We start from the raw sequence: 109,483 nt of genomic DNA on the forward strand, positions 1-109,483 counted from the left end.
AAGGAGATGTGCGCTTGGGAAGGTCTGGTGCGCGGCATCCGTCCTTCTGGGGTGTACATCTCCGTTCGGGGCGCTCGAACGGCATCGGCCGGGCGGGCGCCGGCTCAGATCTGCTCCATGCTCAGCACGATGGTGCGCATGCCGTCGGACTCGTACTGCACCGGCATGCCGGGGTGGTCGATCGAGAACCAGAAGACGCCGTCGTGCGTGTCATACCGTCGGCAGGTGAGATCGCCCAGCGGCGACGAGAGCGACACCGTCGACACGCTCGTCGTGCCGGCATCGAAGGCCGCGTGCCCCTGCAGCTCGGCCCACGTCACCCGATGCGACACGACCGCGCGGGGGTCGGCGGCCGCCCAGCGGTCGAGAGTCGCGCCCTCGGCATCCGTGTCGCGGAACCGGTTGACGTGCTCGCCGAGGGGACCGTCCGGGCCCTCCAGGAGCAGCCGGATCAGCTTTCCCGATCCGGTCGCCGCGCGGATCTCCTCGGCTGTGAACGGGGTCGGCAGCAGTCCGGGTCCGAGTACGTGGGGGTCGGTGGAGTCCATGGAGACATTCTGCGCCCCGAGCGGGCGACGTGTGCGGCGGGCCGTCGCGTAGAATCAGCCCAATGACCGACGCTCTTGGACCCTTCGACGAGCTCAGGGACCCAGGAGAACGGCTCACGGACCCAGGAGAACGGCCAGCCGACCCAGGGGAACAGCTCAGGGACCTAGGGGAACAGCTCAGGGACCTAGGAGAACGGCCAGCCGACCCTGCGGAACGGCTCACAGCCCCAGCGCAGCAGCCGGGCATCGACCCCGCCGACCTCGCCACGACACTGCGGGTGCTCCGCGAGCTGCACACGATCGACAACGAGCATCCCGACTTCATCGCCGTGCGTCAGGCGACCGCCGCGATGTTCAAAGACGTCAAGCGGGTGCGTCGCAAGCAGATCCGCGATGCGATCGCCGAGGCCGACAAGGCCGTCGTCGCCCGCACCGCCACCGGCGCGCCGGATCGCATCGACGACGAGACACGCGGCAACGACCTCGCCTCGAGCGTCGTCGACGCGCCGATCGCGGGCGAGCTGCTCAAACCGCGCAACTGCTACATCTGCAAGCAGCCGTACACGCTGGTCGACGCGTTCTACCACCAGCTCTGCCCCGACTGCGCCCGCTTCAGCCACGGCAAGCGCAACGCCCGCGCCGATCTCACCGGCAAGCGCGCCCTGCTCACCGGCGGCCGCGCGAAGATCGGCATGCACATCGCGCTGCGGCTGCTGCGCGACGGCGCGCACACCACCATCACGACGCGTTTCCCGCGGGATGCCGTGCGGCGCTTCTCCGCCCTTCCGGATGCCGCCGACTGGCTGCACCGCCTGCGCGTCGTCGGCATCGACCTGCGCGACCCCGCCCAGGTGATCGGGCTCGCCGACTCGGTCGCCGCGCAAGGACCCCTCGACATCCTCATCAACAACGCCGCGCAGACCGTGCGGCGCTCGCCGGGTGCGTATTCGCTGCTGGCGGATGCCGAGCTGCAGCCGCTCCCCGACGGTCCGCTGCCCGAGATGGAGACCTTCGGGCATACCGTAGATCCTCATCCGCAGGCGCTGCAGGCGTCGGTCGACGCGCATCCGCTCCTCTCGGTCGCCGCTCTCGGCGGCACCGTCGCCGAGCAGGGCGGCCAGGCGCTCACGGCCGAAGACCTCGCGCGCCTCGCGATGGCCCCCGGATCGTCGTCGCTCGAGAAGCACGCCGACGGCACGGCGATCGACGCCGGAGGTCTCGTGCCCGACGTGAACCGCGTGAACAGCTGGGTGCAGTCGGTCGACCAGGTCGATCCGCTCGAGATGCTCGAGGTGCAGCTCGCGAACACGACGGCGCCCTTCCTGCTCATCAGCCGCCTGCGCGCGTCGATGGCGGCGTCGCCTGCGCGCCGCACCTACGTCGTGAACGTCTCGGCGATGGAGGGGCAGTTCTCCCGCCGCTACAAGGGCCCCGGTCACCCGCACACGAACATGGCGAAGGCCGCGCTCAACATGCTCACGCGCACGAGCGCGGGGGAGATGCTCGAGACCGACGGCATCCTGATGACCGCCGTCGACACCGGCTGGATCACCGACGAGCGCCCGCACTACACGAAGGTGCGGCTGGCGGAGGAGGGCTTCCACGCCCCGCTCGACCTCGTCGACGGCGCCGCCCGTGTGTACGACCCGATCGTGCGCGGCGAGGCCGGCGAAGACATCCACGGCGTCTTCCTGAAGGACTACGAGCCCAGCCCCTGGTGAGGCGTGAGGCGCCCCGCGGCGCCCACGCGACCGACGGCGACGAGTCAGCTCAGCGGACCGTGCCGCACGACGCCGCCCGGCACGACGCCGCCGAAGAGCGCGCTCACGGTGACGAGCGTGAGGCCGCGGTCGCGGAGGCCGGCGACGACGTCGCCGAACACGCGCGCCGACCCGGCCTGGATGTCGTGCATGAGCAGGATGGTCGACACGTCGGGTGTCTCGATCGCGTAGCGGGTGAGGTCGCCGTCGGCGGGGTGCGCCCAGTCGCGCGTGTCGACGCTCCACAGGATCGCCGGCTGCGCCGCGATGGCGACGACGTTCGCGTCGACGAATCCGCCGGGGGGTCGGAACATGTTCACCGGCTGCCCCGACAGCTCGCGGAGGAGTGCGGCGGTGCGGCCGAGCTGCGACTCGATGTCGGCGCGCGTCAGCTGGGTCAGGTAGGGGTGGTTCCAGGTGTGGTTGGCGATCTCGTGCCCCTCGGCGGCGACGCGGCGCACGGTGTCGGGGAACGACTGCGCGTTCTGCCCGAGCATGAAGAACGTCGCGGCGGAGTGCTGATCGCGCAGCACGTCGAGGAACTGCGGCGTCAGGTCGGACGGCCCGTCGTCGAGGGTCATGGCCATGCAGGGCACCAGATCGCACGGGACGTGCTCGGCGCCCGCGCCGGCGGACGCCTGCCCCGTGAACACCCCGTCGGCGGCGGCGATCGTCTGGGCGAGCGGGCTGAGGGACTCCGACGCACGAGACGCATCCAGCGCGACGGAGAGCGGATGCTGCGGCGATCGCTCCCGCCACCCCGCCAGGCCGTCGAGTTCGCGGGCGCTGAGGTCGGCCGGAACGGGGATGAGGATCTCGCCGTCGACGAGGTCGGCGTGATCAAGCGCATCGAGGAACACCTCCAGCTGCGCGTCGGTCGGCTCGGCGACCGGGAGCAGGCTGAGGCTGCCGACGTCACGGCGGAGCGCCTCGATGTAGGCGGGCCAGAGCGCGGAGGGGTCGGAGAACAGGTCGGCGCCGGTCGCCACGGCGCCGGTGGCGATGTCGGTGTAGACCGTCGTGGCGGTGTCGGTGACCGATCCGTCGGGCTGGGCGGTGATCATGCGCAGCCGCTCGCCGAGCACCGAACCGCGGGCGAGCACGATCTCGCAGACGACGACGGTGCCCTTGCGGTCGCCGAGGACCTCGTCGACCGAGGCGGTCGTCGAGCCGGGTGTGCATCCCCGCTCAGCCAGGCCCGCGCCGACGGGATGCGCCTGGGGGCGGTACGCCTGTCCGCTCGCCGTGGCCTGCGCCTGCACCGCCTGGCGTACGACGTTCTCGACGGCGGCGTTGAAGTCGGATGCTCCCGGCAGCGTCGCCCAGCGTGCGTCGATCCCCACGTCGTCGTTGCGCAGGCGCAGGTCGAACACGGGCGCCTGACCGGGCTCGGCCGCCACGGGCGTGTCGACGACGCTGCCGGAGTCGGCCCACTCGCGCGGCTGCCATCCCGCCACGGGCTCCGGCGCGCACGCGGTGACGGCGAGGGCTGCTCCCAGGACGGCGGCGAGGATCGGGATGAGGCGGGAGGCCCGCGTGCGACTCACCGAGTCACCTCGATGTCGGCAAGCAGACGAGCGAGCTCCGCGTCGTACGCGGGCGACGGCGTCGAGACGAAGGTCAGCACGACGGGGCCCTCGGTGATGGCGCCGACCACGACGTCTCGGTCGTCCACCCGGGCGTAGGCGACCTCCTCGGTCGCCGCGCCGTCCGCCAGGATCTCCCGGTTGATGTCTCCGACCGGTCCGGGAGCGACCTCCTCGATCGCCGTGCGCGGGTCGGTCGTCGACGAGAGCGAGAAGTCGACCGTCATGGCGCGGTCGGGACTGCCCACGACGCCGCCGGACTCGTCGCCGAAGGCAGGGGTCCACGACCAGCCGGCCGGCACCACGATCCAGGCCTCGCTCTTCCCGTCGGACACCCGCATCCGCCGATCCTCGTCGGACACCGTCGGCGTGAGCTCGGTCACGATCCCGGGGACGACCACGACGGCGGCTGCTCCGACCAGCAGCACGATGGCGACGGTGATCGTCGGCCCGACCCGCCGACGTCGCCGAGGCAGCGGGGGCGGGGTCGGCGGGGCCATCACGGTGGGGCCGGTCATCAGCGGTGGAGCCTTTCTGTCGGGGAATCGATCGCGCGCGCGAGCGCATCCCCAGACCCCGCGCCGAGCATAGCCGGACGCGTCCGACACTCCACGCAGACACGAGGGAAGGGCGCAGCTTCGCGGCATCGGTTCGCCGCGGATGCCGGACCGCAGATGCCGGACCGTCGATGCCGGACCTCGGATGCCGGACCGCGGATGCCGGACCGTCGCGGCTCAGCGGCGCTCGAGGTTGGCCGAGGCCCAGGTGCCCAGCTGATCGAGGATCGGCAGCAGACCCTGTCCGCTCGCGGTGAGGGCGTACGAGACGGTGACGGGGGGACCCGCGTCGACGGTGCGCTCCACGAGTCCGGTCTCGGCGAGTTCGGCCAGACGGTCCGACAGCACGGTGTCGCTGATGCCCGACACCGCCCGGCGCAGACTGACGAAGGTCGTCGGCCCGCCGCCGAGCGATGCGACGATCATGCCGTTCCACCGTTTCCCGAGCACGCTGAAGGCCAGTGTGACGGCGGCGTCGCACACATGCAGCTCTTCGTCGACCTCGGGCATGACCCCATCCTACTCGTGCTACGTTAATCAGTGTTGCTAAGAAAAACCTAGCGACTACGAAAACGAGAGGTCAGTCATGTCCCTGTTCCGTCTGGATGCCAGCATCCTTCCCGCGTCTTCTGCCAGCCGCTCGCTCGCCGACCTCGTCGAAGCCGAGTGGACGGCATCGCACCCCGACTCGCCCGTCACGCGCCGCGATCTCGCGGCCGATCCGGTGCCTACCACGGCATGGGCGGATGCCGTCACCGGCGGGTTCGTCGACGAGACCCAGCGCACGCCGGCGCAGGTCGAGGCACGGGCGCTCGCGACGACCTTCGCCGACGAGCTCATCGGCGCCGACGCTCTGCTGTTCGCCGTGCCGCTGTACAACTACGGCGTCTCGCAGCACTTCAAGACCTGGTTCGACCTGGCCTACACCGACCCGCGCATCGACCCGCAGGGCACGGCTCTTCGGGGCAAGCCGGCGACCCTTGTCACCGTGCTCGGCGGCAACTACGCCCCCGGCACGCCCAAGGAGGGTTGGGACCACTCGACCGGATGGCTGCGCCGCGTGCTCGAAGACGTCTGGGGGCTCGACCTGCGGGTCGTGCAGCGTCCGTTCACGCTCGTGGGAGTGAACCCGGCCCTCGACGCCTTCACCGACACCGCGCAGGAGCTCAAGGAAGCCGCCGAGACCGACGCGCGCGCCTATGGCCGCGAGGTCGCGGCGCTGCGAGCACCCCGCGTCGCCTGAGCCGGCTCCGCCCCCGGCATCCGTCCCCCGGCATCCGGCCCCCGGCATCCGCCCGGGGGCATCCGTCCGGCCCGGCATCCGCCCGGCCCGGCATCCGTCCGGCAGGCGCTCGCTGCTCGGTTTGCAGGTCGAAATCACAGATGCAGGTCTGGAATCCCGTTCCTGACCTGCATCTGTGATCTCAACCTGCATACTCGCCTCTGGCCCGAACTTCTGCGACTGAACGCGGAGGGTAGCGACGGCCGCAGAATCGCTCGGGCTTCCCGGCGCCTACCCGATCAGGGTGAGGAACAGTCGCACCGACAGGGCGAGAACCGCCACCAGGCCGACGATCCCCGCGGCGTTCTGCCACCAGGTGTTGCGCATGTCGCCCATCAGCCTCACGCGATTCGCCATGATGATGATCAGCGCGGCGAGCACCGGCGCGACGAACACGGTCAGCGCCTGAGCGATGACGATGAGCTGAACCGGCGACTCCTGGAAGGTGATCGTCACCAGGATGCCGAAGGCGAGGATGCCGGCACTCACGAGCTTCGCGGTCAGCGAGCTCGACGAGGCCCCGCGACCGAGTCCGTCGGACAGCATCGTTCCCCCGGCCGTCGCGTTCGCGATCATCGACGAGAACGCGGCGCCGAAGAATCCGAGCGCGAAGATCGTCGAGCCGACGGGGCCGGCGAGCGGCTCGAAGATGCCGGCGAGCGCCACGATCGTGGGCGCCGCCTCTCCGGTCCGGCCCAGGACGGATGCCGCCACCACGATCACGAGCGCGGTCATGATGCCGGGGGCGACGATGCCGGGAATCGTGTCGACGACGGTGACGTCGCGGTAGTCGGCCTCGGTGCGTCCGCGCTCCTTCGTGCCGTATGCGGTGTAGAACGCGGCGTTGATCGAGAAGTTCGTGCCGACCAGCGCGACGATCAGCAGCCACGCACCCCCGGGGAAGGTCGGCAGGAGTCCGGAGCCGGCGGCGGCCCAGTCGGGGTTCGAGATGAACGCCGAGGCGATGAAGGCGATCGCCATCAGCGCGACGATGACGACGAGCACCTTCTCGACCACCCGGTAGACATTGCGCAGGAGCAGCAGCGTGGCGACGGCGGCGGTGCAGATGACGGTCCACATGATCGGGCTGCCGCCGAACAGCATCGACAGTCCGAGTCCCGAGCCGACCGCGTTGCCGACCGAGAAGCACAGGGTGATCAGGAAGACGCCGATGCCGGCGAGCACGCCGACCCAGCCGCCGAGGTGCTCCTTGATCGACGAGATGAGCGAGGTCGGCGACTTGATGCCCAGACGCACGGCCATGTCGGTGAGGAAGATCATCAGGATCGTCGACACCACGATCACCCAGATCAGGGCGTACTGGTAGCCGCTGCCCGCCTGCACCGCGGTGGTGAGGTTGCCGGGGCCGAACTGCCAGGCGCCCGCGACGAACGCCGGGCCGATGAGGGCCAGGTGCTGCCAGAGAGGGCGCCGCTGCTTGCGTGAGGTGACGATGTTCTTCATCGTCTCAGTGGAGACCCGCCCGTAGCCAGTGCCGGGCGTGGTCGAGGCGTGACGCGTGGTCGTGCGGTCGTTCATGGTCGTGTCCTTCGAGTCGTCGTTGACTGCAGGGAGGGGCGGGGCGGTCTCCGTCGACCGCCCCGCGGAGCCGTCACGCGGGGACGGCGACCTTTCCGAGGCCCGCGAGGGCGAAGGCCGCAGCGATCTCACCCTCCGCGCCGTCGGCCAGGGGAAGGAGCGGCGTGCGGACGGTGGCGTGATCGAGGATGCCGCGCTGCACGAGGCCCCACTTCAGAGCCACCGTGCCCTCCATGTGGGACCCGCGATGGTACACGTTCTGCGTCACCGGCAGCAGGCGCTCGTGGATGGCGTGGGCCGCCGCGTAGTCGCGCGCCTTGCCGGCCTCGATGAGCTCGACCAGAGCCTCGGGGGCGACGTTGCCGTAGCCGACGAGCAGGCCGTCGACGTCGAACATGGTCGGCAGCAGGTACTCGTCGTGGCAGGAGAGGATCTGCAGCTCGGGGTAGGCGGCGCGGAGGGCGGGGATCTCGGTGTACCAGCGGCGCATGTTGCGGACGCCGTTCTTGGTGGCGAAAACGCCCTCCTGCCCGGCGATCTCGAGCTGCGTGTCGAGGTCGTAGGTGGCCTTCGTGTTGTCGGGGTACTGGAAGAGGATGAGCGGCAGGCCCGACTCCTCGTAGATCTCGCGGTAGCGCGACTGCGGTGCGCCCTGCTGGTAGCCGAAGCGCAGCCAGCCGTGCGACGGGTACACGAGTCCGGCGGCGGCGCCCGCGTCGACCGCGGCCTTGGCTTCGAGGGCGGCGGTCTTGTTGCCCTCCTTGGTGATCCCGGCGATGACCGGGACGCGTCCGTCGGTCGAAGCGACGAAGGCGCGGATGACGTCGAGCTGCTCCTCTTCGGTGAGGAACGTGCCCTCTCCGGCGTGACCGAGCACGACGAGGCTCTTGACCCCGTCGATCGAACCGAGCCAGGAGCCGAGGCGCTGGATGGCGTCGTAGTCGACGGCGCCGTCCTCGGTGAACGGGGTGACGGGGGCGGGGTTGAGGCCGCGGAGGTCGAGGGTCATGATCGGTCCTTTCTTGGAGCTTCTTCGCTGGTGCTTCTCGGCTTCGAGATGTTGGGAACGTTCGCGGGAACGTTTGCAAGTATGCTCGGAGGTGCCGAGGATTGTCAACACCCGGGATTCGGAGTCATCGAGGAGGATGCCGTGGACGAGCAGCACGAGCGACACGTCGTGACGCTGAAGGATGTCGCCGCGGCATCCGGCGTGAGCATCTCGACGGTCAGCCGCGTGCTCGACGACCGGACCCCGCCGTCGCGGTCGTCGACCGCCGAGAAGGTGCGCCGCGTCGCCGACGAGCTCGGCTACCGCCGCAACATGTTCGCGTCCGGACTGCGCCGCGGGGCGACGGGCACGATCGGCGTGCTCGTGCCACGGCTCACCGACCACGTCATGGCGCTGATGTTCGAGGCGATCGAGCGCACGGCACGGGCCCGGGGATCCTTCGCGGTCGTCGCGACCTGCGGTGATGACCCCGCGGAGGAGAAGCGGGCGACCGAGACGCTGCTCGACCGCAACGTCGACGGACTCGTGCTCGCGACCGCCCGCCTCGACGACACGCTCCCGGCCTCGCTGCGCCAGCGGGGGGTTCCGCACGCGCTCGTACTGCGCACCGACGGCGTGAGCCCTTCGGCGCTCGGCGACGACGAGGCCGGCGGGTACTTCGCGGCGCGGCACCTCGTCGACCTCGGGCACCGGGAGATCGCCGTGATCACGGGACCCTGGTTCACCTCCAGCGCCCGGGATCGCCTCGCGGGCGCGCGTCGCGCTCTCGCCGAGGCGGGTCTCGAGCTGCCGGAGGAACGGGTGATCTCCACCGGTTACGGCATCGAGTCGGGGAACATCGCCGGGCGCTCGCTGCTCGCAGACCCGGCATCCCGTCCGACCGCGATCTTCGCGGCGAACGACAACCTGGCGATCGGTGTCGTGGCGGCGGCATCCGCTGCCGGACTGACCGTGGGGCGCGACGTCTCGGTGGTCGGGTACAACGACATCCCGCTCGCCGCCATGCTCCCCGTGCCCCTGACGTCGGTGCGCACGGCGTTCGATCAGATCGCCACGAGCGCTCTCGACCTGCTGGGCGGACCGGCGGGAACCCTCACCCGTGCGCTGCCGACGCTCATCCCCCGTGCGTCGACGGCCGCGCTCGGGCGGTGAGCGGGGCCGGTGCACCGGTCAGCATCCCGGACCGCTCGGGCGTTCCTCGCACGTGTAGCCGACGAGGCCGGTGTGCGCCTCCAAGATGCGGATGGACCGGGGCGGCCCGGCGACGGCGAGCTCGCCGTCCAGAGGAATCCATCCGGTGCCGGGGTCGATCTCGGCGGTGTATCGCACGGTCACGCGGACGTCGTACGTGCCGCGCTCACGGTAGACGTGGCTGGTGGTCGTCGGAGTGAACTGCGCTCGGCCGAGAGCCTCCCAGGTGGCGCCGCCGGTGCGGAGCGCGGCGGCCGAGCCGTCTCCGTAGTCGAAGTCGAAGCCGACCGGCGTGAAGCGCGCCCGCAGCGGAGCGCCGAACAGCGTACCGTCGCGGACATGGACGGATGCCGCGGCCACGAGGTTCGTCGGAAGACCCACGACGCCGAGGTTCGAGGGCTCTCCGACGGGGGCCGCAGATGCCGGCGCGAAGCTCGCCAGGTCGGTGATGGTCACGGACGGAGGGCCCGGCGCGGGCGGCGGGTCATCGCGCTCGGATGCCGGGGGAAGGAGGCATACGCGGGCTCGTCCGACGTCCGCAAGGCAGCGTTCGTACTCGCTGGGGCCGGGGTCGGATGCCGGGGCGCCGGGGTGTCGCGGCCCTCCGGCACCGTTCGAGGGCGCCCCATACGAACCGGGTGGTGAGGAGCGCTGGCCGGAGACCGTGAGCGTGCTGCCGTCGGTCGAGCCGCAGAGACCTGCCTGTACGAACTGCTTCGAGCAGCCCATTGAGGTGAGGCCCGGCAGAGAACCGGTTGAAGCAAGGACGAGGGTTGCCAGAGCGATGATGAGACGACCGCGGCGGCTTAGCATTGGTCCGGGCTCGCTTCCGCCTCAGCCGAGATTCGCAGATCCGTCTCGACCTCGATGAGCTCCACGGTTTGGGCCACGATGTCGGGGCGTTCCGCCGGAGTCACATCGTTGTCGCTCGCGTCGAGCAAGCGGATGCCTGACACGTTGAGACACACGATGGCAGAGAGGCGCACTGTGCCCTCGACCTGAGAGAAGTCCAAGCCGCGGAAGGTCGCGACGCCGCTACTCCCCGTCAATCGCAGCCCCTGCTCTTCCAGATAGCGCTCGCCGTCGATGTCGGCTTCGAGGGCCTCGCCGATGAGGTAGTCCTGGGGGTCAGGTGAGTCCTTGCCGGCGATGCGTGCATTTCCCGCATCGTTGTACTCCCGGTACACCTCTTCCGCAGCGGCGAATGCCTCTTCCTCCGAGGCGAACACCGGGGACGCCGTCGGTGATGGCGCGGGTGCCGGCGCGCATCCGACGAGGGCGGTCACCACGACGACCAGGAGGGCGACGGAGCACGAGCTGTTCGACATCACCGGCATACGGTAGCCCGGCGGCGGCAGCATCCGTTCGAGTTATCCACAACCCCGCGCGGGTGCCGCCCGACCACGGCCACACCCGTCGGGCCGTTGGACACCTGCAGGAGATATCCGGTCGTTTCGACCTGCAGGTGTGATTCCGTCCGACAGTTGTGCCGTACTCCGCGGTCAGCCGCGCGGCACCGGATACGGCAGCCACACCGTGGCGTTCAGCCCACCCTCCGGGCGCGGCGTCAGGACGAGGGTTCCGCCGTGGGCTCGCGTGATGCGCTCGGCGATCGCGAGGCCGAGCCCGACACCGGCGTGATCGTCGCCGCGGGTGCGCTCCGCGCCGCGCTGGAACGGCTCCGTGAAGGCAGCCACCCGAGGGGCGGACAGCGTCTCGCCGGTGTTCTCGACCACGAGCGCCGCGGCAGCCGGCAGCGCGTGCGTGCGCACGGCGACCGCGCCGCCGGAGGGGCGGTTGTGCACGATCGCGTTGAGCACGAGGTTCGCGACCAGCTGCTGCAGGAGCGCCGGCGATCCGACCACGTGCGCGGCGACGCCCCCGATCTCAAGACGGATGCCGCGTCGATCCGCGAGCGGCAGGAGCTCTTCGACCGCCTCCTCGGCGATGAGCGACAGGTCGACGACCTCGCGCGGAAGGGAGCGTCCGTCGGCACGGCTCAGCAGCAGCAGCGCCTCGGTGAGCTCGATCGCGCGCGTATTGACCTCTCGCAGACGCGCCACGAGCGCGTCGACGTCACGATCGGGATCACCCGCGGCGACGTCGAGCAGCGCCTGGGTCGTCGCCAGAGGAGTGCGCAGTTCGTGCGACGCGTTCGCCGCGAACCGCTGCTGCTCGGCGACGTGCGCTTCCAGCCGCTCGAGCATCGAGTCGAAGACGTCGGCGAGGTCGCGGAACTCGTCGCGCGGCCCGTCGAGGGTCACCCGGTGCGACAACGAGCCCTGGGCGGCCAGCCGGGCGGCATCGCCGATGCGGTCGAGCGGCGCCAGCATCCGTCCCGCGAGCAGCCAGCCGCCGCCGAGTCCGACGGCGATCAGCACGACCAGAGCCATGGTCGCCACCGGGGCGAAGGCGCGCAGCAGGTCGGAGCGGTTCGGCACGAAGAGGTCGGCGACGATCTGCCCGTCGGGGACGTACCTCAGGAGGAAGAGGCCGACCGTCGCGAGCAGGACGGCACCGGTGACGATCACGACTCCCGCGTAGCTCAGCGTCAGCTTCCAGCGGGCGGTCATGCCGCGCGGGCGCACGACCCGGTCAGGCATCGTCATCTGCCGCGATGCGGTAGCCGACTCCCGGCACGGTGACGATGAGCCCCGGCTCGCCCAGACGTTTGCGCAGCGACGAAACCGTGATGCGCACCGCGTTGGTGAAGGGGTCGGCGTTCTCGTCCCAGGCGCGCTCCAGCAGCTCCTCGGCGCTCACCACTCCGCCGGCCGCGTCGACGAGCACTTCGAGCACCGCGAACTGCTTGCGGGTCAGAGCGACGTAGCGGCCGTCGCGGAAGACCTCTCGTCGGAACGGATCGAGCCGCAGACCGGCGACCTCGAGCACGGGCGGCCGGGCGCGCTGCCGCCGGCGGTCGAGGGCGCGCAGCCGCAGCACGAGCTCGCGCAGCTCGAACGGTTTGGTGAGATAGTCGTCGGCGCCGATCTCGAACCCGCTCGCCTTGTCATCGAGTCGGTCGGCGGCGGTGAGCATGAGGATCGGGATGCCGCTGCCGGAGGCGACGATCGAGCGGGCGATGTCGTCGCCCGATGTTCCGGGCACGTCGCGATCGAGCACGGCGAGGTCGTAGCCGTTGACGGCCAGGAGCTCGAGCGCCGTGTCGCCGTCGCCCGCGATGTCGGCGGCGATCGCCTCGAGTCTCAGACCGTCGCGCACCGCCTCGGCGAGATAGGGCTCGTCCTCGACGATCAGCACGCGCACGGCTCGGCTCCCATGTGTCCAGATCCTACGCACCGGCGTGTATCGAAAACGTATGAGGAAGCGCATACGGTCTCGCAACCGGCGCGCTCCTTCACTGGAGGCATGAACCCCCACCGCATCCCGTCGGCGCGAAACGCGCGTCGCCGACGGCTGATCGTCTTCGCGCCGGTCGCCCTGGTCGTCTCCGTGATGGTCGTCCTGGCCGCGCAGCAGTCGCTGCTCGTCGCCTTCGCCGAGGTCTCGGCCGAGGGGCCTTCGCCGGTCGCGCTCATCCCGCCCGACCTCGGCGAACCGGTGCAGCGGGATGCCGACGGCACGATCCGCGACGGCGATCAGCCGACCGTCTTCGACACCGACCGCGCTGCGATCGCCCATCTCGATCCCGCGCTGCTCGACGCGCTGCAGCGCGCGGCGCACGACGCGGCCGGCGACGGCATCCGACTCCTCGTCAACAGCGGGTGGCGTTCGGCGGAGCTGCAGGAGAGGATGCGTCGGGATGCGGTCGTTCAGTACGGCTCCGAGGCCGAGGCGGCCCGCTGGGTGGCGTCGGCCGAGACGTCGGCGCACGTGACGGGCGATGCGGTCGATCTCGGGCCCCTGCCCGCCCTCGACTGGCTCGCCCAGCACGGATGGCGCTACGGGCTCTGCCAGACGTACGCCAACGAGTCGTGGCACTACGAACTGCGACCGGATGCCGCAGCGAACGGCTGCCCGACCATGTACGCCGACGCGACCGAGGACCCGAGGATGCGCCCCTGAGGCCATCGTGCGACAGCGTCGCCCGTCGCGCGGCCGGATGGGCGGCTAGAGCCGGTCGACACCCGTGACGGTCACGACGGCCTCGCCGTCATCGTCGGATGCTGCGAGGTCGACCGTCGCGGAGATGCCCCAGTCGTGGTCGCCGGCGGGGTCGTCGAAGATCTGCCGAGCCGTCCACTCGGTGGCGCCCTCGGTGAGGAGGAGCAGCTTCGAGCTGCGCGCATCCGCTCCGGTGAGGATCTCGTCGTGCTCGGCGAAGTACCCGTCGAGCGCCTGTGACCAGGCGTCGGCGCCGAACTCCGGGTCGAGGTCGCCGAGCGCGTCGATGTCTTCCCGGGCGGCGAGCTGCACACGGCGGAACAGCTCGTTGCGCACCAGAACCCGGAACGCGCGGGTGTTGCTCGTGAGGCGCTTCGGGGCGGGCGGGACGATCGGCTCGTCGTCCGGAGCGTGCGGCACGCCGGCCACCAGCTCCTCCCACTCATCGAGCAGGCTGGAGTCGACCTGGCGCACCAGCTCGCCGAGCCACTCGATGAGGTCGCGCAGGTCGTCGTCCTTGAGCTCCTCGGGGATCGTCTGCGAAGCGGCGCGGTAGGCGTCGGACAGGTAGCGGAGCACGACCCCTTCCGAGCGGGCGATCTTGTAGAAGGCGACATACTCCCCGAACGACATGGCCCGCTCGTACATGTCGCGCACGACCGACTTCGGGTGCAGCTCGAAGTCGCGGATCCAGGGCTGGGTGGCGCTGAAGGTCTCGAAGGCGGCGGTCAGCAGCTCATCGAGCGGCTTCGGGTAGGTGATCTGCTCGAGCAGCTCCATCCGCTCGTCGTAGTCGATGCCCTCCCGCTTCATCGCCGCGACGGCCTCCCCACGGGCGAGGAACTCCTGCTGACCGAGGATCGCCCGCGGGTCGTCGAGCGTCGACTCCACGATCGAGATCATGTCGAGGGCGTACGAGCCCGTCCCCGGTCCGCGGGTCCCTGAGCCGGGACCCGCCTGGGTCCCTGAGCCTGGGTCCACCTGGGTCCCTGAGCCTGGGTCCACCTGGGTCCCTGAGCCTGGGTCCACCTGGGTCCCTGAGCCTGTCGAAGGGCCGGGACCCGCCTGGGTCCCTGAGCCTGGGTCCACCTGGGTCCCTGAGCCTGTCGAAGGGCCCGGGTCGAGCAGGTCGAACGCCGCCAGCGCGAACGGCGAGAGCGGCTGGTTCAGCGCGAAGTTCGGCTGCAGGTCGACTGTGAGGCGGATGTCGTATGCGGTGGGCGTTTCGTCTCGCTGCGCTCGCTCGACGACCGGGGGCTGCGCTCGCTCGACGACCGGGGGCTGCGCGACCGGGACGCGCTCGACGACTCCGGATTCGAGGAGGGTGCGGTAGATGCCGAGGGCCCGGAGCGCCAGCTGCCGCTGTCGCGCGCGGGGCTCGTGGTTGTCGTATACCAAGGCGCGCATATTCCCGAACACGTCGCCCCCGCGAGCGATCACGTTCAGCATCATGGCGCTGGTGATCTGCATGTGCGAGGTCAGCGTCTCGGGTTCGGCGTCGATGAGCTTGCGGAACGACGGCTCTCCCCACGACACGAATCCGTCGGGCGCCTTCTTGCGGATGATCTTCCGCTTCTTCTTGGGGTCGTCGCCCGCCTTGCGGATCGCTGCGAGGTTCTCGGTCTCGTGCTCGGGCGCCTGCACCACCACGGTGCCGGCGGTGTCGAAGCCCGCGCGACCGGCGCGGCCCGCGATCTGGTGGAACTCGCGCGCGTTGAGCTGCCGCATGCGCTTGCCGTCGAACTTGGTCAGCGCGGTGAGCAGCACCGTGCGGATCGGCACGTTGATGCCGACGCCGAGCGTGTCGGTGCCGCAGATGACGCGAAGCAGTCCCCGCTGCGCGAGCTGCTCGACCAGACGGCGATACTTCGGCAGCATGCCCGCGTGGTGCACGCCGATGCCCGCCCGCAGGAATCGTGAGAGGGTCTTGCCGAACGCCGTCGTGAACCGGAACCCGCCGATGAGCTCGGCGATCTGGTCGCGCTGCTCGCGCGTGGCGACCTTCGTGCTCGACAGCGCCTGCGCCCGCTCCATCGCCGCAGCCTGCGAGAAGTGCACCACGTAGATCGGCGCCTGTCCGGTGTTCAGCAGATCGTCGATCGTCTCGTGGATCGGCGTCGTCTCGTAGAAGAAGTGCAGCGGCACGGGGCGTTCGACGCCGGTGACCGATGCGGTTCGCCGCCCGGTGCGCCGCGTGAGGTCGGCGGCGAGTTCGGAGACGTCGCCGAGCGTGGCCGACATCAGCACGAACTGCGCCTGGCGCAGCTCGAGCAGCGGCACCTGCCACGCCCATCCGCGCTCGGGGTCGGCGTAGAAGTGGAACTCGTCCATGACGACCTGGCCGATGTCCGTGTCGGGCCCCTGACGCAGCGCGACGTTCGCGAGGATCTCGGCGGTGCAGCAGATGATCGGGGCGTCGGGGTTCACCGACGAGTCGCCGGTGACCATGCCGACGTTCTCGGCTCCGAACACGTCGACCAGGGCGAAGAACTTCTCGCTGACGAGCGCCTTGATGGGGGCGGTGTAGTAGCTGCGCACGCCCGCGACGAGGGCGGCGAAGTGCGCGGCGACCGCGACCAGCGACTTCCCGGTGCCGGTCGGCGTCGAGAGGATGAGGTTGTCGCCCGAGACGATCTCGATGACGGCCTCGTCCTGCGCGGGGTACAGGCGGATGCCGGTCGACTCCGCCCACTCGACGAATGCCAGGTACACGGCATCCGGGTCGGAGCCGTCGGACAGGCGGGCGGGATCGAGGAGCATCCTTCGATCATCCCCCACGGCGATGGTCGACAGCTCCGCCCGGACGCACCCCTCGGATCTCAGCCCTCGAGCGCGGCGAGCCTGTCGAGCGCCTCGGCGAGGGCGACGCTCATGCCGACTCTGCGTCGCCGGCCCACTGTGCGAGCTGGAGCAGGTTGCCGCAGGTGTCGTCGAGCACCGCGACGATCACGGGACCGAGCGCGGTGGGCGGCTGCGTGAAGGTCTCGCCGAGTCCGACGAGCCGGTCGTACTCCGCCTGCACGTCGGTCACTCCCAGCGTGCAGTAGGGCAGTCCGTCGGCGATGAGGGCGTCGGTGAAGGCGCGCGCGGCCGGGTGGTCCTTGGGTTCGAGCGAGATCTGCGTTCCGTCGGGCTGTGCCGGGTCGACGACCGTGAGCCACCGATGGTCGCCCATGGGCACGTCGGCGGTCACCGCGAAGCCGAGTCGCGAGGTGTAGAAGTCGACGGCGCGCTGCTGGTCGTCGACGAAGATGCTGACGGTCTGGAGCTTCATGAGGGGTCCTCTCTCTGGGGCCACCGCTCGGCGATACCGAGCAGCGGGGTGGTGTCGATGGTGTGGAACTTGTATCTGCCTCGGCGCTCGGTGCGCACGAGACCGGCCTGCTCGAGCACGTCGAGATGCTGCGACACGGCCTGACGGGTGGGCGTCAGATCGTGGGTCACCGCGAGGCGCGAGCAGAGCTCGAACAGCGTCTGTCCGTCACGCTGCACGAGCTCGTCGAGGAGCGCGCGTCGCGTCGCGTCGGCGATCGCCTTGTAGACGTCTGTCACCCGCTCACCATAGGCAAGTGAGCACTTGCCTGTCAATGGCCGCGCCGTGGCGCGGGCGATTCACTCCGCATCGAGCAACCCGCCACGGATGCGACGCAGATCCTCCAGGAGCGAACCGATCAACACCCAGTGCTGCGACGACGGGGCCCGCGCCACCAGCAGGGGAGCGGTCAGCGCCGGGATCGCCGAGGTGAGGGTCTCGGGTTCCGGAGCCACGTCGGCGATCTGCACGGCCAGCCGCACGTCGTGTCCCGCCCGCCGCAGCTGCTCGGCGATCGCCGCCACCGCCGGCTCGTCGCTGATCGAGTCGTCGTAGCGGTCGAAGAAGGCGCGGGTCATGCCGATCGTCTGCGTCACGATCGGCGCGAGCCGATCGACCAGCGCGCGCATCTCCTGCAGTTCGGCACGGTGCGCCGACCGGCGCGGGTTCAGCGTGAGCGATTCCTCGCCGGCCGCGATCGACGCCTCGGCGGCATCCTTCATCGGCCGCAGCAGGCGCACCTCGACCATGAGTTCCTGGCGCATCGCCGGTGTCTGCGGCGCCGACAGCGCATCGGCCAGGCGGTCGAGGCTGGCCGCCAGTTCGCGGCCGAGCAGTCCCAGGTCGCGTCGCGCCGGCGCCACGAGCACGGGCGGGACGATGAGGGCGTTGACGACGATGCCGATGACGACCCCGATGAGCGTCTCGACGATCCGCGCGAGGGCGTACTCCGCACTGGTGGAACCCAGCGCCAGCACGAGCATGGCCGAGATGGCGATCTGGTTGCCGGTGCCCGGAGAGGTGCGGAAGACCCAGGCGATGAGCATGGCGACGACGATGGCGAGCAGCACGACCCAGCTCGACCGGCCGAAGAGCAGTCCGAGCCCGACGGCGATGACCACTCCGGCGATGACGCCGATGCTGCGCTCGAGCGCCTTCGACAGCGACTGGTTGACGCTCGGCTGCACCACCAGCAGCGCGGCGATCGCGGCGAAGACGGGCAACTGCGAGGGGAACACCCAGCCGGCGATGAGCCACGCGGCGATGGTCGCCGCGGCCGACTTGACGACCTGCAGCAGCGGCGAGCGCTGCGAGGCGCGGATCGCGGCGGGGAGGCGCATGTGATCCACGGTAGTCCCGCGGATGCTGTGCGCGCGGGTCGTCCTCGCGACGCGCACAGTGGACGACGGCGGCTCGCATGTCAACCCCGTCGCCCAACCCCGCCCTCCACGACTGGAATGGGGGCACACGAACGACTGACAAGTGAGGAGCATCCCATGGTGCAGATCATCGAGACCATCGACGTCGACGTTCCCGTCCGCGCCGCCTACAACCAGTGGACGCAGTTCGAGAGCTTCTCGGAGTTCCTCGACGAGGTCGAGTCCATCACGCAGATCGACGACACCCACACGCACTGGAAGGTGAACGTCGGGGGCGCCACGCGCGAGTTCGACGCGGAGATCACCGAGCAGCACCCGGATGAGCGCGTCGCGTGGAACAGCACCGGCGGCGAGACCGAGCACGCCGGAGCCGTGACGTTCCACAAGCTCACCGAGACGTCGACCAGGATCACGGTGCAGATCGACTGGGAGCCCGAGGGTCTGCTCGAGAAGGTCGGCTCTCTCGTCGGCGCGGGATCGCACGCCGTGAAGAAGGACCTGAAGAACTTCAAGGAGTTCATCGAGAGCCGCGGCGTCGAGACCGGCGCCTGGCGAGGCGACGTCGACGCCTGATCGGGCGACGACTCCACGGGGCCCGGATGCCGCTGCGGCGGCATCCGGGCCCTTCGGCGTGCCCGCGGCTCTGCGGCATCCGACCGCCCCGGCTTCCCGTCTGCCGGCCGTGGTACCGTGAGCAGGCGCGCGTGTCGGATGTTCCGACGCGGCGCAGGCCGTGCGAACGGCCGAGAACACAGAAAGTAGAAAACACATGGCCACTGGCACTGTGAAATGGTTCAACGCGGAAAAGGGCTTCGGCTTCATCGCTCCCGATGACGGCTCGGACGACCTTTTCGCCCACTACTCGGCTATCGCCGGCTCCGGTTTCAAGGAGCTCCGCGAGAACCAGAAGGTCGAATTCGACGCTGAGCGTGGCCCCAAGGGCATGCAGGCGGCGAACATCCGCGTTCTCTGAGCGCGCTCTGACTTCCTGAACCGGCCGGACCCCTCGGGGCCCGGCCGGTTTTTCGTGTGCCGGCATCCGGTGAAGACCCGGTCCGGACACACGAACTGAGGCATGCCTAAGTCTCTGCTAGATTAGGCGAGGCTTACCAAAGCCTCGGCAGCGGATTCCGCGCCGACCCTCTCACCCCGAACCCGAAAGGGAACGCCTGTGCGCACCTCTCGTCTTCTGGCCATCGGCGCCGCGGCCGTGCTCGCCGTCGGCCTCGCCGCCTGCTCGTCCACCGCTCCGGAGTCCACCGCGTCGTCGGGCGGCAACCCCGCCTCGGACGACGCGTTCCCCGTCACCGTCGAGCACGTCTACGGCGAGACCACGATCACGGAGAAGCCCGAGCGGGTCGCGACGCTCGCGTGGGCGAACCACGAGGTGCCGCTGGCCCTCGGCATCGTGCCGGTCGGCATGAGCAAGGCGACGTGGGGCGACGACGACGACAACGGCATCCTCCCCTGGGTGGAGGAGAAGCTCGACGAGCTCGGCGCCGACGAGCCGGTCCTGTTCGACGAGACCGACGGCATCGACTACGAGGCCGTCGCCGACACGGCCCCCGACGTCATCCTCGCGTCCTACTCGGGCCTGACCCAGGAGGAGTACGACACGCTCTCGAAGATCGCCCCGGTCATCGCCCAGCCCGGTCTCGCCTGGGCCACGTCGGTCGACGACATGGTCGAGATGAACTCGAAGGCCCTCGGCCTCGAGGAGGAGGGCCAGGCCCTGATCGATGACCTGCACGCCGACGCCGACGCCGCACTCGAGGAGAACAGCGTCCTCAAGGACAAGAAGGTGCTGTTCGCCTACATCGACCAGGCCGACCTGAGCCAGATCGGCTATTACACCGCGATCGACACGCGGCCCGGCTACATCCACGACCTGGGTCTGCCGTTCCCCTCGATCGTCGAGGAGAACGCCGAGAGCGACCAGTTCTACCTGACGGTCAGCTCCGAGGAGGCCCAGAAGTTCGACGACGTCGACGTGGTCGCGACCTACGGCGACGAGTCGATCATCCCGCTGCTGCAGGCCGACCCGCTGCTGTCGAAGATCCCCGCGATCGCCGAGGGCCGCATCGCCATCCTGCCCGACGCCACGCCGGTCGCGGCATCCGCCAACCCGTCGCCGCTGTCGATCCCGTGGGGTCTCACCGACTACCTCGCGATCCTCGCCGAGCCGCTCTCGAAGTGACCCGCGCCTCCGCCACCGCGGAGCGATCCCGACCATGACAGCCACCACCATCGCACCGGGCGCCGCAGACCTGCGGCGCCCGGTGCTGGTGCGCACGCTCTGGCTGGCCGCAGGAGTGGGGCTGCTCGTGCTCCTCAGCATCCTGTCGGTGTCGTTCGGCGTGCGCGCCGTCTCCATCGACGACATCCTCGCCGCGCTCGCCGGGCACGACGACACGATCGCGCAGGCCGCCATCGTCAAGCGTGTTCCGCGCACGGTGCTCGCGGTGCTGGTGGGAGCGGCGCTCGCCCTCTCCGGTGCGACGATGCAGGCCGTCACGCGCAATCCGGTCGCCGACCCCGGCATCCTGGGCGTCTCGAACGGCGCCTCCCTCGCGGTGGTCATGGGCATCGCCTTCGTCGGGCTGGTGAACCCGTTCGGGCAGATGGCCCTCGCCATCGTCGGGGCCGGGATCGCCGCCACCTTCGTGTACGCCGTCGGATCGCTCGGACGCGGCGGGGCGACACCGCTGAAGCTGGCCCTCGCCGGCGCGGCGACCTCCGCCGCGTTCGCCTCGCTGATCGGCGCCGTCATGCTGCCGCGGGTCGACCTGCTGCAGACCTTCCAGTCGTGGCAGATCGGCGGCGTCGGCGGAGCGGAGTGGCCGCGCATCGCGATCACCGCCCCGGTCCTGGGCGTCGGCGCCCTGATCTGCCTGCTCTGCGCGCGGGGCATGAACTCGCTCGCCCTCGGCGACGACATGGCGAAGGGCCTCGGCGAGCACGTATTCCGCACGCGGCTGCTGTCGGCCCTCGGCGCGGTGATCCTCGCCGGGGCGGCGACGGCCATCGCCGGCCCGATCGGCTTCGTCGGCCTCGTCATCCCGCACGTCTGCCGGATGCTCGTCGGCACCGACCATCGGTGGCTGCTGCCGTTCTCGGCGATGGCCGGCGCGGCGCTCCTCGTCGCGAGCGACATCGTCGGACGGGTGATCGCCCCGTCGTCGGAGGAGATCCAGGTCGGCATCATCACGGCGATCATCGGCGCCCCGTTCTTCATCTGGATCGTCCGTCGCCAGAAGGTGCGTGACCTGTGACCGCCACCCTGCACACCCTCGACCGCTCGAACCAGTCGGCGTCCGACCGGGTCGCCGCCGTCATCGCCGGGCGCCGCGCGCGGCACCGTCGCCATGCCGTGGCGACCATCGCGCTCGCCGTTCTCGTCTTCGCCCTGTTCGCCGTGGCTCTGATGGTCGGCAACACCTTCTACACTCCCGTCGAGGTCGTCCGGGTGATCCTCGGCGAGACCGTCCCCGGTGCGTCGTTCACGGTCGGTGAGCTCCGGCTGCCGAGGGCGGTGCTCGCGGTGCTCACCGGTCTCGCGTTCGGGATCGCCGGCGTGAGCTTCCAGACCCTGCTGCGCAATCCGCTGGCCTCGCCCGACATCATCGGCATCTCGAACGGCGCCGGAGCCGCGGCCGTCTTCGGCATCATCGTGCTCTCGCTCAACGGGCCCGTGGTGTCGGTCTTCGCGCTGCTGGGCGCCGTGGTCACCGCGCTCGTGATCTATCTGCTCTCGATCCGCGGCGGCTTCGCCGGCACGCGACTCATCCTCATCGGCATCGGCATCTCCGCCATGCTGCAGAGCGTCATCTCGTACCTGCTGTCGCGTGCGCCGAACTGGGACATCCAGACCGCGATGCAGTGGCTCACGGGCAGTCTGAACAACGCCTCGTGGGAGCGGGTGCTGCCGATGGCGGTCGCCGCCGCGGTCATCATCCCGCTGATGCTGTCGCAGGGCCGGGCGCTGGGGGCGATGCAGCTCGGCGACGACTCCGCCGCCGGCCTCGGGGTGCGGGTCACGTGGACGCGCCTGCTCTTCATCCTCGGTGCGGTCGCCCTCCTCGCCTTCGCCACCGCCGCTACCGGCCCGATCGCGTTCGTCGCCTTCATGGCCGGACCCATCGCGGCGCGGATCACCGGGCCGGGTGCCACCCTGCTGCTGCCGAGCGCGCTCGTCGGCGCGGCGCTCGTGCTCGCCGGCGACCTGATCGCCCAGTTCGCCCTCGGCGCGCGGTACCCCGTCGGTGTCGTCACCGGCGTGCTGGGCGCGCCGTATCTGATCTACCTGCTCATCCGCACCAACCGCTCCGGGGGTTCGCTATGACCGTCTCGCACAGCCTGTCGGCCGAAGGGGTGACGCTCGCCTACGGCGATCGCACCATCATCGACGGGCTCGATCTCACCGTCGCCCCGGGCAAGATCACCACCATCGTGGGAGCGAACGGATGCGGCAAGTCGACGCTGCTCCGCTCCCTCGCGCGGCTGCTGTCGCCCAGCGCCGGACAGGTCGTGCTCGACGGCAAGTCGGTGCACGCCCGTCCGACGAAAGAGGTCGCCCGCATTCTCGGGCTGCTGCCGCAGTCGCCCATCGCCCCCGAGGGCATCGCCGTGGCCGACCTGGTCGGCCGCGGCCGACACCCGCATCAGAAGGCGCTCGCGCGGTGGAGCGCCCACGACTACGAGGTCGTCGCCGACGCGCTCGACGCCACCGGGGTCACCGAGCTCGCCGACCGCAGCGTCGACGAGCTGTCGGGCGGCCAGCGTCAACGCGTATGGATCGCCATGGCGCTCGCGCAGGAGACCGACATCCTGCTGCTCGACGAGCCCACCACGTTCCTCGACGTCGCCCATCAGATCGAGGTGCTCGACCTGCTGACCGACCTGAGCGTGTCGCGCGGCACGACCATCGTCATGGTGCTGCACGACCTCAACATGGCCGCGCGGTACGCCGACGAGCTCGTGGCCATGAAGGAGGGTCGCGTGCACGCCACGGGTGCGCCGCACGACGTCATCACCGCCGACATCGTCGAAGAGGTCTTCGGCCTCCCCAACCAGATCACCACCGACCCGGTCTCCGGCAAGCCGATGGTCACACCGATCGGAAGGCATCATGTCCGCTGAGCAGACCACCACCGAGCGTCCGACCTACATCCTCACCCGCGCCCGGGTGCGCGCCGTGTCGCGCGTGTCGCCCAATTTCGCCCGCGTGACCTTCGGCGGCGACGAGCTGTTCGAGTTCTGCACGCCCGGCCAGGTCTTCGACTCGCGGGTCAAGCTCGTCTTCCCGCCGGCATCCGGCATCCTGCCCCCGCTCGATCGCGACACCGACGACTGGTGGGGGTCGTATCTCGCCGTGCCCGAAGAGGAGCGCGGGTCCATGCGCACGTATTCGGTGCGCGAGCTGCGGGTCGATCCGGTCTCGGGCGACACCGAGGTCGACATCGACTTCGTGCTGCACCTCGCCCCCGGCCTCAGCGGCCCCGCCTCTCGCTGGGCGAGCACCGCCGAGGTGGGGCAGGAGCTGTTCCTCGTCGGTCCGCGCCGCGGGGTCGTCGAGCACGGCGGTGCGGAGTACGCCCCGGGCGACGCGCGATCGGTGGTGCTCGTCGGCGACGAGACCGCAGCGCCGGCGATCGCGCGCATCCTCGAAGACGCGCCCCGCGACCTGCGCGGCATCGCCTTCCTCGAGGTGCCGTCGGCCGATGACGCGCTCGCGATCGATGCGCCGGAGGGCGTCGAGGTGCGCTGGCTGCCGCGCGCCGAGGGGCAGCTGCACGGACTCGAGGTCATCCCGGCGGTGCTCGCGCACCTCGGTGACGCGGACGCGTCCGACGAGATCAGCGTGAAGGACGTCGAGACCGAGGACCTGCTCTGGGAGACCCCCGACTACTCCGGGCTCGGCGAGGAGATCGCCGTCACCGACGCCCGGCCGGAGCGGTACTTCTGGATCGCGGGGGAGAGCGGTGTCGTGACGACGCTGCGCCGGCACCTGGTGAAAGACCTCGGCATCGACCGCTCGCAGGTCGCTTTCATGGGGTACTGGCGCCGCGGCGTCGCCATGCGCGGCTGAGCGCGTGCCTCGGGTTCGCTGCTGAGCGAGCGCCCCGCAAGACAAGTACGCCTGACAAGGTCGGATTCGGCGAATCCGTCCTTGTCAGACGTACAAGACCTTCTGAGGCGTACAGCGCTCGACGCGCGCCCGCCGCCGCTACTTCGCGAGGAATCCCTTCAGCGCGGCGTTGACCTCATCCGCGTGGGTCCAGAGCAGACCGTGCGGGGCGCCCTCCACCTCGACGTACTCGGCATCCGGAACAGCCTGACGGAACCGGCGCGCGGTGGCGTCGATGGGCAGGATGTTGTCCTTCGTGCCGTGCAGGATCAGGGTCGGCTTGCCGGCCGCGGCCACGGCCTCGACGTCGCCGCGGAAGTCCTCGATCCACGCGGGCACCACGGCGTAGGCGGCGACGGGAGCACTGCCGATCGCGACGTTCCAGCTGCCGGTGACGGCCTCCTGGCTGATGCGCGAGCCGAGGTTCTCGTCGAGGTTGTAGAAGTCGTTGTAGAACTGGGTGAACCACGCGAAGCGGTCGCCCTTGGCGGCGGCCTCGATTCCGTCGAACACGTCCTGCGGGACGCCCTCGGGGTTGTCGTCGCGCTGCACGAGGAACGGCTCGAGCGAGGCGAGGAAGGCGAGCTTCGCGACGCGCTCGTGCCCGTACTTCGCGACGTAGCGGGCGAGCTCGCCGGTGCCCATCGAGAAGCCGACGAGCACCACGTCGCGCAGGTCGAGCGTCTCGAGCACGGTGTTGAGGTCGGCGGCGAACGTGTCGTAGTCGTAGCCGGCGTTCACCTTGGAGGAGCCGCCGAAGCCGCGGCGGTCGTAGGTGATGACGCGGTAGCCCTGGTCGAGGAGCTCGCGGGTCTGGCGCTCCCAGCTGTGTCCGTCGAGCGGGTAGCCGTGGATCAGGACGACGGGCTGCCCCGACCCCTGGTCTTCGTAGTAGAGCTCGATCGGGGTGCTGTTCTCGTTCCCGACGGTGATGTATCCCATGATCCTGATCCTTTCGGTCCCGGTGAGAACGATCGTTCTCGCTCGATGTGTTCAATCTAGAGAACGTTCGTTCTCGTGTCAAGTACACTCGTGGACATGACCGAAGAAGAGGCTCGCGAGCGCATCCTCTCCGCCGCGGAGGAGCTCTACTACCGCAAGGGGTACGCCGCCGTCGGCATGGACGAGCTGCGCGCCGCGGCCGGCGTGTCGCTGCGGCGCCTCTACGCGCTGTTCCCGGCCAAGAACGACATCGTGGCCGCGGTGCTCGCCCGAAAGCACACGGAGTGGGAGAACGGCCTGTCGGCCGCGGTGGCGGATGCCGGCGGCGACCCGCGCGCGCGTCTGCTGACGGTGTACGCGTACCTCGAGGACTGGTTCTGCACCGACGGTTTCCGTGGCTGCGCTTTCATCAACGCCTTCGGCGAGCTCGGCGGCACGAATCCCGAGGTCGCCGAGGTGGTGCGCACGCACAAGGCGTCGTTCCAGGAGTACATGGCGGGTCTGGTCGCCGGAATCGGAGCGCCTCCGCTCCTCGCCGCGCAGCTGTCCCTGCTCGCCGAGGGCGCGCAGAGCACCGCGGCCATCTCGGCCGACCCGCAGGTGGCTGTGCAGGCGCGGAGCGCGGCCGAGGTGCTGATCGCCGCCGCCGTCGCCGGGTCCTGAGCTCGGCCCGGGTACGGCGCGGCCCGTTGCGGCGCGACACACCTGTCGGGCGAACGGACGGATGCCGGCCCGGGCTCGGCGAGACATTTGTCGGGCGAACGGACGGATGCCGGGCGGGAGGGCGGCGTGTCGTCCGGCATCCGTGAAAACTCCCGACATTCGTAGCGGGCAGTTCGTAAGCCAGGTAGATCTCTTACTTGGTTAGCGATTCGATGCTAGAGTCCGACCCATGGAATCCCGGACGCACGACATCGCCCGCCAGGCCGTGGTCATCGCCGCGGCATCCTTCATGCTGATCGCCGCCGCCTTCGGGGCCGGGGCTTTCGGCGGAGAGTCCGTCGACGAGCTGCAGGACGGCGCTCTCTCGGCGCAGGGGTCGTACCTGGCCCCGGCCGGACCCGCCTTCTCGATCTGGTCGCTGATCTATCTCGGCCTGCTCGCCCACACGGTGTGGCAGGCGCTGCCGGCGCAGCGGGCGGATGCTCGGCAGCGAGCCGTCGGCGGATGGATCGCCGCATCCCTGGTGCTGAACGGCCTGTGGCTCGTGACGGCGCGGTACCTGACGCTGTGGCTGACGGTGGTCGTCATCTCGCTGCTGCTCGCCGTGCTCGCGCGCATCGTCGTGCTGCTGGGGCGGATGCCCGCGAAGAACCTCGTCGACCGCATCGTCACCGACGGGGCGAACGGCCTGCACTTCGGATGGGTGACCATCGCCACGGTCGCGAACGCCGCCGCATGGCTGACGCGGATCGCCCCGGCGAGCTGGGCGGATCAGGCCGATGTCTGGGCCGTCGCGGTGCTCGTCGTCGTGCTGGTCATCGGGGTGAGCACCGCCTGGTTCACCGGACGGATCGCGCCCGCACTGGCGACGGCGTGGGGTCTCGGCTGGCTGGCCGTCGGCCGCATCTCGGGAGAACCGCAGAGCACCCCGACCGCGGTCGCCGCCGTCGTCGTCGCCGTGCTGCTCGTCATCGCCGGGATCGTCGCCGTGCTCCGTCGACGGCGCGGGTGATCACGGGCCCTTCGACAGGCTCAGGGACCCTGGGGCCCTTCGACAGGCTCAGGGACCCAGGGGCCCTTCGACAGGCTCAGGGACCCAGGGGCCCTTCGACAGGCTCAGGGACCCAGGCTCAGGGACCCAGTACCAGCCGGTAGCCCATGCCCGACTCGGTCAGCAGGTGCGCGGGCGACCCGGGCTCTCGCTCGAGCTTCTTGCGCAGCTGTGACATGTACAGCCGGAGATAGCCCGAGTCGGAGACCTGCTCGCTTCCCCAGATCTCCTTCAGGAGGTCCTGTCGGGTGACGAGGGCGCCGGGATGCCGGGCGAGATGCTCCAGCATCCGCCACTCGGTCGGCGTGAGGTGCACCCGCGAGCCGGAGCGCGTCACGGTCTTGGTCGCGAGGTCGACCACGACGTCTGCGAACGCGACGGTCGACTCGCCCGCGGGAGTGGCGCGGCGCGACAGGGCGCGCAGCCGCGCGAGCAGCTCGTCGACCTGGAACGGCTTGGTGACGAAGTCGTCGGCGCCGGCGTCGAGCGCCTCGACCTTGTCGGCCGATCCGGTGCGCCCGGAGACGACGATGATGGGCACACTCGTCCATCCGCGCAGCGCCTGGATGACCTCGATGCCGTCGAGCCGCGGCATGCCGAGGTCGAGCATGATGAGGTCGGGGTGCGCCTGCGCGGCTGCCGCCACGGCCGCCGCGCCGTCCGACGCGACAACGACCTCGTAGCCGTGCGCCGCCAGTGTGATGCGCAGCGCCCGCACCATCTGCGGGTCGTCGTCGGCGATGAGCAGCTTCACTCCGTGCCCCCCGTGTCGGCGCCGGCGAGCGGCAGTGAGATGACCATCGTGAGTCCCCCACCCGGGGTGTCCTCGGGTGTCAGGCTACCGCCCATGCCCTCGGCGAATCCTCGTGACAGCGCGAGCCCGAGCCCGAGCCCCGTCGTGTTGTCGGTGTCGCCGAGACGCTGGAAGGGCTGGAAGATCGCGTCGCGCTTCTCGACCGGCACGCCGGAGCCGCGATCGATGACCCGGATCTCGGCGTGGTCGCCGATCGCGCTCGTCGACACGATCACCCGGTCGTCGTCGGGTGCATGGCGGTGGGCGTTGGCGACGACGTTGACGAGCACGCGCTGCAGCAGCACGGGATCGGCCGCGACCGCGGGCAGGTCGGGGTCGAGCGCCAGCTCCACGTCGTCGGGGCCCAGGCCGAGCTCGTCGACGGCGGCGAGCACCGGGCCGGCGACGTCGAGTCGCAGGAGGGAAACGGCCAGCACGCCCGCCTGCACCCGGCTCACGTCGAGCAGATCGGTGACCAACGTCGACAGGGTCGCGAGACTCTCGTCGGCGGTCGCCAGAAGCTCCTCACGATCGGATGCCGACAGCGCGTGGGCTCCGCGGAGGCCGCCGATCGCGGCGACCGCCGAGGCGAGCGGACGCCGCAGGTCGTGGCTGACCGCCGACAGCAGGGCCGTGCGCACCTGGTCGGTCTCGGCCAGTGCGACCGCCTCTCGAGCCGTGGCGCGCAGGTCGGTGTGCTCGATCGCGGCGGCGAGCTGCGCGACGATCGCGTCGAGGAGGCGTCGAGCGGGGCTGTCGAGGGGTTCGCCGCTCAGTTCGAGGATCGCCGGCGACGCCCCGCCCACGTCGATGCGGGTGGTGCGCCCGTCGGGCACGGGCTCCCCGTCGCTCGCGAGCACCTGACCGTCGGGTGTGAGCAGACGCACGCCGGCCAGCCCGAACGCCTCGCGGGTGCGGCTGACGAGCGCGATCAGCGCGTTGTCGCCGCGCAGCACGTTCCCGGCGACGGCGGCGAGCAGCTCGGCTTCGGCGGCGGCGCGCTGCGCGGTGCGGGCGCGACGGGCGGCCTGGTCGACGATGATGCTCACGAGCACGGCGATCACGACGTACAGCGCGAGGGCGAGCACGTGCAGCGGATGCGCGACGGTGATGGTGAACAGCGGCGCGACGAACAGGAAGTCGAGGGTGATGCCCGAGAGCACCGCGGCGAACACGGCGGGGCGCACGCCGCCGACGAGCGCCACCACGACGACGAGCAGCTGGTAGGCGAGCACCTCGGCCGTGATCGATTCGGGACTGCGGAACGTGAACATGATCCACGACAGCAGCGGCCCGAACACGAGTGCGACCGCGAAACCGAGCACCTGCCGCCGCCATCCCAGTGCGCCGCCGGTGATGCGGGGGAGGCGCACGCGGTTGCCCGCCGCGGCGTGCGTGACGATGTGCACGTCGATGTCGCCCGAGCGGCGGATGACCTCCGAGCCGATTCCGGGGCCGGTCAGCGCGGCGGCGATGCGACCGCGGCGGCTCACGCCGATCACGAGCTGCGTCGCATCGGCGCCCTGGGCGAACTCGACCAGCGTGCCGGGGATGTCGTCGCCGATGATCTGGTGGAACGTGCCGCCGAGCGACTCGACCAGCGAGCGCTGGGCCGCGAGCGCGCCCGGCGTCTCGTCGCGGAGTCCGTCCTGCGCGGCGACGTGCACGGCGAGCAGTTCGCCGCCGGCCGAGCGGGCAGCGATGCGGGCACCCCGGCGCAGCAGCGTCTCGCCCTCGGCACCGCCGGTGAGCGCCACGACCACGCGCTCGCGTGCCTGCCAGGTGCCCTCGATGCCATGATCGGCGCGGTAGCTGCGCAGGGCCGAGTCGACCTCGTCGGCGAGCCACAGCAGTGCCAGTTCGCGCAGCGCGGTGAGATTGCCGAGCCGGAAGTAGTTCGACAGTGCGGCGTCGATGCGCTCGGCCGGGTAGATCAGTCCCGCCGAGAGGCGGTCGCGCAGCGACTGCGGCGCCAGGTCGACGACCTCGATCTCGTCGGCCGCCCGCACCACGGCATCCGGAATCGTCTCCCGCTGCGCGATGCCGGTGATCTTCTCGACCACCGCGTTCAGCGATTCGATGTGCTGCACGTTCACGGTGGTGACGACGTCGATGCCGGCGTCGAGCAGCACCGCGACGTCCTGCCACCGCTTCGCATTCGCGGACCCCGGGGCGTTGGTGTGGGCGAGCTCGTCGACGAGGGCGATCTCCGGATGCCGGGCGAGCACGGCATCCGGATCCATCTCGCTGAGCAGCACGCCGCGGTGCACATCGGTGCGGCGGGGGATCTCGGGGATGCCGACGGCCTGCGCCGCGGTCGCGGCACGGTCGTGCGTCTCGACCAGGGCGATCACGACGTCGTGGCCCTCGTCGAGCAGACGGCGTCCTTCGGCGAGCATCTCGTAGGTCTTGCCCACGCCGGGGGCGGCGCCGAGCAGAACGCGGAGTCTGCCGCGCGTGCCGGATGCCGTCATTCGCCCTCCCGCTCGTCGAGCGCGAGATTGAGCTCGGCGACGTTGATGCGCTCCTCGCCGAGGAATCCCAGATCCCGCCCTTGAATCCTAGACTCCACGAGGTCGCGCACCTCGTCCGCCGACATCCCCCGCGCTTCGGCGACGCGCGGCACCTGCAGCAGCGCATAGTCGACGCTGATGTGCGGATCGAGACCGGAACCGGATGCCGTCACGGCGTCGGCCGGGACGGCATCCGCGCTCACGCCCTCGCGCTCGGCGATCACGGCGCGGCGCTCCTCGATCGCGGCGACGAGGTCGGTGTTCTCGGGGCCGAGGTTGCTGCCGCCCGAGCTCGTCCCGTCGTAGCCGTCGCCGGCGGCGGAGGGGCGGGACTGGAAGTACTGCGCGAGCGCCTCGCCGGCGGCATCCGTCGTCGACTGCCCGATCAATGCGCTGCCCCGGTCGTCGGGAAGAGGCGAGCCGTTCGCCTGGTGGGGGAGCAGCAGTTGGCCGATCCCCGTGACGAGCAGCGTGTAGCCGATGCCGAGCACGAGGGTGAGAAGGAGCATCGTGCGGACGGCGACGCCCGTGGTGCGGACGGCGGAGCGGGTGGAAGACATCTATGGATCCTTTCGACGTGCGAGGTGGGCCCTTCGACAGGCTCAGGGACCTGACCTGGGTCGGGCTCAGGGACCCGACCTGGGTCGGGCTCAGGGACCTGACCTGGGTCGGGCTCAGGGACCCGACCTGGGTCGCTGAGCCTGTCGAAGCGTCAGAAGCCGGGGATGAGGCTGACGGCGAGGTCGATGAGCTTGATGCCGACGAACGGCGCGATCACGCCCCCGAGCCCGTAGACGAGGAGGTTGCGTTGGAGGATCTGCGCGGCGCTCGCCGGTCGGTATCGCACGCCTCGCAGCGCGAGCGGGATGAGGAACACGATCACGAGGGCGTTGAAGATGATCGCGCTCGTGACGGCGGATGCCGGCGAGTGCAGCTGCATGACGTTCAGCACGGCGAGACCGGGGAAGACCCCCATGAACATCGCCGGGATGATCGCGAAGTACTTGGCGATGTCGTTCGCGAGCGAGAACGTGGTGAGCGCTCCGCGGGTGATGAGCAGCTGCTTCCCGATGCGGACGATGTCGATGAGCTTGGTCGGGTCGGAGTCGAGGTCGACCATGTTGCCGGCCTCCTTCGCGGCCGAGGTGCCGGTGTTCATCGCCACGCCCACGTCGGCCTGCGCCAGCGCGGGGGCGTCGTTCGTGCCGTCGCCGGTCATCGCGACGAGGCGGCCGCCCTCCTGCTCACGCCTGATCAGCTCGAGCTTCTGCTCGGGCGTCGCCTCGGCGAGGACGTCGTCGACGCCGGCCTCCTTCGCGATCGCGGCGGCGGTGAGCGGGTTGTCTCCCGTGACCATGACCGTGCGGATGCCCATGCGGCGCAGCTCATCGAACCGCTCGCGCAGGCCGTCTTTCACGACGTCCTTGAGGTGCACCACCCCGAGGACGCGGTCGGTCGCCGTCTGCGTGGACACTTGCAGGGAGATCGGACGGATGTCGGTCGATTCGTCGGCGTTTCCTCCGGCATCCGTGATTTCTCCCGACAGGTGTGCCCTCGCGGGTGCCGCTTTCACCGCGACGACGAGCGGCGTGCCGCCGCTCTGGGCGACGGCATCCGTCAGGTCCGTGAGCTCCCGGGCCGCCTGGGTCCCTGAGCCTGTCGAAGGGCCCTGGGTCCCTGAGCCTGTCGAAGGGCCCTGGGCCCCTGAGCCCGTCGAAGGACCCCACCCCAGCCACGCCGCTACGGCGGAGCCCGCCCCCTTGCGGATCTGGGTGCCGTCGGCGAGGTCGAGTCCCGACATGCGCGTCTGCGCTGTGAAGGGCACGACGACGGCATCCGCCGGCTGCTCGACCTGGATGCCGCGGCTCTCGGCGAGCGCGACGATCGAGGCGCCCTCGGGCGTGGGGTCTGCGAGCGACGACAGCGCCGCCATCCGCAGAAGGTCGTCGGCATCGACGCCGGTGAGCGGCAGAACCTCGTGCGCGCGCCGGTTGCCGTAGGTGATGGTGCCGGTCTTGTCGAGAAGCAGGGTGGTCACGTCGCCCGCGGCCTCGACCGCTCGGCCCGACATCGCGAGCACGTTGCGCTGCACGAGCCGGTCCATGCCGGCGATGCCGATGGCCGACAGCAGGGCGCCGATCGTGGTCGGGATGAGGCACACGAGCAGCGCGATGAGCACGGGGATGCTGACGGGGGATGCCGCGTACGACGCGATCGGGTTGAGGGCGAGCACGACCACGACGAACACGATCGACAGGCTCGCGAGCAGGATGTTGAGGGCGATCTCGTTCGGGGTGCGCTGGCGGCTGGCGCCTTCGACCAGCGCGATCATGCGGTCGACGAATGTCTCGCCGGGCTTCGAGGTGATGCGCACTACGATGCGGTCGGAGAGCACGCGGGTTCCGCCCGTGACCGCCGAGCGGTCGCCGCCGGACTCGCGGATCACCGGTGCGCTCTCGCCGGTGATGGCCGATTCGTCGACGGTCGCGATGCCGGCGATGACGTCGCCGTCGCCGGGGATCAGCTCGCCCGCCGTGACGATCACGATGTCGTCGCGCTGCAGCTCCGCCGACGACACCTCGACGGTCTCGATGCGCGACGCTGACCGGGTCCCCGAGCCTGTCGAAGGGCCCACGACCCACGCTGGACGGGTCCCCGAGCCTGTCGAAGGGCCCACGACCCGCGCTGACTGGGTCCCTGAGCCTGTCGAAGGGCCCACGACCCGCGCCGCTTCGACAGGCTCAGCGACCCAGTCCAGCGTCGAAGGGCCCACGACCCGGCGCGCCATCGTGCTCGTGCGAGTCGTGCGCAGGGTCGCCGCCTGTGCCTTGCCGCGACCTTCGGCAACCGACTCGGCGACGTTCGCGAAGAGCACGGTCAGCCACAGCCAGATCGCGATGCCCCAGGTGAACGGCCCGGGTACGGGGATGCCGCCGGAGTCGGCGGGTCCGCCGAGGAACGGCTCGGCGATCGCGAGCACGGTGGTGAAGGCGGCGCCGACCCAGACGAGCAGCATGACGGGGTTGCGCGCGAGGGCGGCGGGGTTGAGCTTGCGCAGCGCGCCGGGGAGCGCCTGCGTGAGCTGCGCCCATCCGAACGAGCGGGGTGCGGGGCGTTTCGTCTCGTCGCTGCGCTCTTCGCGGGGCGACCGGAAGCCGTCCCCGGTCGTTGAGCGAGCGGAGCGAGACGAAACGTCGGTACCGTCCCCGGGCGTTGAGCGAGCGGAGCGAGACGAAACGTGTGAAACGTGGGAGTCCATGATCAGATCAGTCCTTCGGCGAGGGGTCCCAGTGCGAGCACGGGGAAGTAGGTGAGTGCCGTGATGACGACCGCCACGGCGGTGAGGAGTCCGACGAACTGGGGTCGGTGGGTGGGCAGGGTGCCCGTCGTCTCGGGCACGCGCTGCTGGGCGGCGAACGATCCGGCGAGGGCGAGCACGAGCACGATCGGGAGGAACCGTCCGAGAAGCATCGCGACGCCGAGGGCCGTGTTGAACCAGGGCGTGTTCGCGGTCAGGCCGGCGAAAGCGGAGCCGTTGTTGTTCGCTGCCGAGGTGAAGGCGTAGAGCACCTCGCTCATGCCGTGCACGCCGGGGTTCAGGATGCTGGTCGATTCGACGTCTCCCCGGATGCCGGGGATCGCGAAGCTCAGCGCCGTGCCGAGCAGCACGAGGATCGGCGTCACGAGGATGTACAGACTCGAGAGCGTGATCTCGCGCGGCCCGACGCGCTTGCCGAGGTACTCGGGGGTGCGGCCCACGAGCAGGCCGCCGACGAACACCGCGATCACGGCGAGCACCAGCATCCCGTACAGTCCCGATCCGACGCCGCCGGGGGCGACCTCGCCGAGCATCATGTTGAGCATCGGCATCATGCCGCCGAGTGCGGTGTACGAGTCGTGCATCGAGTTCACCGCACCGGTCGACGTGAGCGTGCTCGCGCTGCCGAACAGTGTGGATCCGAGGATGCCGAAGCGCACCTCCTTGCCTTCCATCGCCGCGCCGGCGAGTTCGGGGGCGGTGCCGCGTCCGGCGAGCTCGAGCGCCGAGAGGGCGACCGTCGAGACGAGGAAGATCGTGCCCATGACGGCGGCGATCGCGAAGCCCTGCCGGTCGTCGCCCAGCATCCGTCCGAATGTGCGCGGCAACGCGAACGGGATCATGAGGATGAGCACGACTTGCAGCAGGTTGGTGAATCCGGTGGGGTTCTCGAACGGATGCGCGGAGTTGGCGTTGAAGAAGCCGCCGCCGTTGGTGCCGAGCAGCTTGATGGCCTCCTGTGAGGCGACGGGGCCGCCGGGGAGGGTCTGCGTGCCGCCTGAGACGGTGGTGACGTCGGTGAATCCGGCGAAGTTCTGGATCACGCCGCCGGCGAGCAGCGCGATCGCGCCGATGAGCGCCAGAGGCAGCAGAATGCGCCCCAGTGCGCGGATCAGGTCGACCCAGAAGTTGCCGATCGTCGTCGAATCCCGCCGGGCGGACCCGCGAATGAGCGCGACCGCGACCGCGAGACCGACCGCGGCCGACACGAAGTTCTGCACGGTCAGACCCGCGAGCTGCACCGTGTAGCCCATCGTCTGCTCGGGCGAGTACGACTGCCAGTTCGTGTTGGCGACGAACGAGGCGGCGGTGTTGAACGCGAGCCCTTCGGGCACTGCGGGCAGGCCCAGCGATTCGGGGAGGAACGCCTGCAGACGCTGCAGGGCGTAGACGAGCAGCAGGCCCACCGCCGAGAAGACGATGACGCTGCGGGCATACGCGCGCCACGTCTGCTCGGATGCCGGGTCGACCCCGATCACGCGGTACAGTCCGCGCTCGACCCGCAGGTCGTGCGGCGTGGAGAAGACGCGCGCCATGTAGTCGCCGAGCGGGCGGTAGAGCAGCACGATCGCGACGATCAGCACCGCGGCCTGCAGGACGCCGAACCAGATGTCGGCGCTCATCAGAACTTCTCCGGGGCGACGAGGGCCACGACGAGGTAGACGACGGCGGCGACGGCGAGCGCGGCCGCGGCGATCTCGAAGACGATCATCGCCGCTCCACCGCCTTCGCGACGAGGGCGACCAGGGCGAACAGCGCGAGAGTCAGCGCGATGTAGATGATGTCGAGCACGAGAGTCGATACAACTCCTCCCCGCAGGACGCATCGGCGATCCTCACGCTCTCCCTACGGCCCGAGCCCGAATGCATGCGGGATGCTCATGGGTCGTACACTCTCGAAGTGACCGTGACGCGACGCCGGCTGGGGCCGGGCACCATCATCGTCGTGGTACTCGTCGCCGTCGCCCTGATCTGCCTCGTCACCGGCGTCCTCCCCGCCCCGGATGCCGAGGCGCTCGGCGCGCGCATCGTCCCGGTCCTCGGCTTCGTCGTGGCCATCACGATCGTGGCCGAGCTGGCCCGCGACGCGGCGGTGTTCGACGTGGTCGCCCAGCGCCTCGCCCGCGCGGGACGAGGCCGCGTCGTCGCGCTCTGGGCGTTCGTGGTGCTGCTCGCGATCGTGAGCACGGTGTTCCTCTCGCTCGACACGACGGCCGTGATCGTGACGCCCGTCGTCGTCGTGCTCGCGCAGAGCATCGGCGTCTCACCACTGCCGTTCGCGCTGGCGACCGTGTGGCTCGCGAACACGGCATCCCTCGCCCTGCCCGTCTCGAATCTGACGAACCTGCTCGCGGCGCCCGCGATCGGCGATTCGCCGGCATCCTTCGTCGCGCTCAGCTGGGCGCCCACGCTCGTCGGCATCCTCGTGCCGGTCGCCCTGCTCACGATCGCGTACCGCCGCGCGCTGTTCGGCGGGTATCGGATGCCGTCGGCCGCGCACCCGTCCGACCGGGTCCTGTTCTGGGGATCCTCCGGCATCCTGCTCGCGCTCATGCCTCTGCTCGCGCTCACCCACGACGTGTGGATTCCGGCGACGGCCGCCGCCGTGCTGCTCGTGGCGCTCTTCGCCGTGAGACGACCTCACGTGCTGCGGGTCACGCTCGTGCCCTGGCAGGCGATCGGCCTCGCGACCGCGCTTTTCGTGCTGGTGCAGACCGCGCACGCGAACGGCATCCTGACCTTCCTCACCGCCTCGGCGCCGGGCGGCCACGGCCCGATCGAACTGCTGCAGCTGGCCGCCACGGGTGCTCTCGCCGCCAACGGCGTGAACAACCTGCCCGCGTACCTGATCCTCGAATCCGCGGCATCCGACCCGGTCGCGCTGATGGCGCTGCTGATCGGGGTGAACCTCGGACCGCTCGTCACGCCCTGGGCCTCGCTCGCGACGCTGCTCTGGCACCACCGCGTCGCCGCCCTCGGCGTGACGATCAGCTGGCCGAGATTCATGCTCTGGGGTGCGGCCGTCGCGGTGCCGACCGTCGCCGCCGCCGCGCTCGTGCTCGCTCTCGTGGCGGGCTGATCAGCGGCCGACCCACAGCCGAGATCGGACCGCCTCCCGCAGCCCGGTCAGCGCGTCGCGCGAGATGTCCGACATCGACACGGACTGCACGATCGGGTACGAATACCGTTGCTACCGAGGTAGCATTGCTTCATGAGCGCGATGAAGGTGAGCCTGAGCCTCAGCGAGAGCGACGTCGCCTTTCTGGATACCGAGCAGCTCAGCGGCAGATACGCGTCGCGTTCCGCCGCAGTGCAGGATGCCGTTCGGATGCTGCGCGAGAGCCGGCTGGCGGACGCCTACGCGCAGGCATTCGACGAGTCGTATGACAAGGAGTGGGACAGCGCGGCATCCGACGGTCTGGCCTCGGCGTGAGGAAGGACACGGCGACCCTGCTGCGGCGGGGGCAGGTCGTCCTCGTCTCATTCGATCCCGGCGTCGGGTCTGACACCCGCAAGACCCGGCCTGCCGTGATCGTCAGCAACAACACCGCCAACAGCGTGGCCGTCCGTCGCTCTGGAGCCACCGTCACGGTCGTGCCCGTGACCTCGAACGTCGCGAGCGTGCTGCCGTTCCAGGTGCTGCTGCCGGCATCCCTCACCGGGCTCGACCGAGACTCGAAAGCGCAATGCGAGCAGGTGCGCACGATCGCGACGGCCCGCATCGTGCGTCCGGTGGGATGGGTCCCGGCAGAGCTGATGGCGGCGATCGACGAGGGGCTGCGGCTGCATCTGTCCCTCTGAGCTCCGGTCCGAGCGAGGTCTACGCGTCCGAGAGCGGCGGCACCTCCCCCGATGCCCGCCGCTGCTCCTGTCGGAACGCCGTCGGCGACAGCCCCCGACGCCGCGCGAACTGCCGGGAGAAGTAGGCGGGGTCGTCGAATCCGACACGGGAGGCGATCGCGCTCATGTCGAGGTCGGTCTCGGCCAGGAGGGATTGCGCCCGCGAGAGCCGCGCTTCGATCAGCAGCTGCAAAGGGGTGAGTCCGGTCGCTGCGATCGTGGCGGCGCGAAGCGTCGGCAGATCGACGCCGAGCCGTCGCGCTCGCGATGCCATCGGCACCAGATCGGCGCAATCGCGCGTGAACGCATCGATCAGATCGGGAGCGTCCTGGTCAGGCGAGGCGGATGAGAGCTCGGTGAGCCATTCGTAGCAGACTGCGGATGCTCGCAGGGCGTCGAGGATGTCGCTTCCGGCGAGGGCGATCCGCAAACGCGCGAAGACATCGCCGAGGGCTCCGGGCAGCGCGTCGAGAGCTCGGATCGGCAATGCGCGGGCCCGCGCGGCCACCTCGTCGAACAGGCGCGTCGTGGATCCGGAGTAGAGGATCCAATGCTCCTTCCAGCCCCCGACGGTCGGACCGTAGCCGTGCTCGACCCCCGGGCGCAACCACATCAGCACGGGGGCGGTCAACGCGACATTCCCGGTCGCCGCGCTCGAGAACCAGCCGCTGCCCTCGCTCACCACTACTGCCGCATGCGTGCGCAGGCGTCGACCGCGGAATCCCTCGGCGTGCCCGGAGAACTCGCCGGCTCCGGAGCATGCGACGGAGAGATCCGCGATCATCTGCGGCGGACGGGTGTAGGCGGCCCAATTCTCCATGATCGTCCAAGTGTGTTCCTCGCGGGCGAAGAATCCAACACCTCGTCCCGAAAATCCATGGACGATCATCCAGTCGCACCGGAGGGTTGCATATGCGCGACTTCGGCACACCCTTTTCCATCCGGGCCAGGTCGTTCTGCAAGGGAGAACTTCATGCCCCGATTCGACCTCACTGCGGAGGAGTTGCACTCCTACCGCCCGACCGTCGCCGAGCCCGCGGACTTCGACGAGTTCTGGGCCGCGACTCTCGCCGAGAGCCGCGCACGCGCCCTGCCGCCGCAGATCCGTCGTCAGTCCTCCGCCCTTCGGGCGGTCGAGGTGTACGACGTCACGACCAGCGGCTTCCAGGGCGAGCTCATCTCGTTCGCGAGCTGCAGCCCGGGATCACGGTGAACAACCGTCTCGAGACGAGCGGTGGCGGCTTCGGAAGCCTCGTCACGGATCGACCGGAGGTCTGGGCGGGCGACTTCGTGAGTCCCGAGATGATCATCCCCGCGGAAGGGGTGCGGAATGCCGCCGGCGATGCGGTGCCGTGGGAAGCATGCGTCACCCACAACAACCACTGGGGATACGTTCCCGGCGACACGGATTTCAAGTCCCCCGCCCAGGTCGTGCGAAAACTCGTCGAGTGCGTCAGCAAGGGAGGCAACCTGCTCCTCAACGTCGGTCCGAACGCCCTCGGCGAGTGGCCGGTGCAGAGCGTCGAGGACTTCGCGGAGGTCGGCGAATGGCTGCGGCTGCACGGCGAGAGCATCTACGGCGCCGGACCCGCCGAGCTGCCGAAGCCGGATTGGGGGCGCTACACGAAGGCCGGTGGCACGGTGTACGCGCATGTGATGGAGCCTCCGATCGGTCCGTTGCATCTGGTCGGCATCCCGAACGATTCCATCGTGTCGCTGCGCTGGCTCCACGACGGGACCGAGCTGCGCCTCGCCTCGGAATGGGTGGTGCACGCCTATCCGGGGCAGGCGTTCGTGGCGCTCGGTCCCGAGGACTCGTTCACCTATCGGCTCCCGAACCTACTCGACTCGGTCATCGCCATCACCATGCGCGAGTGACACGCTGATCGCCACGCGGCCTCGGCAGGATCGCGAGAATCCAACCGTCGCGGCGCAGAATCCATGGACGATCGTCCTGGCCCGGTTCAGGCTGGTCAGCGTGACCGAGGAGGCGCCGATGACCAAGCATCCGATCGTGCTGATGAACGACTGGGTCGAGCCCGGGCCCGTGGCGGCGCTCATCGACACGGCGCAGACGGCGGGCTACGACGGCGTCGAGGTGTGGTGGCCGGCGGATGCCGCGGGCCAGCGTGAGCTCGCGCGCGCCGTCGCGGCGACCGGGGCCGCAGTATCGCTCCTCGCATCCGGGGGAGAGGGGCAGCTCCCCGCACAACGGCTGCAGCTCTCCTCCCATCTATCGGCGATCGCCGATTCCGGACTGGACCCGCTGCACGTGACGCTCCACGCCGGAAGGGATCATTGGGCCGGACACCAGCTCGATCACCTCGCCGAAGAGATCGTCGCCGCGCGATCTCGTACCGGTCTCGACGTGCTCGTCGAGACCCATCGTGCGCGGATGCTGCCGTCGGCGCACGAATCGGCGAGACTCCTGCACAGGCATCCCGACCTGCGCATCACCCTCGACCTATCGCACTGGGTCGTCGTCGCCGAGTCGCTGCTCCATGACCAGCAGGCGGCGGTCGATCTCGCCGTCGAGCGCGCGGACCACGTGCACGCGCGCTTCGGACATGCGCAATCGCCGCAGATCGACGACCCCGAGTCGGCTCGGTGGGCGGCGGCGCTGGACAGGCATCTCGAGTGCTGGGACCGCGTGGTGGAGAGGCTGCAGGATCTGGGTCGCCGGCCGACCTTCCTCGCGGAGTTCGGGCCCGTCGACTACGCCACCCCGGACCCGCGCACCGGCCGACCTCTCGGTGACCCGACAGAGATGAACCGGTGGATGATGCGGCTGCTGCGTGATCGCTACGAGAGGTCGGCGGCGGCGGCGTGACACGCCTCCGCAGACGGCGCGAAAGTCCAATCGTCGTCTCCCGAGACTCCATTCCCTACGAAGAATCCGCCGTTCAAGATAGATGTCATGTACGAATCCAACGGCTACGTCCTCGACGAAAGTCCAGCTCGGCTGGGCCGCCTCGAGCCGACGCCCATGAGCGAGCGCGGCGACCGCGACGCGTTGTGGACGCGCCTCCGTCGTGACGGGTACCTGTACCTGACGAACCATCTCGACCCCGAGGTCGTGTGGGAGTTCCGGCGCTACTACTTCGCGGCGCTCGCCGCAGCGGGTGTGACCGCCCCCGATGCCGACCCGCGCGATGGCATCGCCGGCTCGGGGTCGATCGACCGCGGCGCCTATCGGCGCATCCTGTACGACGAGATCGTCCCCGGTGACGAGTACCAGGCGCTCTGCGCCGCCCCCGCCATCAGGGACTTCTTCGCCTGGCTGTTCGAGGACGAGGTGCACCTGCACCGGCGCAAGATCATCCGCCACACCGTGCCCGGCGAGGCGGGCATCGGCACCGCCACGCAGGCGCACTACGACCTCGTGTACCTCCGTGAGGGCAGCGACCGGGTGCTCTCGATGTGGATCCCCCTCGGCGACACGCCGATCGAGCGCGGCGGTCTCGCCTACCTCGAGCGCAGCCACCACCGGGTGCTCGCCGATGAGGCCGCCGGAAAGCTCAAGCGTCCGGCGGCATCGATCACGGCCGACCTTCCCGCGCTGGCGGAGGAGTACGATTCCCGCTGGCTGCTCGCCGACTACGCCGCCGGCGACGTCATGGTCCACTCCGCCCACATCATCCACGCGGGTCTCGACAACACCGACACCGAGGGGCGTATGCGCCTTTCGACCGACATCCGTTACCAGCGCGTCTCCGACCCCATCGACTGGCGCTGGCAGGAGCACTGGCGCTGGGACGACGGGCTGTGACCCCGGCTCAGTCCTGAGGCGGACCGGCCGGACGGTGCGCCCGCCGACCCTGCACGACCACCGGCCGACCGGCGCGCTCCTGACCGGGAAGCGGACGCGAGCGACGCCCGTAGATGAGCTCCGACGAGTCGAGCAGCCAGGGCACGAGCGTCACCGAGACGCCGTGCACGAGCATCAGCTGGCTCGCGATGCGGCGGGCGCGACGGTTGTGCAGGAACGACTCCCACCAGTGGCCGACGATGTACTGCGGCAGGTAGACGGTGACCACCGACGATCCGTTCTTGGCGCGGTACTGCGTGATGTACTGCGCGACGGGCTGCGCGAAGGAACGGTAGGGCGACTCGAGGATGATCAGCGGGATCGGCATGAGGTGGTCGGCCCACTCCTTCTGCAGTCTCGCCGCAGCATCCGCATCGACCGCCACGTGCACGGCGACGGTCTTGCCGTGCTTCGCGGCGACGGCGTAGTCGACCGCTTTCACGACGGGCTTCTGCAGGTGGCTCACGAGCACGATGGCGACGTCGCCGGATGCTCCGAAATGCGTCGTGTCGTCGATCGCGATCTCATGCTCGACATCGCGGTAGTACCGCTTCACCCCGAGCATGAGGAACGCGAGGATCGGGATGGCGAAGAACACCAGGTAGGCGCCGTGCGTGAACTTGGTGATCGTCACGATCACGAGCACCAGCACGGTGAGGATGGCGCCGGCGGAGTTGATCGCGAGTCCGACCCGCGCCGAGCGGCGATCGGACCCTTCGACAGGCTCAGGGACCGTGCTGGCCACGCCGTCGCCCGGCCGCTTCTCGGCCGGTGAACGCAGCACGCGCCGCCAGTGCCGCACCATGCCGATCTGACCCAGCGAGAACGAGACGAACACGCCGATGATGTAGAGCTGGATCAGAGTCGTGAGCCGGGCCTGGAAGATCACCAGCACCGCGATCGCCGCGATGCCGAGCAGGATCATTCCGTTCGAGAAGACGAGCCGGTCGCCGCGGGTGTTCAGCGACTTCGGGGCGTACCCGTCACGCGCGAGGACGGCGCCGAGCAGCGGGAAGCCGTTGAACGCCGTGTTGGCGGCCAGCAGCAGGACGCAGGCGGTCGCCGCCTGCACGATGAAGAACAGGATGCTGCCGCCGCCGAACGTCGCCGCGGCGATCTGCGCCATCAGGCTGGGTTGGGGCGTGGTGCAGTCGAAGCCGACGAGATCGCACGGGTTCTCGGCGTAGTGCACGCCCGCGACGAGAGCCAGTGCGGTGAGGCCCGCGAAGAGGCAGATCGCGATCGAGCCCATGAGCACGAGGGTCGACTGGGCGTTGCGCACCTTCGGGGTGCGGAAGGCGGGCACCCCGTTCGACACGGCCTCGACGCCGGTGAGGGCGGAGCATCCGCTCGAGAACGCGCGCAGGATGAGGAGGATCACGGCCGCCTGGCTGAGGTCCTCGGCGTGCACGGCGAACTCGGCGCTGGAGGCCACCGGCGCGTCGCCGAGGAAGGTGCGCACGAGCCCCGTGACGATCATGAAGCCGACGGAGCCGATGAAGACGTAGGTCGGGATGGCGAAGACCAGGGAGGCCTCGCGCACGCCGCGCAGGTTCACGACGATGATGAGGATCACGAAGCCGACGGCCAGCTCGACCCGCCAGGGGTCGAGGCCGGGGAGGGCGGAGATGATGTTGTCGACCCCCGAGGCGACCGACACGGCCACCGTCAGCACGTAGTCGACCAGCAGCGCGGATGCCACGATCACGCCCGGGATCTCGCCGAGGTTCTTCGACGCCACCTCGTAGTCGCCACCGCCGGACGGGTAGGCCTTGATGAGCTGGCGGTAACTGAGCACGACGACGATCAGCAGCACGACCACGGCTGCCGCCACAAGCGGGGTGAACGACAGGAACGCGAGGCCTCCGATCAGGAGGATCATCACGAGTTCCTGCGGCGCGTAGGCGACCGAACTCAGCGCGTCCGAGGCGAAGATCGGCAGAGCCATCTTCTTCGGAAGCAGCTGATCCTCGACCTGCTCGCTCGTCAGCGGGTCGCCGATGAGGATGCGCTTGACGCGCGGCGGTGCCTCCGCGGTCCCCTGTTTTTCGTCTGACACGTCCGGCGACACTACGCCCCCTCCCGGCATCCTCACGCCATCCTCACGCATTTCCTACGGTTGGTGCGGCATCCCTCACGGAATCCTTACGGGCGCGGAACAGCAGGTCTTGGTCGGAGCACCGGCCGATCAGTGATGCACACTATTTGCGGATGTATACCTTTGGCTACAATCTTCGGAAAAAGCTTTGCAAGCATGATCTCTGTCCGGCACCATCGTTCCGAATCACCCGCCACCGGAACGAAGGAGTTTCATGGACCACCGATCATCCGCGCGTCGCATCGCTGCGGCGTTCGTCGCGTCTGCCGGCCTCGCGGCAGGTCTCATCGTCGTGGGGGTCCCCGCGACCGCCGCGGCGCCGTCCGACCACATCGCGAACGACACCGTCTGGAGCGACACCGCCGGCAATCAGATCAAGGCGCAGGGCGGCAACGTCCTCCGCGTCGGCGACACCTACTACTGGGTCGGCATCGGCATGGACCCCCAGGGCTCCGCGCCGACGTCGCCACCGAAGTCGATCAACCTCTACAGCTCCACCGACCTCGAGAACTGGACGTTCGTGCGGGCGCTGGTCACCCAGTGGGATGACGACCTGAACGACGACGGCGTGAAGGACGTGCCCGACAGCCAGAGCGGCATCGTCGGCGGCGACCCCGAGTCCGACCTCGCCGTAGGACGGTGGCTGGGTCGACCGCAGCTCGTGCAGCATCCCGACGGGCGGTTCATCCTGACCGCCGAGGTCAACGGCAACCGCAAGAACTCGGCGAACAAGGGTCTGGGCAACGCGGTCGCGTTCTTCGAGGCGTCGAACGGGATCGACGGCGACTTCGAGTACCAGGGGCGTCAGTACGTCGACGTCACCACCGCCGACCCCGACGGAGTCACACGGGGCGACGGCACCCTGTTCGTCGACGGGGCCGATGCCTACATGGTCTACGTGGCCGACACCGCCGAGTCGCGCAACGCCGAGGGTGTGCGTGTGGCACCGCTCTCGGATGACTGGCTGACGATCGAGCCGAACGTCGACGACGACAGCGCCGCCTCGCACGAGGCTCCGTCGATCACCAAGATCGGGTCGACCTACTACATGTTCGCGTCGGGCAAGTACTGGTGGGACGCGACCGACACGTACTACCGGACGAGCACCGACGTCACCGACTGGCAGAGCTCGACCTGGAAGAAGCTGCCGACCAACCCGCTGCCCGTCGACAGCTCGCACCCGGTGAAGTCGTTCGGAACGCAGTTCGCCCAGATCTTCCCCGTCGTCGGCGACGACGGCACCACGTCGTACCTCTACAACGGCGATCGCTACTCGCAGTTCTACGGACCCGGCAAGGACCCGGCGCCTCCCGGGGTCGGTCGCAACGCCTGGTATCCGGTGACGTTCGATGCCGGAACGCCGACCCTGCACGGGGCGACCGATGTCTGGGTCGATGCCGACGCCGGCACCCTGTCGTGGAACCCGGTGGCGAACGGCCGGTTCGACCAGGGAGCCGCCTTCGACATCGGTGGTGACATCCCGCAGTGGAAGGTGGGCGGGACCGCCGGCGCGGCGAAGGTGCAGGACCTCGGTGCGCCGAACAACCGGCAGCTGAAGATGCAGGCGAGCACCGCTTTCACCTCGTCGCTCGCTCAGCAGGTCTCGGTGGCGAACGGCGACTACCGTCTGCAGTTCGACGTGAAGTCGAGCGCGGGCTTCAACGCCGCCTACGCCTTCGTGAAGAACCACGGCGGCTCCGAGCAGCACGTCAGTCTCAACACGGCGGCCGCGGGATGGACGACCGTGACGGTCGACTTCACCGTGTCGACGAAGACCGTGCGGTACGGCTTCTGGGCCGATGGGCCCGGTGGCAAATGGCTGGCTGTGGACAACGTGAAGATCTCGCCGCGCTGATCCCCCGCTGCGCTGCGGCGATGAGGCCCGGTCCCGCTCATCCGGGACGGGGCCTCATCGTCGTCCGGCGTCTTCCTCAGCCCATTCCGATCACGAACGCGTAACGTCGAGGTCATGACGGACCTCCAGGTCAGCGAAGACTCCATCCGCAAGACGCGCGAACTGCGCGACGAGTTCCAGCGCTTCCTCCGCGAGTACGAATTCGGGATGCGGGAGGTCGAGACGAAGATCTCGATCCTGCGCGACGAGTTCACCCACGATCATGCGTACAACCCGATCGAACACGTGAAGAGCCGGCTGAAGACGCCCGACAGCATCGTCGAGAAGATCGCCCGGAAAGGCATCGAGGAGCCCGACTTCGACCGCATCCGCACCGAGATCACCGACATCGCGGGCGTGCGGGTCACCTGCAGCTTCGTCGCCGACGTGTACCGGCTCTTCGACCTGCTCACCCAGCAGGACGACGTCACGGTGCGCGTGGTGAAGGACTACATCGCCGAGCCGAAGGACAACGGCTACAAGAGTCTCCACGCCATCATCGAGGTCCCGGTCTTCCTGTCGACCGGGGCCCTGTCGGTGCCCGTCGAGGTGCAGTTCCGCACGATCGCGATGGACTTCTGGGCCAGCCTCGAGCACAAGATCTACTACAAGTTCTCCACGCAGGTGCCGTCGCACCTCGTCGAGAGCCTGACGGATGCCGCGGCCGCCGCCGCCGAGCTCGACACGCGCATGGAGCGGCTGCACCGCGAGGCGCACGGCATCCCCCGCCGGTCGCTGGCCCCGCCGCCCCCGCGTGTCGTCGGCGTCTGACCTGGGTCCCTGGCTCGTCGCACCTGGGTCCCTGAGACTGTCGCACCTGGGTCCCTGAGCCTGTCGAAGGGCCGCCCCGCCTGGGTCCCTGAGCCTGTCGAAGGGCCGCCCGGGACGCTTCGACGAGCTCAGCGACCCAGACTCGGCCGCCCCACCTGGGTCCCTGAGCCTGTCGAAGGGCCGCCCGGCCTGGGTCCCTGAGCCTGTCGAAGGGCCGCCCGGGACGCTTCGACGAGCTCAGCGACCCAGACTCGGCCGTCGCGCCTGGGTCCCTGAGCCTGTCGAAGCTGGGTCCCTGAGCCTGTCGCACCTGGGTCCCTGAGCCTGTCGAAGGGCCGCCCCGCCTGGGTCCCTGAGCCTGTCGAAGGGCCGCCCCGGACGCTTCGACGAGCTCAGCGACCCAGACTCGGCCGTCGCACCTGGGTCCCTGAGCCTGTCGAAGGGCCGCCCCGGACGCTTCGACGAGCTCAGCGACCCGGATCGAGCACGTCGCGGAGGCGGGCGGCGAACGCCTCGGGCTGACCGGCGTAGCCGAACTCGCCTCCCATGAAGCCGCCGTGATGACTCGGGAAGACCGTCGGCTCCTGGCCGAGCTGCGCGGCGAGCGCGAGCGCCGTGCGACCGGTGTAGACCTTCATCGACTCCTCGCCGACCGCGACGACGATCCGGGTCGGCGATGCTCTCAGCGCGTCGAGATCCGGTCGGTAGAGGCACACGGCCCAGGAGCGGTCCGAGAGGAGCGGGTCGTCGCGCGCACCGTCGTCTTCGGCCGGCATCCCGAACGCGGCGGGGTCGGGAGCCGGTTGAGCGAAGTACTCGTCGGTGAGCTCGCCCTCCCACGAGGTGAGGGCGATGAAGGCGGCCATGCCGGCGCCCCAGCCCTTCTCCTCGTAGATCTTCGTGTAGGCCATGCGGGCACGGTGGACGGCGTCGGCGTCGGGCAGCACCGCGTCGATCGGCGGTTCGTGCGCGACCAGCGTCGCCACATCGTGCGGGTGCGCGGTGACCAGAGCGAGCGCGCTCACCGCGCCGCCGCTGCTGGCGAGCATGTCGACGGGCCCGGCATCGAGCGCCTCGATGAGGGCGTGCAGGTCTTCGGCCTGGACCTCTGGCTCGTTCGTGACCCCACCGTCTTTTCGGATGCTGCGCCCCAGGCCGCGCGGGTCGTACGTGACGACCGTGCGGTCGGTGAACAGCGCGACCTGCGCCTGGAAGCCGCTGGCATCCATCGGTTGACCGACCATGAGCAGCGGCGGGCGACCGTCGGACGTCGGCAGTGGTCCGTGGACGTCGTACACGAGGTCGACCTCCGTTGATTCGAGCGTGTGCTGCGTCATGGAAGGCCTCCCTCGGCGGAACCAACTCCCTGGATCGTATGACTCGTCAGTGTCGCGCGCCAGTGGCGAGCAAGGCCGGCGCAGAGCCTGGATGCCGCCGCGCGCTCTGTAGGCGATTTTCACATCTGCAGGTCGAGAAGGGTTGATACTGCCTGCAATCCGTGCGTTCCGCCTGCAAGCTGGGCCTCCCTCCGACCTCAGATGTTCGGCCAGTCGCTGGTCAGGTAGGCCTCCACGGCGCGGTGCCGGAACGTGTACGGCTTGCCGCGGTCGATGATGCCGCGCACCGTGTCGAGGCGCTGGGCCGTGGGCCCGGCATCCGTGACCCTGGCGAAGCCCATCGCCTCCGCGATGCGGGTGAGCGTGCGATCGGGGGCGGGGAGCTCCGCCATCACCTGCAGAAGCTGGCGCTCGCGAGCCGGAAGGCGTTCGAGAATGCGCTCGACATGCGCAGTCGCCTCGCGCTGTGCGCCGCGCCAGCCGCGGCGCACCTGGTCCGCTGTGATCGTCGGAGTCGTTCCGGCATACCAGGCCTGTTCGCCGGCGAGCTGGAACAGGAACGGCTCGCCCCGGCAGACCTCGACGATGCGAGCGGCCGCGGCGGGTTCCATCCGGATGCGCGCGGAGCCACCGTCGCCGTCGGCGACCTCCCACCCCTCGAGGACGAACTCCTGCAGGGCCTCCGCGAGGTCTTCGTCGTCGATGGCCGAGAGCGTGGTGGTCTTGAAGCGGCGGGCGAAGGTGGCGCCCTTGCGGGCTCCGGTCATGTCCTCGAAGTCGGGGAGTCCGGTCAGATACACCGCGATCGGCAGCGATCGGCTGACCCGCGCACCACCGGGCACCTCGACCTCGACCTCGTGGGTGAGAGCGTCTCCGAGCGCGATGAGCAACTGAGACAGTGCCTTCTCATCGGTGACGTTCTGCACCTCATCGATATGGATCAAGATCATGACCCTGCCGTTCGCGATCGCGGCGACACCGACTTCGACCAGCAGTTCCGTGAGTGCGGCGTAGGGCTCGCGTCCGTCGGCTCCGCGAAGGGTGAGCGAGATGCCCGAGATGGCCACGGCCTCGACCCGCGTGATCGCGTCGCCGATGCGCTTCTCCCGAGAAGAGGCGAGACCGGCGTCATCCGCGAGCTTTAGCACCGCTTCGGCGATGAGCTTCAGCGGGTCGGCGCCGGCGGGGATGCGCAGCTGCGGCGTGACCCAGTCGCCGACGCGGGAAGCCTCCTGAGCGATGCGTCGCACGAGCGTGGACTTGCCGAGGCCGGGCTCCCCGAGGATCGTGCGGCCCCGTTCGGGCAGACCGGCCAGCCGACGAGGGCGCACGACATCTCGCCAGTCGCTCAACTGCGCGGTGCGTCCGGCCCACACCTCCGGGATCGTGTCGGAACCCGGGCTGAAAGGATTGTCGAGTGCATCTCGCATGCTGATAACCTTATCAAGCGGATCGGCGCTTGATAAGGTTATCGGCAGCTGAGGGCCGCATCCGATCCGATCACCCCGCGCCTCCGAACAACCTCCGACCACACTCACGGTGGAACAGGAGACGATCATGCCAGGGTGCCGCAGCGGGAGACGATTCATCGCGTGGGCCGCGCTCACGGGCGTGATCAGCGGAGCGGTGTTCCTCGCCGTCGCCGAGCTGTTCGCCCTGATCTTCGCGCGCACCGCGAGCCCCATCCTCGCGGTCGGCGGCTTCGTGATCGACATCGTGCCGCAGCCGTTCAAGGAGTTCGCGATCTCGACGTTCGGCGAGTACGACAAGATCGCGCTGCTCGTCGGACTCGGCCTCGCCGTCGTCATCGCCTCGGCGATCGCCGGAGTCCTGCAGCTGGTGCGAGCGCCGCTCGGCGTCATCGCCCTGGTCGTCGCCGGAGTGCTCTCGACGGCCGCGATCGTCACCCGCGCCGGCGTCACGCCGCTGGCCTTCCTTCCGCCGGTGCTCGGCACGGTCGCCGGGTCGGTGATCGTGACCCTCCTCATCCGGCGGTTGCACTCCTGGCGGGCCTCCGCTCTCGAGACACGGACGGATGCCGCCGCGGCGGCCGACCTCCCCGAGAACCCGGCCGCGCCGACGGGCATCGGCCGTCGCCGCTTCTTCGCGCTCGCGGCCATCGCGGGAGCATCCGCGCTCGTCGTCGGCGTCGCCTCCCGGGCGGTGACCATGGCGGTCGGCTCGGTCGAGTCGATCCGCAGCGCGCTCCGGCTGCCGTCGCCGAAGACGACGGTCACCGTGCCCGAGGGGGCGGAGTTCGACATCGAGGGCCTGAGCTCGCTCTTCACCCCGAACAAGGACTTCTACCGCGTCGACACGGCGCTGACCGTTCCGACGATCGACCCCGAGACGTGGCGGCTCGTGATCGACGGGATGGTCGACCAGCGCGTCGAGATGAGCTTCCAGGACCTGCTCGACATGGGACTCGATGAGTACGCCATCACCCTCACCTGCGTGTCGAACGAGGTCGGCGGCGAGCTCGTGGGCAACGCGATGTGGCTCGGTGTGCCGCTGCGCGACGTGTTGAAGAAGGCGGGCGTGAAGTCAGGGGCCGACATGGTGCTGTCCCGCAGCGTCGACGGATACACCGCCAGCACTCCGTTGTCGGCGCTGACCGACGACGGTCTCGACGCCATCCTCGCCGTCGGCATGAACGGCGAGCCGCTGCCGCTCGAGCACGGCTTCCCCGTGCGCATGGTCGTCCCCGGGCTCTACGGCTACGTCTCGGCGACGAAGTGGCTGGCCGAGTTGAAGGTCACCACCTTCGCCGAGGACGAGGCGTACTGGACGCCGCGCGGATACAGCGCCGAGGCGCCCATCAAGTTCTCGTCGCGCGTCGACACCCCGAAGCTCGGTGCCGCCGTCGACGCCGGACGCATCCCGATCGCCGGCGTCGCCTGGGCGCAGTCGGTCGGCATCGAGCGGGTCGAGGTGAGCATCGACAACGGCGAGTGGATGCCGGTCACCATGTCGACGCCCATCAACGACGACACGTGGGTGCAGTGGTACATGGAATGGGATGCGACGCCCGGCACGCACTACGTCGCCGTGCGGGCGGTGAACAAGAAGGGCGAACTGCAGATCGAGGAGCGCGCTCCGATCGCGCCGGACGGCTCGTCGGGCTGGCAGCGCTCGCTCATCCGGGTCACCTGATCGCGGTGCGCTCCCGCCCCCGCGCCCCTAGGGTGGACGCATGACACCGCTCCCCGCGCACGTGATCACCGTCTCCGATCGCTCGTTCGCGGGGCAGCGCGAAGACCGCGGCGGTCCGCTCGCCACCGGCCTCCTGCGCGACGCCGGCTGGCACTGCCCCGACGCCGAGGTCGTCGCCGACGGCGCCGACTCGGTGGCCGAGGCGCTGCGCCGCGCCCTCGCGCGCGGCATCCGACTGATCGTGACGACCGGCGGCACCGGGATCGGTCCGCGCGACGAGACCCCGGAGGGCACGCGCCGGGTGATCACGCGCGAGCTTCCGGGCATCGCCGAGGAGCTCCGTCGCACCGGTCTCGCCGACACGCCGCTGTCGGTGGTGTCCCGCGGCGTCGCCGGCATCGTCGACCCGTACGGCGCCCTGGTCGTCAACCTTCCGGGATCGCCGCGGGCCGTGGCATCCGGTCTTCCCGTCGTGCTCGGCGTCGCCGGGCACGTGCTCGATCAGGTCGAGGGCGGAGACCACACGTGAACGACGTGCGGCTGGCGGCGATCAGCGACGAGCCGCTCGACCTCGACGCTCACCTGCGCGCGGTGGAGGATCCGCGGCTCGGCGGCGTGACCACGTTCATCGGTCGCGTGCGCGACAACGATCCCGATGCCGAGACGCCGGTGGTCGGCCTCGAGTACAGCGCGCACCCGGATGCCGAGGTCACGCTGAGGCGGATCGCCGAGCAGGCGGGGGGCGGGGCGTCTGCCGTGGTGGCGGTCAGTCACCGGATCGGACGGCTCGAGGTCGGGGATGCGGCCGTGGTGATCGCGGTCGCCTCCGAGCATCGGGCCCAGGCGTTCGAGGTGTGCCGCGCCGTGATCGAAGACATCAAGCGCGAGCTGCCCGTGTGGAAGCGCCAGCTCGAATCCGACGGGTCGTCGTCGTGGAAGGGCATCGGCGGCTGAGCGGAGTCTCGGCGCCCGTTCATCTGCAGGCAGATCTCACATCTGCAGGTCGAGAAGCCCCGATTCTGCCTGCAGATGTGTTCATGACCGACGAATCGTGGCCGCCCCGGCTCAGCCGCCGGCGAACGGCGGGAGCACGTCGATGAGCTGGGCGTCGTCGAGGGAGCGGTCGTCGTCGGCGCGCACGCCGTCGACCATGACGGCGCAGCGCGGCAGGATGTCGGAGAGGGCCGGATGCTGCGCCACCACGGCCGCCCGCAGTGCGACCAGCGTGCTCTCGTCGCGCTCCTCGGCGTCGGTGCCGGCAGCCTCCGCAGCCGCGGCGAAGTACCGCACGCGGGTCATCGCCCGACTCCGGGCTCGTCCTCGCCCGGGCGCACCCAGTCGCCGGATCGCCCGCCCGACTTCGCGACGATCCGCACGTCTTCGATGACCACCGCGCGGTCGATGCCCTTGATCATGTCGACGACGGCGAGGGCGGTCACCGACACCGCGGTGAGGGCCTCCATCTCGACACCGGTGCGGTCGGCCGTGCCGACGGTCGCCTCGATGCGCACGCCGTCATCGACGATGTCGAGGTCGACGCTCGCCCGATGCACGCCGATGACGTGGGCGAGGGGGAGGAGCGCGGGCGTCGCCTTGGCCGCCTGGATGCCGGCGATGCGGGCCACCGCGAGCACATCGCCCTTGGGTGCCGTGCCGTCGCGCAGGGCGGCGACCACCTCGGCGCTGCAGCGCACGAATCCGCGGGCGGTGGCGGTGCGGACGGTCGGCTGCTTCGCCGTCACGTCGACCATGTGGGCGCGACCGGCCGAGTCCAGGTGGGGGAAGCTCATCCGACCAGCATGACATCGATCACGTCGCCCACAGCCACGGCGGCGACCTCGGCGGGCACGATCGCGAACGCGCGAGCACGGGCGAGGCCTCCGGCGAGGTGCGAGCCCGAGCCGCCCGCGGTGGCCGGTCGCACGGTGCCGGCGATGGAGTCGACCACGGCCGGCAGGTACTGGCGCCGGCCGGGGGGCGTCGTCCACGCCGTCTCGGCGGTGAGACGCAGCAGGGGGCGTCCGATCTCGGTGCGCCCCTGCATCGCGAGCAGGGCCGGACGCACGAACACCTCGAACGACACCGCGACGCTCACCGGATTCCCCGGCAGACCGAACACGAGAGCCCCCGAGTCGAGCCGGCCGAACGCCTGCGGCTTGCCCGGCTGCATCGCCACGCCGACGAACTCCACCTCGCCGTCGCCGTCGAACGCCCCGCGCACGGGCTCGTACGCTCCGGCACTCACCCCTCCCGTGAAGACGATCGCGTCGGCACCGCGGGCGACCGCCTCGGCCGTGACGGCGCGCACCGCGTCGGGTTCGTCGGGCACCCGCGCGACGAGAACCACCTCGGCGTCGGCATCCGTCACCAGCTGCGTCAGCAGCGGCCCGTTCGAATCGGGGATGCGGCCGCGCTCCGGGGCGTCGCCGGGCGCCCGCAGCTCGCTTCCGGTCGACACGACCGCCACGCGGGGCCTTCTGGTCACCGTCACCTCCGTGACGCCCGCGGCCACCGCGGCGGCGACGCCGAACGCGCCGAGGCGCTCGCCTGCCGCGACGACGACGTCGCCGGCGCGCAGGTCGCCACCGCGCCGACGCACGAAGGCGCCGGGCTTCGCGGGAGCCCGCAGCACACGCACCTCGCCGAGGGAATCGGCGAGGCCGCCCGCCGTGTCTTCGAACGGCACGATCGCGTCGGCGTCGCCCGGCGTGGGCGAGCCGGTCATGATGCGCGCCGCCTCCCCGGAGGCGAGCGCGGGATCCGCCGACGAACCGGCCGGGAGATCGGCGACCACGCGCAGGACGACCGGGTGATCATCGGATGCGGCGGCGACGTCGGCCGCCCGCACCGCGAACCCGTCCATCGCGGAGTTGTCGAACAGGGGGATGTCGTGCGCGGCGACCGCGGGGGAGGCGAGGGTGCGACCCGCGGCATCCGTCGCCGGTCGGGCCTCGGCCTCGAGAACGGTCACCACGGCGAGAACGCGGTCGACCTGGTCCTCGACGGTGCGCAGGGCGCTCATCCGCGCGCCTCCGCGGCCGGACGGACCGCGATCTCGTGCTGCCGAGCGGTGAGCGCGTCGATCACGGCCAGCCGTCCGACGAGGGGTTCCCCGGCCCCGGTCACGAGCTTGATCACCTCGCTCGCGAGCACGCCGCCCACCTGCACGCAGAGCGATCCGAGCACGCCGACCTGGGCGCAGCTCGGCGGCTCGCCCTCGGTGCCCGGCGGGAAGAGATCGGCCAGCACCACGGGCGAGCCCGTGGGAGGAGACGACCAGAAGACCGTCGCCTGCGCGTGCCACTCCTGCACGGCGCCCCAGACGAGCGGCACCCCGCGGGCCTCGCAGGCGGCGGCGACGTCGCGGCGCGTGGCGAAGGAGTCGCTCGTGTCGACCACGACGTCGGCGCCGGCGAGGAGGCGACCGGCGGTCGCGGCGTCGAGCCGCTCGGCCAGCGGTGCGACCACGGTGGCCGGCGAGAGCGCGAGGATCGCGCGCTCGGCCGACACCGTCTTCTTCGTGCCCACGTCGTCGACGCGGTGCATCAGCTGGCGCTGGAGGTTCGTGAGTTCCACGACATCGTCGTCGATCACCGTGATCCGCCCGACTCCAGCGGCGGCCAGCGCGAGCAGCACCGGAGAGCCGAGCCCGCCGGCGCCGACCACCGCGACGCAGGCGGCGCGGAGACGGCGCTGGCCCTCTTCCCCGATGCCCGCGAGCACCGCATGGCGGGCGGTGCGGACGAGTTCGGCGGGCTCGAGGGCAGGGGCCGGCGCGACGAGGGGATGCATGCGTTCAGCGTATGGCAGCCACGGCGCGCTCGGCCGTGGAGCGATCGCCAGACCTACCCCAGGGCGGCTTTGTCGTCGTCGTCGAGCGCGTGCGCCGGCTCGGGCACGAGGTAGAGCCCCGTCGGCGCGTTAGCGGTGTAGGCGAGCGCGTCGATCCAGTGCCGGCTGATGGCTGGTCGACGGCTCGTCTGGTACTTGAACACCAGTGCGCTGTGAGAACTGATCCACACGGTCACGCGGCCGCCGCCGATGCTCATGTCTTCTTTCCACGAGAAGCTGAACGGCTCCCCGCGCCGCAGTTTCGCCGTGATCACGAGCTGCAGGTGCCAGAGCGCCCGATCCTCGATCTCGGTCCTGACGCTGCTTTCGTAGATGAACGTTCCCATGGTGGTGCTCGATTCCGCTCAGCCGGACGACACGGTGACGATCAGGTCGCCGGTGGCGTTCACGCGGTCGATCAGTTCGGCGACATGCGCGGGCTCGACCTTCGGGATGCTCTCGGCGTCGAAGTGGAACTGCAGGGGGATCGCCGGATGGATCCACGCGCTGCACGTCCGCGCGGGATCGCCGTCGGCCGGATGCCACGTCATCATGAAGCTCTCGAGCCGCCGCAGCTTTGTGCCCATCACGATCCGGAGGTGCGCGAGCTCGCGGTCGTCCACTCGGATCGGGGGTGAGGAGGTGTCATATCGCAGAGTGCCCATGTCTCACGGTAGGCCCGGGAGGCGCTGGACACCAGACCGATATTCCGCGTTGTCATCCCCTTGGATGTCGACCTGTCAAGGGCCGTGTGCACCCGGCGCATCGGAGCCGAATGTGGGGGCATGAAACACGTGACCTACGGCGACAAGTCCCACTTCCTCGGCGACGACGCCGCCGACACGCTGGTCGAGTACGCCAGTGTCTTGGGGAACGCGAAGGCCAGTGACGTGGTGACCCTGCGCGGAATCGACGACCACGGCAATGAGGTCGAGGCGACCTTTCTCCTCAACGCGAGCATATCGATGATGATCGAGACGACATCGAGCACGATGGCGGAGCCGGACAACGACGAGGCCGTGAGGCAGATGAACCGCGAGATCGCGAAGCTCATCGATCCCCCGGAGATCGCGCCTGAGGAGCGCGACGGCGGCGGCGAGCACCACGACTCCTTCGGCATGTAGCGGCCTGCGTCACAGACCGAGCAGGCTCCTCGATCCGGAGCGCAGCACGGCCGCGGCGCCGAGAAGCGAGGCGCCGCCGTCGACCACGATGTCGGCACCCGTGATGCGGCGGGCTTCGTCACCCAGCAGGAACGCCACGGCCGCCGCGATGTCCTGCGGTTCGGCGAGCTCGCGCAGCGGTGTGGCATCGAGAAGCGCGTCGAGGTCACCGTCGGCGATGCGGCCGGTCGTGTGCCGCGTGCGCGTCCACCCGGGCGTGACCGAATTCACCCGGATGCCACGGTGCCCGTACTCGGCGGCGGTCTGACGGGTGAGGGCGGCGACCCCGGCCTTCGCCGCCGCGTAAGCGGGGTAGCCGGGAACCGGAGCGTCGGCGTGCACGGAACCGACCACGCACACGGCGCCTCCCGACTGTTGCTCTTCGAACGCGGTGATCGCGGCGCGAAGGCTCTGGAACACGGAGGACAGGTTCGAATCCACGACCCGCGACCAGGCGGCGCGATCCAGAGCGGCGAGCGAGCCGCCTTCGGTCGTCCCGACGGCGATCGCGAAGACGGCGATCGGTTCGTCTGCGGCGATGTCGCGGAGAGCGGCCTCGACGGCGCCCTCGGCGGCGGCATCCACTTCTCCGATCAGGGTATCGGCGGGCAGCGCCTCGGCGGCCGACCGGAGGCGGTCGGCATCGCGGTCGAGGAGCACGATGCGGTGGCGACCGGCGAGCCTGGCCGCGATCGCGCGGCCGATCTCGCCGCCGCCGCCGACGACGACGGCCACGGTGCGCGAGGGTGACGGGCTCGGCGACATGCCAGAACCCTACTCGGCGCGGAACGCGTCCACCGCGTCCCAGTCGAGCTCGATCCCCAGACCCGGAGCGGTCGGCACCCCGAGGCTCGGCCCGTCGAAGTCGAACGGATCGACCGTGAGCGCATCGCGCAGCGGGTTCGGGAGCCGGTTGTACTCGTAGATGCGGAAGTTGGGGATCGCGGCCGACAGCTGCAGCGCCGCGGCGAGTCCGACGGCCGAGCCGACGCCGTGCGGGGCGATGTCGACGTGGAACGTCTCGCACAGCGCCGCGAGCTTGCGCGCCTCGGTGATCCCGCCGGCACGGGCGAGGTTGGGCATGACCACGTCGACGGCCCCGCCGACCAGGAACGGTCGCAGGTCCCAGCGGGTGAAGAGGGTCTCGCCGTTCACGAGCGAGACGGGCATGGCCTGGCGGACGCGGCGGTACCCCTCCACGTCGTCGACCGCGACGGGCTCCTCGATCCACGTGATGCCGAGATCGACCAGACCGCGCACGACGTCGACGGCGCGATCGGCGGTGTAGGCGCAGTTCAGGTCGACGAGCAGCTGGCGCTGCTCGCCGATCGCCTCGCGCACAGCCTCGGCGTGCGCGAGGTCGGTGCGGCGGCCGCGGCCGAGCTTGAGTTTGACGGCCGCGAATCCGGCATCCACGAACGACCGGGCGTAGTCGGCCGAGTCGTTCGGGGTGTCGAGCATCGGCACCGGGCTCGCGTAGACGTCGACGCGCGAGCGGTGCGGACCGCCCAGCAGGGCGTGCACGGGCATGCCGAGTGCCTTGCCCTTGAGGTCCCAGAGGGCCATGTCGACACCGCTCATCGCCTCGAGGAAGTATCCGCGCACCTGGCCGCCGCCGCTCATCGACGAGAACACCCGCGACCAGAGGCGATCCGTCGCCGTGGCATCCTCTCCGATGATCAGCGGGGCGATGATGTCGCGCACGATCTGCGCCGTGACCTTCGGCGCCGGCAGGCCGTAGCACTCCCCGACACCCTCGATGCCGTCGTCCGTCCGCACCCGGATGAGCGTGGAGTACTGCCCCTTGCGCTCGAGCGTGCGATGGCTGGCCGCCGGCTGGAGGAGCCACGAGGGCACCTCGCCGCTGGCGGAGAGCCGCGAGAACGAAGCGAACAGCGGGATCGCTTCGACCGAGGCGATCCGCAGCGCTCCGGCATCCGCCGGAACGGTCACATCGAGGGTGTCGAGAGAGGACATGATTACTTCACCAGCTCCTGCATGGCCTTGTCGGCCTCGTCGAGGGCGTCCTTCGGGCTCTTCTGGCCGATGAGCGCCGCCTGGATCTGCTCGGCGAGCTTCGCCTCCATCTGCGCGTACTCCGGGAACACCCACAGCGGGTTGGGGCTCGCGCCGTCGGTGATCTGCTCCTGCCAGGTCGAGGCGTAGGCGTCGTCGGTGAAGATCGGGTCCTCCAGCGCCTTGGTGGTGGTCGGGACCGAGCCGATCTTCTCGAAGCGGTTCAGGGCCGTGTCGACATCGGAGGAGAGGTAGGCGGCGAATTCGGATGCCGTCGCCGCCGGTCCTTCCTTGAAGACCACCAGCAATCCGCCCCAGGCGAGCGCCTGCGGCTCGTCGCCGGCCTTGACCACGGGGCGGGAGATGGGGAGCGTGCTGTCGAGCAGCGTCGGGTCGGCGGCCTGCGAGGCGATCGTGCCGCGCACCTGGTTCGCGTCGTCGAAGAACGCGGTCTTGCCCTGGCTGTACAGCGTGCGCGCCTCGGGGCGGCCGATGTTGAGGCTGACCAGACCCTCGTCGACGAGCGACGTGATCCAGGTGAGCGCCTCCACGGCGCCCTTGTCGTTGACCGAGATCTCGTCGCCGTCGACGACCTTCGACCCGAACGTCTTGAGCCACGGGATGAAGTCCTTGATGGTCTCGGGCTTCGTCGCGAGAGCGTAGGGCACGATGTCGCCGCCGAGGCCCTTGACGGCCTTCAGCGCCTCCTCGAACTCGTCGACGGTCTTCGGGGTCTCGGTGATCCCGGCCTTCTCGAGGAGTGCGGTGTTCGAGATGAGGCCGATCGACCCGGTGTACCAGGGCAGGCCGTACTGCTTGTCGTCGACCTTTCCATTGGCGAGGGCGGCATCGGTGTATCCGCCGGCCTCGACGTACGGCGACAGGTCTTCGAGGACCCCGAGGCGGGCGAGCGACTGGATGTCGGCGATGTCGAGCTGGGCGGCGCCGGTCGTGGAGCCGTCGCGGGAACGCAGCAGGATCTGGTTGCGGTACTCCGCGAACGGATACGAGACGAGGTCGGCGGTGATGCCCTCGGCGTCGGTGAAGCCCGCGACCTCCTCTTCGATGAGAGCCTTCTGGGCGTCTTCGCCGTAGTTCCAGCTCGTGAAGGTGAAGTCTTCGAGGGCTTCGGGAGTGCTCGCGCCGGCGGGCTTGTCGGCGCCGCCGGCGCAGGCGCTGAGCGCCAGCACGGCGGCCATGCCGAGGCCGAGCGCGGCGGTGATGCGGGTCGAGCGCCGGCGCGCGGCGGGTCGACGGAGGTGGTCGGGCATGGGTGTTCCTTTCGAGGGTGCGGGACGTGCGGAGGGAGGTGCGGGGGACGGGTTAGCCTTTGATGGCCCCGGAGCTGAGGCCGGCGACGAAGTAGCGCTGGAGGGCCAGGAAGATGACGATGACGGGGATCGAGGCGATGAGCGAGGCGGCCATGAGTTCGGGCCACCGGTTGCTGAACTCGCTGAGGTAGGTGTTGACGAGTCCGGGCGGGAGAGTGCGCGTCGCCTCGCCCGAGAGCGTGAGGGCGAACACGAAGTCGTTCCAGCCGCGGATGAAGGCGAAGAGGCCGGCGGCGATCATGCCGGGCGCGATCAACGGCAGCAGGATGCGGTGGATGATCGTGCCCTGACCGGCGCCGTCGACCTTGGCGGCCTCGATGATCTCGTCGGGGATGTTGTCGAAGATGCCCTTCATCATCCAGACGCACAGCGGCAGCGTGAACGTGGTGAACGAGATCACGAGGGCGAGGTAGGAGTTGAGCAGCCCCATCGCGCTGAACAGTCCGTAGATGGTGATCAGCAGCAGGATCTGGGGGAAGAGCTGCGAGACGAGCAGCAGGAACATGAACGAGCGCCGGCCGCGATAGCGGAACTTCGAGAAGGAGTAGGCGCAGTACATGCCCACGAAGACGCTGCCCACGGCGGTGACCGATGCGACGAGCATGCTGTTGCCGAGGTAGTGCAGCAGTCGCCCGTCGGAGAAGATCGCCTCGAACGCGTCGAACGTGATGCTCGTCGGCAGGAAGTTCGGCGGGAAGGAGAACACCTCGTCGGGGGAGCGCAGGCTCGTCAGCACCATCCAGTAGATGGGCAGGAGCGCGAAGAGGGTGACGAGCGTGAGGGTGAGGCGTCGTCCCCACCGCACCGGGCGCGACTCGCCCGTCGGGTCGGTGCGACGTCGGCTGCGCGGTGCGCGCGCGTCCGCGGCATCCGTCATCGTGATCTCGGTCATCGTCTCCGCCGGGTTCGGGGATGTGAGGGTCTGGGACATCAGCTGTCGCTTTCCATTCGGCGCAGGTAGAGCAGGACGACGGGGAGCAGGATCAGCATCCAGAGCAGCCCGAGGGCGCCCGCCATGCCGAGGTCGAAGCCCTTGAACGCCGTCTCGTACACGGCCAGCGAGAAGGTCGTCGTCGCACCGGCGGGTCCACCGCCTGTGAGGACGTAGAGCAGATCGAACTGCTGGAAGTTCCAGATGAACTCCAGCAGCACGACGACGGATGCCACGGGCAGGAGGCCGGGCACCGTGATGTAGCGGAAGCGCTGCCAGGAGTTGGCCCCGTCGACGCGCGCCGCCTCGTAGGTGTCGCCCGGGAACGACTGCAGAGCGGCGAGGAGCATCACCATCATCCAGGGGAACGACGCCCACGTACGGGCGACGATCACGGCCGTCATCGCTCCTGCGCCGGAGTCGAGCCACCCGATGTTCTCGCCGATGGCCCCGAGGCTGCGGAGCACCCCGTTGAGGACGCCGTAGTTCGCGTCGAAGATCCAGAGCCACAGGAACGAGACCACGACGCCGGGCAGTACCCAGGGGAAGAGGAGCAGCGATCGCAGCACCGCGCGACCGCGCATGCGCTGGTTCAGGCCGAGCGCCGCGAGCAGGCCCACCGCGAAAGGGAGCACGGTGGCCGGGACGGCGAACGTCAGGGTGGTCAGCAGGAGCGGCCAGAACTGCCCGCTGAACGCCCTCGCGACGTTGTCGAGGCCGACGAACGTCTTGTCGGGGTAGAGGAGGTTGCTGTCGAAGAGGCCGTCGACGAGCGCGGCGACGAGCGGGTAGATCAGCACGGCCGCCAGAAGCGTCGCCGCGGGGGCGATCAGAAGCAGCGGGAAGAGGCTGCGCGTCGATCGCCGGGCTGCGGCGCGCGATGCGGAGCGCGGCGGGGCGATCAGGGGCGGTGCGACGGCCACGGGGTCCTCCTTGACGAGTGGGATGACGACTACGATATACGAAATGCGAAATGTGTCAAACCCTGCTTGAATGACAGCATCCGATCCGATCGGACCGACCGCAGAAGGAAGGCGTTCGATGGCCTCGTTCACGCACAGCCCGCTGGTCGTCGACACCAAGGCGACGCAGATCCGTCAGCGCCTGGCGCGCGCCATCATCGACGGCGAGCTCCTCCCCGACGACCGCCTCGTCCTCGACGAGCTCGCTCGCGAGATGGGTGTGAGCAAGATCCCGATCCGTGAGGCGCTGTCGAGCCTGGAGGGGGCGGGGCTCGTGGTGACCACGGCGCACTCGGGGCCGCGGGTCGCTCCGCTGCCCTTCCACGAGATCCGCGGAATATACCTGCTCCGCGAGAAGGTCGAGTCGCTCGCGATGCGCCTCGCGCTCGAGAACCTCGATGAGAACGTGATCGGCGAGCTGCGCGAGATCAACGAGACGATGCGGCGCGGCCTCGACTCCCCCGACGTCGTCGAGCTGTCCGACCTGAACGCGCGTTTCCACCTCGCGATCGCCCGCGCGTCGTCGTTCGACACGATCGTCGAATCCGTGGAGGACCTGCTGATCAAGGTCCGTCGCTACCGCGCCGTGATCAACGGCATGGCGGCGAACTGGCCCCGCGCGGTCGAAGAGCACGACGGCATCATCGCCGCCCTCGCCGACACGCTCGACGGCGGCGACGGAGAGCGGGCGGTCGAGAGCATCCGCAGCCACGTGCACACCCAGGGGATGCTGGAGTCGCTCGAGACGGGCGCGGTCGATGCCTGAGCACGCGTCGGGATTCGACGAGCTCTTCGCCGCGGTACCCGTGATGGCCATCCTCCGCGGCATGGGACCGGCGCGCACCCTGGAGCTGAGCCGGCTCGCCTGGTCGCTCGGCGTCACCTGCGTCGAGGTGCCGGTGCAGTCCGCCGCCGACCTCGAGACCCTCGGTGCGCTGGTCGAGGCCGCCGCCGAAGAGGGGCGCACCGTGGGAGCGGGAACGATCCTGGACGTCGAGGGGGTCGCCGACGCCGCCGACGCCGGGGCCCGCTTCACCGTGAGCCCCGGGTGGGATGCCGACGTCGCCCGCGCCTCGCTCGACGCCGGACTTCCCCACCTCCCCGGCGTCGGGAGCGGAACCGACGTGCATCAGGCGCGCCGCTTCGGGCTGCGCTGGGTGAAGGCCTTCCCGGCCGCCCAGCTGGGGGCCGAGTGGATCACCGCGATGAAGGCGCCGTTCCCCGACGTGTCGTTCGTCGCCACGGGCGGCATCACCATCGACAACGCCTCGACGTTCCTGCAGGCGGGCGCATCCGCCGTGGCGATCGGCTCGGCGCTGTCCGACACCGAGCGCGCGGCCGACCTCTTCCAGTCGACCGCCCGCTTCGCCGTGCGCTGACGAGCCGCCTCGGGAGGGCTCACCGCTCTCATCGATTCGACCGATAGCCTCGATCGAACGGATGCCGTCGGAAGGGCCAGCATGACTGACACGGGAAGCTTCGACGTCGCACCGTGGAGCCTCGCGCTCGAGGGGGTCGACACTGCACGGCTCGCGCACGAGGAATCGGTGTTCGGCCTGTCGAACGGACACGTCGGGTGGCGGGGCAATCTCGACGAGGGCGACCCGCGCGGCGTCGCCGGGAGCTACCTGAACGGGGTGTTCGAGGAGCATCCGATGCCCTATGCCGAAGACGGCTACGGGTACCCCGAGTCGGGCCAGACGGTCATCAACGTGCCGAACGGCCAGGTCATCCGGCTCACGGTCGACGACGAGCCGTTCGACATCGAGCACGGTGAGCTGGTTTCGCACCGCCGAGTGCTCGACTTCCGCGACGGAACCCTGCACCGCGAGGTGGAGTGGGTGTCGCCCGCGAATCGCCGCGCGCGCATCGAATCGACCCGCCTGGTCTCGTTCAGCCATCGGTCGATCGCCGCTGTGCGCTACCGCGTGCACGCCGTCGACGCCGCGATCACGGTCAGCGTGCAGTCGGAGGTGGTCCCGAACGAGCCGCTGCCGATCACCCACGACGACCCGCGCGTGCAGGAGCTGCTGCGTCGGCCGCTCGTCGGCGTCGACGCCACCGTGCTGCGCGGCACCGCCACCCTGGTCCACCGCACGCGCGAGAGCGGGCTCACCGTCGCCGTCAGCATGGACCACCAGGTCACCGCATCGGGATCGGCGGAGCCCTCCGTGACGACCGAGGCGGCGCACGACCTGGCGCGGACGACCGTGCGGGTGCGGCTCGCGCCCGGCGAGCACGTCGAGATCGTCAAGTTCGTCGGACACGAGTGGTCGGGCTCCACGACGGCATCCGCTCTGCGCGATCGCGCCGAGGTCGCCGTGTCCGACGCGAAGCGCGCCGGATGGGAGGGCATCGTCGCCGATCAGCGAGCGCGACTCGACGACTACTGGCGCTGCGCAGACGTCGAGGTCGACGGCGAACCCCGCCTGCAACAGGCGGTGCGATACGCGCTGTTCCAGGTGTTCCAGGCGTCGGTGCGCGCCGAACTCCGGTCGGTCCCCGGCAAGGGCCTGACCGGGTCGGGGTACGAGGGCCACACGTTCTGGGACTTCGAGACGTTCGTGCTGCCGGTGCTCACCTCGACGGCGCCGCACGCCGCCGAGCAGGCGCTGCGCTGGCGGCACTCCACGCTCGACCACGCCCGCGAGCGGGCGCGTCACCTCCACTTCGACGGCGCCGCCTTCCCCTGGCGCACGATCGACGGCCGCGAGAGCTCGGGGTACTGGCCGGCCAGCACGGCCGCCTTCCACGTCAACGCCGACATCGCGGGTGCGGTGCTGCACTACGTGCGGGCGACGGGCGATCAGGACTTCGAACGCGAGGCAGGACTCGAGATCCTCGTCGAGACGGCTCGCCTGTGGGCCTCGCTCGGGTTCTGGGACGAGGCGGGCGACTTCCACATCCACGGCGTCACGGGCCCCGACGAGTACTCGGCCATCGCGAACGACAACGTGTTCACCAACCTCTCGGCCCAGCGGAACCTCCGCGGTGCTGTGACCGCGGCGCGGCGGCATCCGGATGTCGCGCGCGTGCTGGGAGTGGACGAGGGCGAGATGGAGGTCTGGACGCGCGCGGCCGATCGGATGACCGTGCCGTTCGACGAGAAGCGGGGTGTGCATCCGCAGTCGGCCGGGTTCACCCACCAGGAGGTGTGGGACTTCGCGCACACGCGCGGCGACCAGTACCCGCTGCACGATCACTTCCCGTACTTCGATCTGTATCGCAAGCAGGTCGTGAAGCAGGCCGACCTCGTGCTCGCGCTCTTCATCTCCCACGAGGACTTCACCCTCGAGCAGAAGGAGCGCGCCTTCGCGTACTACGAAACCGTGACGGTGCGCGATTCGTCGCTGTCGTCGGCGGCGCAGGCGGTCGTCGCCGCCGAGGTCGGTCAGCTCGACCTGGCCTACGACTACCTCGCCGAGGCGGCGACCCTCGACCTCGACGACGTCCAGGGAGACACCGAGGAGGGGCTGCACATGGCGGCGCTCGCCGGGGTGTGGATCGCGATCACCGCCGGGTTCGGCGGCATGCGCGAGACCGAGCAGGGGATGCTGTTCGCCCCGCGCCTGCCCGCGCGGGTGCGGCGGCTGGCCTTCGGGGTGCGCGTCCACGGGCACACGCTCCGGGTCGAGGTCACCGAGACGAAGGCGACGTACGTCCTCAGCGACGGTCCTTCGGTCACGATCCGCCACTACGGCGACGAGGTCGCGCTCGAGGCGGGTGGGCCGGTGACCCTCGGCATCCCCGAGGCGCCCGCGGCCGGCCCGCGGCCGACGCAGCCGCCGGGTCGCGAGCCGCGCCCCGCGGCCGAGGCCTTCCGCGTTTGAGGCGCGCGCTCGCACGGCGTGCGGCCCTCGGCGTGAGAAGTCACGACGCGCGGTTTCGGCGCAGTTGCGGGCTTTTCAACCCCATCGTCCCGCAGATGCGGTAGTTTCGCTGCTATGCAGACGTACCGCATCGCGCGAGCCGCGCAGTTGCTCGGGGTGAGCGACGACACCGTCCGACGCTGGATCGACCAGGGGATCCTGCCCACGACGGATGCCGTGCCGGCCGAGATCCCGGGCGACGCGCTGGCCGCGCGGGCCGTCGCCCTCGCGGACGAGGCGACCGCCGCCGACGACCTGCGCACCAGCGCCCGCAACCGGTTCGTGGGCATCGTGACCCGGGTGCAGATCGACGGGCTCATGGCGCAGGTCGACCTGCAGTCGGGCCCGCATCGGGTGGTCTCGCTCATGTCGGCCGAGGCCGCGCGCGACCTGCGACTCGAGGTCGGCTCGCTCGCGACGGCATCCGTCAAGGCGACCCAGGTCGTCGTCGAGATCGCGAGGGGCTGACATGGCTCGCGCCGTCCGCCGCTCCGCGGTCGCGCTGCTGGCGGCATCCGTCCTCGCCCTCGCCGGGTGCGCCTCAGCACCCGCCCCGTCGTCGGCGCCCACGGGAGCCGACGCGACGGGCGACCCGAGCGGCGAGATCACGGTCTACGCCGCCGCGTCGCTGGCCGGCGCTTTCGATGCCATCGCGGAGCAGTTCACCGCCGAGCATCCGGGGGTGACCGTGCGTCCGGTGTACGACGGCTCGTCGACGCTGGTCACGCAGATCCTCGAGGGTGCGCCGGCCGACGTGTTCGCCTCGGCCGACGAGGCGAACATGCAGAAGGCGCTGGATGCTGCGCCCGACCCGGCCCTGTTCGCCTCGAACACGCTCGTCATCGCCGTGCCCGCAGGCGATCCCGCGGGCGTCGAGTCGCTCGCCGACCTCGCCGACGTCACCACGGTGCTCTGCGCTCCGGAGGTGCCCTGCGGCGCGGCATCCGACGAACTCCTCTCCACCGCCGGTGTCGACGTGGACGCCGCGAGCCTCGAGCAGAACGTGACGGCCGTGCTGACCAAGGTCGCAGCGAACGAGGCCGACGCGGGACTCGTCTACGCGACCGACGTCATCGGGCGCGACGATGTCGAGGCGATCGTTGCCGAGGGCGCCGACGAGGTCGTCAACCGGTACCCGATCGCGACTCTCACCGATTCCCGCAATCCGGCTGCCGCCGACGCCTTCGTCGCCTTCGTGCTGTCGAGCGCGGGGCAGGCGATCCTGTCGGACTTCGGCTTCGGAGCGCCGTGAAGCGGGCCGACGGACGCGGGTACGCGCCGCGCGCGCTCGCCGTCCCCGCGCTGATCGGCCTGGGCTTCCTGCTTCTGCCGCTGACGGCCCTCGTCGCGCGGGTCGACTGGTCGACGTTCCTGGCCGATGTCACGTCGGATGCGGCGCTCGCCGCCCTGGGACTGTCGCTCGGCACGGGCCTGGTCGCCACCCTGCTGTGCATCGCCGTGGGGGTGCCGCTCGCGCTCTTCATCGCACGCTGCGGGCCGCGTCCGGCGGCGGTGCTCCGGGCGGCGGTCACCGTTCCGCTCGTGCTCCCGCCTATGGTCGGCGGTGTGGCGCTGCTGTACCTGTTCGGTCGGGCGGGGTGGCTCGGCGGCCTCGGGCTGTCGTTCAGCACACCGGCGGTCGTGCTCGCCCAGACCTTCGTGGCCCTGCCGTTCCTGGTGCTGGCCGTCGAGGGGGCCGTGCGCACCTCCGGGGTCGACTTCGAGCGCGCCGCGGCCGCGCTGGGGGCGAGCCGCTGGACGATCCTCCGCCGCATCACCGTGCCGCTCGCCGCGCCGGGAATCGTCGCCGGGGTGGTGCTGTGCTTCGCGCGGGCGATCGGCGAGTTCGGTGCGACGGCTCTGTTCGCCGGCAACCGGCCCGGCGTCACCCAGACCATGCCGTTGGCGATCTACACCGCCTTCAACGGCGCCGGTGTCACGCAGGGGGCGGCCGTCGCGCTCGCGCTTCTGCTGCTCGCGACCGCCATCGCCGTGCTGCTGCTGGTGCGCGGCTGGCGACCGGGGGCGGCGCGGTGAGCGGCCTGCGCGCGCATGTCGTCGTCGCGCGTGAGCACTTCGCGGTCGACGCCTCGCTCGAGGTGGCGCCCGGCGAGACCGTCGCGGTGATGGGGCCGAGCGGCGCGGGCAAGTCCACGCTGCTGCAGGCGCTCGCCGGGCTCGAGCCGCTGACGGCAGGCGAGATCGCGGTCGGGGGGCGCGTCGTCGACCGTGTCGCGCCCCGAGTGAAGACCGATCCGATGAAGCGCGGCGTCGTGCTGCTCGGTCAGGATGCGCGGCTGTTCCCGCACCTGTCCGTGCGAGAGAACGTCGCGTTCGGACCTCGGGCCTCGGGAGTCGGGGCGCGCACGGCGCGTGACTCCGCGGACGAGTGGCTGATGCGTGTCGGCTTGCCGGGCGCGGGGGATCGGATGCCGCGCGAGCTCTCCGGCGGCGAAGGGCAGCGTGTGGCCGTGGCGCGCGCGCTCGCGGCCTCTCCGCAGGTCGTGCTGCTCGATGAGCCGCTCGTCGCCCTCGATCCGGAGACCGCGGGAGAGATCCGGCGGATGCTGCGCGACCAGCTCGCCGGCACCACCACGGTCGCGGTCACCCACGATGCGGCCGATGCCGTGGCGCTGGCCGATCGGCTGATCGTGCTGGAGTCGGGTCGAGTGACGCAGAGCGGCCGGGTGCGCGAGGTGCTCGCGGCGCCGGCATCCGGCTTCGTCGCCTCGATCGCCGGGGTCAATCGCCTGATCGGGGTCGCGAGTGACGGCGGCTGGCGGAGCGGCGAGCTGCGGCTGACGCCTGCGATCGGGGCTCCGCGGGCGCGGGACGGTGCGCGCCTTGCGGCGGTCTTCCGCCCGCAGGAGGTGCGGATCGTCGACCCTGCATCGTCGGATGCCGACACCTGGCGCACCCGGATCGCACGCCTCGAGGCGACGCTCGCCGGGGTGCGGGTGCACACCGAGGTGTGCGAGGTCGACGTGTCGCTGGCCGATGCGGCGGGTCTCGCGCCTGGCGATCCGGTGCAGCTGCGCATCGACCCGGCTGTCGTGCGCTTCGTCGCCGTGCGCTAGAGATGCCTTGTCGGATCCATTCGCTGATGCAGGATGCGAACGACATCCACGGAATGCTCGGATTCGGTATAGAACAAGAGATGACTGCCGATGCGATAACGGCGGTACCCTTCGCGGATCTCATCGCACGCGTGCCCGCGGTCTGGGTCCGCAGCTATCCGCTCGATAGCTGCTCGAAGCTCGTTGACGTACACCTCGGCTTGTTCGGCGTTCCAGCGCTGTTCGGTGAAGTCCCAGATCCCGGAAAGGTCGCGCTGGGCCGCCGGGGTGAGCCGGTACGACTTCACAGCTTCTTCGACGCGATGAATGCGTCGAAGTCGAACGGCTCCGCCTCGCCGCTGTTCTCTCCGGCGATGAGCGAAGCGCGCAGGGCAGCCAACTGAGTCTCCTGATCTTCCAGCAATCGGAGCCCCGCTCGAACGACTTCGCTCGCGGAGCGGTATCGCCCGGACGCGACCTCCCGGGAGAGGAAGCCGGAGAAGTGCTCGTCCAAACTGATCGACGTGTTCTGAGCCATGCTATGAGTTTACCAACAATTGGTACTTCGGATCAGGCTGATTCCCGCCCGCACGGTCCCCGCCTTCGACCCGCGGGTTAGTCTCGGAGGATGACGGGGAGCGAGGGGACGCGATGACGGCCGTGCCGGTTGTCATCGGCGTCCGAGCGCCCGACGCCGCTCCTCCACCGGGAACCGCGACCACTCCCGACGGCCTCGTCGACACCCACGGCCGCGTGCACCGCGACCTGCGCATCTCGCTGACCGACCGGTGCTCGCTGCGCTGCACCTATTGCATGCCCGAGCAGGGCAACGAGTGGCTGGCGCGCACCAGCATCCTCTCCACCGATGAGATCGTCGAGGTCGCCGAGGTCGCGGCACGCCTCGGCATCCGCACGTTCCGACTCACCGGCGGAGAGCCGCTGCTGCGCGCCGACATCGTCGACGTCGTGCGCCGGATCGCCCGCATCGAGGCCAAGGACGGGCCGGTCGAGGTCGCGATGACGACCAACGGCATCGGCCTCGCCGCGAAGCTGCCTGCGCTGATCGATGCCGGTCTCACCCGGCTCAACATCAGCATCGACACCGTCGACCGCCAGCGCTTCGCCGACCTCACCCGACGCGACCGCCTCGACGACGTCTTCGAGGGCATCGCCGCGGCGGCGGCATCCGACCTCCGTCCTCTCAAGCTCAACGCCGTGGCGATGCGGGGCGTGAACGACGACGAGCTCGCCGATCTCGTGGCGTTCGCGATGGAGGTCGGGGCCCAGCTGCGCTTCATCGAGCAGATGCCGCTGGATGCCGGACACACCTGGGACCGCGCGACCATGGTCACCCGCGAGGAGATCCTCGCGGCGCTGGGGGAGCGGTGGCGGCTCGACCCCGTGCCCGGTCGCGGCGGGGCGCCCGCCGAGAAGTGGCGGATCGACGGGGGCCCGCACGAGGTCGGAGTGATCGCGTCGGTGACCGCTCCATTCTGCGGGGCCTGCGACCGGCTGCGGCTCACGGCCGACGGACAGCTGCGCAACTGCCTGTTCTCGAACACCGAGTACGACCTGATCGGGGTGATGCGGGCGGAGGGATCCGTGCCCGGACAGCGTGCCGACACCATAGCGGGGATGCTGCGCTCCTGCGTGCACGGCAAACTGCCCGGCCACGCGATCGACGACCCGACGTTCCTGCAGCCGGCGCGCGGCATGAACGCGATCGGCGGCTGACGGCCTTCCGCCCGGATACCTCGGAGCGGCCGCCTCAGTCGGAGCTGACGGGGATGTGCGCGGCGAGCGCCGCGGCGGAGGCGTAGTCCGGCTGTGCGCCGACCCCGCCGGCGCCGCGAGTGGATGCCGTGCCGCACGCGACCGCGAAAGCGATGGCCTCATCGCCCGGCATGCCCGACAGGCGCGCGGTGAGGTAGCCCGCCGCCAGGGTGTCGCCCGCGCCGACCGTGTCGACGAGCGGTCCGTCGACCGGCGGCACCGCCGCGCGGACGCGCTCGGTGCGACCGTCGACCCGCCGCGCGGCGTAAGCGCCTTCACTCCCGAGCTTCGCGACGACGGTCGCGCCATCGGGCATGCGGTCGAGCAGGTGATCGACCGCCGCGTCGATGTCCGCCGCACCGGTGATACCCGTCAGCTCCTCCTCGTTGCCGAAGAAGACGTCGGCGTGCGGCATCAGATCGAGGATGCCGCAGTCCCACTCCTCGGCCGGGTCGAAGTTGCCGTCGAGCGAGGTGGTGAGCCCCGCCGTCCGCGCGGCGCGGAACAGCGCGGGCGCGTCGGCGTGAAGCGCGTGCTGCAGGAAGTAGCTGCCCACGTGCAGATGCGCGGCGCCGGCCAGGTCGGCGGCGGTGACGTCGGCGGCGCGCACCGTGCCGATCGATCCCATCGACGTGAGGATCGCGCGGTCGCCGTCGGGACGCGTGAGATGGGTGGACGCCCCGGTCGGCAGCGAGTCGTCGACGCGCACACCCGCCGTGTCGACACGGCGCCGCGCGAGCTCGTCGTCGAGGAAGCGACCGAACGTGTCATCCGCCCGCACGCTGATCAGCCGGGTGTCGACACCGAGCGCGGCCGCGCCACACGCCGTGATCGCCGAGGAGCTGCCCATGGTGAGCGTCGTCCGCGGCACGATCTGCTCGTACTGGCCGAAACGGATCTCGTCGTCGACGTCGATGATCAGGTCGACGCACAGCTCGCCCACGACGAGCAGTCGACCTACGGATGCTGCGGCAGCAGCCATTCGCACCACACCCTCTCCTGCTCGGCCCCGCCTCGGGCTGCGGGATCATGCCGACGACTCCAGTCTGCCGCCGCGGCGCGGGCGGCCGCCAACGCGCGCTGCGTCTTCTCGGCGCCCCGGTCGGAGCCGTGGATGCTGATGAGCGTCCAGGGCTCGGGCGCAGCATCCGCTCCGTTCACGACGGTCTGCCGCACCGGCGTCGACATCGCGATGACGTCGCCGGGCGCGAGCGCGAGGGCATGGGCGACGGCATCCGCCACCGAGGCGAGGAGCGCCCGTTCGTCGGGGTGCGCCGCCGTGGCGACCGTGATGACCGGCATCAGTCGGTGACGAGGACCGAGCGGTTCAGGAAGGGGGGCGTGTCGGGGTTGCGCCCGCGGAGGGCGGCGAGGTCGACGGCGAGGCGGTGCACGAGAGGCAGGTTCGCCTGCGGGTCGAGGTCGTTCACGTAGACGGTGGCACCGGTCGAGCGCACGTCGTCGGCGACGACATCGGGCGCCTCGCCCAGGAACCAGACCAGGGTGTTCGGACCGGCGCACGAGATGGGGCCGTGCTGGTACTCCCACATGGAGTAGGCCTCGGTCCAGAAGCCGGCGGATTCGCGGACTTTGAGCGCGGCCTCCTGCGCGAGGCCGTTCGTCCAGCGGTGGCCGAGGAAGACGACGTGCTGCACCTCGGCGGGGTCGACGGGCAGGGCGGCCGCCAGGGCGGTGCGCGCGTCGTCGACGAGGGTGTCGGGCACCTGGCCGATCGAGGCGCGCAGCGCGGTGAGGCCGGTGGTCGCGAACCGGGTCTGCACGACCGACACCTCGTCGGCGAACCCGAGGTGCACGGTGCGCTCGGCGCACAGGCGGCCGAGCTCGGTGTCGGTGTCGCCGAGGATCGCGGTGATGCGGTGGGTGCCCTGGTAGCGCTCGACCAGCTCGACGACGTCGGCCGTGGTACCCGAGCGCGAGATGACGACGATGTGCTCGTCGTCGTCGATCCAGTCGAGTTCGCTGGGGATGGCTGCACGCGTGCGCCCGAGCCCGGCGTCGTTGCGCAGGTAGGCGTAGGCGTCGCCGACGTAGTAGGAGGTGCCGCAGCCCACGACGAGCACCTTCTCGCCGTCGGCGGGAAGAAGCGTGCGATGACGTTCGTCGAGGTCGAGCGCCTGCTGCCAGATCTCGGGCTGACTGGTGAGCTCCGCCCGCGTGATCGCGCCGGATGCGACGTTCTTGTCGTTCATCTCGATGGTCCTTCGACTGTCTTCGCCGCCGCGCATGTGGCGGCGATCTGTGCAGATTCAATCAGAAATGAGCATGGAATGAAAGTTCTTGACGGATTCCGCCGATTGTTGAATACTGCATCAGCAAGGGCGCCACGCAGCATCGAGGCTGGGGCGCGATCATCACGAGAAGGAGATCCAAGCGTGAGAATCAAGAATCAGCGCCTCGCCGGCATCGTCGGGCTCGGCGCCGCAAGCGCACTGGTGCTCTCCGGTTGCGCCGGCTTCGGGGGCGGCGGCGGCTCGAACGACGGGGGCGGCGACGACACCCTCACCTTCACCACGTGGGGCAGCGAGTCCGAGGAAGCCACGTTCAAAGACCTCATCAAGCAGTTCGAGTCCGAGCACGACGGCGCCAAGATCAAGCTCAACGTCGTGCCCTACGACCAGATGTTCTCGAACATCGACGCACAGCTGTCGTCGGGCAAGGCGCCCGATCTGTTCCGCGTCGACTACGGCAACCTCGGCGTCTACTCCAGCCAGGGACAGCTGCTCGACCTGAGCGACTACTTCTCCGACGACGAGAGCTCGGAGTTCACCCCCGCGATGTGGGAGGCGGTCTCGTTCGACGGCGCCCCCTACGGCGTTCCGCACCAGACCGACGTCTCGGCGCTGCTGGTCAACACGCAGATGCTGACGGATGCCGGCGTCGACGTCGCCTCCCTGCCGACCACACAGGACGACGCGTGGACGTGGGACGAGTTCGCCGACGTGGCCGCCCAGCTCAAGTCGGCGCTGCCCGCCGACAAGTACCCCTTCGCCTACAACTGGCAGCTCGGCGGCGCGCCGCGCTGGCTGAGCTGGCTGTTCCAGGCGAACGGCACCTTCCTCGACGGCACCTCGGCGACGATCGACTCGCCCGAGGGCGAGAAGGCCCTCGACTTCACGAAGAGCTTCTTCGAGAACCAGTGGGTGCCGCCGACGAGCTCGACCAAGGGCACCGTCTACGCCGACAACCTCTTCACCGAGGGCACGGTCGCCATGGCGTTCGCCGGATCGTTCCTCGTTCCCGACATCGACTCGCTCGCGAAGTTCGACTGGACGGCCATTCCGATGCCGCGCGACGAGCGCGGTGCGACCGACCTCGGCGGCAACGCCCTGGTCGCCACGAAGGACACGAAGAACCCCGAGCTGGCCGCCGAGTTCCTGAAGTTCATGGTCTCGGCCGACGCGATGAGCGAGTTCTGCGCCAACACCAACGAGCTCCCCACGCGCACCGACCTCGAGGGCGACGCCGTCACCTTCAAGGTGCGCCCCGACGTGATGCCGGTGTTCGTCGACCAGGCGGCCACGATCGAGCCGGGCGACGTGAAGCAGCTGACCTCGCCGGCCATGGCCGCGATCAACACCGCGCTCCAGGACCAGCTCGAGGCCGCGTTCATCGGCGGACAATCGACGAAGGACACGCTGAGCAAGTTGTCGGCCGCCATCGAGGAAGCCGCACAGTAATGACCGCTCTCTCCACCCGCGACCGGGCCGGCGCCGCAGCGCCGACCCGGCCGCGGGCGGGGCAGCGGGCCGCCCGCCTGCGGGAGTCTCTCGTCGGCTGGGGGTTCGCCGCTCCGAACCTCGTCCTGATGTCGCTGTTCCTGTTCGTCCCGATCATCTGGGCGACTATCCTCTCCTTCCAGGAGACGAAGGGCTTCGGCGATCCGGAGTGGGTCGGGCTCGACAACTACGCGAACCTCGTGACCGACCCGGTGTTCTGGCAGAGCCTGCTGAACACCGTGCTCTTCACCGTGGTCACCGTGCCGATCGAGCTCGCCGGAGGTCTCGGCCTCGCCGTGCTGCTCAACTCCGTGCTCCCCGCGCGCGGGCTCTTCCGCACGGCGATCGTGCTGCCCATGGTCATCTCCGGCGTCGCATCCGGAATGATCGCGGTGATCATGTTCTACGAGTCCAACGGTCTGGTGAACAAGATCCTCCAGGCGATCGGACTGCCCTCGATCGGATGGCAGTCGGAGGGCACGCCGGCGATGATCTCGGTGATCATCGCGGCGATCTGGCTGCGGCTCGGCTTCAACATGATCATCTACCTCGCCGGCCTCCAGTCGATCTCGCCCGAGCTCTACGAGGCCGCCCGCATCGACGGCGCCAGCCGCTGGCAGCAGTTCCGGTCGGTGACCGTGCCGCTCGTCGGCCCCTCGACGTTCTTCCTGCTCATCATGAACGTGATCGCGTCGTTCCAGGTGTTCGACCTGATCTTCGTGATGACCGGCGGCGGACCGGGCAACGCGACCTCGGTGCTGGTGACCTACGCCTATCGCAACGGCTTCCAGATCAGGGAGCAGGGATACGGTGCCGCGATCGGCATCGTCATCCTCATCATCACGCTCATCTTCACCTACATCCAGTGGAAGACGAGCCGCACGAGAGACCTGGCGGAGTAGGGACGGATCATGGCCGAAACCACCACAGTCGTCCAGATCGCGGATGCCGCGATCCTCGGCGAACGCGGCGCGCAGCGGGTGCAGCGCCGCCGCCGCAAGAGCGCCACCGGGCGCAAGGGCATCGTCTGGCGCACCCTGATCGCGGCGGTCGTCTCGCTCGCCGTCGTGTTCCCCCTCTACTGGATGCTGGTCGTGGCGTTCTCGCCCCGCGGCGAGGTGTTCGAGCCCGGACTCCGTCTGTGGCCGAGCACCTTCACGCTCGAGAACTTCACCAAGGTGTTCGACCGCGTCCCCGTCGTCGACTGGTTCGGCAACTCGGTCGTGATCGGCGCGATCGTCACCGCGCTCACCGTGTTCGTGAACCTTCTCGCGGGGTACGCCTTCGCGCGGCTGCGCTTCGGCGGGCGCAATGCGGTGTTCATCCTGGCGCTCGCCACGATGATGATCCCGGTGCAGGCGATCATGGTCGCGCAGTTCAAGCTCGTCTCCGCCCTGGGCATCTTCGGCACGTACTGGGGCGTGATCCTGCCCGGGGCCGCGGCCGCCTTCGGCATCTTCCTCGCGCGGCAGTTCTTCATCGGCATCCCCGACGAGATCATCGAGGCGGCGCGCATCGACGGCGCGGGGCACATGCGCATCTTCCTGCAGGTCGTGCTGCCGCTCTGCAAGCCGCTGATCGCCGTGCTCACCCTGCTCACGCTCATGGGAAGCTGGAACGACTTCGCCTGGCCGTTGATCGCCCTGAACGACAACGCCCTCTTCACCCTCCCGATCGGACTGCTCTATCTCAAGAATCAGACGTCGCCCGACTACAACGCGATCATGGCCCTCGCGCTGATCTCGGTGCTGCCGATGGTGCTGCTGTTCATCTTCTTCCAGCGCTACTTCGTGCAGGGCTTCGCCCGGAGCGGCATCAAATGAGCCTCACGTACCTCTGTTCGCTGCCTCTGCCCGACGCCTGGTTCGACGAGCTGCGAGAGCGGATGCCGGGCGTCGCCGTGCACCGGACGACGCTCGACGCGCCGCCCTCCGCCGAACTGCTGGCCGAGGTCGATCTGCTGCACACCAGCGAGTGGCTGCCCGCGGCGTCCGACATGCCGAAGCTGCGGCTCGTGCAGCTCGACACCTCGGGCGTCGACCACGTGCGCGGCTCGTCGCTGTGGGAGAGCGGCGTGCCGATCGCGACGCTCGGCGGCATCGCCCCGGTGCCCATGGCCGAGTATGCGCTGATGTCGATCCTCGAGCTCGCGCACCGGATGCCGCTCATCGAGCGCCACCGCGCCGACCGCACCTGGCCGACCAACGCCGAGCGTCTCGCCTCGCTCACGCCGCGGCAGCTGTCGGGCGCGACCGTCGGCATCATCGGCTACGGCCGGATCGGCCGCGAGATCTCGCGTCTCGCCAGCGCGTTCGGGATGCATGTCCTCGGGGTCAGCCGCTCCGGCGCGCGTGTCGCGACGGCCGAGAAGTTCGACACCGGGCGCCAGGCGATCGCCGACGACCCGGCGGATCTCTTCCCGATCGACCGCCTCGACGACGTGCTGCGACGCAGCGAGTACCTCGTGGTCGTGGTGCCGCTGACCGAGCTCACCCGCGGGCTGATCGGGCCGGCGCAGCTCGATCTGCTCCCTCCCGGCGCCTGCGTGGTCAACATCGCCCGCGGCGGCATCGTCGACGAGGCGGCTCTGCTCGAAAGGCTGCGGGACGGCCGCGTGGGCGGCGTCGCCCTCGACGTCTTCGACGAGGAGCCGCTGAGCCCCGACGCAGTCTGGTGGCGTGAGCCCGGCGCGCTGATCACCCCCCACGTCGCGGGCCTCGCCCCGCAGTATCATGCACAGACACTCGACCTCGTCGTCGAGAATCTGACCCGACTGGCCGAGAACCGGCCCCTGGTGAATGAGGTGGACCGTGCAGCCGGTTACTGAGCCCCTGATCGGGCCGAAGCGTCAGCGCGAGCTGCTCAACTACATCCGCACCTACGGCGCCGGGTCGGTCAGCGAGATGGCGAAACTGCTCGGGGTCAGCACCTCGACCGTGCGCCGCGACCTCAACGAGCTGCAGGACAAGAAGCTCGTCGAGCGCGTGCACGGCGGCGCCGCCCAGGTCGACGACGACGTCGAGCCGCTGCGCCCGCAGCGCGAGGTCGCCTACGCCGACGAGAAGCAGCGCATCGGCCGGGCAGCCGCGGCGCACATCACGCCGAACTCGACGGTGCTCATCACCGGCGGCACGACGACCGAGGCGATGCTGCCGTTCCTCGGCGGCATCCCCGGGCTCACCGTGCTCACCAACAGCCTCAGCGTCGTCAGCCGGCTGTCGCAGTTCCCCGACATCGACATCATCGTGCTGGGCGGGCTGCTGCGTCGCTCCGAGATGAGCCTCCTCGGCCACCTCACCATCGCCGGCCTCGACGAGTTCGGCATCGACCGGGCGTTCACGGGGGCGTTCGGTGTCGACCCCGAGATGGGCGTCACCGGGACGAACCTCTCCGAGACGCAGACAGACCGTTCTCTGGCGTCGTCGGCGCGCGAGCTCATCGTGCTCGCCGACCACTCCAAGCTGGCGCGGCGGGGACCGGCGCGCCTCGTTCCGACCGACGGGATCTCGCGGCTCATCGTCGACGACGGGGCGGATGCCGAGCTGCTCGAGCGCCTGCGCACCGCGGGGGTGACTGTCGAGACATGCTGATCCCGCCCGCTCTGGCGGCGGTGGGTCTGGGCGCGAGCCTGCCCTCGATCGCGGCCTTCAACGTCATCTCCCTCGAATACGCCGAGGGGATCGTCGACGGCGCCGAACGCGCCGGACGCCCCGTTCTGCTCTCGATCAGCCACAACGCGGTGCGCTTCCACGGCGCCCTCTCGCCGATCGCCGCCGCCTGCCGCGCGCTCGCCGACGCGGCATCCGTTCCCGTGATGCTGCACCTCGACCACTGCGAATCCGAAGAGCTCGTGCTCGAGGCGGGCGACCTCGGCTTCGCCTCGGCCATGTACGACGCCTCGACCCTCGCCTACGACGACAACGTCGCAGCCACCGCGCGCGTCGCCACCCGGGGGCACGAGCGGGGGCTGTGGATCGAGGCCGAGCTCGGCGAGATCGGCGGCAAAGACGGCGCTCATGCGCCCGGTGTGCGCACCGACCCCGCCGAGGCCGCGGCGTTCGTCGCCGCGACGGGCGTCGACGCGCTCGCCGTGGCGGTCGGTTCGTCGCACGCGATGACGACGCGCGACGCCGAGCTCGACATCGAGCTGATCGCGCGCCTGTCGGATGCCGTGCCGGTGCCGCTGGTGCTGCACGGTTCGTCGGGCGTCGGCGACACCGGCATCCGCGCGGCCGTGGCGGCCGGCATCCGCAAGGTCAACGTCGGCACGCAACTCTCGATCGCCTACACCGGCGCCCTGCGCGCCGAGCTGGGCGATCGCGTCGACCCGCGCCGCGCTCTGACGGCCGCCCGCGAAGCCGTCGCCACCGAGGTCGCGCACCTGCTCGACGTCATCTCGAACCCGTCACCCGACCTCCGCTGATCCGGAGAAGGAGGAAACCATGTCTGCAACCGTCCAGGGCCCGTCGTCGCACGACGGCGAACCCAGCGCCGCCGCGCTGCTGGAGGCCGGCGACATCGTCGGGCTCATGCGCGCGTGCCACGATCGCCGCCTCGAGCGCGAAGGCATCCCGATGGTGCTCGGCCTCGCCGACGAGCGCGGTCCGATCCCGGTCGCCGGGTCGGCGGCGCAGCGCGCCGAGGGGACTGCCTTCCTCGCCGTGCTCGACCGCTACCGCGAGGCGCTCGTGCCGTTCGCGCGCGTCGACGACGAGGGTGCCGTCATCACCGCGATGCAGGTGCTCGCGTACACCCACTTCGCGCCCGGTGCCGAGCCTCTCGCCGCGACGCCCGAGATCGCGGAATCCGATTCCGCCTCGGCATCCGATCCGGCCGCTCCCGCGGCATCCGATCCGATCGATCCCGTCCTCACCGGGGAAGGAACCCTCTCATGACGCAGCCCTCTTTCGACGCGCAGCGCGAGCAGCTCGCCAACGGCCACTTCATCCGCGTCGTCAACTATCACTCGACGCCGCGCGGGGCTCGGGCCGAGCTCGAGAAGGAACTGGCGGGGTTCGCGCGGGACTACGCGCCGGTGACGCTCGACGATCTCGACCGGCTGTTCGACACGGGAACGTGGCACAAGGACAAGCCGGGACTCATCCCGGTGTTCTACGAGGGATACCGCAACTCGATCTCGGTCGCCGCACCGCTGTGCGACCAGTACGGGCTGACCGGATGGTTCCCCATCGCCACCTCGTTCGTCGACTGCGACCCCGAGCACCAGGAGGCCTTCGCCCGCGCCCACTGGATCTCGCTGGTCGAGGAGGACACCAAGGGCGGCCGCATCGCCATGAGCTGGGACGAGGTCGCGGAAGTCTCGAAGAAACACGTCGTCTTCCCGCACACCGCGCACCACGAGGGGTTCGACACCGTGCTCTCCGATGAGGACATCCGCCGCGAGGTGGTCGAGTCGAAGGCGGCCCTCGAGGCCGTGACCGGTCAGGAGGCGCCCGCGTTCGTGTGGCTGCACGGCTCGTCGTACGGCCAGAGCCCGCGCCACGACCGGGCGGTGAAGGACGCCGGATACCGCTATCAGTTCGCGAACACCATGATCCACCGCGTGAACTGAGGCGCTGCGCCGCGCCGCAACGTCGCAGAACAGCACGTACTTCGCAGAGTCTCGGCCTATCTCTGCGAAGTCCGTGTCGTTCTGCGAGCTTCGTGCACGGCGACCCTTCCTGCACGGATCGCGCATTCGGCCGGTTGTCTGCATCGACCGGATGCCGGGTACCGCAGCACCGCGACCGCCTGGCATCCTCGCGGGATGCCTTCACGCGACAAACCCGACATCTCTGTGGTCGTGCGCCGGAACGGAGGCGTCGCCCTGGTGCGTGCCGTCGCAGATAGAGGTCATCGCCGTGCAGAGTTCGCCGCGGCGATCGCCGGCGGACGGCTCGTCCGTGTACGCCGCGGCTGGGTCGCCCTGCCCGACGCCGACCCGATGCTGGTCGCCGCCGCGCGCCAAGGCGTCGTGCTCTCCTGCGTCACCCAAGCCCGCAGACTCGGCCTCTGGGTGCATGACCGCAACCCCGGAGTGCACGCCGCGGTCAGCCCGGGCGGGGCGGGAGGCAAGCCCGACAGCATCCGCGTGCACTGGGCGAAGCCCCTGATCCCACGCGCGCCCGGAGTGCTCACCGATCCGATCGAGAACGTGCTCGCCCTCGTCGCCGAGTGCGAGCCCTTCGAACGTGCGCTCGCGACCTGGGAGTCGGCGCTCAACAAGGGGCTCGTCGAGCGGCAGGTGCTGCAGAACCTGCCGCTCCGCGCGAACGCACGTCGGCTGCTCGACGAGGCGTCCCCTTCGCGGATGCCGGGCTCGAGACCTACCTGCGGGTGCGGCTGCGGTGGCTGCGGCTTCCCATCCGCGTGCAGATCTGGATCGCGGGCCATCGGGTGGATGCCCTGATCGGCGATCGCATCGTTCTGCAGATCGACGGTGCGCACCACGTCGGCGCGCAGCGGTCGGAAGACATCCGCCACGACGCGGCGCTGAAGCTCATGGGGTTCCACGTGATCCGGGTCAGCTACACGCAGATGATGGACGAGTGGCCGATGGTGCAAGACCTCGTCATGCGCGCCGTGGCGCAGGGGCTGCATCGGGCGTGATCCGCGCATGCACAACTTCGCAGAACAGCACGAACTTCGCAGAGAATCGCGCGATTCGTCCGAAGTTCGTGCTGTTCTCCGAGGATTCGTCGCGGCGCGCGTCAGTCGCGGATGCCGAGATGGCGGATGCTGCCGCCGAGGTCGCGCCAGGTGAGCTCGGTCGTGCCGCCGTCGCGCGTCGAGTGCGCGGCGCGGGCCGTGCCCTCGACCAGGTCGGAGACACCGCGGGCGCGCAGCAGTTCCTGGGCGCCCGGGTCGCCGACGACGGGGATGCGGTCGACTTCGTGCCCCGCGCGACCGGGGTAGTCCTCGCCCCGGGACTCGACGACTGCTCCCGTCCCGTCTGTGTGCTCGACATGAGCGTGGAGGACGCCGTCGCGGTGCGTCAGGCGGAAGCGACGAACGGATGCCGCCGCCTCGGCGTCGCGCCGCTGGAACCCCGGCCCCGCGGACCAGTACCAGCTCTCGAGCACGCCTTCCGCCGTGAGCGCCAGCACCTCCAGGTGGTCAGGCCCGAGGGGCGACTGCACGATCTGGGCGTCGAGGTACCGGGCCCCGGAGGCGAACGCTAGCCCCGCGCTCCACTGCCCGGGCGGCACGTCCGGGGTGGCCGGCGGGTCGTCCTCGTGGTCGGCGTTGAACCAGTACACCCAGAGGCCGTCGACCGCATCGCAGGCCACGAGCTCGAGGTTCCCGCGCGCTCCGTAGACGCCCTGGGCGAGGGAGACAGGTCCGGCGGTGGCGTGATCCGGGCCCACGATGCTGATCTCTGAATGCATTTGCTTATTCTTGCTCATTTGTGGGTGTTTGTGACAGCATTGCTTTCACGACCTTTCGAAGGAGAACCATGAGAATCGCCCGAGTCCTCGTCGACGGCCGGCCGCGCATCGTCATCACGGATGCCGGACAGTCCCGGCTCGCGCCGGAGTCGCACGCCGACGACGCCCTCGCCGCCCTCGAGAGCGGGCGGTCCGGAGCCGACTGGCCGATCGTCGACCTCGCCGACCTCGACCTCCTCGCTCCGGTCGCCGGCGCCGGGAAGATCATCGCCGTCGGTCTCAACTACGTCGATCACACGACCGAGACCGGATTCACCCAGCCGGAGCGACCGCTCACGTTCGCGAAGTACGCGACCTCGATCACCGGCCCCACGGCAGACGTCGTGGTGCCGGACCACCTCACCCAGGGCGTCGACTTCGAGGCCGAGCTGGCGCTGCTCATCGGCCGGCGCTGCGGCGGCGACACCCCGGCGACGCTCGACGACGTCGCGGCCTACACCGTCGCCAACGACGTGTCGGCCCGCGACGTGCAGTTCGGCGACGTGCAGTGGACGCGCGGCAAGTCGTTCGACACCTTCACCCCGCTCGGGCCGGAGCTCGTCACGCCCGACGAGTTCGGCGAGCCCGCGGGCCACCGCATCTACGCCGAGGTCGACGGCGAGCTGTTGCAGGAAGACGACACGGCCGAGATGATCTTCGACGTGCCCACCATCCTCGCCTTCGTCAGCGACGGGGTCACCCTCGAGCCCGGCGACCTCATCCTCACCGGGACTCCCGCCGGCGCCGGAGCGTTCCGCACCCCGCCGCGCTACCTGCAGCACGGCGAGACCGTCACCGCCGGTGTCGAGGGCATCGGCGAGCTGCGCAACCGCTTCGTCTACCGCTCGCAGCTCACCGCCTGACACCCCAGCCTCGCTCACGAATCGGAACTCAACGATGACCACCACCGACCGCCGCGTCCTCGTCCTCATCGGGGCCGGGTCCGCCGTCTTCACCCGCGGCCTGCTCGCCGACCTCATCAGCGCCGAAGACCTCGGGGCGTGGGAGATCCGCCTCGTCGACGTCGACTCGACGGCGCTCGACGTGGCGGCCGATCTCGCCGAAGCCATGGTCGCGGCACGCGGTGTCGGCGACAGCATCCGCGTGGTGCGCTCCACCGACCGCCGCGCGGTGCTCCCGGGCGCCGACTTCATCGTCACGTGCGTCGGGGTGGGCGGTCGTCCGGCCTGGCAGCTCGACCACGAGATCGTGCAGAAGCACGGGGTCTACCAGCCCGTCGGCGACTCGATCATGCCGGGCGGCATCTCGCGCCTGCTGCGCACCACCCCGGTGCTCGTCGAGATCGCGCACGACATCGCCGACCTCGCGCCCGACGCGTTCTTCTTCAACTACTCGAACCCGATGACGGCCAACGTGCAGGCCATCCACCAGCAGACCGGACTCGACGTCGTCGGTCTGTGCCACGGCATGCACCACATCCAGCGCGAGCTCGCGCAGCTCATAGACGCGCCCTTCGACGAGACCTCGACCCTCTACGCCGGCATCAACCACCTGACCTTCATCTACGACTTCCGCTGGAAGGGCCAGGACGCCTGGCCGCTGATCCGCGAGCGCGTGCACCGCGAGCTGGCCGAGGCGCCCGACCCCGCCGACATCGGCAACATCTTCTACGAGAAGCCGACGGCGTGGCACAACCCGTTCGCGTGGGAGCTCTTCGACCGGTACGGCGCCTTCGCGGCGGCGGGCGACCGGCACGTGGTGGAGTTCTTCCCCGAGCGCTTCCAGAGCGGCGACTACTACGGCAAGAAGCTCGGCATCGACGCGTTCAGCCTCCCCGAGATCCTCGAGTGGGGCGAGAACCGCTACCAGGGCATGAAGCGACAGGCGCTCGGCGAAGAGCCGCTCGACCAGTCGATCTTCGAGCGCTCCGGCGGCGAGCAGGAGCAGCTCATCGCGATCATCCGCTCCATCACCTTCGACTCGCGCGAGATGTTCAGCTGCAACGTCGTCAACAACGGTGCCGTCCCCGGGCTGCCCGACTGGTCGGCCGTCGAGATCCCCGGAGTCGCCACGGCCCGCGGCATCCGCCCGATCGCCGTCCCCGACCTCGGAAAGCCCCTCACGGCGATCCTCGCCCGCCGCCTGACGTCGGTCGACCTCGCCGTCGAGGCGGCGCTCACCGGGAATCGCGATCTGGTCGTCGAGGCGATGATCGCCGACGGCGCGATCTTCGACGCCGACCGCGCCGCGGCCCTGACCGACGACCTCATCGCCGCTCAGGCGCAGCACCTGCCGAGGTTCGCGTGAGCGCGCGCAACCTCGGCAAGGAGGAGCGAGAGGCCGCCGCCGCCGCCGAGAGCACCGAGTTCGCCGCACGCGGCGGCGTGCCCACCCACGAGTGGGGCGAGGGCCTGCGCAGCCAGCAGTGGTTCGGAGCCGAGGGCAAGACCGGATTCATGCACCGCTCCTGGCTGCGCAGCGAGGGGCTGCCCGACGACTCGTTCCGCGGTCGGCCGATCATCGGCATCGCGAACTCGTGGAGCGAGCTGACGAGCTGCAACATCCACCTGCGCGCGCTCGCCGAGCACGTCAAGCGCGGCATCTGGCAGGCGGGCGGCGTGCCGTTCGAGTTCCCGACGACCTCGGCCGGCGAGCCGATCGTGCGCCCGACCGCGATGCTGCTGCGCAACCTCATGGCGATGGACCTCGAGGAGACCCTGCGGTCGAACCCGCTCGACGGCGTCGTGCTCCTCGCCGGATGCGACAAGACGACGCCGGCGTACCTCATGGGTGCCGCATCCGTCGATCTTCCCGCCCTTCTCATCACCGGCGGTCCGATGCTCAACGGCAAGCACCGCGGCACCGACATCGGCTCGGGCACGTCTGTCTGGAAGTTCACCGAGGCGTACCGCGCCGGCCTCATCGACGACACCGCGATCACCGAGGCGGAGGGCTGCATGGCCCGCAGCCAGGGGCATTGCCAGACCATGGGCACAGCCTCGACGCTCGCGTGCGTCTCGGAGTACATGGGGATGCAGCTGCCCGGCACGGCATCCCTCCCCGCTAACGACTCCCGTCGCGCGACCGCCGCGCACCTCGCCGGCCGCCGCATCGTGGAGATGGTGGCGGAAGATCTGCGGCCGTCGAAGATCCTCACGCGCGAGGCGTTCGAGAACGGCGTCCGCGCGAACGCGGCACTGGGCGGATCGACCAACGCCGTCATCCACCTGCTCGCCCTCGCCCGCCGCGTCGGCGTCGAGCTGACGATCGACGACTTCGACACGCTCGTGCGCGACATCCCGGTGCTCGCCGACCTGATGCCGAGCGGGCGCTTCCTGATGGAGGACTTCGAGTACGCGGGCGGCACCGCCGGTTTCGCCGAGACCCTCGGCGACCTGCTGCACCGCGACGCGCTCACCGTCACCGGTGCCACGCTCGGCGAGAACTACGCCGGCGCCGAGGTGTTCGACCGCGAGGTCATCCGTCCGCTCGACAACCCGGTCAAGCCCGTCGGTTCGGGCATCGCGGTGCTCAAGGGCAACCTCGCGCCGCGCGGCGCGGTGATCAAGCAGTCGGCCGCCGCGCCCGAGCTCATGCAGCACACCGGTCGCGCCCTCGTCTGGGATTCGCTGCAGGACTACCTCGTCGATGCCGAGGACCCCGATCTCGACGTGACGCCCGACGACATCCTCGTCGTCCGCAACGTCGGTCCGAAGGGCTACCCGGGGATGCCGGAGGTCGGCAACCTCGCGCTGCCGCGCAAGATCCTCGAAGCCGGCGTCACCGACATGGTGCGGATCTCGGATGCTCGGATGAGCGGCACCTCGTACGGCACGGTCGTGCTGCACGTCGTGCCGGAGGCCGCCGCCGGCGGACCGCTGGCGCTCGTGCGCACCGGCGACACGATCACGCTCGACGTCGCCGGGCGCTCGCTGCACATGCACGTCGACGACGACGAGCTCGAACGCCGCCGTGCCGACTGGCGCCCGCGCGTCGTGCCGGGCAGCGAGCGCGGCTGGACGCGGCTGTACATCGAGCACGTCACGCAGGCCGACGAGGGTCTCGACCTCGACTTCCTCCAGGGACGCTCGGGCGCGGCGGTCGGACCCCAGGCGTTCTAGGTTGGAGCGCATGGGTCCTCGCACACGGGTGCACGGTTCGATCCTCGTCGTCGGTGCGTCCGGCATCCTCGCGCCCGCGGCATCCGTCCTCGTCTCGCGGGGCGCGGCGGTGACGGGCGTCGGCCGGAGCCGTCCGATGCCCGACGGCGTGGAGGCCGTGCACGTCGATGCCCGCGACCTCGGCGCGCTCGACGCGGCTCTCGGCTCGCGGCGGTGGGATGCCGCCCTCGTCTACGACCCCGCGGTGACCGAGAGCACCCTTCCGCGACTCGCGGCGGCGATCGACGGCCGACTGGTCCGAGTGCGCACCAGTGCCGCCGCCGATCCGGCGCACGGCGAGCCGGCGCTGCTCGCGGACACGCTGCAGCTGGGATGGCACGAGGAGGGCGACGAGGTGCGGTGGCACACGCCCGACGAGGTGTCTGCCGCAGCGCTGGTCGTGTTCGACGACGGCGACCCGTGCACGCTCGGCGTCGTGCGCCCGTGGGAGCGGCGTCCATGATCGCGATCCTCGCGCTCTCGCCGGCCCTCGACGTCACCTACGACCTCGACGCCCTCCGGCACGGCGAGATCAACCGTCCCCTCGCCACGACGGCGGTCGCGGGCGGCAAGGCCCTCAACGCCGCGCGCGCGGCGCGGGCGCTGGGGGCCGACGTGCACGTGACCGTGGCGCTCGGCGGCGAGAACGGCGAGCGCGTGGGCCGAAGGCTGCGCGCCGACGGGGTCGCCATGACCGAGGTCGCCCTCGCCGCCGAGACCCGCACGTGCCTCGCCCTGGTCGAAGCGGGCGGAGGCGCGTCGAGCACCGACGTCTATGAGCCGGCGGCGCCGCTCGCCGAGCTCGAGTGGGCGCGGTTCGCCGCCGCCGTCCGCTCGGCGCCCGCCGCCGCGTGGCTCGGCCTGTCGGGCAGCATCCCCGGCGGCGTGCCGCTCGAGGGGCTGCGGGCGCTGCTGGCCGAGGCGCGCTCGCGCGGGTCGCGCGTCGCGCTCGACACCTCGGGCGCGGCCCTCGGGCGGCTGGCCGGCGAGAGCGACCTGCTCAAGGTGAACCGCGCCGAGGCCGCCGATCTCCTCGGCCGTGATCTGTCCGACGCCGCGGCGGCCTGCGCCGCCCTGCACGACCGGTTCGGCGTCGACGCGGTCGTGACCGACGGCGTGCGCGGCGGAGCCGCCCTGCACGACGGAGAGCCGCACCGGCTTCCCGCGCCGCAGTCGGTGGGACGCTACCCCGCCGGCAGCGGCGATTCGTTCTTCGGTGGGCTGCTGCACGCCCTCGATCGCGGATTCCCGTTCGCGACGGCCCTCGACCTCGCGCGGGATGCCGCCGAGCGCAACGCCCGCGTTCCGGGCCAGGGCGTGCTGGCCCCGGTCTGAGCGCTCGAACGCCGAGTCAGCCGAGGAACTCCCGCGCCGCGGCCGTCATCGCGGTCACGCCGACGTCGATGGTCGGGTGGATCTCGGGGGCGAAGAACGGCGAGTGGTTGGTCGGGATGTCCTTCTCCAGGCGACCGGCCGCCTCGGCCTCCGCGAACCGAGCGGCGTCGACGCCTCCCCAGAACCAGAACACCAGCGGAGCCCCGGCGTCGCGCGCGAACCACGACACGTCCTCGCTGCCGGTGAACATGCCGGGGTCGATGACGGATGCGTCGCCGAGAGCGCGCTTCAGAGCCGCGGTCGCCCGCGCCGTGGCATCCGCATCGTTGATCGTCGCCGGCAGGGTGTGATCGGTGCGGATCTCGGGCTCGCGCTCCGCTCCCGAGGCCATCGCCTCGGCACGGACGATGCGCTCGACGCTCGCGAGCACCTTGTCGCGCGCCGCCTCGTCGGGGTAGCGCAGGCTGAGCTCGAGCGTGGCGTACGCCGGGATGATGTTGTTCTTCAGGCCCGCGTGGATCGAGCCGACGGTCACGACGCCGACGCCGCGGGGGTCGATCTCGCGCGAGGCGATGGTCTGCAGGCGCATGACGGTCGCGGCGGCCATCACGACCGGGTCGATCGTCGAGTGCGGACGCGAACCGTGGCCGCCGCGTCCGTGCAGGGTCACGGTGAGACCGTCGGATGCCGCCATCTGGGTGCCGCTGCGAACGCCGACGACCCCGGCCGGCAGAGGCGTGACGTGCTGCCCGAGCACGACGTCGGGCGCCGGGTAGCGCGAGAGGAGGCCGTCGTCGAGCATGGCCCGGGCGCCGGCGCCGTACTCCTCGGCGGGCTGGATCAGCACGACGAGCGTTCCCGACCACTCGTCGCGCTCGGCGACGAGCCGCTCGACCGCACCGGTCATCGCGGTGACGTGCATGTCGTGGCCGCACGCGTGCATGACCGGCACCGTGGTGCCCGCCGGATCGATGCCCTTCGCGGTGCTCGCATAGGCCAGCCCGGTCTGCTCTTCGACGGGAAGGCCGTCCATGTCGGCGCGCACCCAGACCACCGGACCCGCGCCGTTCGCGAGAACGCCGACGACGCCCGTGACCCCGATGCCCTCGTCGACCTCGAGTCCCAGATCGCGCAGATGCGCGGCGGCGATGCCGGCGGTGCGCGTCTCCTGGAACGACAGCTCCGGATGCTGGTGCAGGTCGATGTAGAGCGCTTCGAGGTCGATCGTCATGGCGTCGAGCCTACTCGCGGGCGGTGTACCAGACCGCGGTGTCGACCGGGAGCGACGAGCCGTCGAGCGGGCCGCTCGCGACGATCACCGACGCGTCGGCGGGCAGCGCGATCGGCTCTCTGCCGAGGTTCGCCACCACGTGCACGTCGCCGCGACGGAAGGCCACGGCATCCGCTCCCGCGTCTTCCCAGATGAGCGATCCGCTGCCGAAGCCGTGCTCCCGCCGCGCGGTCAGCAGGCGCCTGTACAGCGACAGCGTGGAGTCGGGATCGGCCGCTTCGACGTCGCGGGCGTAGGCGGCCCAGTGCGCCGGCTGCGGCAGCCACGAGGCCCCCGAATCGTTGAACCCGAACGACGGGCCGTCGGCGGTCCAGGGCAGCGGCACGCGGCATCCGTCCCGTCCGTAGCGTTCGCCGTTCGTGCGGAACCAGGTGGGGTCCTGTCGGAACGCGTCGGGGATCTCCATCGCCTCGGGCAGTCCGAGCTCCTCGCCCTGATAGAGGTAGGCCGAGCCGGGGAGGGCGAGCATCACCGTGGTCGCCGCCCGCGCGCGGGCGAGGCCCGTGGCGGTGTCGGGCTTGTACGGGGTGAGCGGCCCGATGCCCTCGCCCTGCGGGTTGTCGGCCGTCAGTGCCAGGCGCGAGGCGTGCCGCACGACGTCGTGGTTCGACAGCACCCAGGTGCTGGGCGCGCCGACGGCGCCGAAGGCGTCGAGCGAGTCGCGGATGACGTCACGGAGCTCCTCCGCGTCCCACGCGGTCTTCAGGTAAGGGAAGTTGAAGGTCTGGTGCATCTCGTCGGGGCGCACCCACAGCGCGGTCTTCTTGAGCGTCGGAAGCCACGCCTCGCCGCAGAGGGCGCGGTCGCCGTCGTACTCCGCCAGCACGCGGTGCCAGTCGCGATAGATGTCGTGCACCGCCTCCTGGCCCCAGTACGGCACGTTCGCCTCCTCGCCGCCCATCGAGTCGGCATCGGCAGGAGGCGTGTAGTCGGGAAGCCCCTCGGCCTTGATCATGCCGTGCGCCACGTCGACGCGGAAGCCGTCGACCCCGCGGTCGAGCCAGAAGCGCAGGATCGAGCGGAACTCCTCGCGCACCTCCTCGTTCGTCCAGTCGAAGTCGGGCTGCGTCGGGTCGAAGATGTGCAGGTACCACTGGCCGGGCGTCCCGTCGGCCTCGGTCACGCGCTCCCACATGCCGCCGCCGAAGACCGACTCCCAGTTGTTGGGCGGCAGTTCGCCGTTCTCGCCCTTGCCGTCGCGGAAGATGTAGCGGGCGCGCTCCGGGCTGCCGGGCGCGGCCTTGAGAGCCGCCTGGAACCACGCGTGCTGGGCGGAGGAGTGGTTCGGCACCAGGTCGATCACCACCCGGATGCCGCGGGCGTGCGCCTCGGTCAGCATGGTCTCGAAGTCGGCCAGGGTGCCGAAGAGCGGATCGACGTCGCGATAGTCCGCCACGTCGTACCCGGCGTCGCGCTGCGGGCTGGTCATGAACGGGCTGAGCCAGATCGCGTCGACGCCGAGGTCTGCCAGCGAGTCGAGGCGGGCCGTGATGCCGGGGAGGTCGCCGATGCCGTCGCCCGACGCGTCGGCGAACGACCGCGGGTAGATCTGATAGATGACGGCGCTGCGCCACCACTCGGAACCGGGCGCGGCGAACTGTTCGAGCTGAGGCATGCGACCAGGCTACAGGCCCGCCACCGCAGGAATCGAATCGGTTCGATCCTGAGCGCGACGCACATCGCGGAGTAGCCTGACGGCATCCGATTCGAGGAGGCGGCGATGGTTCCCGAGATCAACTACTGGGCGGTGCTGCTGGCCACCGCGTCGAGCATGCTCGTGGGCTCGGTCTGGTACACGCCGAAGGTCTTCGGCACGCGCTGGGCGAAGCTCGCGAACGTCGACATGGACCGGCCGGCGGCGACCGCCGCCTGGCCCATCATCACCACGGTGATCGTGAGCTTCATCACCGCGTGGGTGCTCGCCGGTGCGGCCGCGATCTCGTGGCACTTCTACGGCGGGCCGTACTTCTGGGGGGCGATCGTCACCGGCGTGACGCTCTGGGCGGGCTTCACGGCCGCACGCTTCATCACCCACGACGCGTTCGAGGGCCGTTCGACGAGGCTGACCACCCTCAACATCGGCCACGAGCTCGTGACCGTGGTCGTCATGGCCGTGATCATCGGGGTGTGGCCGCCGGCGCTCGCCTGAGCGGACGCCGGCGACCCCACACTCATCCGATCACGGGGTCGGCATGCCGCCGTTGACGTTCAGCGTCTCGCCGATGACGTAGCTCGACTCGGGCGAGGCGAGGAACACGTACGCCGGAGCGAGCTCGGCGGGCTGGCCCATGCGGCCCAGCGGGGTCTCTACGCCGAACTGCTCGATCTTCTCCTGCGGCTGACCGTCGCTCGGCTGCAGCGGGGTCCAGATCGGACCCGGGGCGACGGCGTTCACGCGGATGCCCTTCGGGGCGAGCTGCTCGGCGAGGCCCTTCGTGAACGCGTTGATGGTCGCCTTGGTCGACGCGTAGTCGACGAGGATGCCCGACGGCGAGTACGCCTGGATCGACGTCGTGTTGATGATCGTCGAACCCGGCGACAGGTGCGGGAGCGCCGCCTTCGTGATCCAGAACATCGCATAGACGTTGGTCTTGAACGTGTCGTCGAACTGCTCGTCGCTGATGTCGGTCAGCGACTCCTGGAAGACCTGCTTGCCCCCGTTGTTGACGAGGATGTCGAGGCCGCCGAGCGCCTCGACCGCGTCGGCCACCAGGGAACGGCAGTACTCCGGGTCGCGCAGGTCGCCGGGGAGCGTGGCGACGTTCGCACCGGCTTCGCGGAGGATGCCGGCGATGCGCGTGGCATCCTCCTCCTCCTCCGGCAGGTACGAAAGGGCGACGTCTGCGCCCTCTCGTGCGAAGGCGATCGCCGTGGCGGCGCCGATCCCCGAGTCGGCGCCCGTGATGAGCGCCTTGCGGCCGGTCAGCCGACCGGTGCCGCGGTAGCTCTCCTCACCGTGGTCGGCTCGCGGGGTGAGATCGGCGTCGAGCCCCGGCTCGGGCATCTTCTGCTTCTGCGGCTCGATGTCCGAGTAGAGCTCGGCGGGGTTGACGAGGGTGTACTGATCGCGGGACATGGGGTGTCCTTTCCTTGTTTTCCGGTCGGTCGGTGGGTTCAGGGCAGCAGGTCGTCGGGGACGACGTCGCGGATGGTCATCGCGGCGGAGAGGAACGCGAGATGGCTGAGCGCCTGAGGGGTGTTGCCCCAGGCGGAGCCGTCGTCGGCGTCGATCATCTCGGCGTAGACCCCGACGTCGTTGGCGTGCCCGATCAGCTCGTCCATCAGTGCCAGCGCCTCCTCGTGACGCCCGACGCAGGCCAGCGCTTCGACGCGCCAGAAGGCGCAGGCGACGAAGGTCTTCTCGACGTCGGCCACTCCGCTGTAGCGGTACAGCAGAGGGCCGGCGCCGAGCTCCGCGGAGAGCGCGTCGATGGTCGACGACATGCGGTCGCCGCGATCGAACCCGCTCGGCGCGTGCAGCAGCACGGAGGCGTCGAGTCGGTCCGAGCCGGCGTAGAACGTGTACGCGCCGCGATCGTCCGACCAGCAGTGCTCGTCGATCCAGGCCCGGATGCGATCCCGTTCGGCTCGCCAGCGCGCGGCGCTGCCGGGGATGGCGCCGGCCTCGGCGAGCGCGACGGCGTCGTCGAGCGCCTTCCAGCAGCCCATCTTCGACGAGGTGTGGTGCCGCAGCTCGGGCAGCTCCCACATGCCCGAATCGGGATTGCGCCACAGGTCGCACGTGCGGTCGGCCACGTCGGCCAGCATCCGCGCGGTTCCGGTGTCGAGCACGTTGCCGGCATCGACGTAGGTGCGACAGATGGCGATCAGGTCGCCGTACACGCCGAGCTGCAACTGATCGCCAGCGGGGTTGCCGGTGACGACGGGGCCGATACCGCGCCAGCCCGAGACGTCGTACTCACGGGGGGCGGGCACGAGTGCGCCGTCGAGCGTGTACATGACGTGCAGGTCGGGACCGTGGTGCCGGATGGTCCGGAGGAGCCACGACAGGGCCGCCTGCGTCTCTTCCCGCAGGCCGAACCGCACGAGGGCGTGCACGGTGTAGGCGAGGTCGCGCACCCAGGCATGGCGGTAGTCCCAGTTCTTGCCGCCGCCGGGGCTCTCGGGCAGCGACGTGGTCGCCGCCGCGGCGATCGCGCCCGACGGGCTGTAGATCAGCAGCTTCAGGGCGAGCGCACTGCGCTGCACGTGCTCGGCCCAGGGGCCGACGTACGAGAACACGTCGGACCAGTGCCGCCAGCTGCCGATGGTGCGGTCGATGCCGTCATCGACGTTGTACGGATCGGGAAGGTGCAGGGGTTCGTCGTGGGTCGCGACCAGCGCCAGCAGATGCCGCGATCCGGGCGACGTCGCGAACGCCCCGTCGAGCAGCGGGCCCGTCGATGCGTTGGCCTCGGGTCGGCGCGGCTCGTGATCGAATCCCACGACCGCGAGGGCCGTCTCGCCGCTGCGGAGGATGTCGCCGTGCGGGGTGGTCTCGAGCCAGGGCGACGCGGTCTGCAGCGACGACCCCGGCCGCACCCGCCACCGCATCTCCACCTCCCCGTCGATCCCGTCGATGCGTCGGGCGAGCTCGGCCCAGGGCAGGCGACCGGCGACGCCCGACACGAGGGCGTCGGTCACTCGGACACGGCCGGATCGCGTGATGAAGGTGGTCTCGAGCACGTTCGTGCCCGGGATGTAACGGCGTTCGGTGCCGAACTCGTCGACCGGTCGGAGCTCGAAGCATCCGCCGGTCTCGTCGTCGAGCAGTCGCCCGAACACGGGGAGGTCGGTCAGGTCGGGCAAAGGGAGCCAGTCGATCCGCCCGTCGTCGCCGATGAGCGCCACCGTCCGTCCGTCGCCGATCGGCGCATAGGTCGCGAGAGGGCGACCGGAGGGGTGGGTGGGCATGGCCCCATCGTGCGCGGCTCCGACGACCGGGGCAAAAGCCTTGCACCCCGAGAAGCGGGTTGCTATAACAGGGCGACCTCCGGCGGCGCAACGTAGACTTTCGCCTCTTCCTCGCGCCCCGCGAGTCATGCCAGCATTCTGGTCGTGACCTCGTGGTCGCCCGCGCGCGTCGGATCCGCGCGCGGATTCCGTCGGGGGGTCATCATGTCCGGTTCGTCGCGCCGATCAGCGCCGTGGGCGCTGGCCGCCGCGCTCGTCGCCGCCGCCGTGCTCGCGGGAGCGGCACCCGCCGCCTCGGGCGATGCCGCGCCCTCCGGCGACCGCGCCGAGACGAACGCGCCCTCCGCCGCGGCATCCGTCGCCCGGGCCTACGACTTCCTCGACTCCCGCGTCGATGAGTTCTGCGACGGCGCCGGTCGCTGCCTCCCGCGGAGCTACCAGGGCGGCTTCTTCACGACCCCCGGCTGGGACTTCACGCCGTCGTTCGTCTACGACGACGCGCTCGTGGTCATCGCCTACACGGCCCGAGGACTGCCCGGCGACCTGCGCCGCGCCCGAGCCATCGGCGACGCGCTGCTCTTCGTGCAGCAGAACGACCCGATCGGCGACGGCCGCACGCGCGCCTCGTACGAGCCGCACGGCATCCGCCAGGGGCGGGTGGAGATCACCGGTCCCGGCACCTTCACCGGGAATCAGGCGTGGGTGGGCATGGCGCTCGCCCGGCTGTACGACGCGACGGGCGAGACCCGATATCTCGACGGTGCGCTGCGGACCGCCCGGTGGATCCAGGCGAACACCGCCGACATGGCTCGCGCCCCCTACGGATACACGGGCGGGCAGCTCGACGACGGCACCGCGCTCGCGTGGAAGTCGACCGAGCACAACAGCGACATCGCCGGATTCTTCGGCCAGCTCGCGCAGCTCACCGGCGACCCGGTGTGGGCGCAGCGGTCGGCCGTCGCCGCCGGCTTCGTCACGGCGATGCAGGCCGCCGACGGTCATGTCGACACCGGCACGCTGCTCGACGGCACCACCGTCAACACGCACCCGCGGCCGCTCGACGCCCAGACCTGGAGCTACCTCGGCACCGGCGACGCACGATACGGCGCGGCGCTGGACTGGACGACCGCGAACCTCATCGCGACGGACGGCCCGTACCGCGGCCCCTCGATCAGCGACGTCGACGTCTCGAAGGTCTGGTTCGAGGGCAGCGGACACCTGGCGCTGGCGCTCCGGCTGCGCGGAGCGACGGGCGATGGGGATGCCGCGGAGGCGCTGCTCGGCAGCATCCGTCTCGCGCAGCGCGAGGCACCCAACGGCGACGGCAGGGGCATCGTCGCGACGTCGACCGACGGCCTGGACTCCGGCTTCGGCGACCTCTACTACGCGAGCCTCCACACCGGGACGACCGCGTGGTACCTGCTCGCGGAGGCCGCGGACAACCCCTTCACCCTGCCGGCGGACTGATCCGAGGCGTCCTCCGGCGGCGTCGTTCGGCGCGGCGGGTCAGGCGGCGACGCGGGCGACCGCGGCGACCGCGCTCGTGAAGAAGTCGAGGCCGTCGACGCCCGAGCGCATGGCGGCCGAGGTGTCAGGGCCGAAGCCCGGCTCGGTCGCGTGCTCGGGGTGCGGCATCAGCCCGACGACGTTGCCGGCCTCGTTGGTGAGGCCGGCGATGTCGCGCAGCGACCCGTTCGGGTTGACGCCGGCGTAGCGGAAGGCCACGAGACCCTCGCCCTCGATGCGGTCGAGGGTCTGCTCGTCGGCGATGTACCCGCCGTCGGCGTTCTTCAGCGGGATCACGATCTCCTGGCCGGTGCGGAACGCATTGGTCCAGGCGGTGTCGGAGTTCTCGACGACCAGCTTCTGGTCGCGGCGCACGAAGTGCTGGTGCCCGTTGCGGATCAGGCCGCCGGGGAGCAGGTGCGCCTCGACGAGCATCTGGAAGCCGTTGCAGATGCCGAGCACGGGCATGCCCTTGGCCGCGGCATCCTTCACTTCGGCCATGATCGGCGAGAGCGCCGCGATCGCGCCGGCGCGCAGGTAGTCGCCGTAGCTGAAACCTCCGGGGAGGACCAGCGCGTCGACGCCCTCGAGGTCGTGAGAGCCGTGCCACAGCGCGACGGGCTCGGCCCCGGCCAGACGCACGGCGCGCTGGGCGTCGCGATCGTCGAGCGAGCCGGGGAACGTGATGACGCCGATGCGCGTGGTCATTCGACGACCTCGACGCCCACGACGTCTTCGATCACGGAGTTGGAGAGCACGTCGTCGGCGATGCGGCGGGCCTCGGCGAGCACGGCGTCGGTGACCTCGCCCTCGACCGTGAGCTCGAAGCGCTTGCCGATGCGGACGTCGGAGAAGCCCTCGACCCCGAGGCGGGCGAAGGCGCCCGAGACGGCCTTGCCCTGCGGGTCGAGCAGCTCGGGCTTGGGCATGACGTCGACGACGATGGTGGGCATGACGGCTCCAGGAGTCGCGGGCGGACGGGCGCGATCAGTCTACCGGCTCGCCGCTGCCCACCCCGCTCCGCACCCCGCTCTCCACCCCGCCCCCACCCCGCCCCGTTCGCCGAGACCCCCGCTTGTCGCCGAGACCCCGCCCTGCGGACCGCCGTACCCGGGGGTCTCGACGCTTACCGGGGGTCTCGGCGAAAGGTGGGGGGCCGGGGGGCGGGGGGGCGGAGGGGGATGGGGGCGGGGTCAGGCGTGGAAGACCGTGTGCAGGTCGCCGATCGTGTCGCGACCGCCGAGCCCGTCGATCTCGAACAGCACCGAGATGCCCGCGACCCGGCTGCCGAGGCGCTCGACGAGCTGACGTCCGGCGGCGAGCGTGCCGCCCGTCGCCAGCACGTCGTCGATGAGCAGCACGCGTGAGCCGACGGGCAGATCGTCGTGCATCTCGATGGTCGCGGTGCCGTATTCGAGGGCGTAGTCGACGGATGCCGCGGGGCGGGGGAGCTTGCCGGCCTTGCGGATGGGGATGAGCCCGACCCCGGCGGCGACGGCGGCGGCTCCGGCGAGGATGAAGCCGCGCGCCTCGATGCCCGCCACCACATCGAACTGCCCGGCGAACGGTGAGACGATCGCCTCGGTGGTCACGCGCAGCGCCTCGGCGTCGGCGAGCAGCGGCGTGATGTCGCGGAACACGATGCCCGGCTCGGGATAGTCGGGGATGCTGCGGATCAACGACGCGGCGCGAGTGAGGGCGGGAGACAGGGCGGCTTCGGGCACCGGACAAGGCTATCTGCGGCGGACACCTTCTCCGAACGGGCGCGATCGGGTCGGACACGGGATCGATGAATCCGGCCCCGGAGTGCTTGACAGTCGTGGGAGCGCTCCCATAGAGTGACTGCTCAGTCCGTGGGAGCGCTCCCACGGACTCCCGATACACCACAACGCACGACCCGCACACAAAGGAGTGACCTGTGAACACACGTGCCCGCACTCGGATCCTGGCGACCGCCGCCGTGGCATCCGTCTCCGCTCTCGCGCTGGCCGGCTGCGCCGGCGGCACCGGCGACGCTGCAGAGGGCAGCGCCGACGAGGATGTCACGCTGACCGTCACCACGTTCGGCACCTTCGGCTACGAAGACCTGTACGAGGAGTACGAGAAGGCGCACCCGAACGTGAAGATCGAGGCGACCAACATCGACACCGGCGGCAACGCCCGCACCGATGCCTTCACGAAGATCGCCGCGGGCAGCGGCCTCAGCGACATCGTCGCCATCGAGGAAGGCTGGCTCGGCGCCGTCATGGACGTCTCGGACACCTTCGTCGACCTGCGCGACTACGGCATCGAAGACCGCAAGGGCGACTGGGTCGACTGGAAGTACGAGCAGGCGACCGACGCCGATGGCCGGGTCATCGGCTACGGCACCGACATCGGACCGAGCGGTATCTGCTACAACGGACCCGCCCTCGAGAAGGCCGGACTCCCGAGCGACCGCGAGTCGGTGGCGGAGCTGCTGAACGGCGACTGGGAGAACTTCTTCCAGGTCGGCGCCGACTACACGGCCAAGACCGGCAAGGCGTGGTACGACCACTCCGGCTTCGTCTGGAACGCCATGGTCAACCAGCTCGACGAGGGCTACTACACCGCCGACGGCGAGCTGAACGTCGAGGGGAACGACGAGCTCAAGGAGCGCTTCGAGCTGCTGGGGGCGGCCACCGAGGGCGGCCAGTCGGCCGCCCAGAAGGCCTGGGACTGGAACGGAGGGAAGTCGTTCGTCGACGGCACCTTCGCCGTGTTCGTGTGCCCGGGCTGGATGCTGGGCAACGTCAAGGGCTCCGTGGAGGCCGGCGGCGGCGACGCCTCGACCGGTTGGGACTTCGCGGACGTCTTCCCGGGGGGAGCGGCCAACTGGGGCGGCGCATTCCTCTCGGTCCCCGAGACGTCGCAGCACAAGGAGGCCGCGGCGGAGCTCGCCGACTGGCTGACGCAGCCCGAGCAGCAGGTGAAGCAGTCCGCCGCGGCGGGCAACTTCCCCTCGACCCTCAAGGCGCAGGAGACCCTCGCCGAAGAGGCCACGCCGAACGAGTTCTTCAACGACGCACCGACCGGCGCGATCCTCGCCGAGCGCGCCAAGGGCGTCGTGGCGCAGTTCAAGGGCGCTCAGGACTCCGTCATCCAGGAGAACGTCTTCGGACCCGCACTGAAGAGCCTGGACCTCGGTGAGGTCGACACCCAGGGCGCCTGGGACAAGGCGATCGGGCTTCTGAACGACATCGTCGAGCAGTAGTCCTCCGGGCGCGCTTCGACGGGCTCAGTGACCCACTGGGCTGCTGAGCCTGTCGAAGCACGCCCCCGACAAGCCAGGTTCGAGACAAGGAAGACCCATGACCCTCACCGAAGAGCGTCGGGCGACGGCATCCGTCCCGCTGCAGACTCCGGATGCCGCGCCGAGACGCCCCTGGCGACACCGGCTCTCCCGGTTCGATCAGAACGCCTCCCCGTACTTCTACATCTCCCCGTTCTTCCTGCTCTTCGGGCTGGTCGGGCTGTTCCCCCTGCTGTACACCGTCTGGGTCGCGGTCCACGACTGGAACCTGCTCAAGGACGAGGGCGACTTCGTGGGTCTGGGCAACTTCGTCGAGATCTTCGGCGACGGGATGTTCTGGAACTCGATCTTCAACACCGTGAGCATCTTCCTGCTCTCCGCGATCCCGCAGCTCGCGGTGGCACTCTTCATCGCCTATCTGCTCGACCGGGGACTGCGCACGCCGACCTTCTGGCGGATGAGCGTGCTCATCCCGTTCGTGGTGACGCCCGTCGCGGTCGCGCTCATCTTCTCGAGCATCTTCAACGAGGCCGACGGTCTGGCCAACAACCTCGTGAACCTCCTCGGCATCGCCGATCAGCAGTGGAAGGAGGACACGGCCCTGTCGCACATCGCGATCGCGGTGATGGTGAACTTCCGCTGGACGGGATACAACGCCCTGATCCTGCTCGCCGCCATGCAGTCCGTGCCGCGCGACCTGTACGAGTCCGCCGCCCTGGACGGAGCGGGCTCCGCGCGGCGCTTCTTCTCCATCACGATCCCGACCATCCGGCCGACACTCATCTTCGTGATCATCACGTCGACCATCGGCGGTCTGCAGATCTTCGCCGAGCCGAAGCTGTTCGACGTCTCCACAGCCGGCGGCATCGGCGGCAGTGACCGGCAGTTCCAGACGACGGTGCTGTTCCTCTGGGAGCTGGCGTTCTTCCGGCTCGACCTCGGCAAGGCGTCCGCCGTCGCCATCCTGCTCTTCCTGTTGATCGTCGCCTTCGGGCTCATCAACTTCCTGATCTCGCGGCGGATCTCCACCGGAGACGACCGCAGGAACCGCGCGGCGCGCCGCCGCGCCCGCTCGACCGTCGAGGAGGACGTGCGATGACCGCCACCATGGCACTGAGCGTGCCCGAGAAGATCCGTCGCCGTCGCGGCGCGGCGTCCGGCACCGCCGGGATCGGCAGCCGCCCCGGCTTCCTCACCTACGGCCTGCTGACGGCGTTCATCATCGGCAGCGTGTACCCGCTGTGGTGGTCGTTCGTCGTCGCCAGCGGCACCAACGCCACCCGTGGCGAGACGCTGCCGCTGATCCCGGGCGGCAACTTCCTCACCAATGCCGCGAAGGTCTTCGATGCGATCCCGTTCTGGCTGGCGCTGGGCAACTCGTTCCTGATCTCCGGGATCATCACCCTCTCCGTGGTGACCTTCTCGACCCTCGCCGGCTACGCGTTCGCGAAGCTGCGCTTCAAGGGGCGGGACGGCCTCATGGTGTTCGTCATCGCCACGATGGCCATCCCGACCCAGCTCGGCATCATCCCGCTGTTCATGGTGATGCGCGAACTGGGCTGGACGGGCACGATCGGCGCCGTCATCGTGCCCACGCTGGTCACCGCCTTCGGCGTCTTCTTCATGCGCCAGTACCTCGTCGACGTGATCCCCGACGAGCTGATCGAGGCGGCGCGGGTCGACGGAGCGAACCAGTTCCGCACGTTCCTCACGGTCGGCATCCCTGCCGCGCGCCCTGCGATGGCGATCCTCGGCCTGTTCACGTTCATGACAGCGTGGACCGACTACCTGTGGCCGCTGATCGTGCTCTCGCCGCAGAACCCCACGCTGCAGACGGCGCTGAGCCAGCTGCAGTCGGGCTACTACATCGACTACTCGATCGTGCTCGCCGGTGCCGTGCTGGCGACCCTGCCTCTGCTCGTGCTCTTCGTCGTCGCGGGGCGTCAGCTGGTCAGTGGCATCATGGCGGGAGCGGTGAAAGGATGACATCCATGACCCGAGCCTTCCCCGCGAACTTCCTCTTCGGCGCCGCGACAGCGGCGTACCAGATCGAGGGGGCGGCCTTCGAGGACGGACGCACGGCCTCGATCTGGGACGCCTTCGCGCGCGTTCCCGGCGCGGTGATCAACGGAGACCACGGCGACATCGCCTGCGACCACTACCACCGGTATCCGCAGGACGTCGCCCTGATGAAGCGACTGGGGCTGCAGACGTACCGGTTCTCCACGTCGTGGTCACGGGTGCGTCCCGACGGGGGAGCGGTGAACGCGAAGGGCGTCGACTTCTACGAGCGCCTCGTCGACGAGCTGCTCGGCGCCGGCATCCTGCCCTGGCTGACGCTGTACCACTGGGACATGCCGCAGGCGCTGCAGGATGCCGGTGGCTGGACGAACCGCGACACGGTCGACCGCTTCCTGGAGTACGCGGCGACCATGCACGACGCGCTCGGCGACCGCGTCGACGTGTGGACCACGCTGAACGAGCCGTGGTGCTCGTCGTTCCTCTCGTACACGGGCGGTGAGCACGCACCGGGCCACACGAGCGTCGCCGAGGGCCTGCTCGCGTCGCATCATCTGCTGCTGGCGCACGGCGCCACGATCGGCGAGCTGCGCCGACGCGACGCCTCGCTCAACCTCGGCATCACGCTGAACCACACGGTCGCCGATCCCGCAGACCCGCAGAACCCGGCCGACGTCGACGCCGCCCGCCGCGTCGACGGCCAGTTCAACCGCTGGTTCCTCGATCCGATCTACCGGGGCTCGTACCCGGCCGACATCGTCGAGGACATCCGCGCGGTCGACGCCGTCGCCGTGGCCGAGTTCGAGGCCGCGATCCACGACGGCGACCTCGAGACGATCTCGCAGCACATCGACACGCAGGGCGTGAACTATTACCACGGCGATCTCGTCTCCGGCACGGCGCCGGCTGCCGCGCCGCCGTCGGGAGGACCGTCGACCGCACGGAAGGGGCGCAGTCCGTACCCGTCGAGCGAGGGCATCCATCCGGTCGAGCGGGGTCTCGCGCGCACTGCGCAGAACTGGGAGGTTCAGCCCGAGGGGCTGACCCGGCTGCTGCAGCGCATCTGGACGGAGTACGCCGAGCCCGCCGGCACCGTGCTGTACATGACCGAGAACGGTGCGGCATACGACGACGTCGCGGTGGTCGAAGACGGCGAGACGCGCGTGCACGACGAGGAGCGCACCGAGTTCCTGCGGCTGCACCTCGGCGCCGTGCTCGATGCCGCCGAGGCCGGTGTCGACGTGCGGGGCTACTTCTACTGGTCGATGTTCGACAACTACGAGTGGGCCTGGGGCTACGACAAGCGGTTCGGCATCGTGCGCGTCGACTACGACACGCAGGAGCGGAGTCTGAAGGACTCGGGCCGGGAGTACGCGCGCATCATCGCCGCCCGGGCTCTGGACGAAGACATCCCGGTCGCGCAGATGGCCGCCTCCTGACCGGAGGACCGGCGTTCGGGACGGATGACGGCGCCACCCACCGCGACCAGTCAGAATGGGTCGATGGAAGAGTACGCACGGTGATGTCGCCTCGAGCGACCATCGAAGAGGTGGCCTCGGCCGCGGGAGTGTCGCGGTCGACCGTGTCGCGCGTCGTGAACGGGTCGACGGCGGTGAGCCCGGAAGCGCTCGCCGCGGTGCGCGCCGCGATCGACGAGCTGAACTACGTGCCCAACCGGGCGGCCCGGTCTCTGGCGTCCCGCCAGACCCATGCCATCGCGCTCATCGTTCCCGAAGACACGACCCGTTTCTTCGGCGACCCCTTCTTCGCCGCGATCGTGGCCGGCATCACGGGGGCGCTCGGCGGCTCGGACTACCTGCTCAACCTGCTGATCGCCAGCGACGACCCGGGCGACAAGATGAACAGCTTCGTGCGCAACGGCGGCGTCGACGGCGCGCTGATCGTGTCGCATCACACGAGCGACGCGTTCATCGACCGCATCGCCGACGCCGTGCCCGTCGTCTACGGAGGGCGCCCGGTGCGTCGACGCGAGGGCGACTACGTCGTCGACGTCGACAACGTCACCGGTGCGAAGAACGCCACCTGCCGCCTGGTCGACATCGGCCGCACGAGGATCGCCACGATCTCGGGTCCGCTGACCATGGAGTCGTCGAACGACCGCGTCCAGGGGTTCCGCGACGCGCTCTCGGATGCGGGCCTCGCCCCGTTCGGCGAGGAGGAGGGCGATTACAGCGAGGCGAGCGGGGCGGATGCCGCGCGCCGGCTTCTGGCGAAGGGGCGCCCCGACGGCATCTTCGTCGCCAGCGACCTGATGGCGCGGGGAGCGCTCACCGCGCTGCGCGCGGCGGGGCTGCGGGTGCCCGAGGACGTCGCTCTGGTGGGCTTCGACGACTCGTCGGTGGCGGTGAGCACCGATCCGCAGCTGACCACCATGCGCCAGCCCATGTACGCGCAGGGCGAGGCGATGGCCAACGTGCTGCTGTCGCTGCTGGCGAACGGCGAGCCGGCGCACACGACGATCCTGCCGACCGAGCTGGTCGTCCGCGCGTCGGCGTAGCCGTGTGCCACGCGCGGCCGCGGATCCGTCCCCCCGGTCGGATCCGTGGCCGCGCGGCCGCGATCCCTCCGACTCCGATCATAGGTTGAATAGACGTTCAGTGGCTAATCTGGACGCATCCCCCCGAACCGCTCATCTGCGAGAGAGGATGCCGCATGGCGCGCTCCGACGAGCAGAACCGTCGCGCGCGGGAACGGGCCCGCGAGTCGATCCTCGTCGCGGCGATCGACGTCGTGAGCGAGCGCGGCGTGTCGGGAGCGAGCGTCGCCGAGATCACCGCGCGGGCCGGAGTCGCCCAGGGCCTGGTCAGCTATCACTTCGGCGGCAAGGATCAGCTCGTCGCCGCCGTCATCGACCGCTGGTTCGAGACGCTGTTCGGCATCGCCCGAGCCGAGGGCTCGCCCGATGAGATCCTCGCCGGGGTGATCGACGGCGCCCTGCGGGCCACCGCCTACGCGCTGCCCGTGCAGCGCGCGGTGTTCGCTCTGCAGCAGCAGCCCGGCACCCACCGGCTGTTCGCCGAGTCGGAGGAGCGTCACGCCGACCAGGTCGCGGCATCGGAAGACGCGGTGCGCGCCCTGTTCCGCGCACGAGGCGCCGCCGACCCTGCCCTCGAGGAGATCATGCTGCGCAGCACCCTCGAGGGCATCTTCATGAAGTACGCCGTGTACGGCGACACCTTTCCCCTCGAAGACGCGCGGCGATGGATGCGCCGGCAGTACGGCCTGCCCGAGCCGCAGGAGCCACTCCGGCCCGACCTGCCGCCGCGCCCCGCCGATCTCCGGCTGCGCGCATCGGGTGCGCTGCGCGTCGCCGCGCCCGACCGCCGCCCCTGACTCAGGCGGGGTCGCCGCCGAGCGGACCCACGGGCTCGAGCGGCTTCGGGTCGTCGGCGCCGGTCCTGCGGGCGCGAGCGATGAGGTTGCCCACGTGGTAGATCAGCAGAGCGGCGACGGTGCCCAGTACGATGCCGCCGAAGGCGAAGTCGCCGAGGTTCATCGAGAATCCGGCGATCCCGATCACGAGCGACACCGCGGCCGTGTACTGATTCACGGGGCGCGAGAAGTCGACCCTGCTGTCGACCCAGATCTTGATGCCGATGATGCCGATCAGACCGTAGAGCGCGGTGGTCGCGCCGCCGAGCACGCCCGCCGGGATCGAGTTGAACACCTCGCCGATCTTGGGCGAGAACGCGAGCAGGATCGCGAAGAGGCCGGCGACCCAGTAGACGGCGGTCGAATAGACGCGGGTGGCGGCCATGACGCCGATGTTCTCGCCGTAGGTCGTCGTGCCCGAGCCGCCGAAGCCGCCGGCGATCGTGGTCGCGACGCCGTCGGCGATAAGCGCACGGCCGGTGTGCTTGTTGATCGAGGGATCTTCGGTCATGGTCGCGACACCGCGCACGTGGCCGACGTTCTCGGCGATGAGCACGAGCACGACCGGCAGGAACATCGCGATGGTCGACCAGGTGCCGGGTGCGACGAAATCGGGCAGCTGGAACTGCGGGAGGCCGATCCAGGGGGCGTCGGCGATGAGCTCGGCCGGCGTCTTGCCGCCGCGCAGCTCGTTCGGCACGCTGAACGACCCCGTGAGGGCGGCATAGACGAACCCGACCGCGACGCCGAGGAAGATCGAGATCCGGCCGAGGAACCCCTTGAACAGCACGGCGAACAGGATGATGGCGACGAGCGTGATCGTGGCCGTGACCGGATCGAGCTGGAAGTTGTTCCACGCCGTGGGCGCGAGGTTGAAGCCGATCAGGGCGACGATCGCGCCGGCGACCACCGGAGGCATGAGCGCGTCGACCCAGCGCAGACCCGCGAACTGCACCACCAGACCCACGACGGCGAGGAGGATGCCGACGGCGACGACGCCCGCGAGCGCCGAGCCCGTGCCGCCCGCGGCGACTGCGGCGGTGATGGGTGCGATGAACGCGAACGACGAGCCGAGGTAGCTGGGGAGCTGATTCCTCGTGATCAGGAGGAAGATCAGCGTTCCGAGCCCGCTGAAGAGCAGGGTCGTCGACACGGGGAATCCCGTCAGCGTCGGCACGAGGAACGTCGCGCCGAACATCGCGACGACGTGCTGCGCGCCGATGGCGATGGTCGCGGGCCAGTTCAGGCGTTCTTCGGGGGTCACGACGGCGCCGGGTTCGACCGTGCGGCCGTTTCCGTGAAGCTTCCACAGGGCCATGCGGGCTCCTCAGTGTCGGGGGAGGGGGTGCTGGAGCAACCCTATCGATTCCTGAGTTTTCCCTGAGTTCGCCGGTCAGGGTAGACACGTCGATAGAATGGTAGACATGAGCCTCAACATCAAGAACGAGACAACGCACGAACTCGTGCGCCGTCTCGCCGCGCTGACCGGTCAGAGCCAGACTGGGGCGGTCGAGGATGCCGTGCGCCGCCGCCTCGCGGAGCTGGAGGAGTCGCGCGAGGCGGAGGTCGCGCGCAAGCGCGCGGCGATCGATGCGATCGTCGCGCGTTTTCGGTCGTTGCCTCCGATAGGTCCTACCTACGACGAGATCATGGAGGAGATGTACGACGAGAATGGGCTCCCGCGGTGATCGTCGACACGTCTGCGTTGATCGCCATCCTCAAAGGTGAGCCCGAGAGAGAGCGGTTCACGGTCGACATCTTGGAGAATCGCGTGGCGATCTCAGCGGGAACCCTCGCGGAAGCGTTCATCGTGGCGGGAGGAATCGCAGGTGAGGCCGGTGTGCGCGAGATCGAAGCGGTGATCAGGGATGCTGACGTCACGGTGGTGCCTGTCGACCTGAGCCAGTCACGACTGATGAGCAGAGCGCATCTGGCGTACGGCCGCGGGTCGGGCCATCCGGCCAGGCTCAACTACGGCGACTGCTTCTCCTACGCGCTCGCGATCAGCCGCGACGAACCGCTGCTCTTCACAGGCGACGACTTCGTCCACACCGACGTGCGCCGGGTCGAGTAGCCGCGGCGTCAGGCCCCGAGGCGCTCGATCAGCTCGCGATAGCGATCGGCGGTGCGCTCGACGACGTCTTCCGGGAGCACGGGCGGCTCGCCCTGCTTGTCCCAGTTCGCCGCCAGCCAGTCGCGCACGATCTGCTTGTCGAAGCTCGCCATCCGCTCGGTCGGGGTGTCGCCGCTGCGCCACGAGGTGGCATCCCAGTAGCGCGACGAGTCGCTGGTGAGCACTTCGTCGGCCAGGCGCAGCACCCCGTCGCCGTCGGTCCCGAACTCGAACTTGGTGTCGGCGAGGATCAGCCCCTTCTCCTCGGCGATCGCGGCGGCCCGGGTGTAGATCGCGAGCGAGGCGTCGCGCAGCTCGGCGGCACGCTCGGCGCCCACGAGCTCGACCACGCGGTCGAACGAGATGTTCTCGTCGTGCTCGCCCATGGGCGCCTTGTAGGCGGGGGTGAACAGCGGCTCCGGAAGGCGGTCGCCGTTCTGCAGCCCCTCCGGCAGCGGGATGCCGCACACGGTCCCCCTCTCGACGTACTCCGCCCAGCCCGAACCCGTGATGTACCCGCGGACGACGCACTCGACGGGCAGCATCTCGAGCGACTGCGCGAGCATGGCCCTGTCGGCGACGGCATCCGGGATCTCGCCGTCGGCGAGATGGTTGGCGACGTCGGCGAGCTGCGCGAACCACCAGCGGCTCAGGCGGGTGAGGAGTGCGCCCTTGGCGGGGATGCCGGGCGAGAGGACGACGTCGAAGGCGCTCACCCGATCGGATGCCACGACGAGGATGCGCGTGTCGGCCGGGTCGTCGGACGCGTACAGGTCGCGCACCTTGCCGGAGTAGAGGTGACGCCAGCCGGGGATGGTCTGCGCTGTGCCTTCTGAAGGAGTGCTCACCCGCCCCATTATCGCGGAGCGGATGCGCGTGTGATTTCGGGCTTGTCCCGTGGCGACTTGCAGGCGTATAGTCCACGTGGACTAATCGAGAAGGAACAATGAAGAAGAACGCCCTCGACACCCTCACTCCTCTGGGCGTGATGGTGCTCGCGCTGCTGCGCGAGGGCGACATGCACCCCTACGAGATGGCGCGCCTCCTGCGCGCCCGCCACGACGACCGTCTGATCGTCGTCACCAACGGCACGCTCTATCACACGGTCGGCCGGCTGCAGAAGACCGGGCTCATCGACGAGGTCGGCGTCGACCGTGAGGGTCGCAGGCCCGAACGCACCACCTACACGCTGACGGATGCCGGGCGCGAGGCCGTGGTCGCGTGGGTGCAGCGCGAGCTGTGCCGCATCGATCGTCCGGCAGACTTCCGGGTCGCTCTCGCCGAGTCCCACAACCTCGAACGCGCCGATGTGATCGCCCGGCTCGGCACGCGCCGCGGCGCCCTCGTCGCCGATCACGAACGGCACCGCGACGGACTGGCGAAGGCCCGCGAGAAGGGCGTGCCGGCGCAGGTGCTCGTCGAGGTCGAGCGTCAGGAGGTGCTGCTCGAGGCCGAGCTGCGCTGGCTGGACGCTCTGCTCGACCGTCTTCAGGGCGACGACCTCCCCTGGGGCCCGACGGCCTTCCCCGATTCCGACCGCTATCTCGCTCAGCGAAAGGCTGCACAGCAATGACCGATTCCCCCCACGTCGCGAACCCCGACACCGGGCCCTTCGCCGCAGGCCACGAGCCGAAGAGTCCGTGGCCCGCCCTCTGGGCGCTCGTGATCGGCTTCTTCATGATCCTCGTCGACACGACGATCGTCTCCGTCGCGAACCCCGCGATCAAGGCCGCCCTCGACCCGAACACCAACAACCTCGACAACGTCGTGTGGGTGACCAGCGCCTATCTGCTGACGTACGCCGTGCCGCTGCTCATCACCGGGCGCCTCGGCGACCGCTTCGGGCCGAAGAACATCTATCTGATCGGTCTCGCGATCTTCACGCTCGCATCGCTGTGGTGCGGGCTGTCGACCTCGCTCGAAGGGCTCATCGCGGCGCGCGCCGTCCAGGGCCTCGGTGCCGCCTTCATGACGCCGCAGACCATGGCCGTGATCACGCGCACGTTCCCGCCCGAGCGGCGGGGCGCGGCCATGGGGCTCTGGGGCGCGACGGCCGGCGTCGCGACCCTGGTCGGTCCGCTCGCCGGCGGCGTGCTCGTCGACGGGCTCGGCTGGGAGTGGATCTTCTTCGTCAACCTTCCCGTGGGCGTCATCGCCTTCATCGCCGCGTGGATCCTCGTTCCCCAGCTCAAGACCCATCCGCACCGCTTCGACATCCTCGGGGTCGTGCTCAGCGCCGTGGCCATCTTCCTCGTGGTGTTCGGCCTGCAGGAGGGTGAGAAGTACGACTGGGGCGTGATCTGGGGACCGATCTCGGTGTGGGGACTGATCATCGTCGGCATCGTCGTGCTCGGGCTGTTCGTCGTGCAGCAGGCGAAGACGAAGAGCGAGGCCCTCGTGCCGCTCGAGCTGTTCCGCGACCGCAACTTCTCGGGCGCCAACATCGGCATCGCGGCGGTCGGGTTCGCGGTGACGAGCATGTCGCTGCCGCTGATGTTCTTCCTGCAGATCGCCCGGGGACTGACCCCGACGCAGGCCGCGCTGCTGATGATCCCGATGGCGGTGCTGTCTGGTGTGCTCGCGCCGGTCGCCGGTCGCATCCTCGATCGCACCGACCCGCGCTTCATCCTGATCCCGGGTCTCGTCGCCTTCTCCGGTGCGCTGTTCTGGTACTCCTCGCTGGTGAACATGGACACCCCGATCTGGATGTTCCTGTTCCCCTCCGCCCTGCTCGGCATCGGCAGCGCCGGGATGTGGGGGCCGCTGGCCACCACGGCGACCCGCCGCCTCCCGATGCGCCAGGCCGGAGCCGGCGCGGGCATCTACAACACGACGCGCACCATCGGCTCGGTGATCGGCTCGGCCGCCATCGCGACCTTCATGCAGGCGCGCCTCGAGGCGAACCTCCCGGGCATGGACGGATCCGCCGGGTCGATCGGTGCCGGCGGAAAGCTGCCGGATGCCGTCGCCGAGGGCTTCGCCGCCGGGATGTCGCAGGCGATCCTGCTGCCCGCAGCCGTGATCCTGGTCGCGCTCGTCGCGTCGCTCTTCCTGCGGGGAGCGCCCAAGCCGACGGCCTCGACCCCCGGTCGTTGAGCGAGGCCCCGTTCGTTGAGCGAGGAGCGCAGCGACGAGACGAGACGCTACTCGGCCACCGGCGCCCCGTCCGACCGGACCGCCTCTTCGTCGGCGACGGGGTGCCGTCGGATCGTCGCACTGACCAGGGCCGCGACGGCGCACAGCCCGGCGGCCGCGAACCACGCGACCGTGTACTGGCCCGTGTGATCGCGCACGATGCCGGCGAGCACCGAAGCGATGCCGGCGCCGACCTGATGCGCCGCGAACACCCAGCCGAACACGAGGGGCCCGCGGTCGCCGAACACCTCGCGGCACAGGGCGATCGTCGGCGGCACGGTCGCCACCCAGTCGAGGCCGTAGATCACGATGAACACGACGATGCTCGGCTGCACCTCAGCCGAGAGAAGACTCGGCAGGAAGAGCAGGCTCACCCCGCGCAGCGCGTAGTAGGCGGCGAGCAGGATGCGGGGATTGACCCGGTCGGTCAGCCAGCCCGAGAACACGGTGCCGGCGATGTCGAAGACGCCGACGACGGCGAGGAGGCCTGCGGCCGTGGTCGTCGGCATCCCGTGATCGTGCGCGCTCGGGATGAAGTGCGTGCCGATGAGCCCGTTGGTCGTCGCGCCGCAGATCGCGAACCCGATCGCGAGGGCCCAGAAGGTCTTGGTGCGGGCGGCGTCGCGCAGCGTCGTGATCGCGAGCCGCGCCGCACTCCAGGCGTTGCCGCGCGGGCGCGGCGCGGGCGGCGCCGATGGAGCCGCCTCGCCGTAGCGTCCGACGCCGAGGTCGCTCGGTCGGTTGCGCAGGAAGATCCACACGAGCGGCACGACCGCGAGAGCGCCGCCGGCGATGACGAGGGATGCTCCGCGCCAGCCGATCTGCTCGGCCGACGTCGCGATCACCGGCAGGAAGATCAGCTGGCCGGTGGCGCTGCCCGCCGTGAGCACGCCCGAGACGAGTCCGCGGCGGGTGGCGAACCACGTGTCGGTGATGGTCGCGGCGAACACGAGCGCCATCGATCCGGTGCCGAGGCCGATCAGCACGCCCCACGTCAGGATCAGCTGGGCCGGGGTCGCGACGAACACGCTCAGCGCCGCGCCGGCACCGATCACCAACAGCGCGGTCACGGTGACGGCACGGATGCCGAAGCGCTGCATCAGGGCGGCGGCGAACGGGGCGGTGAGGCCGAACAGCAGCAGGTTGACGGTCACGGCCAGCGAGAGCTCGGCGGTGGTCCAGCCGAACTCGTCCCGCAGCGGCAGCATGAGCACGCCCGGGGCGGCGCGGAAGCCGGCGGCGCCGATCAGGGCGATGAGGGCGACGAGCGCGACGATCCACGCCGGATGCAGACGGCGTGGCGGGGACGCGGAGGTGCCGGTGGGCTCCTCGACGGATTCGGCGGTCATGCGCGTGCTCCGGTGGCGAGGGCGAACGGCTCGCCGCCCCTGCTGCGCCGCGCCCAGCGGGTCGAGTCGGCGTCGAGGGGCTCGTCGCACTGCGTGCACCAGTCGACGGACGCCGCGGGCTCGCCGCAGCGACCGCACGACACGGCGAGGCCGTAGCTCCCGTCGGGATCGGTGACGCGCGAGAAACGCGCGAACGCGTGGAGGATAGGGAGCGTCTCGCGCCCGGCATCCGTCAGGTGGTACGCGGGCCGGGGGGCGCCGTCGCGCCGGACGAGTCCGGCATCCGCCATCGCGCTGAGGCGACGGGAGAGCACGGAGTCGGCGGCGCCGGTCGCCTCGCGCAGCTCGTCGAAGCGGGAGCGGCCCGAGAACAGCTCGCGCAGGATCAGGAGCACCCAGGGGT

114 protein-coding genes (1 of these 114 cut by a window edge) are annotated in these 109,483 nt (G+C 70.2%); 61 read left to right on the top strand and 53 right to left on the bottom strand.

Annotated elements, in window-relative coordinates:
- Window positions 1-104: 104 nt before the first annotated feature.
- Window positions 105-548 carry a hypothetical protein gene (locus tag AB3M90_RS12600; RefSeq protein ID WP_412952400.1) on the bottom strand — a complete coding sequence of 148 codons (444 nt, stop codon included), beginning with the start codon at window positions 546-548 and terminating at the stop codon, window positions 105-107.
- A 62-nt stretch (window positions 549-610) separates the two neighbouring features.
- On the opposite strand from AB3M90_RS12600, the gene AB3M90_RS12605 reads away from it, so the two are divergent.
- Window positions 611-2,269, top strand: a complete 1,659-nt coding sequence (locus tag AB3M90_RS12605) for an SDR family NAD(P)-dependent oxidoreductase (protein WP_412952402.1) — start codon at window positions 611-613, stop codon at window positions 2,267-2,269.
- Window positions 2,270-2,313: 44 nt separating this feature from the next.
- On the opposite strand, the gene AB3M90_RS12610 is transcribed toward AB3M90_RS12605, so the two are convergent.
- The 3 genes from AB3M90_RS12610 to AB3M90_RS12620 form a co-directional block, all read right to left on the bottom strand.
- Window positions 2,314-3,855, bottom strand: coding sequence for a polysaccharide deacetylase family protein (locus tag AB3M90_RS12610; RefSeq protein WP_412952403.1), 1,542 nt, complete (start codon window positions 3,853-3,855; stop codon window positions 2,314-2,316).
- The gene (locus tag AB3M90_RS12615; RefSeq protein ID WP_412952405.1) at window positions 3,852-4,412 is read right to left on the bottom strand and encodes a hypothetical protein; all 561 of its coding nucleotides are present in this window, start codon (window positions 4,410-4,412) and stop codon (window positions 3,852-3,854) included. The genes AB3M90_RS12610 and AB3M90_RS12615 overlap by 4 nt, the downstream gene beginning before the upstream one ends.
- 216 nt (window positions 4,413-4,628) lie before the next feature.
- Entirely contained in the window at window positions 4,629-4,961 is a 333-nt protein-coding gene (locus tag AB3M90_RS12620; RefSeq protein ID WP_412952407.1) for a winged helix-turn-helix transcriptional regulator, read from the bottom strand.
- A gap of 76 nt (window positions 4,962-5,037) precedes the next feature.
- Between AB3M90_RS12620 and AB3M90_RS12625 the strand changes: the two genes are divergently transcribed.
- Window positions 5,038-5,694, top strand: coding sequence for an FMN-dependent NADH-azoreductase (locus AB3M90_RS12625; protein WP_412952408.1), 657 nt, complete (start codon window positions 5,038-5,040; stop codon window positions 5,692-5,694).
- A 270-nt stretch (window positions 5,695-5,964) separates the two neighbouring features.
- On the opposite strand, the gene AB3M90_RS12630 is transcribed toward AB3M90_RS12625, so the two are convergent.
- Complete coding sequence (locus AB3M90_RS12630; RefSeq protein WP_412952410.1) at window positions 5,965-7,272, bottom strand: Nramp family divalent metal transporter; 1,308 nt, start codon at window positions 7,270-7,272, stop codon at window positions 5,965-5,967.
- Window positions 7,273-7,345: 73 nt separating this feature from the next.
- A complete protein-coding gene (locus AB3M90_RS12635; RefSeq protein ID WP_412952412.1) occupies window positions 7,346-8,281 on the bottom strand; it encodes a dihydrodipicolinate synthase family protein in 936 nt (311 codons plus the stop codon).
- A 141-nt stretch (window positions 8,282-8,422) separates the two neighbouring features.
- Between AB3M90_RS12635 and AB3M90_RS12640 the strand changes: the two genes are divergently transcribed.
- The gene (locus AB3M90_RS12640; RefSeq protein WP_412952414.1) at window positions 8,423-9,433 is read left to right on the top strand and encodes a LacI family DNA-binding transcriptional regulator; all 1,011 of its coding nucleotides are present in this window, start codon (window positions 8,423-8,425) and stop codon (window positions 9,431-9,433) included.
- Window positions 9,434-9,451: 18 nt separating this feature from the next.
- Here the strand turns inward: AB3M90_RS12640 and AB3M90_RS12645 are convergent, their stop codons facing one another.
- The 4 genes from AB3M90_RS12645 to AB3M90_RS12660 all read right to left on the bottom strand — a co-directional run bounded on the left by AB3M90_RS12645 (window position 9,452) and on the right by AB3M90_RS12660 (window position 12,739).
- Window positions 9,452-9,928: a hypothetical protein gene (locus AB3M90_RS12645; protein ID WP_412952416.1), complete on the bottom strand. Its 477-nt coding sequence runs from the start codon at window positions 9,926-9,928 to the stop codon at window positions 9,452-9,454.
- Between the two features lie 350 nt (window positions 9,929-10,278).
- Window positions 10,279-10,803 carry a hypothetical protein gene (locus tag AB3M90_RS12650; protein ID WP_412952417.1) on the bottom strand — a complete coding sequence of 175 codons (525 nt, stop codon included), beginning with the start codon at window positions 10,801-10,803 and terminating at the stop codon, window positions 10,279-10,281.
- A gap of 171 nt (window positions 10,804-10,974) precedes the next feature.
- Window positions 10,975-12,045: a sensor histidine kinase gene (locus AB3M90_RS12655; protein ID WP_412952725.1), complete on the bottom strand. Its 1,071-nt coding sequence runs from the start codon at window positions 12,043-12,045 to the stop codon at window positions 10,975-10,977.
- 22 nt (window positions 12,046-12,067) lie between these two features.
- Entirely contained in the window at window positions 12,068-12,739 is a 672-nt protein-coding gene (locus AB3M90_RS12660) for a response regulator transcription factor (RefSeq protein WP_412952418.1), read from the bottom strand.
- A 102-nt stretch (window positions 12,740-12,841) separates the two neighbouring features.
- Between AB3M90_RS12660 and AB3M90_RS12665 the strand changes: the two genes are divergently transcribed.
- The gene (locus tag AB3M90_RS12665; protein ID WP_412952420.1) at window positions 12,842-13,498 is read left to right on the top strand and encodes a M15 family metallopeptidase; all 657 of its coding nucleotides are present in this window, start codon (window positions 12,842-12,844) and stop codon (window positions 13,496-13,498) included.
- A 45-nt stretch (window positions 13,499-13,543) separates the two neighbouring features.
- Here AB3M90_RS12665 and AB3M90_RS12670 read toward each other — a convergent pair whose 3' ends face one another.
- The 4 genes from AB3M90_RS12670 to AB3M90_RS12685 all read right to left on the bottom strand — a co-directional run bounded on the left by AB3M90_RS12670 (window position 13,544) and on the right by AB3M90_RS12685 (window position 18,190).
- Window positions 13,544-16,297: a DEAD/DEAH box helicase gene (locus tag AB3M90_RS12670; RefSeq protein ID WP_412952422.1), complete on the bottom strand. Its 2,754-nt coding sequence runs from the start codon at window positions 16,295-16,297 to the stop codon at window positions 13,544-13,546.
- Between the two features lie 109 nt (window positions 16,298-16,406).
- Entirely contained in the window at window positions 16,407-16,811 is a 405-nt protein-coding gene (locus tag AB3M90_RS12675) for a VOC family protein (protein ID WP_412952424.1), read from the bottom strand.
- On the bottom strand, window positions 16,808-17,089 hold the full coding sequence (locus AB3M90_RS12680) for an ArsR/SmtB family transcription factor (protein WP_412952425.1): 282 nt from the start codon (window positions 17,087-17,089) through the stop codon (window positions 16,808-16,810). Before AB3M90_RS12680 ends, AB3M90_RS12675 begins: the two co-directional genes overlap by 4 nt.
- Before the next feature lie 60 nt (window positions 17,090-17,149).
- Complete coding sequence (locus AB3M90_RS12685) at window positions 17,150-18,190, bottom strand: FUSC family protein (RefSeq protein WP_412952426.1); 1,041 nt, start codon at window positions 18,188-18,190, stop codon at window positions 17,150-17,152.
- A gap of 156 nt (window positions 18,191-18,346) precedes the next feature.
- Here AB3M90_RS12685 and AB3M90_RS12690 point away from each other — a divergent pair, with 156 nt between their 5' ends.
- The 7 genes from AB3M90_RS12690 to AB3M90_RS12720 all read left to right on the top strand — a co-directional run bounded on the left by AB3M90_RS12690 (window position 18,347) and on the right by AB3M90_RS12720 (window position 24,317).
- Window positions 18,347-18,802 carry an SRPBCC family protein gene (locus AB3M90_RS12690; protein WP_412952428.1) on the top strand — a complete coding sequence of 152 codons (456 nt, stop codon included), beginning with the start codon at window positions 18,347-18,349 and terminating at the stop codon, window positions 18,800-18,802.
- 196 nt (window positions 18,803-18,998) lie between these two features.
- Window positions 18,999-19,202 (top strand): cold-shock protein, encoded by a 204-nt coding sequence (locus AB3M90_RS12695; protein WP_412952430.1) that lies wholly within the window; start codon window positions 18,999-19,001, stop codon window positions 19,200-19,202.
- A 198-nt stretch (window positions 19,203-19,400) separates the two neighbouring features.
- The gene (locus AB3M90_RS12700) at window positions 19,401-20,426 is read left to right on the top strand and encodes an iron-siderophore ABC transporter substrate-binding protein (RefSeq protein ID WP_412952431.1); all 1,026 of its coding nucleotides are present in this window, start codon (window positions 19,401-19,403) and stop codon (window positions 20,424-20,426) included.
- A gap of 34 nt (window positions 20,427-20,460) precedes the next feature.
- The gene (locus AB3M90_RS12705; RefSeq protein WP_412952433.1) at window positions 20,461-21,501 is read left to right on the top strand and encodes a FecCD family ABC transporter permease; all 1,041 of its coding nucleotides are present in this window, start codon (window positions 20,461-20,463) and stop codon (window positions 21,499-21,501) included.
- Window positions 21,498-22,571 (top strand): FecCD family ABC transporter permease, encoded by a 1,074-nt coding sequence (locus AB3M90_RS12710; RefSeq protein WP_412952434.1) that lies wholly within the window; start codon window positions 21,498-21,500, stop codon window positions 22,569-22,571. The genes AB3M90_RS12705 and AB3M90_RS12710 overlap by 4 nt, the downstream gene beginning before the upstream one ends.
- On the top strand, window positions 22,568-23,368 hold the full coding sequence (locus AB3M90_RS12715) for an ABC transporter ATP-binding protein (RefSeq protein ID WP_412952435.1): 801 nt from the start codon (window positions 22,568-22,570) through the stop codon (window positions 23,366-23,368). The genes AB3M90_RS12710 and AB3M90_RS12715 overlap by 4 nt, the downstream gene beginning before the upstream one ends.
- Window positions 23,358-24,317: a siderophore-interacting protein gene (locus AB3M90_RS12720; protein ID WP_412952437.1), complete on the top strand. Its 960-nt coding sequence runs from the start codon at window positions 23,358-23,360 to the stop codon at window positions 24,315-24,317. Before AB3M90_RS12715 ends, AB3M90_RS12720 begins: the two co-directional genes overlap by 11 nt.
- Before the next feature lie 138 nt (window positions 24,318-24,455).
- On the opposite strand, the gene AB3M90_RS12725 is transcribed toward AB3M90_RS12720, so the two are convergent.
- Window positions 24,456-25,298: an alpha/beta fold hydrolase gene (locus AB3M90_RS12725; RefSeq protein WP_412952438.1), complete on the bottom strand. Its 843-nt coding sequence runs from the start codon at window positions 25,296-25,298 to the stop codon at window positions 24,456-24,458.
- Between the two features lie 96 nt (window positions 25,299-25,394).
- Here AB3M90_RS12725 and AB3M90_RS12730 point away from each other — a divergent pair, with 96 nt between their 5' ends.
- Both AB3M90_RS12730 and AB3M90_RS12735 read left to right on the top strand, forming a co-directional pair.
- Window positions 25,395-25,961: a TetR/AcrR family transcriptional regulator gene (locus AB3M90_RS12730; protein WP_412952440.1), complete on the top strand. Its 567-nt coding sequence runs from the start codon at window positions 25,395-25,397 to the stop codon at window positions 25,959-25,961.
- 229 nt (window positions 25,962-26,190) lie between these two features.
- A complete protein-coding gene (locus tag AB3M90_RS12735) occupies window positions 26,191-26,973 on the top strand; it encodes a TspO/MBR family protein (protein ID WP_412952441.1) in 783 nt (260 codons plus the stop codon).
- A gap of 118 nt (window positions 26,974-27,091) precedes the next feature.
- Here the strand turns inward: AB3M90_RS12735 and AB3M90_RS12740 are convergent, their stop codons facing one another.
- From AB3M90_RS12740 to AB3M90_RS12765, 6 genes are all read right to left on the bottom strand, one after another.
- A complete protein-coding gene (locus AB3M90_RS12740) occupies window positions 27,092-27,766 on the bottom strand; it encodes a response regulator (RefSeq protein WP_412952443.1) in 675 nt (224 codons plus the stop codon).
- A complete protein-coding gene (locus tag AB3M90_RS12745; RefSeq protein ID WP_412952445.1) occupies window positions 27,763-30,279 on the bottom strand; it encodes an ATP-binding protein in 2,517 nt (838 codons plus the stop codon). The genes AB3M90_RS12740 and AB3M90_RS12745 overlap by 4 nt, the downstream gene beginning before the upstream one ends.
- Window positions 30,276-30,878: a potassium-transporting ATPase subunit KdpC gene (gene kdpC, locus AB3M90_RS12750; protein ID WP_412952447.1), complete on the bottom strand. Its 603-nt coding sequence runs from the start codon at window positions 30,876-30,878 to the stop codon at window positions 30,276-30,278. The genes AB3M90_RS12745 and kdpC overlap by 4 nt, the downstream gene beginning before the upstream one ends.
- A 152-nt stretch (window positions 30,879-31,030) precedes the next feature.
- Complete coding sequence (gene kdpB / locus AB3M90_RS12755; protein WP_412952449.1) at window positions 31,031-33,334, bottom strand: potassium-transporting ATPase subunit KdpB; 2,304 nt, start codon at window positions 33,332-33,334, stop codon at window positions 31,031-31,033.
- A 245-nt stretch (window positions 33,335-33,579) separates the two neighbouring features.
- Window positions 33,580-35,259: a potassium-transporting ATPase subunit KdpA gene (gene kdpA / locus AB3M90_RS12760; RefSeq protein ID WP_412952451.1), complete on the bottom strand. Its 1,680-nt coding sequence runs from the start codon at window positions 35,257-35,259 to the stop codon at window positions 33,580-33,582.
- On the bottom strand, window positions 35,259-35,348 hold the full coding sequence (locus tag AB3M90_RS12765; protein WP_130495429.1) for a potassium-transporting ATPase subunit F: 90 nt from the start codon (window positions 35,346-35,348) through the stop codon (window positions 35,259-35,261). The genes kdpA and AB3M90_RS12765 overlap by 1 nt, the downstream gene beginning before the upstream one ends.
- A 188-nt stretch (window positions 35,349-35,536) precedes the next feature.
- On the opposite strand from AB3M90_RS12765, the gene AB3M90_RS12770 reads away from it, so the two are divergent.
- The 3 genes from AB3M90_RS12770 to AB3M90_RS12780 all read left to right on the top strand — a co-directional run bounded on the left by AB3M90_RS12770 (window position 35,537) and on the right by AB3M90_RS12780 (window position 37,437).
- Entirely contained in the window at window positions 35,537-36,715 is a 1,179-nt protein-coding gene (locus tag AB3M90_RS12770; RefSeq protein WP_412952453.1) for an SLC13 family permease, read from the top strand.
- 132 nt (window positions 36,716-36,847) lie between these two features.
- On the top strand, window positions 36,848-37,069 hold the full coding sequence (locus tag AB3M90_RS12775; RefSeq protein ID WP_412952454.1) for a ribbon-helix-helix domain-containing protein: 222 nt from the start codon (window positions 36,848-36,850) through the stop codon (window positions 37,067-37,069).
- A complete protein-coding gene (locus tag AB3M90_RS12780; protein ID WP_412952456.1) occupies window positions 37,066-37,437 on the top strand; it encodes a type II toxin-antitoxin system PemK/MazF family toxin in 372 nt (123 codons plus the stop codon). Before AB3M90_RS12775 ends, AB3M90_RS12780 begins: the two co-directional genes overlap by 4 nt.
- Before the next feature lie 19 nt (window positions 37,438-37,456).
- Here the strand turns inward: AB3M90_RS12780 and AB3M90_RS12785 are convergent, their stop codons facing one another.
- Entirely contained in the window at window positions 37,457-38,296 is an 840-nt protein-coding gene (locus tag AB3M90_RS12785) for a helix-turn-helix domain-containing protein (protein WP_412952458.1), read from the bottom strand.
- Between the two features lie 153 nt (window positions 38,297-38,449).
- Between AB3M90_RS12785 and AB3M90_RS12790 the strand changes: the two genes are divergently transcribed.
- The 4 genes from AB3M90_RS12790 to AB3M90_RS12805 all read left to right on the top strand — a co-directional run bounded on the left by AB3M90_RS12790 (window position 38,450) and on the right by AB3M90_RS12805 (window position 41,245).
- A complete protein-coding gene (locus AB3M90_RS12790) occupies window positions 38,450-38,689 on the top strand; it encodes an acetylxylan esterase (RefSeq protein ID WP_412952459.1) in 240 nt (79 codons plus the stop codon).
- A complete protein-coding gene (locus tag AB3M90_RS12795; RefSeq protein ID WP_412952460.1) occupies window positions 38,686-39,354 on the top strand; it encodes an alpha-L-fucosidase in 669 nt (222 codons plus the stop codon). The genes AB3M90_RS12790 and AB3M90_RS12795 overlap by 4 nt, the downstream gene beginning before the upstream one ends.
- A gap of 118 nt (window positions 39,355-39,472) precedes the next feature.
- Window positions 39,473-40,306 (top strand): sugar phosphate isomerase/epimerase family protein, encoded by an 834-nt coding sequence (locus tag AB3M90_RS12800; protein WP_412952461.1) that lies wholly within the window; start codon window positions 39,473-39,475, stop codon window positions 40,304-40,306.
- 87 nt (window positions 40,307-40,393) lie between these two features.
- Window positions 40,394-41,245, top strand: a complete 852-nt coding sequence (locus AB3M90_RS12805; protein WP_412952462.1) for a phytanoyl-CoA dioxygenase family protein — start codon at window positions 40,394-40,396, stop codon at window positions 41,243-41,245.
- A gap of 7 nt (window positions 41,246-41,252) precedes the next feature.
- Here AB3M90_RS12805 and AB3M90_RS12810 read toward each other — a convergent pair whose 3' ends face one another.
- Window positions 41,253-43,373: an APC family permease gene (locus AB3M90_RS12810; protein ID WP_412952727.1), complete on the bottom strand. Its 2,121-nt coding sequence runs from the start codon at window positions 43,371-43,373 to the stop codon at window positions 41,253-41,255.
- Between the two features lie 223 nt (window positions 43,374-43,596).
- Between AB3M90_RS12810 and AB3M90_RS12815 the strand changes: the two genes are divergently transcribed.
- Window positions 43,597-45,237, top strand: a complete 1,641-nt coding sequence (locus AB3M90_RS12815; protein WP_412952464.1) for a family 43 glycosylhydrolase — start codon at window positions 43,597-43,599, stop codon at window positions 45,235-45,237.
- Between the two features lie 114 nt (window positions 45,238-45,351).
- Entirely contained in the window at window positions 45,352-46,047 is a 696-nt protein-coding gene (locus AB3M90_RS12820) for a GTP pyrophosphokinase (RefSeq protein ID WP_412952466.1), read from the top strand.
- A gap of 467 nt (window positions 46,048-46,514) precedes the next feature.
- On the opposite strand, the gene AB3M90_RS12825 is transcribed toward AB3M90_RS12820, so the two are convergent.
- Both AB3M90_RS12825 and AB3M90_RS12830 read right to left on the bottom strand, forming a co-directional pair.
- The gene (locus AB3M90_RS12825) at window positions 46,515-47,384 is read right to left on the bottom strand and encodes an alpha/beta fold hydrolase (RefSeq protein ID WP_412952468.1); all 870 of its coding nucleotides are present in this window, start codon (window positions 47,382-47,384) and stop codon (window positions 46,515-46,517) included.
- 197 nt (window positions 47,385-47,581) lie between these two features.
- On the bottom strand, window positions 47,582-48,814 hold the full coding sequence (locus AB3M90_RS12830) for an ATP-binding protein (RefSeq protein ID WP_412952470.1): 1,233 nt from the start codon (window positions 48,812-48,814) through the stop codon (window positions 47,582-47,584).
- Between the two features lie 127 nt (window positions 48,815-48,941).
- On the opposite strand from AB3M90_RS12830, the gene AB3M90_RS12835 reads away from it, so the two are divergent.
- Genes AB3M90_RS12835 through AB3M90_RS12845 form a run of 3 tightly spaced genes read left to right on the top strand, consistent with a single transcriptional unit; the run spans window position 48,942 to window position 51,491 of the window.
- Window positions 48,942-50,537 (top strand): molybdopterin-dependent oxidoreductase, encoded by a 1,596-nt coding sequence (locus tag AB3M90_RS12835; protein WP_412952472.1) that lies wholly within the window; start codon window positions 48,942-48,944, stop codon window positions 50,535-50,537.
- A gap of 40 nt (window positions 50,538-50,577) precedes the next feature.
- Window positions 50,578-51,066 carry a MogA/MoaB family molybdenum cofactor biosynthesis protein gene (locus AB3M90_RS12840; protein ID WP_412952474.1) on the top strand — a complete coding sequence of 163 codons (489 nt, stop codon included), beginning with the start codon at window positions 50,578-50,580 and terminating at the stop codon, window positions 51,064-51,066.
- A complete protein-coding gene (locus tag AB3M90_RS12845; RefSeq protein WP_412952476.1) occupies window positions 51,063-51,491 on the top strand; it encodes a molybdenum cofactor biosynthesis protein MoaE in 429 nt (142 codons plus the stop codon). The genes AB3M90_RS12840 and AB3M90_RS12845 overlap by 4 nt, the downstream gene beginning before the upstream one ends.
- 111 nt (window positions 51,492-51,602) lie before the next feature.
- Here AB3M90_RS12845 and AB3M90_RS12850 read toward each other — a convergent pair whose 3' ends face one another.
- Genes AB3M90_RS12850 through AB3M90_RS12875 form a run of 6 tightly spaced genes read right to left on the bottom strand, consistent with a single transcriptional unit; the run spans window position 51,603 to window position 55,033 of the window.
- Window positions 51,603-51,836, bottom strand: a complete 234-nt coding sequence (locus AB3M90_RS12850; protein WP_412952478.1) for a MoaD/ThiS family protein — start codon at window positions 51,834-51,836, stop codon at window positions 51,603-51,605.
- Window positions 51,833-52,327 carry a cyclic pyranopterin monophosphate synthase MoaC gene (moaC, locus tag AB3M90_RS12855; protein ID WP_412952480.1) on the bottom strand — a complete coding sequence of 165 codons (495 nt, stop codon included), beginning with the start codon at window positions 52,325-52,327 and terminating at the stop codon, window positions 51,833-51,835. Before moaC ends, AB3M90_RS12850 begins: the two co-directional genes overlap by 4 nt.
- Window positions 52,324-53,559, bottom strand: a complete 1,236-nt coding sequence (locus AB3M90_RS12860) for a molybdopterin molybdotransferase MoeA (RefSeq protein ID WP_412952482.1) — start codon at window positions 53,557-53,559, stop codon at window positions 52,324-52,326. Before AB3M90_RS12860 ends, moaC begins: the two co-directional genes overlap by 4 nt.
- On the bottom strand, window positions 53,556-54,329 hold the full coding sequence (locus tag AB3M90_RS12865; protein WP_412952483.1) for a HesA/MoeB/ThiF family protein: 774 nt from the start codon (window positions 54,327-54,329) through the stop codon (window positions 53,556-53,558). The genes AB3M90_RS12860 and AB3M90_RS12865 overlap by 4 nt, the downstream gene beginning before the upstream one ends.
- 53 nt (window positions 54,330-54,382) lie before the next feature.
- Complete coding sequence (locus AB3M90_RS12870; protein WP_412952485.1) at window positions 54,383-54,715, bottom strand: DUF7882 family protein; 333 nt, start codon at window positions 54,713-54,715, stop codon at window positions 54,383-54,385.
- Window positions 54,716-54,733: 18 nt separating this feature from the next.
- Window positions 54,734-55,033, bottom strand: coding sequence for a DUF7882 family protein (locus AB3M90_RS12875; RefSeq protein WP_412952487.1), 300 nt, complete (start codon window positions 55,031-55,033; stop codon window positions 54,734-54,736).
- 120 nt (window positions 55,034-55,153) lie between these two features.
- Between AB3M90_RS12875 and AB3M90_RS12880 the strand changes: the two genes are divergently transcribed.
- Window positions 55,154-55,492, top strand: coding sequence for a hypothetical protein (locus tag AB3M90_RS12880; protein ID WP_412952488.1), 339 nt, complete (start codon window positions 55,154-55,156; stop codon window positions 55,490-55,492).
- A 9-nt stretch (window positions 55,493-55,501) separates the two neighbouring features.
- Here the strand turns inward: AB3M90_RS12880 and AB3M90_RS12885 are convergent, their stop codons facing one another.
- From AB3M90_RS12885 to AB3M90_RS12905, 5 genes are read right to left on the bottom strand one after another with little or no spacing between them, the layout of a single operon-like run.
- Complete coding sequence (locus AB3M90_RS12885; RefSeq protein ID WP_412952490.1) at window positions 55,502-56,296, bottom strand: SDR family NAD(P)-dependent oxidoreductase; 795 nt, start codon at window positions 56,294-56,296, stop codon at window positions 55,502-55,504.
- A gap of 9 nt (window positions 56,297-56,305) precedes the next feature.
- A complete protein-coding gene (locus tag AB3M90_RS12890) occupies window positions 56,306-57,508 on the bottom strand; it encodes a mandelate racemase/muconate lactonizing enzyme family protein (RefSeq protein ID WP_412952491.1) in 1,203 nt (400 codons plus the stop codon).
- A gap of 2 nt (window positions 57,509-57,510) precedes the next feature.
- Window positions 57,511-58,818: a sugar ABC transporter substrate-binding protein gene (locus AB3M90_RS12895; protein ID WP_412952492.1), complete on the bottom strand. Its 1,308-nt coding sequence runs from the start codon at window positions 58,816-58,818 to the stop codon at window positions 57,511-57,513.
- Between the two features lie 52 nt (window positions 58,819-58,870).
- Entirely contained in the window at window positions 58,871-59,809 is a 939-nt protein-coding gene (locus AB3M90_RS12900) for a carbohydrate ABC transporter permease (protein ID WP_412952493.1), read from the bottom strand.
- Window positions 59,809-60,732 (bottom strand): carbohydrate ABC transporter permease, encoded by a 924-nt coding sequence (locus tag AB3M90_RS12905; protein ID WP_412952494.1) that lies wholly within the window; start codon window positions 60,730-60,732, stop codon window positions 59,809-59,811. The genes AB3M90_RS12900 and AB3M90_RS12905 overlap by 1 nt, the downstream gene beginning before the upstream one ends.
- Window positions 60,733-60,850: 118 nt before the next feature.
- Between AB3M90_RS12905 and AB3M90_RS12910 the strand changes: the two genes are divergently transcribed.
- The 7 genes from AB3M90_RS12910 (at window position 60,851) to AB3M90_RS12940 (ending at window position 67,717) form a co-directional block, all read left to right on the top strand.
- Complete coding sequence (locus tag AB3M90_RS12910) at window positions 60,851-61,537, top strand: GntR family transcriptional regulator (protein ID WP_412952495.1); 687 nt, start codon at window positions 60,851-60,853, stop codon at window positions 61,535-61,537.
- Window positions 61,530-62,150 carry a bifunctional 4-hydroxy-2-oxoglutarate aldolase/2-dehydro-3-deoxy-phosphogluconate aldolase gene (locus tag AB3M90_RS12915; RefSeq protein ID WP_412952497.1) on the top strand — a complete coding sequence of 207 codons (621 nt, stop codon included), beginning with the start codon at window positions 61,530-61,532 and terminating at the stop codon, window positions 62,148-62,150. The genes AB3M90_RS12910 and AB3M90_RS12915 overlap by 8 nt, the downstream gene beginning before the upstream one ends.
- Window positions 62,151-62,231: 81 nt before the next feature.
- Entirely contained in the window at window positions 62,232-64,601 is a 2,370-nt protein-coding gene (locus tag AB3M90_RS12920; protein ID WP_412952499.1) for a glycoside hydrolase family 65 protein, read from the top strand.
- Between the two features lie 114 nt (window positions 64,602-64,715).
- Window positions 64,716-65,108, top strand: coding sequence for a TOBE domain-containing protein (locus tag AB3M90_RS12925; RefSeq protein ID WP_412952501.1), 393 nt, complete (start codon window positions 64,716-64,718; stop codon window positions 65,106-65,108).
- 1 nt (window position 65,109) lies between these two features.
- Window positions 65,110-65,892 carry a molybdate ABC transporter substrate-binding protein gene (modA, locus tag AB3M90_RS12930; protein WP_412952503.1) on the top strand — a complete coding sequence of 261 codons (783 nt, stop codon included), beginning with the start codon at window positions 65,110-65,112 and terminating at the stop codon, window positions 65,890-65,892.
- The gene (locus tag AB3M90_RS12935) at window positions 65,889-66,677 is read left to right on the top strand and encodes a molybdate ABC transporter permease subunit (RefSeq protein WP_412952504.1); all 789 of its coding nucleotides are present in this window, start codon (window positions 65,889-65,891) and stop codon (window positions 66,675-66,677) included. Before modA ends, AB3M90_RS12935 begins: the two co-directional genes overlap by 4 nt.
- Window positions 66,674-67,717 carry a sulfate/molybdate ABC transporter ATP-binding protein gene (locus AB3M90_RS12940; RefSeq protein WP_412952505.1) on the top strand — a complete coding sequence of 348 codons (1,044 nt, stop codon included), beginning with the start codon at window positions 66,674-66,676 and terminating at the stop codon, window positions 67,715-67,717. The genes AB3M90_RS12935 and AB3M90_RS12940 overlap by 4 nt, the downstream gene beginning before the upstream one ends.
- Here the strand turns inward: AB3M90_RS12940 and AB3M90_RS12945 are convergent.
- The gene (locus tag AB3M90_RS12945) at window positions 67,714-68,004 is read right to left on the bottom strand and encodes a type II toxin-antitoxin system RelE/ParE family toxin (RefSeq protein ID WP_412952507.1); all 291 of its coding nucleotides are present in this window, start codon (window positions 68,002-68,004) and stop codon (window positions 67,714-67,716) included. The genes AB3M90_RS12940 and AB3M90_RS12945 overlap by 4 nt on opposite strands.
- A complete protein-coding gene (locus tag AB3M90_RS12950; protein ID WP_412952508.1) occupies window positions 68,001-68,234 on the bottom strand; it encodes a type II toxin-antitoxin system ParD family antitoxin in 234 nt (77 codons plus the stop codon). The genes AB3M90_RS12945 and AB3M90_RS12950 overlap by 4 nt, the downstream gene beginning before the upstream one ends.
- Window positions 68,235-68,347: 113 nt before the next feature.
- Between AB3M90_RS12950 and moaA the strand changes: the two genes are divergently transcribed.
- Entirely contained in the window at window positions 68,348-69,430 is a 1,083-nt protein-coding gene (gene moaA, locus AB3M90_RS12955) for a GTP 3',8-cyclase MoaA (protein ID WP_412952509.1), read from the top strand.
- Window positions 69,431-69,464: 34 nt separating this feature from the next.
- On the opposite strand, the gene AB3M90_RS12960 is transcribed toward moaA, so the two are convergent.
- From AB3M90_RS12960 to AB3M90_RS12970, 3 genes are read right to left on the bottom strand one after another with little or no spacing between them, the layout of a single operon-like run.
- Window positions 69,465-70,451, bottom strand: coding sequence for a carbohydrate kinase family protein (locus AB3M90_RS12960; protein WP_412952510.1), 987 nt, complete (start codon window positions 70,449-70,451; stop codon window positions 69,465-69,467).
- Complete coding sequence (locus tag AB3M90_RS12965) at window positions 70,427-70,771, bottom strand: hypothetical protein (protein WP_412952511.1); 345 nt, start codon at window positions 70,769-70,771, stop codon at window positions 70,427-70,429. Before AB3M90_RS12965 ends, AB3M90_RS12960 begins: the two co-directional genes overlap by 25 nt.
- Window positions 70,771-71,679 (bottom strand): SIS domain-containing protein, encoded by a 909-nt coding sequence (locus AB3M90_RS12970; RefSeq protein WP_412952513.1) that lies wholly within the window; start codon window positions 71,677-71,679, stop codon window positions 70,771-70,773. The genes AB3M90_RS12965 and AB3M90_RS12970 overlap by 1 nt, the downstream gene beginning before the upstream one ends.
- A gap of 183 nt (window positions 71,680-71,862) precedes the next feature.
- Between AB3M90_RS12970 and AB3M90_RS12975 the strand changes: the two genes are divergently transcribed.
- From AB3M90_RS12975 to AB3M90_RS13020, 10 genes are all read left to right on the top strand, one after another.
- A complete protein-coding gene (locus tag AB3M90_RS12975; RefSeq protein WP_412952514.1) occupies window positions 71,863-73,167 on the top strand; it encodes an ABC transporter substrate-binding protein in 1,305 nt (434 codons plus the stop codon).
- Window positions 73,167-74,108, top strand: a complete 942-nt coding sequence (locus AB3M90_RS12980; protein WP_412952516.1) for a carbohydrate ABC transporter permease — start codon at window positions 73,167-73,169, stop codon at window positions 74,106-74,108. Before AB3M90_RS12975 ends, AB3M90_RS12980 begins: the two co-directional genes overlap by 1 nt.
- A 9-nt stretch (window positions 74,109-74,117) precedes the next feature.
- Window positions 74,118-75,029, top strand: a complete 912-nt coding sequence (locus AB3M90_RS12985) for a carbohydrate ABC transporter permease (protein WP_412952518.1) — start codon at window positions 74,118-74,120, stop codon at window positions 75,027-75,029.
- Window positions 75,026-76,033, top strand: coding sequence for a D-2-hydroxyacid dehydrogenase (locus AB3M90_RS12990; protein ID WP_412952520.1), 1,008 nt, complete (start codon window positions 75,026-75,028; stop codon window positions 76,031-76,033). The genes AB3M90_RS12985 and AB3M90_RS12990 overlap by 4 nt, the downstream gene beginning before the upstream one ends.
- On the top strand, window positions 76,017-76,796 hold the full coding sequence (locus tag AB3M90_RS12995) for a DeoR/GlpR family DNA-binding transcription regulator (protein ID WP_412952522.1): 780 nt from the start codon (window positions 76,017-76,019) through the stop codon (window positions 76,794-76,796). Before AB3M90_RS12990 ends, AB3M90_RS12995 begins: the two co-directional genes overlap by 17 nt.
- Complete coding sequence (locus AB3M90_RS13000; protein ID WP_412952524.1) at window positions 76,790-77,629, top strand: class II fructose-bisphosphate aldolase; 840 nt, start codon at window positions 76,790-76,792, stop codon at window positions 77,627-77,629. Before AB3M90_RS12995 ends, AB3M90_RS13000 begins: the two co-directional genes overlap by 7 nt.
- 19 nt (window positions 77,630-77,648) lie before the next feature.
- On the top strand, window positions 77,649-78,101 hold the full coding sequence (locus tag AB3M90_RS13005; protein ID WP_412952526.1) for a hypothetical protein: 453 nt from the start codon (window positions 77,649-77,651) through the stop codon (window positions 78,099-78,101).
- Window positions 78,098-78,778, top strand: a complete 681-nt coding sequence (locus AB3M90_RS13010; protein ID WP_412952527.1) for a polysaccharide deacetylase family protein — start codon at window positions 78,098-78,100, stop codon at window positions 78,776-78,778. Before AB3M90_RS13005 ends, AB3M90_RS13010 begins: the two co-directional genes overlap by 4 nt.
- A 195-nt stretch (window positions 78,779-78,973) precedes the next feature.
- Window positions 78,974-79,615, top strand: coding sequence for a hypothetical protein (locus AB3M90_RS13015; RefSeq protein WP_412952528.1), 642 nt, complete (start codon window positions 78,974-78,976; stop codon window positions 79,613-79,615).
- The gene (locus tag AB3M90_RS13020) at window positions 79,543-79,815 is read left to right on the top strand and encodes an endonuclease domain-containing protein (protein WP_412952530.1); all 273 of its coding nucleotides are present in this window, start codon (window positions 79,543-79,545) and stop codon (window positions 79,813-79,815) included. The genes AB3M90_RS13015 and AB3M90_RS13020 overlap by 73 nt, the downstream gene beginning before the upstream one ends.
- Window positions 79,816-79,916: 101 nt before the next feature.
- Here AB3M90_RS13020 and AB3M90_RS13025 read toward each other — a convergent pair whose 3' ends face one another.
- On the bottom strand, window positions 79,917-80,594 hold the full coding sequence (locus tag AB3M90_RS13025; protein WP_412952532.1) for a hypothetical protein: 678 nt from the start codon (window positions 80,592-80,594) through the stop codon (window positions 79,917-79,919).
- 68 nt (window positions 80,595-80,662) lie between these two features.
- Between AB3M90_RS13025 and AB3M90_RS13030 the strand changes: the two genes are divergently transcribed.
- Genes AB3M90_RS13030 through AB3M90_RS13050 form a run of 5 tightly spaced genes read left to right on the top strand, consistent with a single transcriptional unit; the run spans window position 80,663 to window position 86,089 of the window.
- Window positions 80,663-81,496 carry a fumarylacetoacetate hydrolase family protein gene (locus tag AB3M90_RS13030; protein WP_412952534.1) on the top strand — a complete coding sequence of 278 codons (834 nt, stop codon included), beginning with the start codon at window positions 80,663-80,665 and terminating at the stop codon, window positions 81,494-81,496.
- A gap of 34 nt (window positions 81,497-81,530) precedes the next feature.
- Entirely contained in the window at window positions 81,531-82,901 is a 1,371-nt protein-coding gene (locus tag AB3M90_RS13035) for a family 4 glycosyl hydrolase (protein WP_412952535.1), read from the top strand.
- Window positions 82,898-84,715 (top strand): IlvD/Edd family dehydratase, encoded by a 1,818-nt coding sequence (locus AB3M90_RS13040; RefSeq protein ID WP_412952536.1) that lies wholly within the window; start codon window positions 82,898-82,900, stop codon window positions 84,713-84,715. The genes AB3M90_RS13035 and AB3M90_RS13040 overlap by 4 nt, the downstream gene beginning before the upstream one ends.
- Before the next feature lie 10 nt (window positions 84,716-84,725).
- Window positions 84,726-85,217, top strand: coding sequence for a Rossmann-fold NAD(P)-binding domain-containing protein (locus tag AB3M90_RS13045; RefSeq protein WP_412952538.1), 492 nt, complete (start codon window positions 84,726-84,728; stop codon window positions 85,215-85,217).
- Window positions 85,214-86,089, top strand: a complete 876-nt coding sequence (locus AB3M90_RS13050) for a 1-phosphofructokinase family hexose kinase (RefSeq protein ID WP_412952540.1) — start codon at window positions 85,214-85,216, stop codon at window positions 86,087-86,089. The genes AB3M90_RS13045 and AB3M90_RS13050 overlap by 4 nt, the downstream gene beginning before the upstream one ends.
- A 16-nt stretch (window positions 86,090-86,105) precedes the next feature.
- Here AB3M90_RS13050 and AB3M90_RS13055 read toward each other — a convergent pair whose 3' ends face one another.
- Together AB3M90_RS13055 and AB3M90_RS13060 are read right to left on the bottom strand one after the other, a co-directional pair.
- Window positions 86,106-87,320 (bottom strand): amidohydrolase, encoded by a 1,215-nt coding sequence (locus AB3M90_RS13055; RefSeq protein WP_412952542.1) that lies wholly within the window; start codon window positions 87,318-87,320, stop codon window positions 86,106-86,108.
- Window positions 87,321-87,330: 10 nt separating this feature from the next.
- Window positions 87,331-88,995 (bottom strand): glycoside hydrolase family 13 protein, encoded by a 1,665-nt coding sequence (locus AB3M90_RS13060; protein ID WP_412952544.1) that lies wholly within the window; start codon window positions 88,993-88,995, stop codon window positions 87,331-87,333.
- A gap of 105 nt (window positions 88,996-89,100) precedes the next feature.
- On the opposite strand from AB3M90_RS13060, the gene AB3M90_RS13065 reads away from it, so the two are divergent.
- The gene (locus tag AB3M90_RS13065; RefSeq protein WP_412952545.1) at window positions 89,101-89,529 is read left to right on the top strand and encodes a DUF1761 domain-containing protein; all 429 of its coding nucleotides are present in this window, start codon (window positions 89,101-89,103) and stop codon (window positions 89,527-89,529) included.
- A gap of 30 nt (window positions 89,530-89,559) precedes the next feature.
- Here the strand turns inward: AB3M90_RS13065 and AB3M90_RS13070 are convergent, their stop codons facing one another.
- Together AB3M90_RS13070 and AB3M90_RS13075 are read right to left on the bottom strand one after the other, a co-directional pair.
- Window positions 89,560-90,456, bottom strand: a complete 897-nt coding sequence (locus AB3M90_RS13070; RefSeq protein WP_412952547.1) for an SDR family oxidoreductase — start codon at window positions 90,454-90,456, stop codon at window positions 89,560-89,562.
- A 38-nt stretch (window positions 90,457-90,494) separates the two neighbouring features.
- Window positions 90,495-92,294, bottom strand: coding sequence for a glycoside hydrolase family 15 protein (locus tag AB3M90_RS13075; RefSeq protein WP_412952549.1), 1,800 nt, complete (start codon window positions 92,292-92,294; stop codon window positions 90,495-90,497).
- Window positions 92,295-92,438: 144 nt separating this feature from the next.
- On the opposite strand from AB3M90_RS13075, the gene AB3M90_RS13080 reads away from it, so the two are divergent.
- Window positions 92,439-93,761, top strand: a complete 1,323-nt coding sequence (locus AB3M90_RS13080; RefSeq protein WP_412952551.1) for a YyaL domain-containing protein — start codon at window positions 92,439-92,441, stop codon at window positions 93,759-93,761.
- Between the two features lie 39 nt (window positions 93,762-93,800).
- Here the strand turns inward: AB3M90_RS13080 and purQ are convergent, their stop codons facing one another.
- From purQ to AB3M90_RS13095, 3 genes are all read right to left on the bottom strand, one after another.
- Window positions 93,801-94,508: a phosphoribosylformylglycinamidine synthase subunit PurQ gene (purQ, locus tag AB3M90_RS13085; protein WP_412952553.1), complete on the bottom strand. Its 708-nt coding sequence runs from the start codon at window positions 94,506-94,508 to the stop codon at window positions 93,801-93,803.
- Window positions 94,505-94,753, bottom strand: a complete 249-nt coding sequence (purS, locus tag AB3M90_RS13090) for a phosphoribosylformylglycinamidine synthase subunit PurS (RefSeq protein ID WP_412952554.1) — start codon at window positions 94,751-94,753, stop codon at window positions 94,505-94,507. The genes purQ and purS overlap by 4 nt, the downstream gene beginning before the upstream one ends.
- 240 nt (window positions 94,754-94,993) lie before the next feature.
- Window positions 94,994-95,524 carry an adenine phosphoribosyltransferase gene (locus tag AB3M90_RS13095; protein WP_412952555.1) on the bottom strand — a complete coding sequence of 177 codons (531 nt, stop codon included), beginning with the start codon at window positions 95,522-95,524 and terminating at the stop codon, window positions 94,994-94,996.
- Window positions 95,525-95,718: 194 nt separating this feature from the next.
- Between AB3M90_RS13095 and AB3M90_RS13100 the strand changes: the two genes are divergently transcribed.
- The 6 genes from AB3M90_RS13100 to AB3M90_RS13125 all read left to right on the top strand — a co-directional run bounded on the left by AB3M90_RS13100 (window position 95,719) and on the right by AB3M90_RS13125 (window position 102,444).
- Window positions 95,719-97,032 (top strand): ABC transporter substrate-binding protein, encoded by a 1,314-nt coding sequence (locus AB3M90_RS13100; RefSeq protein WP_412952556.1) that lies wholly within the window; start codon window positions 95,719-95,721, stop codon window positions 97,030-97,032.
- A 97-nt stretch (window positions 97,033-97,129) separates the two neighbouring features.
- Window positions 97,130-98,170 carry a carbohydrate ABC transporter permease gene (locus AB3M90_RS13105; protein WP_412952558.1) on the top strand — a complete coding sequence of 347 codons (1,041 nt, stop codon included), beginning with the start codon at window positions 97,130-97,132 and terminating at the stop codon, window positions 98,168-98,170.
- The gene (locus tag AB3M90_RS13110; protein WP_412952560.1) at window positions 98,167-99,057 is read left to right on the top strand and encodes a carbohydrate ABC transporter permease; all 891 of its coding nucleotides are present in this window, start codon (window positions 98,167-98,169) and stop codon (window positions 99,055-99,057) included. Before AB3M90_RS13105 ends, AB3M90_RS13110 begins: the two co-directional genes overlap by 4 nt.
- Before the next feature lie 5 nt (window positions 99,058-99,062).
- On the top strand, window positions 99,063-100,529 hold the full coding sequence (locus AB3M90_RS13115; protein WP_412952562.1) for a GH1 family beta-glucosidase: 1,467 nt from the start codon (window positions 99,063-99,065) through the stop codon (window positions 100,527-100,529).
- Window positions 100,530-100,612: 83 nt separating this feature from the next.
- Complete coding sequence (locus tag AB3M90_RS13120) at window positions 100,613-101,608, top strand: LacI family DNA-binding transcriptional regulator (RefSeq protein WP_412952729.1); 996 nt, start codon at window positions 100,613-100,615, stop codon at window positions 101,606-101,608.
- A gap of 155 nt (window positions 101,609-101,763) precedes the next feature.
- Complete coding sequence (locus tag AB3M90_RS13125) at window positions 101,764-102,444, top strand: TetR/AcrR family transcriptional regulator (protein ID WP_412952564.1); 681 nt, start codon at window positions 101,764-101,766, stop codon at window positions 102,442-102,444.
- Between the two features lies 1 nt (window position 102,445).
- On the opposite strand, the gene AB3M90_RS13130 is transcribed toward AB3M90_RS13125, so the two are convergent.
- Window positions 102,446-103,801, bottom strand: coding sequence for a uracil-xanthine permease family protein (locus tag AB3M90_RS13130; RefSeq protein ID WP_412952565.1), 1,356 nt, complete (start codon window positions 103,799-103,801; stop codon window positions 102,446-102,448).
- A gap of 106 nt (window positions 103,802-103,907) precedes the next feature.
- On the opposite strand from AB3M90_RS13130, the gene AB3M90_RS13135 reads away from it, so the two are divergent.
- Window positions 103,908-104,171 (top strand): type II toxin-antitoxin system VapB family antitoxin, encoded by a 264-nt coding sequence (locus AB3M90_RS13135; protein ID WP_412952567.1) that lies wholly within the window; start codon window positions 103,908-103,910, stop codon window positions 104,169-104,171.
- A complete protein-coding gene (locus AB3M90_RS13140; RefSeq protein WP_412952568.1) occupies window positions 104,168-104,557 on the top strand; it encodes a type II toxin-antitoxin system VapC family toxin in 390 nt (129 codons plus the stop codon). The genes AB3M90_RS13135 and AB3M90_RS13140 overlap by 4 nt, the downstream gene beginning before the upstream one ends.
- Window positions 104,558-104,565: 8 nt before the next feature.
- Here the strand turns inward: AB3M90_RS13140 and AB3M90_RS13145 are convergent, their stop codons facing one another.
- A complete protein-coding gene (locus AB3M90_RS13145) occupies window positions 104,566-105,453 on the bottom strand; it encodes a phosphoribosylaminoimidazolesuccinocarboxamide synthase (RefSeq protein WP_412952570.1) in 888 nt (295 codons plus the stop codon).
- Window positions 105,454-105,542: 89 nt separating this feature from the next.
- Between AB3M90_RS13145 and AB3M90_RS13150 the strand changes: the two genes are divergently transcribed.
- Together AB3M90_RS13150 and AB3M90_RS13155 are read left to right on the top strand one after the other, a co-directional pair.
- Entirely contained in the window at window positions 105,543-106,169 is a 627-nt protein-coding gene (locus AB3M90_RS13150; RefSeq protein WP_412952571.1) for a PadR family transcriptional regulator, read from the top strand.
- Window positions 106,166-107,692, top strand: coding sequence for an MFS transporter (locus AB3M90_RS13155; RefSeq protein ID WP_412952573.1), 1,527 nt, complete (start codon window positions 106,166-106,168; stop codon window positions 107,690-107,692). The genes AB3M90_RS13150 and AB3M90_RS13155 overlap by 4 nt, the downstream gene beginning before the upstream one ends.
- Before the next feature lie 47 nt (window positions 107,693-107,739).
- On the opposite strand, the gene AB3M90_RS13160 is transcribed toward AB3M90_RS13155, so the two are convergent.
- Both AB3M90_RS13160 and AB3M90_RS13165 read right to left on the bottom strand, forming a co-directional pair.
- Complete coding sequence (locus AB3M90_RS13160; RefSeq protein WP_412952574.1) at window positions 107,740-109,080, bottom strand: MFS transporter; 1,341 nt, start codon at window positions 109,078-109,080, stop codon at window positions 107,740-107,742.
- A protein-coding gene (locus tag AB3M90_RS13165) for a winged helix-turn-helix transcriptional regulator (protein WP_412952575.1) crosses the window boundary here: on the bottom strand, window positions 109,077-109,483 show its 3' portion. The gene runs 67 nt beyond the window's last position; only the last 407 of its 474 coding nucleotides appear in the window; its start codon lies off the right edge, out of view; it ends in the stop codon at window positions 109,077-109,079. Before AB3M90_RS13165 ends, AB3M90_RS13160 begins: the two co-directional genes overlap by 4 nt.

The organism is Microbacterium martis, assembly GCF_047246685.1.
In the GTDB taxonomy this organism is placed as follows: domain Bacteria; phylum Actinomycetota; class Actinomycetes; order Actinomycetales; family Microbacteriaceae; genus Microbacterium.

What these genes read in the sequence shown, in the direction of transcription:
- moaA (WP_412952509.1), top strand. Translation starts at nt 68,348, where the DNA reads ATGACGGCCGTGCCGGTTGTCATCGGCGTCCGAGCGCCCGACGCCGCT.
- AB3M90_RS12840 (WP_412952474.1), top strand. Translation starts at nt 50,578, where the DNA reads ATGACACCGCTCCCCGCGCACGTGATCACCGTCTCCGATCGCTCGTTC.
- AB3M90_RS12860 (WP_412952482.1), bottom strand. Translation starts at nt 53,559, where the DNA reads ATGAGCGCCCTGCGCACCGTCGAGGACCAGGTCGACCGCGTTCTCGCC.
- AB3M90_RS13110 (WP_412952560.1), top strand. Translation starts at nt 98,167, where the DNA reads ATGACCGCCACCATGGCACTGAGCGTGCCCGAGAAGATCCGTCGCCGT.
- AB3M90_RS12735 (WP_412952441.1), top strand. Translation starts at nt 26,191, where the DNA reads ATGGAATCCCGGACGCACGACATCGCCCGCCAGGCCGTGGTCATCGCC.
- AB3M90_RS13105 (WP_412952558.1), top strand. Translation starts at nt 97,130, where the DNA reads ATGACCCTCACCGAAGAGCGTCGGGCGACGGCATCCGTCCCGCTGCAG.
- AB3M90_RS12900 (WP_412952493.1), bottom strand. Translation starts at nt 59,809, where the DNA reads ATGTCCCAGACCCTCACATCCCCGAACCCGGCGGAGACGATGACCGAG.
- AB3M90_RS12675 (WP_412952424.1), bottom strand. Translation starts at nt 16,811, where the DNA reads ATGAAGCTCCAGACCGTCAGCATCTTCGTCGACGACCAGCAGCGCGCC.
- AB3M90_RS13155 (WP_412952573.1), top strand. Translation starts at nt 106,166, where the DNA reads ATGACCGATTCCCCCCACGTCGCGAACCCCGACACCGGGCCCTTCGCC.
- AB3M90_RS12730 (WP_412952440.1), top strand. Translation starts at nt 25,395, where the DNA reads ATGACCGAAGAAGAGGCTCGCGAGCGCATCCTCTCCGCCGCGGAGGAG.
- AB3M90_RS12990 (WP_412952520.1), top strand. Translation starts at nt 75,026, where the DNA reads ATGAGCCTCACGTACCTCTGTTCGCTGCCTCTGCCCGACGCCTGGTTC.
- AB3M90_RS12835 (WP_412952472.1), top strand. Translation starts at nt 48,942, where the DNA reads ATGCCAGGGTGCCGCAGCGGGAGACGATTCATCGCGTGGGCCGCGCTC.
- AB3M90_RS12830 (WP_412952470.1), bottom strand. Translation starts at nt 48,814, where the DNA reads ATGCGAGATGCACTCGACAATCCTTTCAGCCCGGGTTCCGACACGATC.
- AB3M90_RS12985 (WP_412952518.1), top strand. Translation starts at nt 74,118, where the DNA reads ATGGCCGAAACCACCACAGTCGTCCAGATCGCGGATGCCGCGATCCTC.
- AB3M90_RS13135 (WP_412952567.1), top strand. Translation starts at nt 103,908, where the DNA reads ATGAGCCTCAACATCAAGAACGAGACAACGCACGAACTCGTGCGCCGT.
- AB3M90_RS12920 (WP_412952499.1), top strand. Translation starts at nt 62,232, where the DNA reads ATGACTGACACGGGAAGCTTCGACGTCGCACCGTGGAGCCTCGCGCTC.
- AB3M90_RS12775 (WP_412952454.1), top strand. Translation starts at nt 36,848, where the DNA reads ATGAGCGCGATGAAGGTGAGCCTGAGCCTCAGCGAGAGCGACGTCGCC.
- AB3M90_RS13150 (WP_412952571.1), top strand. Translation starts at nt 105,543, where the DNA reads ATGAAGAAGAACGCCCTCGACACCCTCACTCCTCTGGGCGTGATGGTG.
- AB3M90_RS12965 (WP_412952511.1), bottom strand. Translation starts at nt 70,771, where the DNA reads ATGCCGGTCATCACGGTCGCCACGGCGGCGCACCCCGACGAACGGGCG.
- AB3M90_RS12815 (WP_412952464.1), top strand. Translation starts at nt 43,597, where the DNA reads ATGGACCACCGATCATCCGCGCGTCGCATCGCTGCGGCGTTCGTCGCG.
- AB3M90_RS12745 (WP_412952445.1), bottom strand. Translation starts at nt 30,279, where the DNA reads ATGACGGCATCCGGCACGCGCGGCAGACTCCGCGTTCTGCTCGGCGCC.
- AB3M90_RS12875 (WP_412952487.1), bottom strand. Translation starts at nt 55,033, where the DNA reads ATGGGCACTCTGCGATATGACACCTCCTCACCCCCGATCCGAGTGGAC.
- AB3M90_RS13160 (WP_412952574.1), bottom strand. Translation starts at nt 109,080, where the DNA reads ATGACCGCCGAATCCGTCGAGGAGCCCACCGGCACCTCCGCGTCCCCG.
- AB3M90_RS13130 (WP_412952565.1), bottom strand. Translation starts at nt 103,801, where the DNA reads ATGGCCCTGTGGAAGCTTCACGGAAACGGCCGCACGGTCGAACCCGGC.
- AB3M90_RS12620 (WP_412952407.1), bottom strand. Translation starts at nt 4,961, where the DNA reads ATGCCCGAGGTCGACGAAGAGCTGCATGTGTGCGACGCCGCCGTCACA.
- AB3M90_RS13015 (WP_412952528.1), top strand. Translation starts at nt 78,974, where the DNA reads ATGCCTTCACGCGACAAACCCGACATCTCTGTGGTCGTGCGCCGGAAC.
- AB3M90_RS12950 (WP_412952508.1), bottom strand. Translation starts at nt 68,234, where the DNA reads ATGGCTCAGAACACGTCGATCAGTTTGGACGAGCACTTCTCCGGCTTC.
- AB3M90_RS12670 (WP_412952422.1), bottom strand. Translation starts at nt 16,297, where the DNA reads ATGCTCCTCGATCCCGCCCGCCTGTCCGACGGCTCCGACCCGGATGCC.
- AB3M90_RS12825 (WP_412952468.1), bottom strand. Translation starts at nt 47,384, where the DNA reads ATGACGCAGCACACGCTCGAATCAACGGAGGTCGACCTCGTGTACGAC.
- AB3M90_RS12685 (WP_412952426.1), bottom strand. Translation starts at nt 18,190, where the DNA reads ATGCGCCTCCCCGCCGCGATCCGCGCCTCGCAGCGCTCGCCGCTGCTG.
- AB3M90_RS12960 (WP_412952510.1), bottom strand. Translation starts at nt 70,451, where the DNA reads ATGGCTGCTGCCGCAGCATCCGTAGGTCGACTGCTCGTCGTGGGCGAG.
- AB3M90_RS13035 (WP_412952535.1), top strand. Translation starts at nt 81,531, where the DNA reads ATGACCACCACCGACCGCCGCGTCCTCGTCCTCATCGGGGCCGGGTCC.
- AB3M90_RS12980 (WP_412952516.1), top strand. Translation starts at nt 73,167, where the DNA reads ATGACCGCTCTCTCCACCCGCGACCGGGCCGGCGCCGCAGCGCCGACC.
- AB3M90_RS12665 (WP_412952420.1), top strand. Translation starts at nt 12,842, where the DNA reads ATGAACCCCCACCGCATCCCGTCGGCGCGAAACGCGCGTCGCCGACGG.
- modA (WP_412952503.1), top strand. Translation starts at nt 65,110, where the DNA reads ATGGCTCGCGCCGTCCGCCGCTCCGCGGTCGCGCTGCTGGCGGCATCC.
- AB3M90_RS12885 (WP_412952490.1), bottom strand. Translation starts at nt 56,296, where the DNA reads ATGTCGCCGAGCCCGTCACCCTCGCGCACCGTGGCCGTCGTCGTCGGC.
- AB3M90_RS12865 (WP_412952483.1), bottom strand. Translation starts at nt 54,329, where the DNA reads ATGCATCCCCTCGTCGCGCCGGCCCCTGCCCTCGAGCCCGCCGAACTC.
- AB3M90_RS13125 (WP_412952564.1), top strand. Translation starts at nt 101,764, where the DNA reads ATGGCGCGCTCCGACGAGCAGAACCGTCGCGCGCGGGAACGGGCCCGC.
- AB3M90_RS12925 (WP_412952501.1), top strand. Translation starts at nt 64,716, where the DNA reads ATGCAGACGTACCGCATCGCGCGAGCCGCGCAGTTGCTCGGGGTGAGC.
- AB3M90_RS12600 (WP_412952400.1), bottom strand. Translation starts at nt 548, where the DNA reads ATGGACTCCACCGACCCCCACGTACTCGGACCCGGACTGCTGCCGACC.
- kdpC (WP_412952447.1), bottom strand. Translation starts at nt 30,878, where the DNA reads ATGTCTTCCACCCGCTCCGCCGTCCGCACCACGGGCGTCGCCGTCCGC.
- AB3M90_RS13000 (WP_412952524.1), top strand. Translation starts at nt 76,790, where the DNA reads ATGCTGATCCCGCCCGCTCTGGCGGCGGTGGGTCTGGGCGCGAGCCTG.
- AB3M90_RS12630 (WP_412952410.1), bottom strand. Translation starts at nt 7,272, where the DNA reads ATGAACGACCGCACGACCACGCGTCACGCCTCGACCACGCCCGGCACT.
- AB3M90_RS13055 (WP_412952542.1), bottom strand. Translation starts at nt 87,320, where the DNA reads ATGACGATCGACCTCGAAGCGCTCTACATCGACCTGCACCAGCATCCG.
- AB3M90_RS12635 (WP_412952412.1), bottom strand. Translation starts at nt 8,281, where the DNA reads ATGACCCTCGACCTCCGCGGCCTCAACCCCGCCCCCGTCACCCCGTTC.
- AB3M90_RS12810 (WP_412952727.1), bottom strand. Translation starts at nt 43,373, where the DNA reads ATGCCGGGAGGGGGCGTAGTGTCGCCGGACGTGTCAGACGAAAAACAG.
- AB3M90_RS12625 (WP_412952408.1), top strand. Translation starts at nt 5,038, where the DNA reads ATGTCCCTGTTCCGTCTGGATGCCAGCATCCTTCCCGCGTCTTCTGCC.
- kdpB (WP_412952449.1), bottom strand. Translation starts at nt 33,334, where the DNA reads ATGCTGCTCGTCTGGGTCGGCGCCGCCTTCACCACCGTGCTCGCGATC.
- AB3M90_RS12910 (WP_412952495.1), top strand. Translation starts at nt 60,851, where the DNA reads ATGGCCTCGTTCACGCACAGCCCGCTGGTCGTCGACACCAAGGCGACG.
- AB3M90_RS13120 (WP_412952729.1), top strand. Translation starts at nt 100,613, where the DNA reads ATGTCGCCTCGAGCGACCATCGAAGAGGTGGCCTCGGCCGCGGGAGTG.
- AB3M90_RS12655 (WP_412952725.1), bottom strand. Translation starts at nt 12,045, where the DNA reads ATGACCGCCCGCTGGAAGCTGACGCTGAGCTACGCGGGAGTCGTGATC.
- AB3M90_RS12805 (WP_412952462.1), top strand. Translation starts at nt 40,394, where the DNA reads ATGTACGAATCCAACGGCTACGTCCTCGACGAAAGTCCAGCTCGGCTG.
- AB3M90_RS13075 (WP_412952549.1), bottom strand. Translation starts at nt 92,294, where the DNA reads ATGCCCACCCACCCCTCCGGTCGCCCTCTCGCGACCTATGCGCCGATC.
- AB3M90_RS12690 (WP_412952428.1), top strand. Translation starts at nt 18,347, where the DNA reads ATGGTGCAGATCATCGAGACCATCGACGTCGACGTTCCCGTCCGCGCC.
- AB3M90_RS12870 (WP_412952485.1), bottom strand. Translation starts at nt 54,715, where the DNA reads ATGGGAACGTTCATCTACGAAAGCAGCGTCAGGACCGAGATCGAGGAT.
- AB3M90_RS12605 (WP_412952402.1), top strand. Translation starts at nt 611, where the DNA reads ATGACCGACGCTCTTGGACCCTTCGACGAGCTCAGGGACCCAGGAGAA.
- AB3M90_RS12850 (WP_412952478.1), bottom strand. Translation starts at nt 51,836, where the DNA reads ATGACCCGCGTGCGGTACTTCGCCGCGGCTGCGGAGGCTGCCGGCACC.
- AB3M90_RS12695 (WP_412952430.1), top strand. Translation starts at nt 18,999, where the DNA reads ATGGCCACTGGCACTGTGAAATGGTTCAACGCGGAAAAGGGCTTCGGC.
- moaC (WP_412952480.1), bottom strand. Translation starts at nt 52,327, where the DNA reads ATGAGCTTCCCCCACCTGGACTCGGCCGGTCGCGCCCACATGGTCGAC.
- AB3M90_RS13005 (WP_412952526.1), top strand. Translation starts at nt 77,649, where the DNA reads ATGTCTGCAACCGTCCAGGGCCCGTCGTCGCACGACGGCGAACCCAGC.
- AB3M90_RS13045 (WP_412952538.1), top strand. Translation starts at nt 84,726, where the DNA reads ATGGGTCCTCGCACACGGGTGCACGGTTCGATCCTCGTCGTCGGTGCG.
- AB3M90_RS13115 (WP_412952562.1), top strand. Translation starts at nt 99,063, where the DNA reads ATGACCCGAGCCTTCCCCGCGAACTTCCTCTTCGGCGCCGCGACAGCG.
- AB3M90_RS12785 (WP_412952458.1), bottom strand. Translation starts at nt 38,296, where the DNA reads ATGGAGAATTGGGCCGCCTACACCCGTCCGCCGCAGATGATCGCGGAT.
- AB3M90_RS12970 (WP_412952513.1), bottom strand. Translation starts at nt 71,679, where the DNA reads ATGAACGACAAGAACGTCGCATCCGGCGCGATCACGCGGGCGGAGCTC.
- AB3M90_RS12765 (WP_130495429.1), bottom strand. Translation starts at nt 35,348, where the DNA reads ATGATCGTCTTCGAGATCGCCGCGGCCGCGCTCGCCGTCGCCGCCGTC.
- AB3M90_RS12725 (WP_412952438.1), bottom strand. Translation starts at nt 25,298, where the DNA reads ATGGGATACATCACCGTCGGGAACGAGAACAGCACCCCGATCGAGCTC.
- AB3M90_RS12705 (WP_412952433.1), top strand. Translation starts at nt 20,461, where the DNA reads ATGACAGCCACCACCATCGCACCGGGCGCCGCAGACCTGCGGCGCCCG.
- AB3M90_RS13070 (WP_412952547.1), bottom strand. Translation starts at nt 90,456, where the DNA reads ATGTCCCGCGATCAGTACACCCTCGTCAACCCCGCCGAGCTCTACTCG.
- AB3M90_RS13030 (WP_412952534.1), top strand. Translation starts at nt 80,663, where the DNA reads ATGAGAATCGCCCGAGTCCTCGTCGACGGCCGGCCGCGCATCGTCATC.
- AB3M90_RS12800 (WP_412952461.1), top strand. Translation starts at nt 39,473, where the DNA reads ATGACCAAGCATCCGATCGTGCTGATGAACGACTGGGTCGAGCCCGGG.
- AB3M90_RS12720 (WP_412952437.1), top strand. Translation starts at nt 23,358, where the DNA reads ATGTCCGCTGAGCAGACCACCACCGAGCGTCCGACCTACATCCTCACC.
- purS (WP_412952554.1), bottom strand. Translation starts at nt 94,753, where the DNA reads ATGCCCACCATCGTCGTCGACGTCATGCCCAAGCCCGAGCTGCTCGAC.
- AB3M90_RS13025 (WP_412952532.1), bottom strand. Translation starts at nt 80,594, where the DNA reads ATGCATTCAGAGATCAGCATCGTGGGCCCGGATCACGCCACCGCCGGA.
- AB3M90_RS13065 (WP_412952545.1), top strand. Translation starts at nt 89,101, where the DNA reads ATGGTTCCCGAGATCAACTACTGGGCGGTGCTGCTGGCCACCGCGTCG.
- AB3M90_RS12915 (WP_412952497.1), top strand. Translation starts at nt 61,530, where the DNA reads ATGCCTGAGCACGCGTCGGGATTCGACGAGCTCTTCGCCGCGGTACCC.
- AB3M90_RS12790 (WP_412952459.1), top strand. Translation starts at nt 38,450, where the DNA reads ATGCCCCGATTCGACCTCACTGCGGAGGAGTTGCACTCCTACCGCCCG.
- AB3M90_RS13145 (WP_412952570.1), bottom strand. Translation starts at nt 105,453, where the DNA reads ATGGGGCGGGTGAGCACTCCTTCAGAAGGCACAGCGCAGACCATCCCC.
- AB3M90_RS12895 (WP_412952492.1), bottom strand. Translation starts at nt 58,818, where the DNA reads ATGCCCGACCACCTCCGTCGACCCGCCGCGCGCCGGCGCTCGACCCGC.
- kdpA (WP_412952451.1), bottom strand. Translation starts at nt 35,259, where the DNA reads ATGAGCGCCGACATCTGGTTCGGCGTCCTGCAGGCCGCGGTGCTGATC.
- AB3M90_RS13060 (WP_412952544.1), bottom strand. Translation starts at nt 88,995, where the DNA reads ATGCCTCAGCTCGAACAGTTCGCCGCGCCCGGTTCCGAGTGGTGGCGC.
- AB3M90_RS13010 (WP_412952527.1), top strand. Translation starts at nt 78,098, where the DNA reads ATGACGCAGCCCTCTTTCGACGCGCAGCGCGAGCAGCTCGCCAACGGC.
- AB3M90_RS13050 (WP_412952540.1), top strand. Translation starts at nt 85,214, where the DNA reads ATGATCGCGATCCTCGCGCTCTCGCCGGCCCTCGACGTCACCTACGAC.
- purQ (WP_412952553.1), bottom strand. Translation starts at nt 94,508, where the DNA reads ATGACCACGCGCATCGGCGTCATCACGTTCCCCGGCTCGCTCGACGAT.
- AB3M90_RS12615 (WP_412952405.1), bottom strand. Translation starts at nt 4,412, where the DNA reads ATGACCGGCCCCACCGTGATGGCCCCGCCGACCCCGCCCCCGCTGCCT.
- AB3M90_RS12880 (WP_412952488.1), top strand. Translation starts at nt 55,154, where the DNA reads ATGAAACACGTGACCTACGGCGACAAGTCCCACTTCCTCGGCGACGAC.
- AB3M90_RS12890 (WP_412952491.1), bottom strand. Translation starts at nt 57,508, where the DNA reads ATGTCCTCTCTCGACACCCTCGATGTGACCGTTCCGGCGGATGCCGGA.
- AB3M90_RS12715 (WP_412952435.1), top strand. Translation starts at nt 22,568, where the DNA reads ATGACCGTCTCGCACAGCCTGTCGGCCGAAGGGGTGACGCTCGCCTAC.
- AB3M90_RS12820 (WP_412952466.1), top strand. Translation starts at nt 45,352, where the DNA reads ATGACGGACCTCCAGGTCAGCGAAGACTCCATCCGCAAGACGCGCGAA.